Origin of the sequence: Actinoplanes couchii, assembly GCF_016862075.1 — a bacterium.
In the GTDB taxonomy this organism is placed as follows: domain Bacteria; phylum Actinomycetota; class Actinomycetes; order Mycobacteriales; family Micromonosporaceae; genus Actinoplanes; species Actinoplanes couchii.
In genome coordinates, this window is sequence record NZ_BOMG01000094.1 from 1 (window position 1) to 111463 (window position 111463).

Genomic DNA, 111463 nt, shown 5'->3' on the forward strand with positions numbered 1-111463 from the left:
CACGTCCCGGTGCACCACACCGTGCCGATGGATCGCGCACAGGACCCTGGCCAGCTGACCGGCGAATTCGATCAGCCGGCCGTGTTCCCACGGCATCGGCAGCTCGCTGAGCACGGTGCCCGGCACACCGGCGGTCACCAGCATGCCGGGCGGTTGCCGATCGTCGAGCCGCGGCACCCCGGGAATGCCGTCGAGGAGCCGCAGCATCGCCCGCTCGTTGTCCAGGCGTTCGGCGGCGTCCGGCCCGAGGGGCTGTTTGCGCACCACGTCCCCGGAGCGCTCCACCCGGGTACGCGCGCTGGCGTACAGCACCTCGCTCACACTCTTTGAGTTCGGTCGGCGTCAGGCGAGTTTGAGCAGCAGGGCGGCGAGTTCGGTGGGCATGGTGATCATGCAGTCGTGGCCGGTGGGCAGTTCCCAGACCTGCGCCGGGGTGCCGTCGGGCTGTACCGGGGGCACCGGACGGCGGTTCGGCGGGGCGCCCACGGTGCATTCGATGTGCGTACGCGCAATCCTGGTGCTGTCGGGGTTGTCCAGCCGGGCCGGTTGCTGGAAGCAGCGGACCGCCTCGTCGGAGAGCATCGTGCGCAGCCAGGCCTGGTCCGCCGGGTCGGTGACGCCGAACAGCCCGGCGGGCAGCGGCATCTCCGGCAGCGGCGGAATACGCCAGGGGTTGTTCGTGCCGGCGGCCTGGTCAATTAGGAACTGTGTCATCGGGATGACGTCGAGGGCGGACTCGCCGTGCTCCGGGATCATGGCGTCCAGATAGACCAGGTGGCCGATCCGGTCGGGGATCTCGTTGAGGACCGACGTGACGACCATCCCGGCGTAGCTGTGCCCGACCAGGATCACCTCGGTCAGGTCGGCGTCGACGATCAGGTTCACCACGTCCGCTACGTGGGTGTCGAGATCGACGTCCGGGCCGAGCAGATGCGCCGTGTCGCCGTGGCCGGTCAGCGACGGGGCGAGGACACGGTGCCCGGCGGCGGTCAGCAGCGGCACGACGCGGCTCCAGGCCTCGCCGCTGTTCCAGGCGCCGTGCACGAGTACGTAGGTGGACATGTTCTCTCCTTGTTGCCGTGGGTTCAGATCGAGGCGACGGCGAGCGTCAGGGTGATCGCCGCGAGGGCCGTGAGCAGGGCGGGCATCGGCAGGCCCGCGGTGTCGCGGACCCGGACGTGGGTGATCACCGCGCCGGCGAAGTAGAGGACCAGGCCGGTGGCGGCGGCGATGCCGAGGGGCCGCCAGGCGATGCCGATCCACAGGCCGAGCGCCCCGGCGAGATTCAGAAGACCGAGAGGCACGAACCACGATTGCGGTACGCCGGCCGCGGTCAAGCCGGCGACGACCCGGTCGACTCCACGGATCTTGGCGAGGGCGGTGCCGGTGACCGCCAGACCGAAAACGACAGCGGCGACGGCGTACGCGACGAACATGGGTGCTCCTGAACGATAGCGAGTGCGGAATCGTTGGACCACTACAACGATTATTCGAGGTCAACAATTATAGGGGTCGGTATGATGGGCCACATGGCATCGACTACCCGTACCGCGGTCACCGCGCAGCTGGGCGTGCTCCTGGCCGGGCGTGGCGCGGTCGCCGGCGCCCGGGTCCGTAACGCGCTCGCCGCACGCGGGCTGACCATGCGCTCGCTGTTCACGCTGGGGCACCTGGCCGACGGCCCGGTCAGCCAGCAGGCGCTGATCGACCTGCTCGGTGTCGACCCGAGCGCCCTGGTCGCGGTCCTCAACGAGCTGGAAGGGCTGGGCCTGCTCGCCCGGCAGCGCGACCCCGCCGACCGCAGGCGCCACGTCGTCACCATCACCGACCAGGGCGCCACCGCCCTTGCCGAAGCCGACAAGATCCTGAGCGGGGCCGACGACGACCTGTTCGCCGCACTCAACCCGGCCGAAAGGGTTCAGCTGGCGCAGCTGCTGGAGAAGGTCGCCGACAGCGAGAACTGCGGCGAGAAGTACTGACCGGTTCTGGTCAGTCCGGCGTGCCGGTCAGGTAACGCTGGATGGTCGGTGCCAGCCAGGCGACCGCCTCGTCGGGGGAGAGGCCGACCACCGGCGGCAACCGCAGGGCGTACCGGCACAGCGCGAACCCCAGCATCTGGGTGGCGACCAGCCCGGCCCGGACCGGCGCCTCCTCGGGGGCGGGCGCGTGCCGGGCGACGAGCGCGCCGAGCTGGGTGGCGAAGATGATCCGCATCCGCTCGGCGGCGCCCTCCTTGGTGACGGCCGCCCGCAGCAGGGCCACCAGGGCCTCGTCGGTGTCCCACCGGTGCAGGAAGTGCCGGGCCAACCGGGTGCCGATCTCGCCGGTGGGGACGCCGGTCAGGTCGGGCAGCCGCAGGTCGAAGTCGGCGGCCGCCGCGAACAGCGCCTCCTTGTTGCCGTAGTAGCGCATCACCATCGCCGGGTCGATGCTCGCGTCGGCGGCGATGGCGCGGATGGTGGCGCGCTCGAATCCGTCAGTGGCGAAGCGCTCACGGGCGGCGGCCAGGATGGCGGCCCGGGTGGTGTCGGATCGGCGCGCGGTCATTCCCGCACCATATGCCAACAAGCGTTGACCTGAGACGCCGGTCAGGCCTAGCGTCTTAGTCAACAAGCGTTGGCAACAAAGGAGGGAAACCGATGCACACCACCGTCGCGATCATCGGGGCCGGGCCGACCGGGCTGCTCCTGGCCGGAGACCTGGCCGAGGCCGGAGTCCCGGTGACCGTGTTCGAACGCCGCGACACCACGTCCAACCTGACCCGCGCGTTCGGGGTCCACGCCCGTACGCTGGAAATCCTCGACGCCCGGTCCCTCGCCGACCGCATCGTGGACGGCGGCGCGCCGGTGACGCACCTGCGCCTCTTCGACCGCATTCGCCTCGACCTGTCCCGGCTGCCGTCCCGCTTCCCGTTCCTGCTGATCACCCCGCAGTACCGGATCGAGCAGGCCCTCGAGGAACGCGCCCTGGCCGCCGGCGCCCACATCGAACGCGGCGCGCACCTGACCGGGCTGCGCCAGGACAGCGACCGCGTCACCCTGGAATTCGGCGCCCGGACCGTCACCGCGGACTGGACCGTCGGCGCCGACGGCGTGCGCAGCACCGTCCGCCAGGCGCTCGGCCTGCCCTTCCCCGGCAGATCTGTGCTCACCTCGCTCATGCTCGCCGACGTGCGACTGACCAGCCCGCCGGAGGACACGCTCGCCGTCAACGCGATCGGCGACGCGTTCGCGATGGTGGTGCCGTTCGGCGACGGCTGGCACCGGATCTTCGCCTGGGACCGCCGCCACCAGGTCACCGACGGCGAACCGGTCACCCTCGACGAGATCCGCGACGTCACCCGCCGGGTGCTCGGCACCGACTTCGGCCTCACCGAGGCACGCTGGCTGTCCCGGTTCCACAGCGACGAGCGGCAGACCCCGCAATACCGGATCGGCCGGGTGCTGCTCGCCGGGGACGCCGCCCACGTGCACTCACCCGCCGGCGGCCAGGGCATGAACACCGGCCTGCAGGACGCCGCCAACCTGTCCTGGAAACTCGCCGCCACCGTCCACGGCTGGGCGCCGGACGGCCTGCTCGACACCTACCAGACCGAACGTCACCCGGTCGGCCGCCTGGTCCTGCGCAGCAGCGGCACCCTGATCCGCCTGGCGATGATCCGCACCGCCCCGGCCCGGGCCCTCCGCAACACGATCGGCGCCCTGCTCCTGGCCCTGCCCCCGATAGCCGCCCGCGCCACCGGCATCATCTCCGGTGTCGGCATCACCTATCCCGGCGCGCCGCGAGCGGCCGACATCCCGCTCCAGGGTGGGGGCCGGCTCTACGAGGCACTCCGCGAGGGCCGCCACGTCCTTCTGACCACCAGGACCATTCGCGGGTACGACGGTCGCCTGCTCGCCGTCACTCCGGCAGACCGGTCGGATCAGGCGGTCCTGGTGCGCCCCGACGGTTACGTGGCCTGGCAGGGCCCGGAGTCCGGGGTGCCCACCGCACTCAGCGGTCTTCTGGGCCCGGCCGCGGTGACCAGTTAGGTCTTATGCGTCCTCGACGCCGGAGATCCGGTATTTGCGCACGTCAGCGCCCTGCAGCGGTGGGAGATCTCCGTCGCTCCGTTCACCTTCTTCACCTCGGAATCGGGCCAGGTCCTCGTCGGACTCCCAGCGTTCGTAGATGTTGATCCGCCCGGCGTCGAGTGGGTCGGCTGCCTGCACGAAGTCGTGACAGCCGGCCGCCTCGCGGGCCAGCCGTGCCACGTCCGCGGTCGCCGCCAGGTATCGCTTCCGGTCACCCGGCGCGACGTGCAGCTGCCCAGCAATGATGATCATCGTTTACGGACGGCGTAGCGGTGCATCGTGACACCTTCGTCGAAACGTTCGTGTTCCAGCAGGTCCAGTTCGATCGGGATGTCGTGGTCGTCGAACAGGGGGCGGCCCGAGCCGAGGATCACCGGATGGGTGAAGAGCAGCAGCTCGTCCAGTTGACCCGCCGTCAGCAGTTGGGTGGCCACGCCCGCGCCACCGACACCGATATCGCCGTCGAACTGGTCGCGGAGGCTCGCCACGGCCTCGATCGAGTCGAGGACCCGGGTGTCGTGCGGGGCGCTGGTACGCGTACGGGAAACCAGGAATTTGGGTTTCGAAGTCCAGATCCTGCCGTATTCACGCAGAAAGTCGGGCAGGGACTCGTCGTCGCGGGCGGCGGGCCAGAACGACTCCATCGTCTCGTGGATCACCCGCCCCTCGACCATCGCGGACAGGCGGGCGGCCCGCTTGTTGAACTCCCGGTGCAGGCCCTCACCGATCCGCATCCACTCACCACCGCCCTCTTCGCCGGCTGCGTGTTCGATCCTGAGGTCGGCGGAAACGTTCATCCAGTACACGAACCGAGCGGCCACGGCTCCTCCAGTGATTGCGATCTGCAACTACTGACGAAGGTTAGGGTGGGTGGTTGTCGATTGCAATCACTGAGAGGAGTGTCGGCCATGGAAGCCGCGCCGCGGTCCGGGTGCCCGATCAACCAGGCGGTCGAGGTGCTGGGCGACCCCTGGGCCGTGCTCGTGCTGCGCGACATCATGTTCGGCGGCCGGCGCCACTTCCGGGAACTGCTCACCGGCAGTGAAGAAGGCATCGCCAGCAACATTCTCAGCGCCCGCCTGCGACGGCTCACCGAGGCGGGTCTGCTCACCCGCGCGGAGACCCGGCGCGGTCAGCGGGCCGCCTACTCGCTGACCGAGGCGGGCATCCAGGTACTGCCGATCATGGTGGCACTCGGCACCTGGGGCCTGTCCCACCGCGACGGCGACCAGCGCCTGCGGATCCGCGCCGAACTACTCCGCGACGGCGGCCCGGAACTGCTCGGCCGCCTGATGGACGAACTGCGCGAACTGCACCTCGGTGTCGCCCGCCCCGACCCGTCGTCCCCGAGAGCCACCGACCAGCTGCGCTCGGCATACGAGGCCGCCACCTCGGACACGACGGCGCTGCGGCCGGTGTGAGTCAGCACAGCCGGGCGACGGACCAGCCCAGACCTTCCGCGATGTCCCCTTTGTGAGGAACTCCGGCTTCCGCTCGGGCGGTGCCACGTTCGAAGGAGGCTTGGGCACCGGGCGTGCGGGCGAGGTACCGATCGGCGTAGTCGCCGACGAGGTCCGGGCGGTCGCGACTCGCCAGCCACTCGACCAGCGCGGACGGATTGTTGGTGTAGTCGCCGGCCCGCGAGCCGACAATCCGCTCGGGATCGCTCGCCTCGTCGAACCACGGCAGAACCGCTTCATGGAACATGGTCGCGAAGGCCCGCAGGCGCATCTCGCGCTGTGCCGGGTCGGTGAGGTCGACGTCGCCGTCCTTGGCGTCACCGTAGACGTAGCCGTTCGAACGACCCGAGGCGTACCCGAGAAGGTGACCGCAGACGAAGTCGTCCACGGGTTCCATGACCCGGCCGAGGTTGGCCTCCCGCCATGACCGCAGCGCCACCTCACGGACATTGAGCATCGTCCCGATCCGAATGGCCTGACCAGCACGGTTCCCCCGATACGCCTGGACATGCACCTGATGAACCAGCGTCCCCACCTGACGCTGCAGCCGTTTGGACCGGGGCACCCACACGAACCCGCTCGGAGCGAGCTCCGCCCCGAGCCAGGCGCCGGCGGCAGCGATCACGTCCGCGGGCCTCACCGCCGCGTCGAGGTCCACATGTTCGTAGCGTCCGATCATGGTTCCGTCATACCCGTCCGGAGGGATGCATGCCGGTCAGAACAGGCGTGTCGGTGCGGAGGACGGACAGCATCGTCGGGAGGGTTACGGCTGCTGCTCGGGCGTAGCCGGCTGGGGACGGGTGGAAGCGGTCCGGGCCGAACATGCGTACCGGATCGGCTTCGAAGTGGGGGTTGAGGAGGTCGGCCAAGGAGATCGGGTGGCCGCCCGCGGCCTGGACCGCCGTTGCCTGGGCGGTGGCCAGGCGGCCGCTGCGCCACGAGGCCAGCCAGCGCAGCGGTGGCCGTAACGGTGGCAGGATCCGCAGGTTGGGGCAGGTGCCGACGAAGACCCGGCAGCCCGCGGCGTGCAGCCGGGCCACCGCCGCGCCGAGTTCGCGGGCCGACCGGTCCAGGGATGCGAAGCGGGTGACGTCGTTGCCGCCGATGTAGATGACGGCGATCTGCGGCGACCGTGGCAGCGCGGCGTCCACCTGGTGGGCCAGATCGGAGGACATCGCGCCGACGACGGCCGGCCGGTGCAGCAGCACCCGCCGCCGGGCGTGCCGGGACAGGGCGGTCGCCAGCAGCACGCCGACGGTCTCCCGGGGGCGGGTGGCGCCGTACCCGGCCGCGAACGAGTCGCCGAGCACCGCCAGCCGCAGCGGCGGGCCGGTGAACCGGGGCCCGAACAGCCCTTCGGCCCGTGGCGGCGGCTGGTCGGCCATCGGAATCGTCCGGTGCACGGTGCGGATCTGGGCCACAAAAACCGCGAAAACCGCGAAAACTGTCAGCGGTACGAACAGGAGAGTGGCGGACAGCAGGCCGATCATGAGGCGCAGATTAGGCCCCCGCGTCCACTGCCGACACTCAGGAGTCGAGCGTGCTGAGCCGGCTGGTCAGGTCGGTGGCGAAGCGGTCCAGCAGGCGTCCGAAGGTGCGGCGGTCCTCCGGTGACCAGCCGGCCAGGGCCTCGCCGAGGACGCCGAGCACCGTCTGCAGGTAGCGGCCGACCGCCTCCTCACCGTCCGGGGTCAGCGCGACCAGGCGGGCCCGTTTGTCGTCCGGGTCGGCGACCCGCTGCACCAGGTTGCGCCGTTCCAACTCGTTGACCTGGCGGGTGACGTGCGGGCCGACGACCTGCATGCGTTTGGCGATCTCGCCGACGCGCAGTGGTTCGCCGCCGGTCCGCAGCGCGACCAGGACTCCGAGCGCCGGGCGGTCCAGGCGCAGGCCGGCGTTCTCGGTGGCGCGTTCGATCAGCCGGCTGGCGTTGAGCGCGGTGCCGAGTTGGGAGAACCGGGGGAGGACGGCGAGCAGGTCGAGGTCGCCGTCGTTCGTGGTGTCGGTCATCAGACCCTTCTAGATAGCTAACTTAGGTATATATTCTGGCGAAGGAGGTAACTGATGAGCAGAGTACTTGTCTCCGGAGCGAGCATCGCCGGTCCCGCGCTGGCGTACTGGCTGCACAGGCACGGTTTCGACGTCACCGTGGTGGAGAAGTCCGACACGATCCGGGGCGGTGGGTACCCGATCGACATCCGCGGGACGGCCCTGGAGGTCGTCCGCCGCATGGGCCTGATGCCACGGCTGCGCGACGCCCACATCAACACCGAACGACTCACCTTCCTGGAGCCGGACGGCAGCCCGATCGCCTCGGTCAAACCGGACGCCGTGGTCCGCGGCACCGAGGGCAACGACCTGGAGATCCCGAGAGGAGACCTCACCACGATCCTGTACGACGCGGTCCGTGACGACGTCGAGTTCGTCTTCGGCGACAGCATCTCCACACTCGACGAGCACCCGGACCGCATCGACGTCACGTTCCGCAGCGGCGCACAGCGCACCTTCGACCTGGTCATCGGCGCCGACGGACTGCACTCGAACACCCGCGCCCTGCGGTTCGGCCCGGAGGAGCAGTACCACCGCTACCTGGGGCACTGCTTCGCCGGTTTCACCATGCCCAACGATCTCGGCCTGTCCCGGGAGGGCGTCACCTGGTGCGAACCCGGCCGGGGCGCCGCCCTCTACGCGGTGGGCGACGGCGACCAGGTGCACGGCTTCCTCACCTTCCGCCGGCCGGATCCGCCGTTCGACGCGTTCCGCGACCCGCGCGCGCAACGGGACCTGGTCGCCTCGGTCTTCGCCGGCGACGGGTGGGAGATCCCGCGGATGGTCGCGGTGATGCGCGAGGCCGGCGACCTGTTCTTCGACGTGGTCAGCCAGATCCGGATGCCCCGGTGGTCCAGCGGCCGGGTCGCGCTGGCCGGCGACGCCGCGCACGCCCCGTCCTTCGTCACCGGCCAGGGCACCAGTCTGGGGCTGGTCGGCGCCTACATGCTCGCCACCGCCCTGGCCGGGAACGATCATCACGAGCAGGCCTTCGGCGGGTACGAGCGGGACACCCGCCCGTTCATCGAGGCCAACCAGGACCTGGCCGGCAACGGCGGTTCGGTGCTGTTCCCGGCCACCGCGGAAGCCCTGGCCGCCCGCAACGCCATGCTGCGCGGTCTGACCACGATCCCCGCCGAGGCGGCCCGTCCCGAATATTCGGCGCTGGTCCTGCCGTCCTGACGACGTGAACCCACCCCACCGTCCGGTCGGTGATGTGGATCACTGCGGCTGGTGAATCCATTCCGGGGAAACGGTCGTCTTCCCCTGTGTGAAAGGCCTCGGCGCCTGATTCCAGCCGGTCGTGATCCCTTTATCCGAATGGTGGGGTGGCTTCTCCATGCCCGAAACCGCAAGATCAAATTCCGTTTGGCGTACGGTCGGCAAGCTCCGCCGGAACCACCCGGCCGGTTGGCGGGCGACCGGCTGGACCCTGAGCGCCGTGTTCGCGGCCGGGGTCGCCGCCCTCGCCGGCCAGCAGGTGCAGGCGTCCTGGGGCCGCTGGGCGGTCGGCGGATACGCGCTGGCCGCCCTGGTCACGTGGCGGTGGCGGCACCCCGCGGCCCGCGCCACCGCCGCGGTCGCCGCCCTGCTCGGCGCCGTGATCGCACCCCTGATCTGGCTGGTGACCGGCGGCCGGGACATGCCCACCACCGGCATGGGCGCCCTGACCGTGGTGAAACGCGCCGGCCGCCTGCTGCTCGAGACCGGCAGCCCCTACCTGCCGATCGAGCAGCTGACCGGCCCCGAATCCCTGAACCCGTACGGCCCGCCGCTGACCGTTTTCGGCCTCCCGCACGCCCTCGGCCTGGACGGCTGGGCCGGCAACCCGCGCACCTGGTTCGGGCTGAGCGCGATCCTGCTGGGTTACGCGGCACTGCGCCATCTGAGGGCCGACCGCCCGGTGCTGACCCTGGTAGCGGCGTTCGGATCACCCGTACTGGCGCTGCCGTTCGTCCTGGGTGGCACCGACCTGCCGGTGCTGGGCCTGCTGGTGATCAGTGTCGCCCTGCTGGCCCATGGGAGGCGGACGGCTCTGGCCGGGGCGGCGCTGGGGGTGGCGTGCGCGATGAAGGTGACCGCCCTGCCGGTCCTGCTGGTGATCGTGCCGATGCTGCTGGTCCGTCACGGCCGCCGCCCGGCACTCGTCTTCACCGGTTCCGGGCTGCTCGCCGCGCTGGCCGCCGGTGTCGCCACCGCTCCGGCGATGCTGACCGGCCCGTACGACCTGATCCGCAACATGATTCTGTTCCCCCTGCGGTTGACGCCGCAGCAAACCACGGCGGCCAGCCCGATGCCCGGCCAGATGGTCGCCACGGGGGAGTCCGGCAAGCTGCTGATGACCATTTTTCTGGTGATCATGATGGCGACGGTCTGCGTCTACCTGTGGCGGCGCCCGGCCCGCGACGTCGCCACCGCCCTGCTACAGGTGACCGCGATCTGGACCCTGATCTTCAGCCTCGCCCCGTCGACCCGCTACGGCTACTTCATCTACCCCCTGCTGACCCTGGGCCTGCACCGGATCGTCAAAGCCCACCATCCCGCGCCGTCCGAGCCGTCCACCGCTCGGGCCTTCATCTATGATCATGCATGAATTTGCCTATGGGATCGGTAGGTAATGTATGGAAAACGCCGGTGTGTCCCGACGCCAGGTGCTGGGGGGTGCGCTCGCCGCCGCGGTGCCGGCGACCGCGGCGACCGCGGCCGCCGAACGCCCGAACATCCTGTGGATCGTCAGCGCGGACAACAACCCGTTCCTCGGCGCCTACGGTGACACGCTCGCCCGCACCCCCACCATCGACCGGCTCGCCGAACAGGGTGTGCTCTACACCAACGCGTTCTCCAGCGCGCCGGTCTGTGCGCCGTCACGGTTCGCGATCCTGACCGGCATGCCGCCGGAGAGCTGCGGCCCGGCCGAGCACATGCGCGCCGAGGGCCGGATCCCGGAGTTCCTGCGCGGCTACCCCGAGTACCTGCGCCAGGCCGGCTACTTCACCACCAACAACGACAAGACCGACTACAACGCGCCGTACGACGCCGCGAAGATCTGGAACCTGTCCGGCCCGTTCGCGCACTGGCGCCGCCGGCCCGCGAACACCCCGTTCCTGGCGGTCTTCAACTCGATGACCACCCACGAGAGCGCCGTCTTCACGGCCGGGGACGGCCAGACCGACCCCGCGGCGGTACGGGTACCGGCCTACCTGCCCGACACCCCGCGCATCCGCGCCGACCGGGCGCACTACTACGACCTGATCGCCCGCTTCGACGGCGAGGTCGCGGCCCGCCTGGCCGAACTGGACGCCGACGGCCTGGCCGAGGACACCATCGTCTTCTACTACTCCGACAACGGCGGAGTCCTGCCCGCACCAAGCGGTACTGCTACGACAGCGGCCTGCACACCGCGCTGATCGTCCGCTACCCGGCGAAGTGGGCGCACCTGGCGCCGGCCCCGCCCGGCTCGGTCGTCACCGACCCGGTCACCTCCCTGGACCTGGCGCCGACGGTGCTGACCCTGGCCGGGGTGCAACCGCCGGCCCACATGACCGGCACCGCGCTGACCGGAACGGATCGACCACGGTACGCGTTCGGCATGCGCAACCGGATGGACGAGCGCTACGACATGGTCCGCACCGTCCGTGACCAGCGCTTCCGCTATCTGCGCAACTTCGCCCCGCACCGGCCGTGGGGCAGCACCAGGCGTACGCGTGGCAGCAGAAGGGTTACCAGGAGTGGGAGCAGGCCCACCTGGACGGCACCCTGAACACCGTGCAAGACCGGTTCTGGCGCCCCAAACCCGCCGAGGAACTCTACGACCTGCACGCCGACCCGGACGAGGTGGTCAACCTGGCGACCGACCCCGCGCACCGGGCCACCCTCGACCGGCTGCGCGCCGCCCTGGACCAGCACCTGCTCGACGTCGTCGACAACGGGTTCATCCCGGAGGGCTCACCCCTGGAGGGCTACGACGCCAGCCGTGCCCCGGGGGCGTACCCGCTGGCCCGCGTCCTGGATCTGGCCGGCGCGGCGATTCTGCGTGATCCCGCGCGGATCCCGGCGTTCACCGCGGGCCTCGCGGACCCGAACGAGGTGATCCGCTACTGGGCGGCCACCGGGCTGCTGATCCTCGCCGACCGCGCGACACCCGCCGCCGAGACCCTGGCCGCCCGGTTCGCCGTGGAGGCGTCGCCGCAGGTCAAGGTGGTGATCGCCGAATCGCTCACGCTCCTCGGCCGGACCTCACCGGCGGTTTCCTGGCTGACCGACACCCTCGGCAACCATGCCGACCGCCGGGTGCGGCTGCAGGCGCTCAACGCCCTGACCCACGTCGGCGCGGCCGCGAAACCGGCGATGTCCGCGCTGCTGTGGGCGGCCACGTTCGGGCCCGACGAATACCTGCGCAACGGCTCCCGTCACCTGTGGCACGTCCTCAACGGCAGCTACGTCCCGGCCAACTCGGTGTTCCTGCCCTGAGCGGACACGGTCCGGAAACCGGTGTTGCCGGTCGAGGACTCGGGGGTGTTGGACGACCGGGCGGCGTTGCGGTAGCGGTTGCAGTACGAGTCGTGGCAGAGGTAGGAGCCGCCACGGATCACTTTCGACGTACCGGCAGATGGGCCCTGGGGGTTGTCGAGCGGTGACGACGAGTAGTAGGTGGGGGAGAACCAGTCCGCGCACCACTCCCACACGTTGCCGACCGGCTGCCACAGGCCGTAGCCGTTGGGCCGGAACGACCGGACCGGTGCGGTGGTGACCCAGCCGTCGGCGCCGGAGTTGTCCGCCGGGAACGCGCCCTGCCAGATGTTGACCGCGTGCCCGTCCGTGGGCAGCTCGTCACCCCACGGGTAACGCCGGGCGGCCGCACCGCCCCGGGCCGCGGCCTCCCACTCGGCCTCGGACGGCAGCCGCCGCCCGGCCCACGCGCAGTAGGTCCGCGCGTCGTTCCAGCTCACGTGCACCACCGGATGGTCGGCGGCGGCGGTGTCGGAGGGCCCGCCCGGGTGCGCCCAGTCGGCGCCCTCGACCCCGAGCCACCACGGAGTGCCGCGCGTCCGCCCGGCGACCCGGGCCGGATCGGTCAGCGCCAGATGGAAGACCGCCGACCAGCCGTACGACTCGGCCTCGGTCCGGAAGCCGGTGGCGGCCACGAACGCCCGGAAATCGGCGACGGTGACCGCGGTGGCGTCGATGCTGAAGCCGTCCACCCGGACGTCGTGGACCGGCCGCTCGCCGTCCGCCGGTGTCCCGTCGCCGTGCGCGTCACCCATCGCGAAGGTCTGCCCCGGCACCGCCACCTGCTCGATCCGGTGCATCCCACCGGTGACGACCGGGGCCGCCTCGATCCCACCCGCCCGGTCCGGCGACGGTGTGCAACAGCTCATTCCCCCGGCCGTCTCAGCCGGCCCAGGGCCCGACGCCGGTGATCCGCTGCACCCGGTAGCGGATCAGGAAACCAGGGCCCTGCGGGGCGGGGAACGTCTCGTCCGGCCCCTGGTAGACCTTGGTCAGGTCGTCGAGCAGGTCCCAGGCGCGGTCGCTCGGCTCGACGGTGGCCTGCGCGTACAGCACGGCGTAGGGGTTCAGCGTGACCGCGTGGTCCCGGGCTCCGAGGAAGGAGAGGGCCACCCGCGGATCGCGCTCGATGTTGCGCAGCTTCGCGTACCTGCCCATGTGGCCGCTGACCAGGTCGTCGCCGTCCAGGCCGACCCAGATGACGCTCACCTGCGGGCCGCCGTCCGGGTTGACGGTGCTGAGATGGACCAACGGACCCGAGGCGATCAGCTCGCGCAGTGATTCCGGTAGATGCACGTGTCCACGTTAGTGGCCGCCGGGCTGTCCGGCTGCCCCGTACCCTCGTTCCATGTTGACCATCCAGGAGGTGGCGCGGCGTACCGGGTTCAGCGAGCCCACCCTGCGCTACTACGAGAAGATCGGCCTGATCGGTGGTGTCGACCGGGATCCGGCCAGCGGCCACCGGCGGTACGGGCCGGCGGCGCTGTCCCGGGCCGACACCCTCGCCTGCCTGCGGTCGTCCGGGATGACCCTGGACGGGATGCGCCGCTACGCCACCCTCGCCGCCCGGGGTGACAGCGCCGCCGGCGAGCTGCGGGAACTGTTCACCGAGCAGGCCGGACTATTGGCCGAGCAGGTCGAACAGCTGCGGCTGCGGCAGGAGTACCTGAGTGGCAAGGCGGACCTGTGGCAGGCCCGGACCGAAGGGGACCGGGCCCGCGAGGCCACCGCCGTACAGCGGGTGGAGAAGATCCTGCGCAGCTTTTAACCCAGGGCGAGCAGGCTGGCGGCGGTGTCGGTGATGGTCCGCTCGACCGGCCGGGGCTGCCAGCCCAGCACCCGGCGGGCCTTGTCGTTGCTGATCACCGGGATCCGCCCGCCCAGCCGGGCCGCCTCGCGCAGCGCCGGATCGGTGCGGGCGCCCTCGCGGACCTGCTCGTCGGTCAGCTCCACCACCTCCCGGCCGACCAGGCGGCTCATCTCGTGGAAGCTGATCGCCGGGCCGCCGACGGCCAGGAACCGCTGCCCGGCCGCGCCCGGATCGGTCATCGCGCGCAGGTGCAGGTCGACCACGTCACGGACGTCGACGACCCCGAAGTACATGCGCGGCACCACCGGCATCGTGCCGTCCAGGAACGCCTTGACCAGCCCGGTCGACGCCGACAGCCGGGCGTCCAGCAGCGGCCCGAAGATCCCGGTCGGGTTGATCACGGCGAGTTCCGGTCCGCCGTGGTCACGCACGAAGGTCCAGGCGGCGCGCTCGGCGGCGACCTTCGACCGGACGTACGCGGAAAGATCGTCGTCCGGGTCCGTCCAATCCGACTCGTCGTAGTGGCCGCCGGGCTTGAGTGTGTAGCCCACCGCCGCGTACGACGAGGTCAGCACCACCCGCTCGACCCCGGCGTCGCGGGCCGCGGCGAGCACCCGCACCGTCCCGTCCCGCGCGGGAACGATCACCTCGTCGTTGGTGCGCGGCTGCCCACCCGGGAACGGCGACGCGTGATGCCACACGTACCGGACGCCCGACATCGCCTTGTCCCACCCGTCATCGGCGACCAGTTCCGCGGCCACCACTTCGAGCCGCTGCCCGGCGTGCGGGGCCCGCCCGCGTACCGCCGCCTCCTGTCCCGGATCCCGGACCACCGCCCGAACCCGGAACCCGTCCCGCAACAGCCGGTCCACCGCATGCCCACCCACATGCCCGGTGGCCCCGGTGACCAGCACGATCGTGTCGTTCGTCGTCATGCCCGCAGACTCTGCCCGGGTTCAAGCGCTTGAAGTCAAGCGCCGATCCTCAGTCGTTCCCGGCCCGGCGCCGGTAGGCGTCCCGCACCTTCTCGATGTTGTTGCCGTCGATGAAGTACGAGATCGCGGCGGCGCCGATGGCCTTCGTCCCCGAGGCGGCCACGCTGCCGGACACCGCACCACCCGCGACCGTCCCGGCGCCCCGAATCAGCTTGATCATGCTGCGTGCCAGCTGCCGGAACGCCATCCCGGCGACCACGTTGACACCGAGCGCGCCGATCAGGTCACGTGCCGCCCGGACGGACATCTCCGCCCCACCGATGTAGCCCACCACCATGACCATGGCGATCTGGATGCCGGTGAGCACCGGCAGGTCGACGATCGGGATCGGCTGGTAACCGACGCCGCCGCAGATCGCGACCGTGCTGTTGACCACGCGCCCGGCGAGTTTCCGCCGAACCTGGGTGAGATTCTCCAGCCGGGCGAACTCCAGCTTGGCCTCGTCCGGCAGATGTTCGAACATCACAGTCGTCAGGCGGCCGATGTTCCAGCGGTAGTCATGGCCGTGCTTCGGCAGTTTCGTCACACTGTCGTAGGCCACGTTCGCGACCGTCGGAACCGGGTCGGCCAGGAACGGAGTCAGGTATGAGACGGCTTTCAGATGCCGGAACAGGGTCTCCGTCGCCGCGGTGACGTTCGCCGACTTCTCCGGGTCGCCCTCCGACATCGGCACATCGTTCGGGTCCAGCCGATCGCCCTTGGTCAGGACCGGGATGATCGTCGGCGGCCGGTCGCTGAGCCGGGAGATCTCCTGATGCACCCGCACCAGCGCATCCAGGTCACCTTCCATGGCGACGTCCACGTCGGTGGCCGTGACGACGAACAGGATGACGTCCGGCGGAGTACGCCGCACCACGGCCATCAGTGACTCCAGAGGACTGGCCGCGGAATCGCTCTCCACCGGCTTCGAACTCTCCTGGACACCCCGGGTGTCCAGGATCTCCATCCGTCTGCCGTCCCGCTCGTACGACTCCCAGGGCGCGCTCCCGGTCGTCGAATGCACCGAAACGGTCGGCCGTACCTCGGCACCTAAGAACGCGTTGACCAGCATCGACTTTCCACTGCCGCGGCGGCCGAGCAGCATCACCCGCGGCACCCGATGGTCATGGACCAGCGTGTAGAGAATGTCGACGTTGTCCTGCACCAACTTGCGCAACGGCTTGGGCACGCCGTCCAGCCGGTCGATCAACTGTTTGATCGACTCCCGGACGAGGTCAAACTCGTCATCCTTGGACATGGATCTCCTCACCCCTCGGACGCGGTGGATCCGGGAGGCTGCCCGGGCGCCGGTGTCACGGCCGGGCCATCCTGACCGGGCCGCGACCGGGGCTCCCGGACGAGATGTGCGCCGCTCGTCCTATCGCGCGACAGCATCCGGTGGGGGCTGGAACTCCGGATACCGCTCGGCGTTCGCCCTGATCGCGGCGACCGAGTGCGCGCTGCCCGCGAGACGGGCGAACGTGTCGAGCGCGTCGTCGAGATCGCGGTGCGGCTGGTCGAGCGGTTCCACCATCAGCGGTTCGCACCAGTACCAGCCGGCGACCTCGACCTTGTTCAGGGCGGCGACGTCGTTGATCAGGGTGCCGCGGAGTTCATCCCAACCCCAGAGCTCCCCATTTCCGTACGCCGGTGAAGTCGAAGGGTCCGCCCGGGCCCCGTGCCATCCGGTGATGCCGTCCCGGAAATCGTCGCCGCTCAGATCATGCCGGCCGATCTGGGGATCGGTGCGCATCCAGCGCTTGCCGTCCCAGTACTCGACCACCCAATGATCCGCCCAGATCCCCGCCTGGAAATAGCCGGCGAAACCACATCGGATCCGTGCCGGGGTGCCCGTGGCCCGCAACAGCGCACAGTGCAACAGCGCGAAGTGGTAGCAGAAGCCCACCATCCGCCGCTCGGCGGCCCGTTCCTGACCCAGCGGCGCCGCATCGATGCCCAGCACATTGTCCAGAATCGCTTCCGCGCCGACGGTCTGCAGGTGAGCCCACCGATCGTCGGAGAACGGTAGCCCTTCGACCTTCACGGTGTAGTCATGGATCAACAGCCCCCGAACGACACGCCCGAGCGCCTCCGGCTCATCCGGGAGCCCCGCCAGCAGCTCCCGATGACGTCCGAGATCAGAGGTGACACTCGGCTGAAGATAGAAGTCGATCAACTCGTCCACGAACCGGAAGCCTACGCCGAACCGGACGATCAGGAGGTCTCGTCGTCGCGGCGGGTGGGGTTGCGGCGGATCTCGGCGGTGTGGAAGTTGATGGTGTCGATCTGGGCGGCCAGGTCGGGATGGCCGGGGAGATGCTGGTGGGTGGCGGCCAGCAGGCCGGGCAGGGCTGCCGCGTCGGTGTCGCCGAGAGCCCGGTGCAGCTGGGTCAGGTCTTCGGTCGCGGCGTCGCCCAGATCGGTCAGGGCGGTGATCTGGCCGGCCAGGCGGCGCAGGTCGGCGGTGTTGTCGTTGGCCCATCGGCCGACGGCGCGGTTGCCGGCCCGGCGGTCGCGCTCGGCCTGGACCCGGTCGTCGCGGGTGGTGCCCGCCTGATCCCGGCCGGTCGCGGAGGCTCCGCGCAGGTAGCGCCGCTCGGCGGCCTGGCGACTGGCGACCCCGAGCGCCGGGGCGAGTGCCTGCCAGGAGACCCCGGCGGCGCGGGCGGCGGCGATCAGCACCGGCTCGAGGCCGGTCAACTCGGCCTGGGCCCAGCGCAGCAGCACCAGGGCATCGAGCAGCTCAGCCCCGGTGACCGGCGGTTGGTCTCCGCCGGTTTCCTGAGCCGCTCGGTCGGCGGTGGTGGTGATCATGGCGATGGCTGCGGTCAAGTCGCGGGGCTCGGGTGGGCTGTCGGGCACGGGTCTCTCCTGTATGTCATCGGAAGGATGACGAGTGAGTTGTCATCGGTGCGATGACGTGATAGAAAAACCGTATCGCGCATTGACCGTTGAGTCGAGACCACAGGAGGTGGGGAAATGTTGATGCGCAGCGAGCCCTTCACCGAGGTCAACCGGATCGCGCAGCAGCTGTTCGGGGCGCCCTCGACAGGCACCTGGTCGCGCCCGACCGCGATGCCCGTCGACGCTTATCGCAACGGCGACGAGTTCGTCATCGCGTTCGATCTGCCCGGCGTCGACGCCGACGCGATCGACATCGACGTGGAGCGCAACGTGCTGACCGTCCGTGCCGAGCGCCGCCCGATCAACCTGGGTGAGCAGGCCACGGTGCAGCTGAGTGAGCGCCCGCTCGGGGTCTTCTCCCGCCAGCTGTTCCTCGGCGACGCGCTGGACACCGATCGCATCGATGCGGCCTACAACAACGGGGTCCTGGTCATCCGGATCCCGGTCGCGGAGCGGGCCAAGCCACGCAAGATCGCCGTGACCGCCCGGGCCAGCGCCGAGCCGGTCGCCGTGGCCAGCCGGGAGACCGCCGCCCGAGAGAATCCCGCCCGGGAGTACGCCGCCCGTGAGAACACCGGCCGTGAGGGCGCCGCGCAGAAGGTGATCACCGAGCAGAGGGAGAGCGCCGACCAGAAGATGATCACCGGGCAAGGGGCGAACACCGAGCGGAAAGTGATCACCGGATGATCTAGCCGTCGTCCTCGCAGTCGCGGCCGGCGGCGATCAGGGTCCGGTAGTCGTCGATCTTGTCCTGAATCACGCGGAGATCGCCCTGCAACCCGTCGATCCGCCGGCGCAACTCCTCCTCCTGGCGGGTCAGGATGTCCAGCCGCCGGACGCTGTTGTCCGGGGTGCCGGGCCCCATCCGGACGAAGTCGCGCACCTCGGCCACCGGCATTCCGGTCCGGCGCAGCGCCTGCACGAGCCGGATGAAGCGGATGGCGGCGGGACCGTACCGGCGGCGCCCGTCCGGGGTCCGCTGCACCAGGGGGAGGAGCCCTTCCCGCTCGTACCAGCGCAGGGTGTCCGGGCTGAGACCGGTCAGCTCGGACACCTCGCGGATGCCGACTGCCGTGGAAGTTGTCACGCGATCATGGTAGGCCGGTGCGGCTCAGCCCAGGTCGGTGAGATCCAGCACGAAACGCCAGCGCACGTCGTTGCGGGCTAGCCGGGCGAACGCCTCGCCCACCTGCCGGGCCGGGATCTTCTCGACGTCGGCGGTGATGCCGTGGGCGGCGGCGAAGGACAACATCTCGCGGGTACGCCTGCGCCCGGCGCTCCCGGAGGCGGTAAGCCTCTTGTACCCGTGCAGCAGCGCCATCGCGTCGACGTCGTAACGGTCCGGAATGCCCAGCATGCACAGGGTGCCGTCCATCCGCAGCGCCCGCAGGTACGGCGACGGGTCGTGTTTCGCCGGTGCGGTGTCCAGGATCAGATCGAAGCGCCCGGCCCGCGCGTCCACGTCCGCGCTCAGATCGAAGCGCCCGGCCCGCGCGTCCACGTCCGCGCTCAGATCGAAGCGCCCGGCGCGCGCGTCTACGTCCGTGCTCAGGTCGAAGCGCCCGGCCTGCGCGTCCACGTCCGCGCTCAGGATCACTTCGTCGGCGCCGAGTTCCCGGGCTGCCGCGACCTTGCCGGGTGAGGTGGTGAACACCGCGACCCGGGCTCCGAGCGCCTTGGCGAACTTGACCGCCAGATGCCCCAGCCCACCGAGGCCGACCACCCCGACCAGCTGTCCCGGCCCGGCGTTCCACCGGCGCAGCGGCTCGAAGACGGTGGCGCCGGCGCACATCAGCGGCGCGGCCCTGGCCGGGTCCAGCCCGTCCGGCAGCAGGTAGGCGAACGATTCCCGGACCACATACTCCCCGGCGTACGCCCCCGGGCTGGCGCTGTCGTACGTCAGCGTCGGGAAGCCGGCGCAGAACTGTTCCTGATCGTCCCGGCAGGCCGCGCACTCGCCGCACGAGTCGACGATGTTGCCGACTCCGACCAGGTCGCCCGGCCGCAGCCCGGTCACCGCGTCACCCACCTCGGCGACCTCGCCGACGAACTCGTGCCCCGGCACCAGGGGCGGCGCGCCGGCCCGCACCAGGGGCGGCGCGCCGGCCGTCATCGCCTCGACCGCGTGCAGGTCCGAGTGACAGACCCCGCACCACAGCACCCGGACCGCCACGTCGTCCGGCCGCAGCTCGCGCCGTGCGACGACCAGTTCCGGCCAAACCCCACCCGGCGCCGGTACGGCCATTCCTCTCGTGCTTCGTATGCCGCGACGGTAGGCGCTGGGGTTCACTCCAGCGCAAGTCTGCCGAGGCCGGGCACGAACCGTCCGACCCGGGCCGCGTAGGCGGCATAGGAGTCGCCGTGCGCCCGGAGCAGATAGGGCTCCTCCACCCGCCGGACCTGCGCCTGAAGGGCGACCAGCAGCGCCACCGTGGCGACGACGGCGACCGGGTTCGGGGCCATTAGGGTGAGCCCGGTGCTGGTCACGGCCATCGCAGCGAAGATCGGATTGCGGGATACGGCGAACGCTCCACCGGTGACCAGGGCGGTGCGCTCGCCCGGGTCGACGCCGATCCGCCAGGACGCGCCCATGTTCAGTTGAGCGACGAGGACCGCGCCGATGCCCAGAATCGCGATTATCGGGCCGGTGACCTGGGCCCACCGGTGATCGAGGGCACCGATCGGGTCCAGTCCGGCCAGTCCGGCGGCGGGCCCGGCGACTCCGAGCACGAGCGCGGCGACGAACAGGATCTTCGCCCACCAGCGCAGCGTTCCGGGCGGCCCGGCGTCCAGCCGCAGCCCGGTGTCGCCGGTGGCCCGCCACTGCGCCAGGGTCCGCCAGCCGAACGCCAGCATCAGCGCGGTCAGATTGAGCGCCAGCGCGCCCGCCGCCGCGATCACGAGTGACCACCACGGTCGCCGCCGGAGCCGGGCGCGGTACTCGGAGTGCAGCAGGCGTCGCCGGAATTTCCGGAGTCGGGCACGGTGCTCGGGGCGCAGCAGGCGTCGCCGGAGTTGCTGGAGTTGTTGGAGTCGAGCTCGTGCGCGGTGGCCGGGGCGCAGCATGTGTCGCCGCGCCAGGCGTCGCGGCCCTCCTTGACCGCGACGGCGGCGATGACCAGCGCGGCGACCGGGTCGGCCCAGCTCCAGCCGAACAGGGTGTTGAGCCCGAGCCCGGCGAGCAGCACCGCGGACAGGTAGGTGCAGAGCATCGTCTGCCGGGAGTCGGCGACGGCAGAGCGTGAACCCAGCTCCTGACCGGCGCGGCGCTGGGCGAGGGACAGACCCGGCATGATCGCCAGGGACAGCGCGGCCAGCCCGAGCCCGATCGTGGAGTGTTCGGCCTCGGCCCCGCCGGCCAGAGCGATCAGCGAATCCGCGGTGACGTAGGCGGCCAGGGCGAAGAAGGACACCGCGATGATCCGCAGCGCGGTCCGTTCCCGCCGGGCCGGGTCACGGCCGGCGAACTGCCAGGCGACGGCGGCCGCCGAGGACACCTCGACGACCGAGTCGAGACCGAATCCGATCAGCGCGGTGGACCCGGCCGCGGTCCCGGCGCCGATCGCGACGACGGCCTCGATCACGTTGTAACCGATGGTGACGCCGACCAGCAGCCGGATCCGCCGGGTCAGCACCGCCCGCCGGTCGAGCGTGATGACGGCCATCAGCAGCAGTCCTTGGTGGCGGCGTCCGGGCAGGCGGCCGGGTCGACGGCCAGGACCAGGCCGAGCAGGTCGTCCAGGGCGTGCCGGATGCGGGAGTCGGCCAGCTCGTACCGGGTGCGGCGGCCCTCCGGGACGGCCACGACCAGGCCGCAGCCGCGCAGGCAGGCCAGGTGGTTCGACAGGTTCTGCCGGGTCGCGCCGAGCATGTCGGCCAGCTCGGCCGGATAACCGGGCGCGTCCCGCAGCGCCAGCAGCAGTCGCGCCCGGGTCGCATCCGACAGGGCGTGCCCGAACCGGGCGAGGACTTCCGCGTGCGTCACCGTCTCCATGTCGCGGACAGTACAGCAAATCCTGTATTCAGCGAAAGCTGTACGGTTTGAGGGTGGCCCGGATCGTCTCGGCGGCACCCCAGTCGTCGTCGAACTGGGCCAGCACCGCCAGATGCTGCCGGAGCTGGATGATCGGCATCCGGGCCGGCCAGCCGTCGTCGAGGCCGGTCAGTTCGGCGTACACCGCGAAGAACCGGCGTGCCGCGGGCGGCGGCGCCGTGGTCCAGAGGTGGGCCAGATCCACTTCGGCCCACGTGTACGAGACCGCCGGATCGATCACCGCCGCCCGCCCGTCCGCGGTGGCCAGCACGTTCTGGGTCCACAGGTCGCCGTGTGTCAGGCAGGCCGGCCGGTCCGGCAGCAACTCCGGGAGCCGGGCGCAGAGCCGTTCCAGTGCGGCGCGGTCGGCGGGCCCGAGCGCCGCCTCGACCCGGGGCTCGCCCAGCCAGCGCAGCAGCCGGTGCTCGGCGAAGAAGGCGAAACCGTCGCCGGTCCACGTGTTGACCTGGCGTCGGCGGCCCAGCCAGTTGTCCCGGTGCCACCCGAAGCGCGGATGGACGGTGCCGGTGTGCAGACGGGCGACCGCGTGCGCGAACCGTTCCCAGAACGCCGCGCCGTCCGGCCGGGGGTGCAGCAGCGACAGCACGAGCACCTCGTGATTCGCCACGAGCACCTCGGGTGTCGCCAGCCCGCCGAGATCCCGCAGCGCCGCCAGGCCGTCGGCCTCCGCCACGAACACGTCGCCGTCCGGAGCGTCGGTGAAACCCTTGACGAAGACCGGTGGTCCATTGCTCCGGTGGGCCGTCCCGGCGATCGCGGCGAGCCCACCGCTGAGCGGCGAGACGGTGACGACGTCGTGGATGCCGGCTCGGGACAGTCGCTCGGCCAGAACGGACATGGCTCCTCCGGGTGTACCGAATTTTTTGCGGGGGCGTGCAACAGTCTGCGGGCTTCGAGCGTGTTGGACCGAACCATGGGAGGTGAGCAATGGCCGACGACTTCGAGTCGTTCGTCCGTGACCGCATGAACGCCCTGGTCCGATACGGCTACGTGCTCTCCGGGAACCCGCACGACGCGGCGGATCTGGCGCAGGAGGCTCTGGCCCGTCTCGGCGAGCGGTGGCGGCGGGTGCATGCCAGGGGCGACCCCGAGGCGTACGTCCGGACCACCATGGCGCGACTGCACATCAGCTGGTGGCGGCGCCGTCGCCGGGAGCATCCGGTGCGGAACCTGCCGGAGGAGAGCTACGACGACTCGGGGCTGCGTGCCGCCGACGGTGACATGGGGTTGTGGCAGGCGGTCGGTGAACTGCCGCCCCGGCAGCGGGTGGTGCTGGTGCTGCGCTACTTCGAACAGCTCACCGACGAGGAGATCGCCGACGAGCTGGGGGTCACCCGGGTCACCGTCCGCACCCAGGCGTCGCGGGCGCTGGAGAAGTTGCGCCGGGTCGAGAACTTTCGGGTCGCCGAGTTGAGCGGAAGACTGTGTTGAGCGGAAGACTGTGATGCGTACCGACGTCGAGAACGATCTCACCCGTACCCTCCGAGCGGCCTTCGCCTCCGCACCACCGGTGGCGCCGGGCTTCCCGGAGACCGTGACCAGACGCCGTGGGCAGCGGCGACGCCGCCGGGCCGCCGCGATCACCGGGCTGGCCGCCGTGCTGCTGGCGATCACCGGCGTGGTCACCGTGCGACCGGCCGCCGAGAGCCTGCCGGCCGATGCCGGTCCGGTGCGCGACGTCCGTGCGGTGTGGCCGGAGGCGGTCGTCACGCTGCCGCCCCTGACCGGCGGGGACGTGCGCTACCAGGTCGAGGCCGCGCTCGGTGACGGCGTCTATCTGGTCCGCCCCGAGCGCGGTGCGCCGGTGCTGCTGGACGGCGCGAAGGTCCGGCGTCTGGACGGCATCTTCCCGGCGGACTGGCCGGGTGATCTCGGCATCACCGCGAACCACATCGTCTGGTCGATGGCCACCGGCGACGGCGTGGACGTCTACGTCCAGCCGTGGCGTGACGACGGCCCGGCGGTGCATCTCGGGCGCCTACCGGCGATGGACGTCGCGGTCACCGAGTCGGGTGACGCCTTCTACGCCGTCGGATCGACGAAGAGCGGCAACCTCTGGACGCATCGTCTGTACCGGCTCGCCGCCGGCCAGGAGCCGGTCCCGGTCGCCGCCGGTGACGGATATGTGCTGGTCGACGGCCCGTGGGCGGTGAGCGGCGTGCCGCAGCCGGGTGCCGCGAACCGGTTGCCGCGGGTGTGGGAACCCTATCCGAGCCTGGCGAGCGTGCTGACCGCGCCGCGGTCCGTGCCCACCTACCGCAACGTGGTCACCGGGCAGACGGCGACGCCGGTCAGCCGGGCGTCGATCATCAGCTGCGCCGTCGCCGCCTGTGCCGGGCACGACGGGGGAGCGGTGGTGTTCTGGGACGCCACCGGCGCGAACGAGGTCCGCACCGGGTTCACCCTGGATCTGCGGGACCGGGCGGATGCCTTCTTCGACACGTCGGGACGGTTCGTGCAGGTGACGACCCGGACGCCCCGGGAGTCGACCTCGACCACGACCGGCAGCCACCTGTGGGACCGGACCACCGGCGCGGTGGCCACGGTGCGCGGCGAGATGGCGTACGACGTGATCGATCTCGGTTTTGACGGTGGCAAGACGGTGCTGGACCTGACCCGCATCCGGTAACCGACCCTGGAGTGCTCCTTGAGTGTCGCCGTAGCGCGCGCTAAATCGATTTTGCAACCGAAGCTGCTGGTCCCGCTCCTGCTCGTGCAGATGGCCATCGTCATGATCGTCACGGCGGTGCAGCAGACCCCGACGATCGACGAGCCGGTGTACGTGGGAACCGCGGTCACCTACCTCGAGCAGCACAGTCTCCGCTACAACCCGGAACATCCGCCGCTCGGAAAACTGATCATCGCCTCCGGACTGGCCCTGGCACAGCCGCACCTGGATCCGGAATTCGCCGGGAACCAGAGCGAACTGGGCCGGCACGTTCTCTACGAGGCGGGAAACGAGCCGGGGCTGCTGATGCTGCTGGCACGGCTGCCGATGATCGTACTGACGCTGCTGTTCGGTCTGGTGGTCTTCGCCTTTGCCCGCGATCTGACCGATACGACCGGCGGACTGTTGGCGCTGTCGATGTTCGCGTTCTCACCCGATGTCCTCACCCACGGATCGCTGGCCACTCTGGATCTGCCCACGGCCGGATTCCTGCTCACCGCCGTCTGGTTGACGTGGCGCGCCCGGACGGCGCGACCGTGGTGTCATCTGGCACTGGCCGGTGCCGCTCTGGGAATGGCGCTGGCCACCCGGGCGAGTGCGCTTCCGGCGCTGCCACTGGTCCTTTTCCTCGCGTACCTGAGCGTCCGCCGTTGGGTCGTTCTGCCCCTGGTGGCGGGGGTCGCGACCGTGGTGGTCTGGCTGAGCTATCTCGCCGTCGATCCCGGGCTGCACTGGGTCGCGCCGGACAACATGCCGGACATTCACGGCTGGCGGGCGGTGCTGACCGATCTGCTGCCGTTTCCGGAGCCCTATCGGGACGGGATGCGGATGCAGTTCGCCATGGAGGACTCCACCTTTCGCGGATTCCTTTTCGGGGAGCGTTACGAAGGTGCGCTCTGGTACTACCTGCCGGCGGCGCTCCTGGTGAAGACCCCGCTCGGCATGCTGGCGGCCTGGATCGGCGGACTGTACCGGACGCGTGGGGTGGCCGCCCTCTACGTGCTGGTGCCGCCCGCTCTGCTGCTGGCGGTGGCGATGACCGGGGCCCGCAATTACGGCACCCGGTATGCGATCGTGGTGCCGCTCTTTCTGGCGGTGGCGGCGGCGGGGCTGGTGGTCGTACGCCGCATGGCAATGGTGCTAGTGATCGTGGTAGCGGCCAGTTCGATGACTACGTTTCCCTATTATCTGCCGTATTCCAACGAGGCTTTCGGCGGTCCGTCCCGGACACATCTGCACCTGCACGACGCCAACGTCGACTGGGGCCAGGATCTGGGCCGGCTGGGCCGGCATCTGCGCGAGCGATATCCCGGCGAACCGGTCTGGCTGGTGTACAAGGGCGCCGGGGTGCCGGAGGCGTACGCGATCACCGCCCGGAATCCGCTGCTCGTGCGGCCGTCGGAGGTGCACGGCCTGCTGGTCGTCTCGAACAGCGCGGTGGCTCTGGCGACCGGCCGCCTCGCCACCCTGCTGGCCACCAGCGGCCCCCCGATCGACGAGGTGGGCCACTCGATGAGCATCTATCGTCGCCCGTCGCCATCACCTTGACAGTCATCCATGTGAGCGATAACACTGCCCGGAAACACTCTGGAAACAGAAAGGCAGCCCCGTGCCTCTGTCCCGAAGAGATTTCACCCGCATCGCCGCCATGACCGCGCTGACCAGCGGTGTCACCGTCATCGGCGCACAATCCCCGGCGCTGGCGGCGAACACCGCCTATGTCTTCGGCTACTTCAAGGAGACCCCGAACCAGAGCGGCGACAGTTACGCCCTGCACCTGGCCGTCAGCACCGACGGCCTGAACTGGCGGCCGCTCAACCAGAACAACCCGGTGGCCACCCCCACCGCCGGCACCCTCGGCCTGCGCGACCCGTTCATCCTGCGCAAACAGGACGGCACCTTCGTCGTGCTCGCCACCGACCTGCGCGGGCGCATCTTCACCGAGAACAACCAGTACCTGCACGTCTGGGACTCGGCGAACCTGACCAGCCTGACCAACTACCGCCGGATCCGGATGCACGGCCTGAACACCCACACCTGGGCGCCGACCGCGTTCTGGGTGCCGGCCCGCAACCAGTACGCGATCGTCTACTCGGCCAACAACGGCCAGGACGTCTTCATGGTCAACTACACGTCGGACTTCCGGACGGTCAGCGCCAACCAGGCCTACTTCAGCCCCGGATACCCGGTCCTGGACGCCGACATCGTCGCGGACGGCTCGACGTTCTACATGTACTACAAGAACCTCAACGACGGATTGCTGTACGGCGCCCGCTCCAGCTCCGGCGAACCGAACACCTACAGCAACTACACCAGCGGTCTACGCCAGGGCAACGCGATCGAGGCGCCCCTGCTGATCAGGAACAACACCGGCAGCGGCTGGCGGCTGTGGGGCGACTCGTTCAGCCCGGTCAACAACGACTACTACGCGTGGTCGACGACGAACGTCGGCGCGAACTCGTGGACGGTGCTCGGCCAGCGCGACTTCACCCCGCCGCTGAACGCCAAACACGGCTCGATCGTCGGCATCACCGCCGCCGAGTACGACGCCCTGGTCGCCCGCTGGGGCCTGCCGAACTGGGTGCGGCTCAAGTCGTACAACTACCCGGACCGGTACGTGCGGCACGCCGACAACCTCGGCCGCATCGACGCCTACCCGTTCGACCCGCACGAGGACCAGCTGTGGCGGATGGTCGCCGGGCTGGCCGACTCCGCCGGCGTCTCGTTCGAGTCGGTCAACTATCCCGGCCGCTACCTGCGGCACAGCAACTACGCGATCCGCCTGGACACCAACGACGGCACCGCGACGTTCCGCGGCGACGCCACGTTCACCCGGGTCGCCGGGCTGGCCGACGCGAGCTGGTCGTCGTTCCGCTCGTACAACGTCCCGGACCGCTACCTGCGGCACTCCGGCTACGTGCTGCGCATCGACCCGATCGGCACGGCCGCCACCGAGCGCCAGGACGCCACCTTCCGGGTGTCCTGATGCTGTTGAGTGTCCTGATGCGAAGGATCGCGCTCGCCGTGGTCCTGGCCGCCACGGCCGTGGCCGTTCCGGCGCCGGCCACGGCCGCGCCGGGCAGCCCCGCGGTCCGGCCGCCACTGGGCTGGAACAGCTGGAACACGTTCGGCTGCGACATCAACGAGACCAAGATCCGGGCCGCCGCCGACGCCATGGTGTCCTCCGGGATGAAGGCCGCCGGCTACGAGTACGTGGTGGTCGACGACTGCTGGCAGGCCACCACCCGCGACGCGGCCGGGAACCTGCGCTCCGACCCGGTACGGTTCCCGTCCGGGATGAAGGCGCTCGGCGACTACATCCACGGCCGGGGCCTGAAGTTCGGGATCTACCAGGCGCCGCGGGAGAAGACCTGCGCCCAGTACTTCAACGCCCTCGGCGGTTCCACCGGAGCCCTCGGCCACGAGCGGCAGGACGCGACCATCTTCGCCTCGTGGGGTGTCGACTTCCTCAAATACGACTGGTGCTCACCCTGGGGCACCCTGAACGAGCAGGTCGCCGGTTTCACCCTGATGCGCGACGCGCTGCGGGCCACCGGACGCCCGATCGTCTACTCGATCAACTCCAACAGCGCACACACCAACACCGGTCCGGCGTACGACTGGGGCCCGGTCGCCGACATGTGGCGTACCACCGAGGACATCACCGACCGGTGGAGCACCGGCTGCACCGCCGACTGTTTCATGGGCGTCACCGAGATCCTCGACGTCCAAGCGCCCCTGTACTCCCGGGCCGGTCCGCAGCACTTCAACGACCCGGACATGCTCGAGGTCGGCGTCCGCGGCACCTTCACGCCGACGGAGAACCGGGCCCACTTCAGCATGTGGGCGATCATGGCCGCCCCGCTGATCGCCGGAAACGACATCACCACCATGCCCGCCGACGTACGCACGGTGCTGACCGACCCGGACGTCCTCGCCATCAACCAGGACAGCCTCGGACGCCAGGCCCAGCGCGTCCGCGACTACGGCGACACCGAAGTCTGGGCCAAGACCCTCAGCGACGGCTCCGGCGCGGTGGCCCTGCTCAACCGGTCGAACAACACGGCGACCGTGTCGACCACCGCCACCGAGATCGGCATGCCGGCCGCCTCCGGATACCAGCTGTACGACGTCTGGACCAACACGTCACGCAACACCGCGAGCACGATCAGCGCCACCGTCCCGCCGCACGGCGTGGTCATGTACCGGGTCAGAACCGGCTCGACCACCCCGACCACCACGTACAGCCTGCGCGGCACCGCCTCGAACCGCTGCCTGGACGTGCTCGGCGGCGCCCCCGTCGACGGCGCCCAGGCGGTGATCTGGGACTGCAACGGCGGCGTGACCCAGGTCGTCACCGAGACGTCCGGCCAGCTGCGCATCGGCGGCAAGTGCCTGGACGCCGACAACAATGGAACCGCCGACGGCACCCGGGTGATCCTCTGGACGTGCGGATCAGGCACCAACCAGCAGTGGACGTCACAGAGCGACGGCACGATCCGCGGCACCCAGTCCGGCAAGTGCCTGGACGTCAACGGCGGTGCCACCGCCGACAACACCACCGTCATCCTGTGGACCTGCTCGGCCGCCGCCCACCAGCGCTGGACCCGCTTCTGAGGGAACGCCACCTCCCGATCCGGATTCCCCGCCTCTCGTCACAACCCCGACAGCCACCCGGAGGTTCCCCGTGTCCCCGCTCCCCGTCTCCCGGCGCGCCGTCCTCGCCTCGGCCGCCGGATCGACGCTGCTGCGCGGCACCCCCGCCGCGGCTGCCGTGATCCCGCCGGTCCGGGCCGACCTCGGCGTCGCCGCCTACCCCTTCACCCCCGGCCAGGTACGCCTGACCGCCGGCCGTCTTCTGGACAACCAGAACCGCACCCTGAGCTACCTGCGGTTCGTCGACGTCGACCGGCTGCTCTACGTCTTCCGCGTCAACCACGGCCGGTCCACCGGCGGCGCCACCGCCAACGGCGGCTGGGACGCGCCCACCTTCCCGTTCCGCAGCCACGTGCAGGGGCACTTCCTGACCGCCTGGGCCCAGGCCTGGGCCGTGCTCGGTGACACCGTGTGCCGGGACAAGGCCAACTACATGGTTGCTGAGCTGGCCACATGCCAGGCGGCCAGCGGCTACCTGTCCGGGTTCCCGGAAGCCGACATCACCGCTGTGGAGAACCGGACCCTCAGCAACGGCAACGTGCCCTACTACTGCATCCACAAGACCATGGCCGGGCTGCTCGACGTGTGGCGGCTGATCGGCAACACCCAGGCCCAGACCGTACTGCGGAACCTGGCCGCCTGGGTCGACACCCGGACCGCCGCGCTGACCACCGCACAGATGCAGGCGATGCTCGGCACCGAGTTCGGTGGGATGAACGCCGTGCTCACCGACCTCTACCAGCAGACCGGCGAAGCCCGCTGGCTGACCGTGGCGCAGCGCTTCGACCACGCCACGGTCTTCGACCCGCTCGCCTCCGGACAGGACCGGCTCAACGGGCTGCACGCCAACACGCAGGTGCCGAAGTGGATCGGGGCGGCGCGGGAGTTCAAGGCCACCGGCACGACGCGGTACCGGGACATCGCCACCAACGCCTGGAACATCACCACCGGCGCGCACACCTACGCCATCGGCGGCAACAGCCAGGCCGAGCACTTCCGGCCGGCGGGTGCGATCGCGTCCTACCTGACCAACGACACCTGCGAGCACTGCAACACGGTCAACATGCTGCGGCTCACCCAGGAACTGTGGCTGATCGACCCGAACCGGTCGGCATACTTCGACTTCTACGAGCAGGCGCTGCTCAACCATGTGGTCGGCGCCCAGAACCCGGCCTCGTCCTTCGGGCACGTCACCTACTTCACGCCGCTGCGTGCCGGTGGACGCCGGGGTGTCGGGCCGGCCTGGGGCGGAGGCACCTGGTCGACTGACTACACCACCTTCTGGTGCTGTCAGGGGACCGGGGTCGAGGTCAACACCAGGCTGATGGAGTCGATCTACCACTACAGCGGGTCGACGCTGACGGTCAACCTGTTCGTGCCGTCGACGTTGACGTGGACCGCGCGCGGCATCACGGTCACCCAGTCGACGACCTTCCCGACCAGCGACACCAGCACGCTCACCCTGGCCGGGTCGATGAGCGGATCGTGGAGCATCCGGGTACGGATTCCGGCGTGGACGTCCGGGGCCTCGATCAGCGTCAACGGGGCGGTCGTCGCCACACCGGCCGCCGGTGGGTACGCCACGGTCACCCGCACCTGGGCGGCCGGGGACGTCATCGTCGTCAAGCTGCCGATGCGGATCGTGCTGCGGCCGACACCGGACCAGCCGGACGTGCAGGCCATCACCTACGGGCCGATGGTGCTCGCCGGGAACTACGGGGACACCGCCCTGTCGGCGCCGCCGTCACTCGACGTCGGGTCGATCACCCGGACCTCGGCCAGCGCGAACGGGGCGACCGTCGGCCTGGTGCCGTTCCACGAGGCGCACGGTTTCAATTACACGGTCTACTGGACGACTGCTCAGACGTACAAAATCGTCAATGTTCTGAGTGGTCTGGTCCTGGGTGTGAAGGACATGTCGGTGGCGAACGGCGGTCTCGCCCTGATCTGGGGCGACACCGGAACCGCGGACCACCGCTGGGCCCGGATCCCCGACGGCGACGCGGTCCGGTTCCGCAACCTGAACAGCGGCAAGGTGCTCGGCGTCCAGAACATGTCCACCGCCGACAACGCCGTCGTCCTGCAGTGGGACGACAACGGCACCGCCGACCACCGCTGGCAACTGCTCGACCAGGGCAACGGCACCTACAAGATCCGCAACGCCAACAGCGGCAAACTCCTGGCAGTCCTGAACAACGCGACCGCCCAGGGCTCCCAGGCAGTCCAGGACCCCGACAACGGCACCGCCGACAACCTGTGGCGGCTGACACCCGCCTGACCCCATTGCCTTCTCGGTTACGACGGGGAAACCGGACCGCCGAACATGCGCGCCCACCAGCCGCGGGGCCGGTCGGTGGCCAGGGCCAGTGCGTGGTCGGCCCAGGCCAGTGGGTCGGGCGGGCGCTGCTCCGGGTCCGGTTCCAGCATGGCCGCCAGGTGGGCGGCCAGCTCACCGGGGCTGTCGATGCCCGGCCCGGTCAGCGCCTCGGCCAGTTCGTGGCGGATGGCGGCCATGTCCTGGGCCGGCGCGTAGCCGGTGACACAGAAGAACGCGAGCGCGCCGAGACTGTACAGATCCGACTCGGGGGAGCGCGGGCCGAACGGGGCGGCATGCAACTCCGGCGCCACGAACAGGCTGCGCTGCCAGCGGCTCGGGAGGAAACCGTCCGGGCCGGGATGCAGCCGGCCCACGTCGACCAGGACCGCCCCACGGCCGGGATGCACCACCGCGCTGGTGGGCTTGATGTCATGACGGATCAGCGGGTCGGGGTGCCCGGCACCGGCCACGTGCAGGGCCTGGTAGGCGGCGGCCAGGTCCCGGACGTGACCCAGCCGGTCGAGCGTGGAGTCGTTCCCGGACCGGATCCGGTCGTCCAGCGAGGGGCCGTCGATCCAGTCCGTCACCAGGTGGAACCGGGGCCCGGCCGGCTTACGGGTGTCCGCGGCGACGAAGACGTCCCGCAGACCGGGCAGATGCGGGCTGGACACCGCGTCGAACCGTCCCAGCTGGTCCTGCCAGCGCCGCAGGTCCCCGGGCGGCAGCGGATCCGTCTCGGCCCCCGGCACCGGCGCGAACACCTTGATCGCGAAGGCGGCCCGGCCGTCGGCGTGTCCGCGGCGCCGGGCCTGCCACACGACCCCCTCGGTGCCGAACCGCTGGCGGCTGAACAACTCGTACCGCTGCGGATCGTCGTCCGGCCCGATGAACTGCCCGCTCGGCTCCGCCACCAGCGGCGGACCGTCGTACGGCACATGCAGGTGCAGGCAACCGGGCTCGGAAGACGGTGGAACGGTCATGCGTCGTGGTCTCCTTCGAGGCGGTGCTCGTGGGCGGCGGCCAGGATCAGATAGCTGCTCGCGGTCCACGTGTAGGCCCGGTCGCGCAGTCCCGCGCCGGTCTCGGCGTCGAAGTTCTCCGCGAACCCGGACTTCTCGCACAGGGCCCGGAACCGGCGGCTGATCTCGTCGGCCAGCTCGATGTGACCGGCCCGGCGCAGCCCGTCCTCGATCAGGACCGTGGACGGCGCCCAGATCGGGCCCCGCCAGTAGCCGTCGGCCGTGTAGTGCGGCGAGTCCACCGGCTCGGTGGCCGGGCCGTGCTCGGTCAGGTGGGCGCCGAGCCGGTCGACCAGGGCCGCGGCGATCGGCTCCGGCAGTTCCGCCCCGAGCGCGATCGGCATCAGATCGAGCAGGCTGGTGCCGGTCCGCAGGGCGCCGGTGTGCGGGTCACGGGCCGCGAACCGGTCACCGGTCCACAGTTCGTTCACCATCGCCGCCCGGATCCGGTCGGCGGTCTGCTGCCACGGCCCGGCCGGCTCGCCGAGTTCACCGGCCAGCTCCGCCAGACAGCGCAGCTGCATGACCAGGAACGCGGCCAGGTCCGCGGTCTGCACCAGCCGGCCGCCGTCGAAGGTGGTGGCGTTGTCCCAGCCGCTGTCGTTGCCGTGGGTGTAGTACGGCAGCTCCGATCCCGGCGCCCGGCGCGCGTCCAGCCAGAACCGGGTCCACCGGGCCAGCCGTTCGTAGGTGCGGGACAGCTCGGCCCGGTCGACCGGAGCACCCAGCCACTGCCGCAGGTGCTGCAACGCCCAGCCGTGGACCGGCGGCTTGACGAAGTTGTGCAGCACCTCCGAATGGGTGATCGAATCCGGTAGCGCCCCGCTCGCGTCCTGGTGGTCGAACGGCAGCTGGAACTGGTCCCACGCCAACTGCGGATCGCCCGCGGCGAGGGCGATCGCGTTGAAGCAGTGGTCCCAGCTCCAGACCTTGTCCATCCAGTGTTTGCTCATCAGCACGGCGGGGCGGGTGACCAGCGCGGCGGGATCGACGGTGGCCGACCACATCACGTAGGCGGCGAGTTCGGCGGCCGGGGTCCGGGAGCTGCGCCACGGTGCCACCGAGTCGGCGAACCCGGTGAACGCGGCCGCGGTCGCCCGGTGCAGCTGATCGAATCCGGTCTCCGTGCGGTAGGGCGCGCGGGCGGTCTCGTACTCCTCGATCGCGAGTTCCCACGGCCGGCCGGGTGGCAGCACGACGCCCCGCTCGGCCGCCCCGAGGGATCCGGCGCCGAGAACCTGATCGGGTTCGCCGGACAGCAGGGTGATCCGGTACCGCCGGCCGGTCTCGTAGGAGGTGAACACGTACCCGCCGTCGACCGGATCCCGGTACAGGTAGGTGCCGCTGAACGGTGTCAGCGTGCCGGCCGCCGCGGTGATCCGCATCCCCGGCCCGGCGCTCCGGACCCGGACGGTGTCCGGCCCCTCGTAGGTCAGCTCGATGCGCCCGTCGTCGAGATCCCAGGTCAGGAGGGCGGGCGTGGCGGTCACCGTGGCCGCCCCGGCCGGCGCGAACCGCAGCACCGGATGCATGCCGTGCTGATGTGACACCAGGTGCAGGTCGTCGGCGACGGTGTTCTCCGCGATGACCGGGGAGATGCCGAACCAGGAGCCCCGACAGGAGAACGGGATGTCCCGGACGTGGAACTTCATCTGCTGGATCCCGTCCCACGATCGAATCGACGAATCGGCCGGGAGAATGATATCCCGCCTGATCAGGCCTGATCGATCGTGTTCGGTTCGTTGACAGGGGGGTGTGATCGTTAACATCGTGGCGGCATGACAGCCCGCGCCCTGCTCGCCACCTCGACCCTGTTCACCGGATGTGTCGTCGTTCTGTCCGGGTCCGCGGCCCAGGCCGCCACCCTGCCGACCGGCACGCGGTCGCTGGAGTCGGTCAACTACCCCGGGCGGTACGTCCGCCACCTCGACAGCCTGGCCCGCATCGACCCGATCAGCACCGCCCAGGAGAAACTCGACGCCAGCTTCACCGTGGTCAACGGGCTGGCGTCACCGTCCTGCTACTCGTTCCAGGCCAGGAACGGGCAGTTCCTGCGGCACCGCGACTACCGGCTGCGCCTGGACACCAACACCGGCGACGCGACGTTCCGCGGTGACGCCACCTTCTGCGCCGCCGACGGCTCGGTCGCCGGGTCGATCGCGCTGGCCTCCTACAACTATCCGGACCGCCGGGTCCGCCACCGCGACTACGCCCTCTGGCTGGACCCGGTCGCGGACACCGCGGCGTTCCGGGCGGATAGCTCGTTCCGCCTGACCACCGCGTGGGCGCCGAAGACGAACAAGAACCCGGTGCTGCCCGGCCTGTTCGCCGACCCGCACCTGACCACCTTCAACGGCCGCTACTACCTCTACCCGACCACCGACGGGTACGCCGGCTGGGGCGGCACCTACTACAAGGCGTTCTCCTCCACCGACCTGGTCAACTGGACCGACCACGGCGTGATCCTGGACCACGGCCCGGACGTGTCGTGGGCCGACAACTCGGCCTGGGCGCCCGCCGTCGCCACCGCCAACGGCAGGTACTACCTGTATTTCTCCGGTGGCCTGGCCAGCGGGAACACCGCCAAGCAGCTCGGTGTCGCGGTCGCCGACTCGCCGGCCGGCCCGTTCCGGGACGCCCTCGGCCGCCCGCTGGTGACGAGCAGCCAGTTCTCCGGCGGCCAGGCCATCGACCCGGCGGTCTTCACCGACACCGACGGCCGGTCCTATCTCTACTGGGGTCAGGGCGTGTGCCGTGTCGTGCCGCTCAACACCGACATGACCTCCTACGACCCGGCTCAGGTACGCACCATCACGCCCAGTGGCTACAACGAGGCGCCGTTCGTGCTCAAGCGCAACGGCACCTACTACCTGATGTGGTCGGAGAACGACACCCGCAGCGAGGACTACCGGGTCGCGTACGCCACCAGCACCTCGCCGCTGGGCCCGTGGACGAACCGGGGAGTCGTACTGCAGAAGCGTCTGGATCTGGGCATCAAGGGCACCGGTCACCATTCGGTGGTGCAGGTCCCCGGCACCGACACCTGGTACATCGCCTACCACCGGTTCGCCGTTCCGGCCGGTGACGGCACCAACCGGGAGACCGCCATCGACCGTCTGGAGTTCAACACCGACGGCACGATCCGCCCGGTAATTCCCACCCTGTGATCCGCAACCTTCGATAGGATCCGGGGCGCCAACGGAAATGGAGTGGGAATGCTTCTCACCATGGTCACGGTCGCTCTCTCGCCTGAGGAGCGGGCCGACTGACACGCTGATCGGCCGGCTCCTCGCCAAACTCTTCCTTCTTGGCTCGAGGAGCTCGTTTTGCGTGCCCTTTTCTCCGCGCGTCTCGGCGCGGACTTCAACCGTCTCTGGACCGCGTCCGCCGTCTCCAACATCGGCGACGGCGTCACCATGGCCGCCGGTCCGCTACTGGTCGCCTCGGTCAGCGACGACCCGTCGCTGATCGCCGGCGCCGTCTTCGCCCAGCAACTGCCCTGCCTGCTGATCGGCCTGATCAGCGGCGCGTGGGTGGACCGTCTGGACCGGCGTACGACAGTGGTGGTGGTCAATCTTCTGCGTGCCGCCGCGCTGGCCGCGCTGACCGTGACCATCGCCGCCGGTGTGGTCTCCATCCCGGTGATCTACCTGGTGGTGTTCCTGCTCGGGGTCGGTGAGACCCTCGCCGACAACGCCATGGGCGCCATGATCCCCGCCGTCGTCGCGCCCGAGCACCTGCAGAGCGCCAACACCCGGCTGGGCGTCACGTTCGGCATCGGCAACCAGTTCGTCGCGAAACCGCTGGGCACCTGGCTGTTCGTGGTGTCCGCGGCGGTGCCGTTCGGGGTGGACGCGCTGACCTTCGCCGCCTCCGCCGCGCTGATCGCCGGCCTGCGCCCGGTCCCGCCGTCACCGGCGCACGAACGCACCTCGCTGCGCCGGGAGATCGGCGCCGGGATCCGCTGGTTGGGCCGCCACCGGCTGCTGCGGACCACGGCGATCACCATGGGCATCGGGAACATCGCCTTCTGCGCGGCGTTCGCGGTGTTCGTCCTCTACTGCCGCGACCGCCTCGGCCTGAACGAGGTCGGTTACGGCGTCCTGCTCACCGCGTTCGCCGCCGGAGGCCTGCTCGGCGCGGGCGTCGCGGCCCGCCTGAGCCGCCGGTTCGGCAACCCCGCCCTGCTGCGGGCCGGGCTGATCGTCGAGGTGGGTGTCCATCTGACCCTGGCCGTGACGACGTCACCGTGGGTGGCGGCCGCCGTTCTGGTCGTCTTCAGCGTGCACACCATGGTGTGGGGTGTGCTCGTCGCGACGATCGGCCAGAAGGCGGTCCCCGACCACCTACGCGGCCGGGTGTCAAGCGTCTACTTCCTGCTGCAGACCGGCGGGGCGGCGCTCGGCTCCCTGCTCGGCGGTGTCCTCGCCGGGGTGTGGGCGGTCACCACCCCGTTCTGGGCCGCCGCCGTCGTCATGGTCGCCATCACCGTGGGGGCGTGGCGTCCGCTCGGTGAATCACGCGACCCTGCAACCGGGTCAGACCCCGCATCGCCCACAGCAGTATCGGAACCGTCAGCACCATGACCAGGCCGGCGTGCACGGCCCAGACTCCGGCGAGGGTCGGGCCGCCCCACGCGTTGACGTATTCCCCGACCCATTCACTGTCGGTACGCGAGACGAGGCGCAGCCCCCACGGGCCGTCGCCCACGTACCTGCGCACCGGATAGCCGACGTTCATCACGATGTGCAGGGCCAGGTACTGAAGGACCAGCCAGCCCAGCACACCCGTCCCGACACCCCCGAGCGCACCGGCGAGGACCCGCATCGGCGAGACCTCGCCGGGCGCGTTCGGGGGTTGCGGGTCGCCGGTCAGGCCACGTGCCAGGCGCCGCTGACGGTCCGCTGCCGCGGCGGTCCGGCCGGTCAGCACCTGCACGGCACTGATCAGATGAAGGGGCGGGGCGATGATCGCGTATCCGATGCGCCGCCAGGTCCCCGCCTCGTACGCACGTCTCCAGAAGGTCCACATTGGCATCAACCTAGAAATCCCGGAGATCACTCGAAAGGGGGATGACCCCTAATGCCGGGCCGCTGGGCCGGGAAACCCACGTTGTTAGAATCCGGCTCGCCTATTGATCAACCGGGGGTGAGCGGCCGATGGCGACCACACATGGCGGCGGTGCCGCCCCCACCAGCCGATCCGGTGGCGGAGGCGGCGGGCCGCGGGTGCGTGGCGGCGGCGCGGGCAGTGTCGTCCAGCTCACCGCGTCGTTGAAGGCCCAGTTCCAGGCCGGGCGCGCGGGCAAGGGCACCTCGGTCATCCTGGCCAACCAGGCCGACTGGGAGGCGTACCAGGCGGGTACCGGCCCGAAACCGGCGTCTGCCGATCTGCTCGTGCACCAACGCGGCGACTTCCACGCCGACGACTTCCGCCGCAAGGCCCTCGACCTGAACGCCCTCGGCGACGAGGGTGTGCTGCTCAAGGCCGGTGAGAAGACCCAGCGGCCGGGCGTCCCGCACAAGCAGCCCGACAAGTTCCCGCGCAAGGCCGTCCCGCGGACCGTCACCCGGATCTTCCGGGAACGGATCATCACCCGGCTCAGCAAGGCCGGAACGAAGAACCCGGACGGCACGCGCAAGGACCGGAAGGTGCGGGATCCGGCCAACCAGCAGCTGCTGAACAAGTTGTACCGGGGCCGGGGGACACCCCGCCGGGCCGGTGAGGCGCTCGACCCGGATCACATCCACGAGTTGCAGCTCAAAGGCATGGACGTCCACAGTAATCTGCGGTTGATGGACGCCTACACCAACCGGCATCTGGGTTCGGACATCCACCTGGCGTTGAAGAAGGTAGACCCGGAGACCCCGGTGAAGGTGAGGCTGGTCGAGTGACGCTCCAGGACAAGCTCGAGACTCTGCGTGCCGTCGAGGCCGAGCACCGGTTCGGCGCCGTCCTCACCCCGGGCGCCGACCTCACCCCGATCCCGGAGCTGCCAGCCGGCACGATCGAGGTGTTCCGCCTGTTCGGGCGGCTGCAGGGCCGGAACTTCCTGTTCAAGGCGCCGCGTTCGATCCGGTCGCCGGAGGCCTGGGCGGCCCGCCTGACCGACGGCTTTCCGCACGGCGAGCACCTGCAGATCGGCGCCGAGATCTGGACCCAGCCCGAGCACCTGCCCGGGATGACCGAAGAGGACGAGGACGGCTCCGGTTACGGCGGCGCCCAGATCCTGATGAGCGTCGAGGACGGCCGGGTCCGCTACATCGATCCGGACGACTACATCGAGCTGTTCAGCGACCACGACGACGTCGACGGCCTGATCCGGGAACTCGCGCCGGACCTGGTCACGTTCTTCGACCGGTTCGTCCTCGGCGAGCGCTACCCCGAGCTGGTGGACCTGGTCCTGGGCGAGGGCACCGCCGACGACCTGCACCGCAAGACCGGCGAGTACGCCGACCCGTGGCGCCGCCTGCTGATCGCCGCCGACCTGGCCGGCTGACCCGGACCTCTCAAGCGAGGACGGTGGCCGCCAGCGCCAGGGCGGCACCTGCGAAGACGACCGTGTTGCGGACGTGCTGCTGCAGCGGCACCCAGGACGGGAATCCGCGCTCGGCGGCCTCGAGCAGCGCGGGCACGTCGACCCGGAGCAGCTCCGGGTCGCCCTTGCGGCGGAAGGCCGCCCGCACCGAGGCGACAGCGGTCCGGTTGCTCCACACGATCAGGGTGTTGCCGATCAGGACCAGCGGCATCAGGACCCAGCTCAGGGTCTGACCCCACGGGTTGCCGGCCAGGTTCAGCGCGGCCAGGGCGATCATCAGGGCGGCCACCGTGGCGGGAGCCGCGGTCTCGTGACCGCTCGCGTCGAATCGCAGGTTGTTGTCGGCCAGCACGGTGGTGGGGACACCCTGGCGGGTCAGTGGCGCCCACCGCGGTCTACTGGCACGTCAAGAACAAGGACGACCTGGTCGTGCTGGCCGCCGACCGGATCTGGCTCGAGATCACCCCGCCCGACCCGGCCCGTGTCGACTGGCGCACCGCCGCCACCACGATGGCCGTCGACCTGCACTCGATGTTCAGCAGGCACCCGTGGCTGGTCCAGGCATTCGGTTCCCACCTGCTGTACGGCGAGGGCAAGGCCCGCTACGACGACGGCATCCTCGGCGTCTTCGAGAGCGGCGGCTTCACCGGCCCGGCCGCCGACCGGGCCGCCGGCATCCTGTTCACCTTCGTCCTCGGCAACGTCCTCGGCGCGGCCGCGACCACCACCCTGTCCCGGCGCCTGGCCCGCACCGGCAGGAACCCGGACGCGGCGATCGCCGACACCGTCACCAGGGCCGCCGAGATAGCCCGGCGCTACCCCCGGCTCCGCTCCCGCCTGGACACCCCGGCCGCTGACTACAATGCGGCTCCGGATCAGACCTTCGAAGCCGGTCTCCGTGTCCTGCTGACCGGCCTGGCCGCCGAGCTTCCCCCGGATCGGAGCGACCGCGTATGAAGCTGGACCAGGTGACCATGCCGGGCCAGGTCTGGGGGCTGGCCACCACCGGCCCGGCCGGCCCGATCTTCGTGACCAGCTACGGCACCGGCCGGCTCGACGTCACGGTGCTCACCGCCGTCGACCCGGCCGGCCGGATCATCTGGCAGCGCGAGTTCGACGGGCACCCGCAGCCACCGCGCGCCATCGCGGCGGGCACCGTCTGGCTGACCCACCTCGGCCCCGGCGGCCACACCTTCACCGAGGTCAGCCCGGACGGTGAGATCCTCCGCTCGGTCGTCCCGGACCATCGGGCCCATGAACATCTCGGCGCCTTCGTCGTGCTCCCGGACGGCTTCTGCGTGATCTGGTTACCGGCCCGGCGACAGCACCATGTCCCCGCCGGTGAGACTCCCCGCGTCGTCCGGCACACCGCAACCGGCGCCACGGCATGGTCGGCACCGCTCACCCTCACCGAACTGTCCTTCTCCGGCATCGTCGGAATCGGCGTGGACACCGGCGGAGAGATCCGGCCGGTCAAGCCGTGGGAGCCGCGGACCATCTGGACCGGCAGCCGGGAGCCGCTGCTGGTCGCCGGTGACCGAGTGCTCGCCGAGATCAAGGCCGATTCCGCGTCCTCGAACCCGGCGGTTCCCTGAGTGACGGCCCCCTGCTGAGCGGCTCCCACACCACCTACCCGGCGCTGGACGCCGACGGCACGGCCGTCTTCTGGCGCGACGGCGAACTGCTGGCCGTGGATGCCGATCTGCGGTCCCGGACCCTGTTCGCCCGGGACGACGACCGGGCCGTGATGAGCCGGATCCTGCTGCCGGCCCCCGGCCTCGTCGTGTTCAGCCTCGCCGACGAGTTGCTGTTGTTCCGGGACACCGGCCTGGCCGGTCTCGCCGACGGCCCGTGGCCCTGCGGCGACGGCAACCCGCACGGCAACCCGGTGCTCATGTAGGCGGTCTCCATCGGAGGTTGTAAGTGCCGGTGCCTACCTCCGCCGGATGTGCCGGGCCCGCCGACGCGGCAGGCTCTGAGGTGTCAGACAGACACCTACCAGGGGGAACGACATGAGAATGAAGAAGGTCGCGGTACTGGCCGCCGCCACCCTCGGCATCGCACTGGTGCCGGCGGCCGTGGCGAGCGCGGGGGACAAACCGGTCCGGGAGTCGGTGACGATCCCGATGGAGGGCGGGTGGTCGGCCAAGGGCGAGATCACCTACCCGAAGGGCGCCAAGGGCCGCCTGCCGGTGGTGGTGCTCCTGCACGGCAGCGGCCGCAACGACATGAACCAGACCCTGGCCCCCGGCGTCGCCACCTTCACCGCGGTCACCGAGGCGGTGACCAGGAAGGGCTTCGCGGTGCTGCGCTTCAACAAGCGCGGCGTCGTCGGCGTCGGCCCGAAGCTGAGCGACGACCCCCGGTTCATCAACTTTCCCAAACCCTACGAGCAGACCGTCCGCGACGCCGCCGCCGTCATCCGGTTCGCCGCGAAGACCCAGCGGGTCGACCCGTCCCGGATCTACCTGCTCGGCCACTCCGAGGGTACCCAGGTGGCGGCCAATCTGGTCGCCGACCCGGCCGCCCACGGCATCCGGAAACCGGCCGGTGTGATCGGCATGGGCGTGGTCGGTGGCGAGCGCCCCGCGATCATCTACTACCAGCTGATCGGCCGGGTGCTGGGCCAGCTGCACGAGGAGTTCGACTTCGACGGCGACGGCCGGCTGACCCCCGACGAGATCACCGGTGGGCTGGTCGGACTGCCGGACGCGGCGGTCACCCAGTTCCGGGCGATCCTGACCGACACCGACAAGAACGGTGTCGTCGACATCGACGACGAGGTCGAGCCGATCCTGCGCCAGGCCTCGGGTTACGACAACTACCCGAACCTCACCGGGTTCCCGCAGGGTTTCGCCGACTACCTGACCGATTTCGGGCGCTTCCCGGCCCCGGTCCAGGACCTGCCGAAGTACGACGGCCCGGTGCTGCTGCTCAACGGGCAGACCGACGCCCAGACCGTGGTCCGCGGCGCCGTCCTGGTCGACGCCGCGCTCACGAAGGCGGGTAACCCGGACCACCGGCTGATCACCTACCCGGGTGTCAGCCACCTGATGAACGTGACCGCCAAGTACCAGCCGGAACTCGGCAACCCGGACGCCGCGGTGCTGCGGGACATCACCACCTGGCTGACCGCGCACCGCTGAGACGAAGGACGACCATGCTGATCCGGGACGGGGCGCTGGCCGTGGCGGCCGCGACGGTCACCACGCTGATGTTTCTGCTCTTCGACGCGGAGCGCAGCCTCGGCACGGTCGCCATGGCCCTGATCGTGGCGCAGACATTGCTGATCTGTCTGCGCCGGGTCAGCCCGCTGTGGTGCCTGGCGGCGATGCTGGTGCTGCAGGTCGCGATGGCCGCCACCGTCCCGGACGGCACCGGCCTGCGCGGGTTCGGCCCGGTCGTGGTGGTCTACACGTGCGGCACGGTGCTGGCCACCCGGACTGCCATCGGTCTCGCCGTCCTCACCACGGGCGTCGAGATCGGGGCGTTCGCCCTGCTCAGCATGCCTCCGCTGGAGAACCCGCCGCTGGAGCTGGCGCAGCTGGCCCTGCAGTTCGCGCTGACCGTGACGGTCTACGCCGGTGCCGCCCTGCTCGGCTCGCACCTGAGCATGCGCCGCCGCTACGCCGAGGTGGTCGAGGACGCGCACCGGGCCCGGACCGAGGCGGTGCTGACCGCCGAGCGGGCCCGCACCGCCCGTGAGCTGCACGACGTCGCCGCCCACCACCTGACGTCGCTGATCGTGCAGGCCACCCTGGTCGAACGCCTCCTCGACCGGGATCCGGAGGCGGCCCGCCGACACGCCGCGGCGGTCCGGGAGGAGGGCCGCAACACCCTGAACCAGCTGCGGCAGATCGTCGGGGCGCTGCGCGAGGACGACGGCATCGACCCGGACCTGCCGGACGGCAGCGGCCTTGCGATGATCGACCGGCTGGCGTCCGGTGACGGCGCCGCGCTCACCGTCCACGGCACACCCGGCACTCCGGATCCGGCGGTGGAGCTGGCGCTGTACCGGGTGGCGCGGGAGGCCCTGACCAACGCCCGCGACCACGCCCCCGCGGCGCCGGTGACGGTCACGCTCACCTACCAGGACTCGGAGACCACCATGGAGATCCACAACGGTCCGCCGGCGACCGCGCCGTCCCGGCGGGACCGGCGGCACCGCGGTTTCGGCCTGATCGGCATGCGGGAACGGGCCGCGCTGATCGGCGGCACGCTGGAGGCCGGCCCGGCCCCCGACGGCGGCTGGCAGGTCGAGTTCCGGATCCCGCACCAGCGGCCGGCCTCATGATCACCGTGCTGCTCGCCGACGACCAGGCGATGCTCCGGGCCGGTTTCCGGTCGCTGATCGAACTGGCCGACGACATCACCGTCGTCGGCGAGGCGTCCGACGGCCCGGAGGCGGTCCGGATGGCCCGGCTGCTGAAACCGGACGTGGTCTGCATGGACGTCCGGATGCCCGGCGGCGACGGCCTGACCGCCACCCGCGAGATCGTCGCCACCCTGGACCCGGCCCCGGCGATCCTGGTGCTGACCACCTACGAGGTCGACGAGTACGTGTTCGGCGCCCTGGAGGCCGGCGCCAGCGGTTTCCTGCTCAAGGACGCCGACGTGGACACCCTGCTGGACGCGATCCGCCGCCTGGCCGCCGGCCAGGGCATGGTCGACCAGACGGTCACCCGCCGGGTGATCGTCGAGTTCGCCCGCCGCCGCGCCGTCCGAGCCCCCGGCCCGGCCCCCGAGGTCCTCACCACCCGCGAGACCGAGATCGTCCGCCTGCTGGCCCGGGGCCTGTCCAACGCCGAGATCGCCGCGACCCTGGTGGTCGAGGTGAGCACGGTGAAGAGCCACCTGAACAGAGCAATGACCAAGATCGGCGCCAGGGATCGCGTACAAACGGTGATCTGGGCCTATCGCTGTGGCCTTCTCCCCTTGGAAACCTAGATTTGGTACGCCAGGGCAAGGCCCTGTCCCGTCCACGCGAGGCCCGCGGCCCGTCCCGGCCGCCCTCGCGACCGCCGGGAGTGGAGCGGCCCCTCACCGCCGGAAGGTGATGGTGGCGCCGAAAGCCTGGTCGGCGGGGACCGTGAGGGTGTCGGGAGTTCTGGCGAACGGGATCCCGGCTGACCGTAGATGATCCTCGGTCACGGTGATGTCCCGGACCGCCAGGGTGAAGCCGGTGAAAGCGAGCCGCTCCCCGGTGACCAGGGAGACGGCGGGACGGTGCTCGCCGTCGGGGCTCGGCAGGGTGCAGTCGATCAGCTCGACCGCGCCGTTGGCGTGCACCGGCTGCACCGGCTGTTCGGCGGCGGAGTTCTGGGCGATGCCGATCCGGGCCGGGCCCGCGCCGAGGATCTCCAGGTAGTGGGCCGGAACCATCCGGGTGCCGTCCGCCGTCTCGATCGGGCGCTGCACCGCCTGCACTCCGCTGTGGACGATCCCGGCGGCGTCCAGCTCGGCGGCGGAACGGTCGATGTCCGCCGAGTCGAAGATGACGATGTGCACGCCCTCACCACGGTCCAGGAGGCCGGTGAGTCGCGCGGCGGCGCCCCGGATCCCGGCCAGCATGCCCGGCAACCGGTCGTCCGGGACCACGATCGGCAGCAGCTCCGCACCGGCGGGCAACGGCTGGTCCTCGTCCACGACGGTCACCAGCTCGACGAAGTTGCGCCCCAGGTAGATGTGCGCGTTGGCCGCCCCGATCGGCCGCGCCGGAGCACCGGGCTCCCGCGGTAGCGCCGGATAGGTGGCCGCCGCGACGGTGAACCCGAGCCGCCGATAGGTCTCTGTCGCCGCGGCAAGATCATGCACGACGATCCCCACGTGGTGCAGCCGGTCACCGACCACATCGACCACCTCCGTTGTGGACCCCGGTCATCATCGTGACATGGGGAGACCAGAAGTCCTGTCCCGTGCACAAGCCGACCTGGAACGCGGCCACACCCGCCTGGCCCGGCAGCGCCTGGTGGGACTGCTCGCCGACGATCCGCAGGACCTCGACGTCCGTGCCCGTCTCGCCGACGTGTACCGCCGCGAGGGCAACCTGGCCGAAGCGGGCCGCTGGGCGTTCCTCACCGAGGACGCCGAACCGCGGGAACTCGCGGCGTTCGCCAAGCAGTACCGCTCCGCCACCGAGCGGCTGCGGGTGCTCCGGCTGAGGGGCGAGAACCCGCGTGAGCTGGGCCCGCTCGCCGAGCCCCGCTACACCGAGCTGGTAGCCCGGGCCGCGGCCCAGGCGACGGTGAAGGACCTGCTGCCGGAGCCGGTGCCCGACGACCCGCGGCCCGTCGAGAGGATCACCCCGAAACCCGTCGCGAAAGCGCCCGCCGGCGACTGGTCGCTGTCCGACATCCTCTGCCTGCTGGTCGTCTTCGGCCCGCCCACGGTGGCCCTCGGTGTGATCCTCTACGAACTGGTCGTCGCCGCCGTCGAGGCATTGATCCACTGATGGGCGGCCCGGGCAGCGATCTCCGGGTCGGTGCCGGTCCACAGCTCCGCCAGCCACGGCCCGGCGAACAGGCCCACCAGCGTGGGCGTCCCGTCGGCGCCGGTGGCGTCCAGCCATTCGCAGATGTCGTCGGCGCCGGGGCCGTGGAGCCGGTAGTAGCCCGCCGGATGCACCGGCCAGAACCGCTCGTCGAAGCGGAGGATCACCTTCTCCACCCGGCCCATGCCCAGCCGGGACAGCGCGGCCCGATGCGAGGCGGGCAGCTCCGGCGTGAACGTGAGCGACGGCAGCACACCGAGCGGAACCGTCACGATCACCGCGTCGAAAGGCTCCCCGTCGACGATCACCCCGTCGTCGGTGACCTCGATGCCGCGCACCGGGTGGCCGAGGCGGATGTCGACACCGGTGGCCAGGTGCTCCACCAGCAGCCGGTATCCGCCGACGATCCAGCGATCACCCTCCCCGACACCGGGCTCGAAACCGTGCCGGGCGCTCAACCAGGACAACGGGACGCCCGCGTCCATGGTGATCTCCGCGGCGACGTACCGGCAGATGTCCTGGGAAGTGAACGAACCGGGGGCCGCCAGCCAATCCGAGACCACCTCGGCGATCGCGGCCCCGGCCGGAGCAGCGGCGAGCCGGGCCCGCAACTCGGCCTCCAGACCGTCCGGAACCGGGCGGCCGTCCAGGACCAGGGGATCGTGGAAGTCCGTCGGCACCAGCCGTAACCCGAGATCCTCGGCGAGGCGGGCGAGCACGTTCTGATCGAACTGCTGCAGCCAGTTGGCGCCCAGATCGAACCCGGTCCCGCCGATCTCGACCCCCGCGGTGCGCCCGCCGGGCCGGTCCCGCGCCTCCAGGACGACCACCTCACGACCGCGATCGATCAGCGTCCGGGCGGCGGCCAGCCCGGCCGTCCCGGCACCCACCACCGCGATCCGATCATGCCCCAGGTCCGCGGCCCACGAGGCGGCTTCGACCCCTTGCTCGTACGCCCCATGGGTCATCCCGGCCCGGGTCGGATGGGTGGCCTCGCCGGCCAGCCGCAGCCGAGTCCCGACCGGCGTGCCCAGGTCGATCCGGTCCTGCGGGCTGCCGTCCCGCCCGATCAGGCTCCACGACCCGCGTGACCAGGGGTCCGTCCCCCAGTGGGAGACCGCGAAGGCAACCGGTGTGATCGACATGGCCGGAGGCTAACAGCGCGCCCGGTCCACGAGCGACGGTTTTACCCGGGCACCGATGGGCTGGCTCAGCCGCGGGCCGGTGGCATGGTGGATCCGTACAGGTAGGCGCGGGTCCGCACGGCGGTGTCCGCGCCCGAGGTGATCGCCCCGTCCATCCAGCCCATCCAGCGCCGGGACACGTCACCGCCGGCGAAGAAGAGCGGACCGGACCGGTTCGCGAGATCGTGCAGGGCGTCCAGCTGTCCGGGCCGGGCGGCACACCAGGAGCCTTTGGCGTACGGGTCGGCGACCCAGTCGTTCCAGCAGTCCTCGGACAGCACCGCCGCCGGGTAGTGCTCGGTCAGCACGTCCGCCGGGTCGAGTCCGTCCAGGTGGACGACCGCCACCCCCTCGGCGGTCGCGTACGTCTCCACCAGCACCGGCCAGCCGGTCGTGCCCTCGCCGTCGACCACCCCGTCGGCCCGGTGCCACACCTTCACCGCCCGGCCCGCGTGCCGCCCCGGACCGCTCAGTCCGTCGATGCGGTCGAAGCAGTTCAGCGGCACCGCGACGATCACCGCGCGGGCCCGGTGCGGGGTGCCGTCCGCGGTCATCACGGTGCAGCCGCCCCGGGGCGCGGTGATCGACACCACCGGCTGGCCGAGCCGCAGCACCGGGTCCAGATCGGCGGCGATCGCCTTGGCCAGGGTGTCGGCGCCGCCGTCGATCCGGTGCTCACTCGCCCCGAACGCGGCCTTGGTCGACCCGAAGCCGGCTATCTCGTGCAGCAGGTGCAGGGCGCTGTACTCGTTCTCGTCGCCGCCCATCAGCACGAACGACCAGGCCAGGATCAGGCTGCGGACCCGCTCCGACGGGCAGAAGTCCCGCAGGTAGGTCCCGAACGGCACGTCCAGATCGGGCGCGCAGTGGTGCCAGTCGGGCCGGTCGAAGTCGATGCGCGCGGCGTCGGTCTCCAGGCGTTCCAGGGTGGCGGCGAGCACCGCTTTCTCGGTCGGATCGTCGGGTGCGCTGGGCAGGTACCACCGGTGCGGGCCGCGGGGCGGTGCGGTGGTGGTGAGGTCGTACCTGTCGAGTTCGCCGGCGAGCGCGGTGTGCCGTTGCGGGTCGAGCCATTCGGCGCCCAGGTCGACGGCGCTGCCGGTGCCGGGTAAGGGCACCGTCCAGGCGCGCCCGCCGACCCGGCTGCGGGCTTCCAGGACACGGACGCTGAGCCCGGCGGCACGAAGATCTCGCGCGGCCACTAGACCGGCGAGACCCGCACCGACAACAATCACGTCCACGGGGACCTCCGCTGGTAGTGCCTTGTGGTATGGAGATACCAGTGGACCGTACCGGAGGGTGTGGATCTTGGGAATGCGACGTGCCTCGCGGAACAGGGCGGACCTGCTCATGCAGGCGGCCGAAGTGGTGGCCGAACGTGGCTTCGAGAACACCCGGTTCACCGATGTGGCCGGGCGGACCGGGGCGTCCATCAGCACGTTGCAGTACCTGTTCGGCAACCGTGAGGACCTGGTCGTCCAGGCGTTGCGCACCCGCACCGCCCACCTGCTGGCCGAGGCCCGCACCGCCGCCGGAGCCATCGCCGACCCGATCGAACGGCTGCGCTGGGTGGCCGGTCACCTCGCCGCCACCGACGGATCACCCGACGCGGCCCGCGCCGAATGGATGCTCTGGGTGGAGTACTGGCGGACCGCGCTGCGCGACGACGAGCTGGCCACCGAGTCGATCGGCACCTACGACGGCTGGGCGTCCCTGGTCCGCGACGCGATCCGGGCCGCCGTCGACGCCGGCCTGATCGCCGAACCCGCCGACATCGACGCGGTCGCGCAGGGGGCGTGCGCCCTCGCCGACGGCCTGGGTGTGCAGATCGCCCTGCGCCGGCCCGGCATCACCTGGGAGCGGGCCACCGCGATGACCCGGGCCTGGCTCGCGGTCACTCTGAACTGCCCGGCCCTGATAGAGAGCTGACCATCGCCTCCCGGTAACCGCGGGGCGCCCGGGGGAGCAGCCGCCGGATCTCGGTGGTGTCGCCGATCATGTCGGCGTCCGCGCCCGGCCCGACAAAACCGGCGACCGCGCCACGGGGCATCCCGGCGACCCGTTCGATCAGCGGGGCGACTCCGGCGATCACCCGCCGGGGCAGGTGGATCCGGATCGGGTGCCGCCGGCCGAGGTGATCCGCCGCGCTGTCCATCATCTCGCCGATGGTCAGCACGTCGTCCGAGCCCACGTCGAAGTGCCGCCCGTACGACCGCGGCTCGTCCAGCACCTCGACCAGCGCGGACGCCAGGTCGTCCACCCACACCGTCCGGAACCGCTGGGTACGGCTGGCCAGCAGCACCGTGACGGCGCTGCGCGCACCCCGGGCGACCATGCCGAACCCGTCCCCGCCGAGCCCGACGATCATCCCCGGGCGCAGCACGGTGACGTCGAGGCCGCTGTCGAAGAGCATCCGCTCGGTGCGGGCCCGGCCCCGGCCCCAGCTGCTCCCGGCGTCGGGGGCGGTGCCGATGGCGGTCACGTACAGCATCCGGCGGACCCCGTGCCGGTGCGCGGCGTCGAGCACGTTGCGCAGCCCGGCCTGCTCGATGTCCATGAAGTCGCCGTCGCTGACCTGCTTGGACAGCGTGTGCACGCAGAAATACACCGCCCGCGTCCCCTCCGTGGCGGCGGCCACCGCGACCGGGTCGAGCATGTCGCCGGCGACGATCGCCACCCCCTCCGGTGCCCGGGACGGATCGCGGACCAGACACCGGACCCGGTGACCGGCGGTTTTCAGGGCGGCCACCAGGCGGCGGCCGAGGAATCCGGTGCCGCCCAGCACCAGTACGGGCCGATCGTCTTGCTGCATCACTGTCTCCTCAGATCTGATGACACGTCGTGTCGTCACTATCGATGATGACACGTCGTGTCGTCAACTAGAGTGATCGCATGAGTCGATGGGAACCGGGCGCGGCCGACCGGCTGCACACCGCCGCGTTGGAACTGGCCGCCGAGCACGGCTTCGCCGCCATCACGGTTCCGCAGATCACCGCCCGGGCCGGGCTGACCACCCGCACCTTCTTCCGGCACTTCACCGACAAGCGTGAGGTCCTGTTCACCGGCGAGACCGTGCTGCCCGCGGTGATGGCCGAGGTCTTCGCCGGCGCCCCGCCGGAGCTGACCCCGATGGAGGTGATCACCACCGGGCTGCGCGACGTGGTCGCCCCGCGCTTCGAGGGCCGCCGGGAGAACCTGCGGCTGCGCCGCGGCATCGTGCAGTCCGACGAGGGCCTACGCGAGCGGGAGCTGCGCAAACGCTCGCTGATCGCCGAGGCCGGGGCCGCCGGGTTCCGCGACCGGGGCCTGAGCGACCTGGAGGCGACCCTGGCCGCACAGCTCGCCGCCACCATCATCGACACCGCGGTCAGCCGCTGGCTCGACGAGGACACCGAGCGCCCACTGGCCGACATCGTCCTCGAGACGACCGTTGCGCTGCGCAGCGTGACCGGCCGGCCTTGAACCGGGCTGCGATCTTGTAAGCATGGACGTCGCGCGGCAAGCACTCGACCTGCTGGAACAACGGGCCCTCAACCGGCGGCGGGTCGACTGGCCGGCCCTGCGACGGGACCTGCCGGCCGACCCGCACACCGCGATCCGCACGGCCATCACGGCGCTCGGCGACCCGCACACGTTCCTGCTCACCGCCGCCGACCTGGCCGAGGCGTTCGGGGACGAGGCGGTCCAGAACTCGCTGATGCCGTCCGGGGAGATCGTGGGGGAGCGGTTCGCCCTGATCCGGATCCCGGAGACCCCGAGCGTCGACGAGGCCGACCTCCGCTATACCCGGACCGGCGCGGCGCTCGTCCGCGACCTGGACGGGCAGCGGCCGGACGGCTGGATCGTGGACCTGCGGGGCAACACCGGCGGCAACATGTACCCGATGCTCACCGTCCTGGCGCCCCTGCTCGGCGACGGCGTCCTGGGTTCGTTCGTGGACGCCGACGGAGAGTCGGCCGGCCAGTGGATCCTGCGCGACGGCGTGGTGCACCAGGACGACGAGCCGCTGTCCCCGGAACCGCATCCGCACCGGCTGGCGACCGCCGGCCCACCGATCGCGGTCCTGACCGACGGTGACACGATGAGCGCCGGGGAGGCCACCTTGATCGCCTTCCGCGGCCTGCCCGACGTGCGCACGTTCGGCGCTCCCACCGCGGGCCTGGCCACCGGGAACGCCGCCCACGAGCTGGCCGACGGCTCCATGCTGGTCCTCACCGAGGTCCGGGAGTCCGACCGTGCCGGACGCCTCTTCGGCACCGACCCGATCGTCCCCGACGAACCGGCGCACGACGCCCTGCAGGCGGCCGTCACCTGGCTGGAGTCCCGGTCAGAGGGCGCCTGACAGCCGGGCGCACCGCTGCGGGTCCTCGGTCAATCCGGCCGACAACCCCCACAACCAGTAGTCGGCGGTACGGAACACCACCCAGTCCCGGCTCCGGTCCCGTTCGGTGCCCGCGGCGGTGACGGCGACGTCGAAGTGCCGCACGATGTCCGCCGGTGTCGCCATGTCGTCCAGCCGGGTCCACAGAACCCGCCCCAGGTCGTAGTCGATCTCCCCACGCAGCAGCACCGGGTCGACCACCAGCCAGTCCTCCCGCCCGGCCCGCAATACCTGCCCCGAGTGCAGATCCCCGTCGACGGCGTACCCGGACCGGTCCTCCGACAGCCGTACACCGATGTCGAGCGCCTCGCGCAGAAGCCTGTCCGGGAACGGCCGTCCGAGCTGAACCCACTCCCGTTCCATCGTGCCCATCCGCCGCGCGACGGCCTCCGAGGTGCCGGTGACGTCCGGCGGCCCCGGAACCGCCAGCCGGCGCATCATCGTGCACAGCACGTGCACGGCCTCCTCGGCCGGGACGTCCTCGAGGGAGGTGCCGGGCCGCAGCCGCTCCAGGAGCATCGCGCCGTCCTCGTCGTGGACGTCGATCAGGCGTGCCGTCCCGCGCCCGTCCCAGAACCGTAGCGCCGCGGCCTGCCGCCCGACGTCGGGCCCCGGCGGCGACAGCCGCAGAACGAATTCGTCACCGTCCCGGGTGACCGGGACGACCAAGGCGTTCGACCCGTGCATCGCCTCGCCCGCGACGGTCAGCCGCCAGCGGTCGCAGCCGGCCCGGACCAGGCCGGGCAGCGCGTCGAGCCACCGCGTCCCGTCGCGCCACCAGCGGGGCATGTCGCGGAACGACGGCGGGATCATGCGCGGCCCGACGCCAGCAGCGCCGACGTGGGCAGCCCGAGCCGGCCGTCGGCGTCGAGCAGGGGCGCGACGTGCTCGTCGTAGTGGGCGCGGACCCGGGCGACGGTGGCGGCGTCCTGTCGTTGCAGGATCAGGCCGGGGGAGCCGATGCCGTTGGCGGGGCCGCTCCACCAGGCTTCCGGGTCGGTGCGGTGTGTCCAGAACAGGGTTTCGCAGGCCACGTCGCCCAGTCCGGCCCGGCGCAGCAGATCGGCGAACCCGGCGGCGGTCCGGGGGAAGTCCCGGTCGGCCGGCAGCCGGGGCAGGTCGTCCGGGATCGCCACTCCCGCCGCGGTGAACACTGTGGTCCAGAGCCGTTGCGCGGCCGGCGCCGGCACCGGCCAGATCGTCGCGGCCACCCGTGCGCCGGGCCGGGCCAGCCGGCGCATCTCGCCGACGGCGGCGAGCGGGTCCCCGACGTGGTTGACCACGAAGTTGGCGACCACCGCGTCGAAACCGTCGTCGCCGAACGGCAGATCGGGCAGCGTCGCCCGGCGCACCTCGGCGTCCGGGATCCGGCGGCCGGTCGCCGCCACCATGCTGGGCTCGGCGTCGACCGCGACGACCTTCACCCCGCGGGCGTACGCCAGGGCGGCGACCGTCCCGGTGCCGGTCCCCACGTCGAGGAGCCGCTGACCGGCCCGCACCCGCACGGCGTCCAGCAGGGCCCCCGCCGGATGGGCGCAGAGCGCCGCGAAACTGCCCCGGAACGCGGCCGCCTGCCCGGCCCACCGCGCCCGCTCATGATCGTCGAAGCTCGTCACCCGCCCACCTTGATCGACACCGCCCTCGGCTGGCAACCCGCCCGGCGTCACCCGACCGGGCCGGTGACGGGCCGGATCTCGGACCGGGGCTCGGCCAGCCAGGCGGCCACCAGCACACTCAGCACGATCACCGCCACCACCCACACCAGGGTGGTCACCAACCGGCGGCGCCGACGGTCCCGCCGGCGCCCCTCGGCCATGACCCGGTGCAGGTCGATGTGGCAGCCGTCGCCGGGCGCTTCCCGAAACAGTGCGAACAGCCGCCGCATCTGGTCGTCATGGGTGTTCACGAATGCTCCCTCTCTGTCACTTCGCCTATAGAGACGGCGGCGCCGCGACTTCTGTGGCGGTGACGGGAGCGGCGGATCTACGTGAGCCGCCGCCGGGAGTCGGCGGCGGTGGCGATCAGCACGTCGAGCAGCTCCGGGAAGGACAGGCCGGCGTGTTTCCACATCTGCGGGAACTGGGAGGCCGCGGTCATGCCCGGGAAGGTGTTGACCTCGTTGACCACCGGCTCCGGATCGGTGGCGCCGGGGTCCGGCACGAAGAAGTCGACCCGGAGCAGACCCCAGCAGTCCAGGGCCCGGAAGACCTGGATCGCCCGGTCCTGCAGCAGCCGGGTGGTGGCGTCGTCGAGCATGGCGGGGATCTGGAACACGGCGCCGCCGTCGTACTTGGCCGCGTAGTCGAAGAACCCGCCCGCCACGGTGATCTCCAGCGGCGGTCCGGCCACCAGGCGCCCGTCCGGGTACTGCAGGACGGCCACGTCCACCTCGCGGCCCGGCACCGCCTGTTCGACCAGCACCTTCCGGTCCTGGATACGGGCCAGGCGTACCGCCGCGGGAAGATCCGCCCGGTCGGTGACCCGGGAGACACCCAGGCTCGACCCCGACCGGGCCGGTTTGACGAACACCGGCAGCGGAGTCCCCGGCGGCACGGTCTCCTCACCGTCGTCCAGGGTGATCCCGCCGGCGACCCGCAGACCGTCGGCCACCAGCAGTTTCTTGGTCACCGCCTTGTCCATGCCGGCCGCACTGGCGAAGACCCCGTTTCCCACGTACGCCACCCCGAGCCATTCCAGCAGCGCCTGCAACCGGCCGTCCTCGCCGTACGGTCCGTGCATCGCGGGAAACACCACGTCACAACTCCGGATCACGTGCAGGGCTCCGGTCAGCGGCACCGGGGCGCCGTCGACGTGCCACTGCCCGTCCCGCCCGATCAACAACTCGGTGACCTGGTAGACCTCCCGATCGAGGTGGTCGAGGATGCTGCCCGCCGAGGCGCGGGACACGTCGTGTTCGCCGCTGCGCCCGCCGTGGATCAGTGCAAGTCTCACTGGTGTCGTACCTCTCCGTACTGGTGCAGGCGTGGTATCCGGGTACCGACGCCGGTCAGGATCTCGTGCGGGTTGGTGCCGGCCCACCGCGCCCATTCGTCCACCGTGGGTTCGCCCGGCCCCGCTCCGAACAGCACGACCGGGTCGCCCAGCCGTACCGGAAGGTCACCGGCGTCGACGACGCACTGGTCCATCGCGATCCGCCCGACGATCGGGCAGCGGCGGCCGCCGAGCCACACCTCGGCCCGGCCCCGGACAGCCCGCGGGACACCGTCGGCGTAGCCCAGTGGCAGCAGCGCCAGCGTCACCGGCCGGTCGGTGACGTGGTCGGGGCCGTACGACACCCCGGTGCCGGCCGGAACCCGTTTGACGTTCACCACCCGCGACCGCAGGGTCATCACCGGCCGCAGCCCCGGCCCCACCCCGTAGAGGGCGATCCCGATCCGGCACAGGCCGAACCGGGCCCGGGGCACCGCCAGCGCGGTGACGGAGTTGGCCAGGTGCAGCAGCGGCGGGTCGAGTCCGGCGGCCCGCGCGACACGTACGGCGTCCTCGTACGTCGCGATCTCCCGGTCCGTCGCCGGTTCGCCGGCCGGATGCGACCAGACACCCCGGACCCGTACCGTCTCCTCGGTCTCGTACTTGTGCGCCCAGGCGACCAGCTCCGGCCAGTCGTCCGGCCCGGCGCCGTTACGCGACAACCCGATGTCCACCTTGAGCTGCACATGGGCCGGCCTGCCGAGGGTGCGGGCCGCCGCGGCGACGGCGTGCAGATGCGCCACCGTGGAGACGCCGAGATCGACATGGGCCGCGATCAGCCGGGCGAAGTCCTCGTCCGGCGGGTGCAGCCAGCTCAGGACCGGCGCGGTCAGGCCGGCCGCCCGCAACTCCAGGGCCTCCCGCGCCGAGGTGGCGCCGAGCCAGGTCGCCCCGGCGGCGACGGCGGCCCGGGCGACCGCGACCGCGCCGTGTCCGAAACCGTCCGCCTTGACCACGGCCATCACCGCCGTGCCGGTGGCCGCGGCGACCGTCCGCACGTTGGCGGCGACGGCGGCCAGATCGACCACCGCCTCGCCCGCGCTCTTCAGAGGGGAGATCATGGTCAAGACGGGTGTCCGATCGCCGGCCGAAAGGGGATCTTGATCATTTCGGCCGGCCCGTCGGACCAGCGTCAGCGCGGTCTTTATCGGCCGTTTATGTTCAGCCCTTGACCGCGCCGGTCAGGCCGCCGACGATGCGGCGTTCGAAGAGGCTGAAGAAGATCAGGGCCGGAATCATCGACAGCGAGGTGAACGCCAGGACCTTCGCGGTGTCGACCGAGTACTGGGAGGAGAACGCCTGCACCCCCAGCGGCAGGGTGAACCCGTCCTGCTCGTTGAGGATGAACAGCGGCAGCAGGTAACTGTTCCAGCTGTTGACGAACGCGAGGATGCCCACCGTGATCAGGCCGGGTACCGACAGCGGCAGCACCATCCGCCAGAAGAACCCGAGCCGGCTGCACCTGTCGATGGCGGCCGCCTCCTCGATCTCCTTCGGGATCGCCCGCAGGAACGGCACCAGGATGATGATCGTGGTGGGCAGCCCGAACGCGATCTGCGGCAGGATCACCCCGGGCAGCGTGTTCACCAGCCCCAGCTCCTTGACCAGCAGGTACAGCGGCGTGATGGCCACCGTCACCGGGAACATCAGGCCGGAGGCGAACAGCGCGTACATCGCCGCCCGCCCCCGGAACCGGTAGCGGGCCAGGGCATAGCTGGCCATCACGCCGAGCGCGACCACGCCCATCGTGGTCGCGAGCGCCGCGACTGTCGAGTTACCGGCCTGACGCCAGAAGACGTCGCTGGTCATCACGTCGGTGTAGTTGCCGGTCACCCACGGGCCCGGCAGCCCGGCCGGGTCGGTGGTGATCTGCGAGTTGGTCCGGAACCCGCCGAGGATGATGTAGACGACCGGCCCCAGCATCACCCCGATCAGCAGCAGCGCGGCGAGGTAGACGACCGGATTGCCCCAGCCGTTGCTCTTCCCGGTCATGACCTTCCCTCCGGCAGGGCGTCGCGGCGCAGGACAAAACGCTGGTAGACGAGCGCGATGATCATCGAGATGAAGAAGAGCACCACCGCCACGGCGTTGCCGTAGCCGTAGTTGCCCGCGTTGCGGCCCTCGGAGACCATGTACGTCGCCATCGTCGAGGTCCCGGCGGTCGAGGCGACGTACTGGCCCCAGATGATGTAGACCAGATCGAACAGCTGCAGCGCCCCGATGATCGACAGGAAGGCCCAGATCCGGATCGTCGGCCCGAGCAGCGGCAGGGTGATCCGCCGCTGGGTCTGCCAGTAGGACGCGCCGTCCACGGCGGCGGCCTCACGCAGTTCGTCCGGGATGTTCTGCATGCCGGCCAGGAACAGGATCACCGCGAACCCGACGTACTTCCAGGTCAGGATCAGCATCAGGGTCCAGATGGCCAGTCCCGGGTCGGCCAGCCAGTCGTGGGCCAGCCGGTCCAGGCCGACCGACCGCAGCACGTCGTTGACCGCGCCGTTGGTCTGGAGCATGAGGCTCCAGGCGGTGGCGACGATGACCTCGGCGATGACGTACGGGACGAAGATCAGAACCCGGATGATCGACTGTCCGCGCATCCGCTGGTTCAGCAGCAGGGCGAGCACCAGGGCGATCGGGCCCTGCAGCACCAGCGACAGCACGACGATCTGGCCGTTGTGCCACAGCGCCTCGTGGAACAGGGCGTCCTGCACGATGGTGACGTAGTTGTCGAACCCGACGAAGTCGGTCGGAACCCCGAATCCCTTCCACCGGTAGAAGCCGTAGTAACCGGCCAGCAGGACCGGGAAGATCACGAATCCGACGAACATGAGCAGGGCCGGACCGGTCAGGACCGTGATCTCCAGCCGCTGGGCCCAGCCGATCCCGCGCCGGCGGGGGCGGAGCGGAGCCGGCGTGGCGACGCCGGCTCCGTCCCGGGTGACTGTGGTGCTGGTCAACTGTCAGCCCTTCTTGGCCGCGTCGTTGACGGACTGGATGATGCCGGCGACGTCGCCCTTGCCGGCGAGCAGGTTCACCACACCGACGTTGAGGGCGTTGCCGACGTTCTGGCCGTAGATCGTGTCCAGCCATTGCGAGACGAAAGGAGCCTTGTTGTACGCGTCCAGAACGGCCTTGAGGTAGTCCTCGGTGACCGCGCCCTGCGCCTCTTTGCTGACCGGCAGCGCGTTGAACGCCTGGTAGTAACCCTCCTGCACGTCCTTGGTCAGGATGTAGTTCAGGAAGTCGGAGCACTGCTTCGGCGCCTGCGCCGAGCACGAGAAGCCGTCCGCCCCGCCCATGATCGCGGCCGGATCCCCCTGCCCGCCCGCGACCGCCGGGAACGGGAAGAACCCCAGGTCCGGCAGCGGCTTGGTGTCCTTGGTGAGCGAGGCGATCACACCCGGATCCCAGGCCCCCATCAGTTCCATGCTGGCCTTGTAGTTGGCGACCAGTCCGGCGGAACTTCCCGCCCCCTGCTGGGCGGAGGTGGTCAGGAACCCCTCGTGGAACGGTTTCGTGTCGGCGAAGGACTTGAGGTCGTTGCCGGCCTTCGTCCAGCAGGGGTCGCTGAAGTTCTTGTCCTCGGCGGCGGCGTCCAGTGCGGCCGGGGCGCACGCGCGCAGGGCGAAGAAGTAGTACCAGTGGGCGGCCGGCCAGGCGTCCTTGGCGCCGAGGGCGATCGGCGTGTTCTTCGCCTTCAGCTTGGTGACCGCGGCGCTGAGCTCCTCGATCGTGGTGGGCGGCGTGGTCACGCCGGCGTCGGCGAGCAGGTTCTTGCTGTACCAGAAACCGCCGGGCAGGATCGAGACCGGTATGGCGTACGACTTGCCGTCGACCTGCCCGGTGCCCAGAGCCGCCTCACCGACCGACTGCTTGGTGGCGTCGCTGATCTCGCCGGTGATGTCCTTGAGCTGTCCGGCCTCGACCATCGCGGCCATCTTGCCGCCACCGCGCTGCAGGAAGATGTCCGGCGCCGAACCGGAGTTCAGCGAGGTCTGCAGCTTGCCGTCGAGATCCTCGTTCTGCACCGACTGGATCTTGATGGTGACGTTCGGGTTGGCGGTCTGGAAGTCGGCGACCGTCTTGTCCCAGAACGCCTTGCCGGGGCCGGTCGTGGCGTTGTGCCAGAACTGCATGGTGACCTTGCCATCGGATCCGGCGTCGCCGTCGTCGTCGCTGGAGCAGGCGGCCGCGCCGGTGGCGGACAACGCCAGCGCGGCTGCCACGGCAAGGGTTCTGGATGGTCGCATCAAAGATCTACCTTTCGATTCTCGGTCAGGCGGTACGGCAGGTCAGCGCGGGCCACGTCCAGTTGCCACCGTGCTGAACGGTGAAGCCGAAGGAGTTGCCGTTGCCGTTCGGGCGGCCGGTCATCACGGTGCCGCTGGAGTCCCAGGAGGCGGTGACGTTCCAGGTGGCGGTGATGCGCTGGGGCCGAGGACACCGTCACCGTGACGATCCAGTCGTCGGAGCCGGTGACGGTCACCTGGCCGTTGAAGCGGTCGTTCCACTTCTGGCCCTCGCTGTAGGTGGCGGTGCAGGTCCCACCGGGCTGGCTCGGCGACGGGCCGGGGCTGGAGCCGCCGTTGTTCAGGGCGGCGAGCACGGCGTCGTACGCCGCCTTCTTCTGCCCGTTGCCGTTGAACAGCAGCGGGGTGCCGGAGGCGCGCCACGAGTCGCTGTCGCGCACGCCCCAGACGGTGATCCCGTTGCACCGGGTGACCGCCAGGCAGGCCTGGACGATGCCGCGGTACTGCTCGGCCTGACCGCTGCCGGAGCCCTCGATGTCCAGTTCGGTGATCTGCACGTCGACACCGAGGTCGGCGAAGTTCTGCAGGGTGGTGTGGTAGTTGTTCGGCACCGGGTTGCCGCTGTTGAAGTGCGCCTGGAACCCGACACAGTCGATCGGCACCCCACGCTGCTTGAAGTCCTGGACCATCCGGTAGACGGCCTGGGTCTTCGCGTGTGACCAGTTGTCGGTGTTGTAGTCGTTGTAGCAGAGCTTCGCGCCGGGGTCGGCGGCCCGCGCGGCCCGGAACGCCGCCTCGATCCAGTCGTTGCCGGTGCGCTGCAGGTTCGAGTCACGGCGGGCGCCGGAGGATCCGTCGGCGAACGCCTCGTTCACCACGTCCCAGGAGTGGATCTTGCCGCGGTAGTAGGTCGCGACCCGGGTGACGTGATTGAGCATGGCGTTGCGCAGATTGCTGCCGCTCATGTTCTGCATCCAGCCCGGCTGCTGGGAGTGCCAGGCCAGGGTGTGCCCGCGGACCCGCTTGCCGTTGCTGATCGCCCAGTTCACGATCCGGTCACCGGAGGAGAAGCTGAACTGGTTCTGGTTGGGCTCGGTCGCGTCGAGCTTCATCTCGTTCTCGGCGGTGACCATGTCGAACTCACGGTTCGCGATGGTCGTGTACTGCGAGTCGCCCAGCCGTCCGCCGGCGATCGCGACACCGAAGTACCTGCCGCGCTCGGCGGCGGACGCGCCCAATGTAGTGCCCGCGTTGGACGTGCCCGGCGACAGGATCGCTGTCGCGGCGGTCAGGACGACGACCAAGCCGGTGACGGCGGTTGTACGCCATCGGGTTGATGTTTTCATCGGAGCGGGGTCTCCTAAGGGATCGGGGAATGGTCAGCGCGTGCGGTAGGTGGCCCGGTCGAAGTCGGCGTAGCCGCCCTCGGCGCCCAGGTCCTGCACCCAGAGGCCGACGAACGCGCCGGTGAAACCCCAGGCCTCGGGCTCGCCGGGCGTCATCGTGGCGGCGTACTCGTCGGACAGGGTGGTGGCGTCGAACGTGTGGCTGAGCTCGCGCCAGCCGGTTCCCGACTCGGGTTCGGTCGTGAAGGCGAAGGTCAGGTCCGGGCCGTCCAGACTGACCCGCAGGCCGGTCCGGCGGACGCCGCCCAGCGGGACCGGCGGCACCGACGCGGTGGTGACCCGCCCGCTGTCGCAGCACAGCACGCCCAGGATCGGCGCGCCGTCGTCGTCGGCCGTGACGTGCAGGAAGTACCAGTTGCGGGAGTTGTAGTACGCCGTGACACCGGCCAGCTGCCGGAAATTACGCGGCTCGAACTCGCAGACCGCCTCGAACGTGCTGCGCGGCGCGGTCACCCTGCGGGCCACCAGACTCGGTTGGTGCCTGGTCATCGGCGATCGGCCGCCCAGGATCCGCAGGTGCGACGGGCGGCTGGTCAGGTCCACCCAGTCCGGTGTGGCCGGCCGGCGCAGCGTCGACCAGTCGACACCGAGCCGTGGCGTGTCGAAGTGGTCGTCCTCGTCCTGCCCGGGCGGCACCGGCCGGACCGTGGCGGTGCTCGCGGCGGGCGCCGGGTAGCTCTCGGCCGGAATCCCGCCCGGAACCCGCGGCCAGCCGCCGGCCGGCCAGTCCACCCGCTGCAGGGCGGTCTCCCGGCCCAGGACACACCGGCCGGACGGCTGGTACGGGCGGGCGGCCAGGTACGCCAGGTACCACTCGCCGTCCGGGGTTCGCACCAGGCTGCCGTGGCCGGCTTTCTGCAGCGCGAGGTCCGGGCGACCGGCCGAGGTGAGCATCGGCCCGGCCGGGTCCACCCGGTACGGGCCGAGCAGCCGCCGGGACCGGGCGACGGTGATCTGGTGGGTCAGTCCGGTGCCACCCTCCGCGGTGATCAGGTAGTACCAGCCGTCCCGGTGGTGCACGACCGGCGCCTCGGTGAGCCCGGCCGCCGTGCCCTCGAAGATCAGGTACTCGGGGCCGACCAGGCGGCGGTCCCGGTGGTCGTACTGCTGGATGGAGATGCCGGCGAACCGGTTGCGGCCGGGCCGCCAGTCCGCCCGCATCGACAGCATCCAGCTGATCCCGTCGTCGTCGTGGAACAGCGAGGCGTCGAAACCCCGCCCGTGCAGCGCCACCGGATCCGACCAGGGCCCGGTGATGTCCGGTGCGGTGGTCAGGTAGTTCTGCGGATCCCAGTACCCGGCCGCGAACGTGGCGACGTCGGTGTAGAGCAGGTGGAACAGCCCGTGCGCGTGGGTGAGGTTCGGCGCCCACACCCCGCACGAGTCGGCGGTCCCGGTCAGGTCGAGCAGCCGCCGTTCGGTCAGCACCCCACCGAGCGGCTGCCAGGTGACCAGGTCGGCCGAGTGGTGGATCCGGACGCCCGGGTACCACTCGAACGTCGAGGTCGCGATGAAGTAGCCGGCGCCGGTGCGCAGGATCGACGGGTCCGGGTGGAAGCCGGGCAGCACCGGGTTCCGTACCAGCAGCGGAGCGACGGCTGCCTTGGCGATGGTCATCGAGGTCCCTCCACTGGGGGTGGTGCGGCAGCGGGCGGACCGGCCGCCGCACCAAGGGTGGTCAGCTCGTCTGGCAGGAGATGGTCGGCCAGGTCCAGTTGCCGTTGGCCATCACGGTGATGCCGAAGTTGTTGCCGTTGCCGTTCGGCCGCGCGGTGACCGTGCCACTGGTGCCGGTGACCGCGGCGTTCCAGCTGTTCTGGATGCTCTGGCCGCCGTTGAGGTTCAGCGTGACGGTCCAGTTGCTGGTGTTGGCGACCGCGACGTTGAGGTTGAACCGGTCACCGAACTGCTCACCGGCCGACAGCGTGGCGGTGCAGTTCCCGGACGGCGGCGGTGTGGTGGTGCCGCCACCGCTGCCCTCCCGGACGGTGATGTCCGAGCTGCCGGCGCTCTGGTACCCCTCGGTCGCCATCACCTGGTAGGCGTGGTTGGTGCCCAGGTTCAGCCCGGCCCGCGCCCACGCGTCGAAGTGGTTCGCCGTGGTGATCGTGCCGGAGCTGCGCTTCTGCTGCCGGACGCTCCAGTACTGGTAGAACGTCTGGATCCCGTCGATCGACGGCGCGTTGGTGCGCAGGCTGCGCAGGATGTCGTAGGTGCCGCCGTCGGTGGTGACGGTGCCCAGCCGGGTGGCGCCGCTGCTCGGGTTGTAGCTGCCGAAGTTCTCCACCACGTAGTACTCGATCAACGGGTTCCGGGTCCACCCGTACAGCGCCAGATAGGTGTTGTTGTTGCCCGGGTTGTAGGTGCCCGAGTAGGTGACCGTGCGGCGGGTGCCGGTGGCCCAGCCCTTGCCGCCGACCCAGTTGTTGGTGCTGCGGTCCCAGCTGCTGGAGTACCGGCCGTCGGCGCGCAGCGTCATGCTCGCGTTGCCGCTGTCCTTCCAGAACGAGAAGTAGTAGCCGTTGTGGGTGCCGGTCAGGTTCGAGGTGAGGGTCCGGTCGGCCTCGGCGCGGGCCGGCCCGCCCACCGCCACGGCGGCCAGCGTCAGCGCGAACACGCCGGCGACACCTGCCAGTAAGCGGAAGCGTCGGGTGAGAGCTGCGGTCATGTCAGTGTTCCTCCTCCGGAACGGCTGTCGGGGAACAGCCCGATGGCGCGGATGGGGAAATGCCGCCGCCACGGGAGATGACGGCCATCGACCTCCGTCATGGCGAGATCGTGGCGTGCCCGCCGCCCGACTGTCAACAACTTCCGGAAACCTTTCGGAAATACCGAAGATGATCTCCGTGTCCCGACCGAGGGAAATCACCAGCTCAAGCCGCCGGAAAGTGCATTCCCAAGCCTCTGCGGACCGCTCGTTCCGAACAGGTGGCAGTCGCCACCTCCGAAACTTACGGGAGTAGCGCCGACACTACCGGCCAGGTCTCCGGATTCGGATTTTTTCAGGGCGGACGTCGGAACTTCCGGGAAGTCGTGGACTTCGGCGCGAGGCATTCCGTAACAGTTTTCCGGCCCCATCTTGTCGCACCATCTGCGGAGAATTGTTCGCTGGAAAGTGTTACGCCCGGCATTCACCTGCCCATACCTGCCCGAATCGGATTCGGAGAAAATGGAGACGCCATTCTTCATTGAGAAAACCGGGAGCGCTCCCGTAACATCGCAGAAATCCCCGGCAATTTATGAATGCCGATACTTTCGGGAGGCTTCCGGTGGCCCAGCCAAGATCAGGGAACCGCGCCGTGCTCGGTGCCGTCGTCGCCCTCACGGCGATGCTCGTGGTGGCCGCGACAGCCGTCCTCACCGGCCCGGGCAGCGCGGCCGCGGCGCCCACCGCCGGCTGCGGGAAGACGGCCACTCTGCGGGACGGCACCCACACGATCCAGAGCGGCGGCCGGGCCCGCACCTACTCCCTGCGCCTGCCGTCCGGATACACCAGCAGCCGGCCGTACCGGCTGGTCGTCGGCCTGCACTGGCTCAACGGGAGCGCCGCCGACGTGGTCGCCAACGGCTTCTACGGATTGCAGCAGCGCTCCGGCGACAGCGCCGTCTTCATCGCCCCGCAGGGCCTGGACGCCGGCTGGGCCAACACCGGCGGCCGGGACGTCACCCTGGTCGACGACATCCTGCGCGCCGTCGAGAACGACCTGTGCGTGGACACGTCCCAGCGATTCGCGCTCGGCTTCAGCTACGGCGGCGCGATGAGCTACGCCCTGGCCTGTGCCCGCCCCACCGTCTTCCGGGCGGTCGCACCCATCGCCGGCGCCAACCTCAGCGGTTGCTCCGGGGCGTCCGGCCCGGTCGCCTACTTCGGCATCCACGGCATCCGCGACAGCGTCCTGAACATCTCCCAGGGCCGCTCGATCCGGGACACCTTCGTCCGCGCCAACGGATGCGCCGCGCAGAACCCGCCAGAACCGGGGCAGGGCAGCGGAACCCACGTGACCACGGCCTACACCGGATGCCGGGCCGGCTATCCGGTGCGCTGGGCCGCCTTCGACGGCGACCACGTGCCACTGCCGACCGACCGCAACGCCTCGACGTCGTGGGTCTCCGGTGAGGTGTGGCAGTTCTTCGCCCAGTTCGGCAGCACCACACCGTCGTCGCCGCCCTCGTCGCCGTCCTCGCCGCCCCCCTCGTCGTCCGCGGCGTGTCGGGTGACCAGCACCGTCAACGCCTGGAACACCGGGCTGACCGCCGACCTGACCGTCACCAACACCGGGACCACCCCGATCAGCGGATGGACGCTCGCCTTCGCGCTGCCGGCCGGGCAGACGATCACCGGGGGCTGGAACGCCACCCTGACGACCACCGCCGGGCGGACCACCGCCACCGACGCGGGCTACAACGCGACGATCGCGCCCGGCGCCTCGGCCGGCTTCGGATACCAGGCCACGCACACCGGCGACAGCGCGGCGCCGGCGGCGTTCGCCCTGAACGGAGCCACCTGCACCCGCGGGTGACCCCGTGCACCGCAGTTTCCTCCATCCCCAACCCCGTTCGGTGAGGAGCACACCGCATGACCACAGGCATCAACCCACCCGTACCGCCGCGTCGTGGCCGATGGCGCGCCGCCGTCGCCGCGGTGATTCTGCTGGCCGGCGGGGGAGTGGCGGCCGTTACCGCGTCCCCCGCGCAGGCGGCGACGATCGACACCAGCGCGTCGTACGTGCTGGTCAACCGCACCAGCGGCAAGGCCCTGGACGTCTACAACCTGTCCACGGCCGACGGGGCGCGGATCACCCAGTGGACCCGCAACGACCAGGCCCAGCAGCAGTGGCAGTTCGTCGACTCGGGCGGCGGGTTCTACCGGCTCAAGTCGCGGCACTCCGGCAAGGTCCTGGAGGTCTACAACTTCTCGACCGCCGATGGTGGCTCGATCGTCCAGTGGACCGACAACAACACCACCAACCAGCAGTTCAGCGTCCAGGACGTCGACGGCTACATCCAGCTGATCAACCGCAACAGCGGCAAGGCCGTCGAGGTGCAGGGCGCGTCCACCGCGGACAACGCCAACATCGTCCAGTACTCCGACTGGAACGGCGCCAACCAGCAGTGGCAGCTGGTCCGCGTCGGCGGAAGCGGCCCCACCACACCGCCGCCGTCCGGCTCGTGCACGCTGCCGTCGTCGTACCGCTGGTCGTCGACCGGTCAGCTGGCCACGCCCCGGTCCGGCTGGGTGTCGCTCAAGGACTTCACCGTCGCGCCGTACAACGGCAAGCAGTTGGTCTATGCCACCAACCACGGCGTCGGCGCCGGCAGCGACTGGGGTTCGATGAACTTCGGCCTGTTCACCAACTGGTCGGAGATGGCCTCGGCATCCCAGAACGCGATGTCCCAGCGAGCCGTGGCGCCGTCGCTGTTCTACTTCGCGCCGAAGAACATCTGGGTGCTGACCTACCAGTGGGGTGCGGCGCCGTTCATGTACCGCACGTCCAGCGACCCGACCAACCCGAACGGCTGGTCCGCGGCCCAACCACTGTTCACCGGGTCGATCACCGGGTCCGGCACCGGCCCGATCGACCAGACCGTCATCGGTGACGGCACGAACATGTACCTGTTCTTCGCCGGTGACAACGGCAAGATCTACCGCGCGTCGATGCCGATCGGGAACTTCCCCGGCAACTTCGGCTCCTCCTACACCACGATCATGAGCGACACCGCGGAGAACCTGTTCGAGGCGCCGCAGGTCTACAAGGTGCAGGGCCAGAACCAGTACCTGATGATCGTCGAGGCGCAGGGCTCCAACGGCCGCTTCTTCCGCTCGTTCACCGCCACCAGCCTGAACGGCTCGTGGACACCGAACGCGGCCACCCAGAGCAACCCGTTCGCCGGCAAGGCCAACAGCGGCGCCACCTGGACCAACGACATCAGCCACGGTGAGCTGCTGCGCACCAGCGCCGACCAGACGATGACCGTCGACCCGTGCAACCTGCAACTGCTCTACCAGGGCCGCGCGCCCGGCTCCGGCGGCGACTACGGCCAGTGGCCCTACCGCCCGGGCCTGCTGACCCAGCAGCGCTGACGGTGAAACCGGGCCGTGACTGTCACGGCCCGGTTCATCTTTCGGTACGCCGGAGCAGGACGACGCCGAACGCCGCGATCCAGCCCACCCACAGCAGCCATCCGGCCAGCCCGAGCAGGGCGAGCGGATTGGTGCCGTCCACCCCGTACGGGCTGGTCGTCGCGGTGACGAACAGCAGCGATCCGGCGGCGATCCCGGTGCGCGCGTGCCACCGCCCGATGACGCCGTTCCGGATGCCGGCCGCCGACAGCCCGAACAACGCCGTCGCCAGGAACACCTGGTTGAACCCGAACAGCGCGGTGTGCAGCGCCCACAGCCCACCGACCGAGCCCGGATCGTGCGCCGCCGCGGACATCACCGCCAGCCGGGTCGCCTCCACCGCGGTGAACACCACCGACTGCATCAGCACCCCACCGAGCCCGACCACCGCCCACGGATCCAGCCGCCCCCGCGCGTCCCGGCCGAGCACCAGGCACACCCCGACGGCGAAGACCGTGGCCAGCAGCCAGGCAGCCGGCAACAGCGCCGACGCCAGCCGCAGGGTTCCGCCCCCGGAGGCGTAGACGGCGGTGATCTCCGCGACCGACACCGCCTCGGACGGGGTGGGGAACCCGGCCACGGTGAGCAGCAGATTGGCCACGATCAGAACGGCGACGAACCCGAGGCCCGCGACCCCGGCGACACGCGAGAAAGCCATGACCGTCGATTGTGCCGGAGACCAGGACCCTTCGCCGGTACGCCACCGGAGCACTTCGCCGCACTACCACTCCCGTGGCCACCCCGCGAGGCAGGCGGCCCGCCCGGACCGCCCGGCGACCGCCGGGCGGATGCGTCCGTCACCGGAGCCGGAGCCGGAGCCGGAGCCAGGGCCGGCCCCGAAGCCGGGCCGGTCACCCGGACTGGGTCCGCACCACCCGGTTCTCGTCGTCCAGCCAGGCGTGGACCACGCCGTCGAGCAGCCGGGGCTGGTAGTCACCGCGGACGAACCGGAGCCGGTTGCGCCCGATGCCGTCCGCCTCCAGCTCGGCGACGGTCCGCCCCACCGCGGTCCGGGCCAGCGTGCCCGCCGACCGCCGAACCCGACGGCGCTGCAGAGCGAGATGACGAACGCCGAGGTCACCGATCCGCCCCGGATCCCGCTGATGCGTCTCGGTGAGCCAGCCACACCGCCACAGCCCGTGGTCGGTGCCCCAGAAGTCGACGCTTCCCGCAGCATGCTCGGTGACCGCCGGGTAGGGGTTGACGTCGCTGCCGCCGCGGGCGGCATCGCGCCCGTCGCAGAACACGCAGGTCTCGTCGGCGTGATGCATCAGCCCCGGATCGTCGGTGAGGCCGAGATGGTTGACCCGGGTCCGAACCCATTTCGCCGAGTCGACACTGCGCTGAGCCTCGTCCCGCGATTCGTACAGCCGGGGTGTCCGGCCGTCGTCCCGGGGTTGACCCATGGCGGCGTGGACAGCCGGGCTGTGCACCGGCTTGAGCCGATGGTTCACGAAGAAGTCGGTGTTCATCACCAGCCGGATGAGGCCACGCCCGCCGGTCCCACGCCGCATGCCGACCACGAAGCGCTGCTGCCCACCGTCCCCCCAGCTGACCGGCAGCACCCAGACCTTCGCCCCGGGCACGAAGTGCCGAGTCCCCGGCCGTTTGACCCCGGTCTCCTGATGAGTGAACACATCCAGGCTGACGTTGGCGACGACACCCCACGTCAGCGGCTCATCCGTCATCCAGGAATTAGATCAGGGCCGGGAAAAGTGCCGGTGCGGCCGGAGGGCTGAACCCTCCGGCCGCACGATGGCTGTCAGCTGGCGTAGGTCTCGAACTCGGCCACCTTCGGCGTACCGGAGGAGCTGGTGATCTTGAAGGTGATCTTCGTGGTGGAGGTGGCGCTGAAGGTGATCACGCCGCCGCCGGTGCCGGACTTGAGGACGGCTCCGGTCGCGCCGTTCAGGACCTGGTAGGCGCCGATCGACGAGCCCGAGGCCTCGCGGATGTTGATTTTCGAGACCGTGGTGGCCGTGCCCCACTTGATGGAGATGTCGCCGGTGGCGCCGCTCGGGGACCAGAACGTGGTCAGGTTCCCGTCCCGGACGTCGCCGTAACTGGTGCCGGAGGCCTTGCTGGAACCGTCCGAACCCGCGCCGATGCTCAGGTTCACGCCGGTCGGGTTGCCGGTGGGCGAGGTGGACGGTGACGGCGACGGGGATGACGGGTTGGACGTGGTCGGCGACGGTGACGTGACACCGCACGAGCCGGTGGACACCTTCAGGCCGGTGTTCGCGCCAGCGGTCGAGGCGACCACCGACGGGACGCAGGACGCGGTGTCGGCGGTGAACGAGTAGGGGATGCTGACCGTGGTGTTCGAGGTGACGTTCGGGCCGGCCGGGTTGTTCTCCGAACCGGGTGACGACCAGGTCACGTTGTCGAAGATGTTCCCGGAGACCTGCCAGTACCCGGCCTGGTCGGTGTAGAAGGTGCCGAGCACGTCCTTCGAGTTCTGGAAGTAGTTGTTGTCCACCTTCGCCTTGGCTCCGGCCCGGGAGTTGATCCCCGACTCGACCAGCCCGACGTAGTGGTTGTTGTAGATGTGCGCGATCCCGCCGCGCAGCAACGGCGTACGCGAATCGATGTTGGAGTATTTGTTGTGGTGGAACGTGATGAACGAGTTGGCGGTGTCGGTCTCGCTGGAGCCGATCAGGCCACCACGTCCGGAGTTGCTGAGCGTGCTGTAGGACAGGGTGACGTACTTGACGTCGTCCTTGATGTCGAACAGCCCGTCGTAACCGGCCGACTCACCACCCGAGGCGGCGAGTGTCGTGTGGTCCACCCAGACGTTGCGGACCGTGCTCTCCATGCCGATCGCGTCGCCCCCGTTGGAGGTCGGCGACCCGGACTTCTTCACGTTCTTCACTGTCACGTTCTGGATGATGATGTTGCTGGAGTCCCGGATGTGGATGCCCAGCTGGTCGAAGGTGGCGCCGGCCCCGACCCCGATGATCGTGACGTTGCTGATCTCCTTCAGCTCGATCTTGTCGGCCGCGGTGTTGCAGCTGCTGCCGGAGACCTTCGTGGTGTTGCCGTGGTTGATCGTGCCCTCGACCTGGATGATGATCGGCGTCGAGCTGCTGGCCCGGGTGCACAGCGCGCTGTGGATCTGGGTGCCGGTGGTGGCCCGGACGGTGGCGCCGCCCGCGCCGCCGGTGGTGCCACCGTTCTGACTGGCGAACCCGTCGGCGACGGCGGCCGCGGCCTCGGCGCTCGGAGCGGGCGCCCCGAGAGCTATCGCGCCGGCCGCGCCGACGGTGCCGAGGAGGGCGGAGAGCCGTAGTGCGACTGTTGTTCTCATCGTTGCCTCACCTGTTCCCGCGCATGCGGATGCGCGTTCGGGGGATGGTCGGCGGTACGTGTGGGGATGACCGCCGTGGTGTGCACTAGATGCGGGAAAGCGCTTTCCTGCGGTGCAGGGTAGAGCGACTTCGATGCCTGTCGCAAGTACCGCCTAACATGCGACCTCACCGACACAGTGGAGGATCCCGGTGAAAAGGTTGCTCGCCGCTCTGACGATTGCGGCGCTGGGTGCGGCCGCCGGTGGCTGGCTGGGCTGGCGCGGCGCCGGTGACCTGCCCACCGACGCCGAGGCGCGGGCGCTGGTCGCGGCCGCGGTCCCGGACGAGTCGGCGGACTTCGTCGAGCGGTACGACGTGCTGTTCGGTCACCAGTGGGGCCCCGCGGGGACGGCGGTCGTCGGCAGCGAGGACTACCGGGCGGGATACGCCGTGGTGTCGGTGAACGTCCCGGCCGACGGCTACGACGCCCTGGTCGCGCGGGCCCGGCAGGGTTTCCTGGACCAGGGCTGGGAGATCGAGGACGAGGACGACGGCCTGTTCGACGCGATCCGGGACGATCTGACGGTCAGCGCCTACCCGGCCAACCGGTGCGGCCCGGAGAACACCGAGGAGTGCGGCTCCCAGGTGATGGACCGGGCCGGGGCGCTCGGCCTGCAGTTCGAGCGCACGCCCCCGTGGCCGGTGCTGCCGCTCACCGCCGTCGGCTGGCTCCTCGGGTTGATGGCCGGCCGCCTCCTCGCGGTACGGGCGAAACCTCAGGACAGTGCGCTGCTGTGGGCCGGTCTGGCCCTGCTGCTGCCGGCCACCGTGGTCGTGACGATCGGGCTGCTGGCCGGGCCGGGGGTGCCCTGGGATCCGTACATGTATCTGCTGTTCCGGCCCTTCGCCCTGCTCGGTGCGGCGTTCCTCGTTGCGGTGATCGCGCTCGCCGTGATGCGGCGGCCGGTGCCGGCGACCCATGATTGAGGGGCGCAAGACTCTGGCCTATGTACCTACTGGCGGGTAACAATCACTCGATGTCTTGAACCGGCGACGCGTGCCCGCCGTTCTCAAGGTCACCATCTACCGAGGAGTCGACGATGATCATCGGTGTACCGAGGGATCCGGACCCGGGCGAGCGCCGGGTGGCGGCCACGCCCACGACCGTCACACAGCTCGTCAAGCTGGGATATCAGGTAGTCGTCGAGCCCGGTGCGGGTGCCGCGGCCTCGTTCTCCGACGAGGCCTACGCGAACGCCGGCGCCACCGTCGGTGACCCCCTGGCCGCCGACATCGTATTCGTGATCAACCCACCACCGGTCGCACAGCGTGACAGACTCGCCAAGGGCACCACGCTCGTCGGCATGCTCGGCCCACGCCTGGATCCCGAGCTGGTCGAGGATTTATCGCGCCGCCCGATCACCGCTCTGTCGATGGACGCGGTGCCGCGGATCTCCCGGGCCCAGTCGCTCGACGTGCTCTCCTCGATGGCCAACATCGCCGGATACCGGGCCGTGATCGAGGCGGCCCACGCGTTCGGGCGGTTCTTCACCGGGCAGATCACCGCCGCGGGCAAGGTCCCGCCGGCCAAGGTGCTGGTCGCCGGGGCGGGCGTGGCCGGACTGGCCGCCATCGGCACGGCCGGGAGCCTGGGAGCGGTGGTCCGCGCCACCGACCCCCGCCCCGAGGTCGCCGACCAGGTCCGGTCGCTGGGCGGGGAGTACCTGTCGATCGCATCGGCCGACGTCGAGGTCTCGTCCACCGGCTACGCCAAGGAGATGTCGGAGGACTACAACGAACGAGCCGCCCGGCTGTACGCGGGACAGGCCACCGAGGTCGACATCATCATCACCACCGCGCTCATCCCGGGGAAGCCGGCCCCACGGCTGATCACCGCCGAGATGGTCGCCACCATGCGGCCGGGCAGCGTGATCGTCGACATGGCAGCCGCCAACGGGGGCAACGTCGAGGGCGCCGTGCCGGGCGAGGTCGTGGTGACCGCCGGCGGGGTGACGATCATCGGGTACACCGACATGGCCGGGCGTCTTCCGGCACAGGCGTCCCAGCTGTACGGCACCAACCTCGTGAACCTGATGAAGCTGATGACCCCGGCCAAGGACGGCCAGCTCGTCCTGGATTTCGAGGACGTGGTCCAGCGCGGGATCACGGTGGTGCGGGAGGGGGAGCTGACATGGCCCCCACCGCCGGTGGCGGTGTCCGCCGCGCCGTCCGCGCCCGCCGCGCCCGGTTCCGCGTCCGGCGTGCTCTCCGCGGCTGGCCCCGATCATCATGTCACGAAAAATGGAGAAAAATCGGGCAAGGGGAAGACGGCTGGGGCTGGGGCGGGTGTGAGGAACGGGAATGCGGCCGGGCGGCGCCGGATCACCCCGTTGACCGCCGTCGGTGCGGGAGCGGCCACCCTGTTCCTGCTCACCGCCTTCTCGCCGGCCGCGCTGCGCGGGCACCTCACCGTGTTCGCGCTGGCGATCGTCATCGGGTACTACGTGATCGGCAAGGTTCACCACGCTCTGCACACGCCACTGATGTCGGTCACCAACGCCATCAGCGGCATCATCGTGGTCGGCGCCGTGCTACAGCTCGGTGGCGAGCAGAACCTGATCACCGTGCTGTCCTGTGTCGCGATCCTGCTGGCCAGCATCAACGTCTTCGGTGGATTCGCGGTCACCCGCCGCATGCTCGCCATGTTCTCGAGGAGCTGACCGGACATGACCATCGGAACAGCGGCGCAGGCCGCGTACATCGTCGCCGCGCTGCTCTTCATCCTGGCTCTGGCGGGACTGTCCCGGCACGAGACGGCACGCTCCGGCAACACGTTCGGCATCGCGGGCATGGCCCTCGCCCTGCTCGCCACGGTCGGCCTGGCGATCGACGGCTCGATCAGCGGGATCAACCTGGCGCTGCTGCTGGCGGCGACCGTGGTGGGTGCGGCGATCGGGCTGCACCGGGCGGCGAAGGTCGAGATGACCGGCATGCCGGAGCTGATCGCGCTGCTGCACAGCTTCGTCGGACTGGCCGCGGTGCTGGTCGGCTGGAACGGGTACCTGCACGTCGAGGCGCACCCGGACGGCGGCGAGGCTCGTGACCTGCACTTCGAAGGCATGCTCGGCATCCACAGCGCCGAGGTGTTCATCGGGGTCTTCATCGGCGCGGTCACCTTCACCGGCTCGATCGTGGCGTACCTCAAGCTCTCCGCGAAGATCAAGTCGCGCCCGCTGACCCTGCCCGGCAAGAACCTGCTCAACGTCGGCGCGCTGGCCGCGTTCGTACTGCTGACCGTGGGTTTTGTGATGCGCCCCGAGCTGTGGATGCTGATCCTGGTCACCGCGATCGCCCTGGCCCTGGGCTGGCACCTGGTCGCCTCGATCGGCGGCGGTGACATGCCGGTGGTGGTGTCGATGCTGAACAGCTACTCCGGCTGGGCCGCCGCGGCCGCCGGGTTCCTGCTGGAGAACGACCTGCTCATCGTCACCGGCGCGCTGGTCGGATCGTCCGGCGCCTACCTGTCGTACATCATGTGCAAGGCGATGAACCGGTCCTTCCTGTCGGTGATCGCCGGCGGTTTCGGCATCGAGGCGGGACCGGCCGACGACCGGGAGTACGGCGAGCACCGGGAGATCGACGCCGAGGGGGTGGCGGAGCTGCTCGGTGACGCCGGCACGGTGATCATCACGCCGGGGTACGGGATGGCGGTGGCCCAGGCGCAGTACGGGGTCGCCGAACTGACCCGCACGCTGCGCGATCGTGGCGTGAACGTCCGGTTCGGCATCCACCCGGTCGCCGGCCGCCTCCCCGGTCACATGAACGTGCTGCTCGCCGAGGCCCGCGTCCCGTACGACGTGGTCCTGGAGATGGACGAGATCAACGACGACTTCGCCGGTACGTCGGTGGTGCTGGTGATCGGCGCCAACGACACCGTCAACCCGGCCGCCCTCGACGACCCGTCCAGCCCGATCGCGGGCATGCCGGTCCTGACGGTGTGGGAGGCCGACCACGTGATCGTCTTCAAGCGCTCGATGGCGTCCGGTTACGCCGGCGTACAGAATCCGCTGTTCTTCAAGGAGAACACCACGATGTTGTTCGGCGACGCCAAGGACCGCGTCGAGGACATCCTGCGCGCGGTCGCGGCCCTGCAACCCACCCGGTGACGCAGTGATGGCCCCAGCCGCAGGGGGATCGGCTGGGGCCATCACATTCCGGGGGGAAACTCAGAAACCTCAGAAACCGAAGTCCTGGGTGTAGTAGGGGGCGCCGCTGTCGGCGAAGACCACGCCCACGCCGACGCTCTTCGACGCGCAGTTCATGATGTTGGTGCGGTGACCCGGGCTGTTCATCCAGCCGTCGACCACGTCCGCGGCGGTGCGGTAACCCCAGGCGATGTTCTCCGCCGACGGCTGGGCGTAACCGGTGGCCTTGACCCGGGCGGCGAACTTCGACCCGCCACGACCGGTGTGCGAGAACGTCCCGGTCTGCGCCATGTACCCGCTGTGCTCGCGGGCAGCCTCGGTGAGCTGCGCGTTCGCCTTCAGGGGCGAGCAGCCGCCCTTGGCCCGCTCGTCGTTGATCAGGTCGTTGATCTCGTTCTGCAGCGCCTGCTCGGAAACCGAGGCGGTAGCCGTCGCAGCCTGCGCGGGAGAGCTCATCATCGTGGCGGCGCCGAGAGCGACGACCGGGGCGAGGAGGGCGGTCACGGCGAGGCGGCGAAGGAACTGGCGCAAGAAGTCATCCTCTGTTCGGTGTTCCCGCGGCGTTGCGGGCTCACCTTTGACTTCGGCGACGCCCGGGCCGACTGGATGGCAGATGCGGAGTGCCCCGGTCGCGAAACGGTTGCGAGCTCTCGGGGTGTACCGTGCCTCCGGCAGACATAGATAAACATTAAAGACAATTTGGAGTACGGGTGGGGGACGGCACCGGAAAAGCGGACCAGCGAGCCGAATCGTTGCGACGGATGTTTCCCCAGCGACCACCGGCCACTGCGCCGGCGCTTCCAAAGCCGGTGGAGCAGTCACCCCAGCGCCGGCGGAGGTGGCCGATCGTGACCGGAGTGGTCGCGCTGCTGGCCGTGGCCGGTGTGGCGGGAGCGTTCAGCCTGCGCAAGCCGGGGGAGGCGGGCGTACCACAGGTGCAGATCGGGCAGAGTTTCCCAGCGGTCCTGCCACCGTCGTTCGACGTGGTAGCCCCGGATCCGGCCCCGTCCGCCCCGCGGGAATCGAAGGCCCCGTCGCTCACCGCGCGGCCGACACAGAGCCGGGTCGCCTCGGAGCGCACCCCGCAGCGGTCGACGAAGACGGCCGCCCCGACGGCGACCGGCCGTGCGGACGGCCCGATCACCGCCTTCTCGGCCTGCTCCGACGGTAGGTCGGTGATCTTCGCGGCGACCTTCGCCGAGGGCTTCGAGTACCACCACGTCTTCATCGACGCGGACGGCGACGCCTCGACCGGCTACAAGATCGACGAGGTGACCGGCGGTTTCGGCGCCGACTACCTGCTGGAGAACGAGTACTTCTACAAGTCCACCGGCCGGGACTGGGCCTGGCGCGAGATGGACGGGGCGAGCCCGCTGCAGTCCAGCTCGGGCGGCACCTACCGGTGGAAGCTCCGGGCCGACTACGCCGGTGTCCGCGCCGTCTTCAACGGCTCCGACGGCGCCGACACCGAGATCTTCTCCGCGACGACGCCGGTCGCCACCTGCTGATCCCGGTCCCGGCGCGGTGAGTTCCGGATCGAGGGGAACTCACCGCGCGCGGGCGTGGCTCAGGAGGCGGACGGCGCCGGGTTCGTGACCCGGACCACCGGAGTGGCGGGGTCGCCGTCGGCGGCGGCGGCCAGCTGGGGCACCAGGTTGTCGATCAGGTAGGGCAGGCTCAGCGCGGAGATGAACGACGTCGCGCCGCTGAGCTCCTCACCGGTCTCCAGGAAGATGTCCCGGCCCTCGGTCTTGACCTTCAGTTTGGCGTACAGCGGGTCGGCCTGGATCTTGGTCTTCTCGGTGTCGTACTTGTCGACCAGCCAGACGATCGCGCCGACGTCGAGCAGGTCGGTGCGCTCCTTGCTGAGGCTGACCCCGAACTCCTTGCCGGTCAGCTCGTCCAGCCCCGGCGGCAGGCTGAACCCGAGATCGGTCAGCAGGCGGCCGCGCGGGTCCTGGCTGCCGTAGACGTAGTAGCCCTCGTACTGGGCGGCGACCACCGCGGTCTGCCCGGCGAACTGCGGGTTGGCGGCCTTGGCGGCCGCGACCTTGCCCTCGACGTCGGTGACGACCTTCTCGGCGGCGGCGGTCCGGCCGACCGCCTTGCCGACGGTCCGGATGTTGTCCTGCCAGCTGATGCCCCAGTCGATGCCGCCCTTGGGCTGCGCGATCGTCGGTGCGATCTTCGACAGGGTGTCGTAGTCGGCCTGGGTGATGCCGGAGTAGAGCCCGATGATCAGGTCGGGGCGCTGGGCGGCGATCTTCTCGAACTGGTAGCCGTCGGTGTTGGTGAGCACGACCGGCTTCTCCGCCGCGCCGAGTTCGTCCTGGGCCCAGGGCCAGATCGCGCCCGGGTACTCGCCGAACCACTCGGTGGTCGCGACCGGCACGATGCCCAGCGCGAGCAGCGAGTCCTGTTCGGTCAGCCCGGCCACCAGGATCCGCTTCGGCTCGGCCTTCACCTCGGTGGTGCCGTACTTGTGCTCGATGGACACCGGGAAGCTGTCGGTGGCGCCCCCGGTCGCGGCCGGAGCGGCCGTTTCCGCACTGCCGCCGCTGTTGCCGCAGGCTCCGATCAGGAGCACGGCCGCGGCCGCTGCTATCGCGCTGGTCAGGCGCATATCGTGATCCCCTCGTCGATATTGATCAAGCGAGATAGTAGGTTAGCCTCACCTTATCCGCTGTGAAGGGGTCTCATGAGTACGGAAACCGTGCGCCGGCAGAGGCTCAGTGCCCTCGGCGTCACCATCGCCGTGCTCCTGCTCGCTGTCACCCTCAGCCTCGCCGTCGGCAGCCGCACCGTGCCGCCGGCCGACGTGTGGCGGGTCCTCTGGTCCCCGGACGACACCGTCGCCACCGACATCGTTCTCGGGCTGCGCCTGCCCCGGACCCTGCTCGGCATCGAGGTCGGCGCCGCCCTCGGCCTGGCCGGCGCCCTGATGCAGGCCCTCACCCGCAACCCGCTGGCCGAACCGGGCCTGCTCGGCGTCAACCTCGGCGCCTCCACCGCGGTCGTCGTCGCCATCGGTTTCCTCGGCGTCTCCACCACCGGCGGTTACGTCTGGTTCGCCTTCGCCGGCGCCGCGGTCACCGCCGCCGCGGTGTTCGCCGTCGGTGGCTCCGGCCGCAACGCGACTCCGGAACGACAGGTCCTCGCCGGGGTGTCGCTGACCGCCGTGATGGGCGCCTTCGTCTGGGCGGTCCTGGTCACCCAGCCCGAGACGTTCGACAGGTACCGGTTCTGGGACGTCGGCTCGCTCGCCGACCGGGACTCCGGCACGGTCACTCAGATCACCCCGTTCCTGCTGGCCGGCGTGGTGCTCGCGCTGTCGCTGGGCCGCCGCCTCAACATGCTCGGGCTCGGCGACGAGGCGGCCGTCGCGCTCGGCGCCCACCCGGGCCGCACCCGGCTGCTCGGCATCGTCGCGATCACCCTGCTCTGCGGGGCCGCCACCGCCGCGGTCGGCCCGATCTGGTTCCTCGGACTGGCCGTTCCGTATGTCGCCCGCCTGCTCACCGGCCCCGACAACCGCTGGGTGCTGACGTATTCGCTGCTGGTCGGCCCGTCGGTGCTGCTGCTCGCCGACGTCGTCGGCCGGGTCGCCGTCGCCCCGTCGGAACTTCAGGTCGGCGTGGTCACCGCGTTCGCCGGAGCCCCGGTCTTCCTGATCCTGTGCCGCCGCCGACGGTTGGGGACGCTATGACAAGGGCGCGGACCACCACGAGGCTCGTAGTCCGCAAGGGGCCGATCGCGGTTCGGGTAGCCGTACGACCGCTGGCAGTGGGTTTGATCCTGATCCTGCTCGCGATGAGCGTCGGCATGGTCAACCTGGCCTCCGGCGACATCCCGCTGCCCTTCGCCGACGTGCTGCGCACCCTGATCGGGCAGGGCGACCCGGGCGCCGAGTTCATCGTGCTCGATCTGCGGCTGCCACGGGTCGCGGTCGGCCTGCTCGCCGGAGCGGCCCTCGGTGTCAGCGGCGCGGTCTTCCAGAGCCTGACCCGCAACCCGCTCGGCAGCCCCGACTTCGTCGGCCTGACCGTCGGCGCGGCCACCGGCGCCCTGCTCGCCATCCTGGTCTTCAACGCGAGCGGCCTGAGCGTGGCGGCCAGCGCCATCGTCGGCTGCATGATCACGTCGGTGCTGATCTACCTGCTCGCGTTCCGTGACGGGGTCCAGCCGTTCCGCCTGATCCTGATGGGCATCGGCGTGTCCGCGCTGCTCGAGGCGTTCAATTCGTTCCTGATCCTGCGGGCCCGCATCGAGGACGCCGTCGAGGCGCAGGTGTGGCAGATCGGCAGCGTCGGCGGCCGGGACCTGCTGCACGTCGCCATCGTCGGCGTACCGCTGCTGGTGGTGCTGCCGTTGATCCTGCGCCTGGGCCGCAGCCTGACCATGATGCGTCTCGGTGACGAGACCGCCGCGCTGCAGGGTGTGCCGGTCGAACGCGACCGGGCCCTGCTCGCCCTCGGCGCGGTGGTGCTGGCCGCCGCGTCGACGGCCGCCGCCGGCCCGGTCTCCTTCGTCGCGCTCGCCGCCCCGCACCTGGCCGCCCGGCTCAGCCGCGGCAGTGGCCCGGGGGTGCTGCCGGCCGCGGCGATGGGCGCGCTGCTGATGACCGGCAGCGACTGGGTGGCGCAGCGGATCCTGCCGGACCAGGACGTGCCGGTCGGGGTGGTGACGGCCGCCGTGGGTGGCGCCTATCTGACGTGGTTGCTGGTGGCCGAGTGGCGGCGGGGACGGAGAGGCTGATGGACGGGCGACTTCAAGGGCAGAGGCTGACGCTGGCGTACGAGGAACGCACGGTCGCGGCGGACCTCGACGTGACCATCGCCGACGGATCGTTCACGGTCATCGTCGGGCCCAACGCGTGCGGCAAGTCGACGCTGCTCAAAGCGCTCGCCCGGGTCCTCAGACCGGTGACCGGCACGGTGTTGCTGGACGGGGCCGGGATCACCACGTACCACTCGAAGGAAGTGGCCCGTCGCCTCGGCATGCTGCCACAGCAGCCGGTGGTGCCGAACAGCATCGTGGTGGAGGACCTGGTCGCCCGCGGCCGGTACGCCCACCAGCGGATGCTGCGCCAGTGGTCGGCCGCCGACGAGGAGGCCGTCACCGAGGCGATGAGACTGACCGAGGTCAGCGAGCTGGCCGACCGGTTCGCCGAGGAACTGTCCGGCGGTCAGCGGCAGCGGGTCTGGCTGGCCATGGTGCTCGCCCAGCAGACCGGCATCCTGCTGCTCGACGAGCCGACCACGTTCCTCGACCTGGCCCACCAGTTCGACGTCCTGGACATCTGCGCCGACCTGCACGACCAGGGCCGCACCATCGTCGCGGTGCTGCACGACCTCAACCACGCCTGCCGGTACGCCACCGACCTGATCGTGATGAAGGCCGGCGCCGTGGTCGCCCAGGGGCCGCCCGGCGACGTGATGACCCCGGCGCTGGTCGAGGACGTCTTCGGGGTGCCCTGCCGGGTCATCCCCGACCCGGAGACCGGCACCCCGATGATCGTGCCCGGCGACCGGGCCCGCCGTCGTGGGCTCAGTTCTCCACTATCGGGGTCGGCGTCAGCGTGACCCGTTTGCGGCCCGCGCCGTCCCGGTCGATGTTGTAGTCCAGGGCGCCGTCCACGCCCCACGCGCCCCGGTCCAGCGAGCGGTGGTAGGCCGCCGGGCACATGAACAGCCCGCTCTCGGCCAGATTGACCCTCTCGGCCAGATCACAGGATCCCTCGGTCACCGGCACGTTCATCGCCAGCAGGCGGTACGAGATCAGCAGCTCGTCGAACTTGCGGCGCCCGTCGGCCGCGCTGTCGCCGCCGTTCTCCCACGACACCTGGGCGTACGCGCCCCGCGTCGGCGAACCGTGGGTCAGGCACAACCGCACCCGCATGTCGGTGTTGTAGCCCGGGGTCTCGAACTCGATCGACTGATACTCGCTGCACGAGTTCACCGCCTGCGCCGGCGAACCCACCAGAATCGTCGCGGCGGTGGTCACTGCCACCACACCTGCCATCACCTTCACCACCCGATTGTCTGCTCTCACGTTGGTCCTCCGGGGCATATTCGCCGTCTTGGTGGGGTACGCCTTTCAGTAGGAGGAGGTGGCGAACATGTCAGAACCTGTCGGCACACTGACGCCGCTGAGTGACACCGGGCAGATCATCGCCGACCCGGCTCAGGACGTCCGGGGGCGGTCCGTCGTCGACAGCGAGGGGGAGAAGATCGGCACGGTCGCGGACCTGCTGATCGACACCGGCGACAATCACGCGCGGTTCCTTCGTGTCGAGCACGGCGGTGTCCTGGGCTTCGGGGCGACCTCGTCGTTCGTCCCGGTCGAGGCGATCCGGGAGATCACCGACGATCTGGTGCGGGTCGGGACGTCCAAGGAACACATCGCGGGCGGCCCGCGATACGACCCGGAGTTCGCGGACCAGCGGGCGTACTACGAGGACGTGTACGGGCACTACCAGGGCATCCCGGGAGCCGCTCCCGGCGGTTACCTGCGGGCGTTCCCGCCCAACCAGGGATTCCCGCCGCTGCGGTGATCAAGTGTTCCTCCGGATCCCGGGGCCGTTGTGACGGCCCCGGGATCTCGCCGTCAGTGCCGATGTCCGCGTCGGAGATACCGGTGGCTCTCCACGAGCGCCAGAACCAAGGCCACCAGGATCCCGATCCCACTGATCGTCCAGATCGTGATATCCATACCCCTGGGATACCCCCTCCCACCAGCCGTAACCGCCCGTCCTGGCCCTCCACCGCCGGCACTCGCGCCCGCCACGACGATCCGGTCCGGGCCGAGGTTTTCGGCGACCCACCGCAGGCCCCGGTGGCAGGGTTGCGAGCAGGTCGCGCAGTTCGGGGTCCATCAGAACGCCGCCTTTCCGCCCACCGGGACCTCGTCGGTGTAGGTGGACTCGCCGGACGGCAGCGGCTGGATCGCGGCCACCAGGGCCTGCGCCGGCCCGGAGGCGAAGAACTCGCGGTGCGCCCGCTCGCTGGTCCAGCCCTCGGTCACGTGCACGACGTCCGGGCCGGCGGCCGGGCGGCCCACCAGGAAGACGACGCAGTCGGGGTGCGGCAGGGACGGGGCGGTCAGCAGCAGCTCGATCAGCTCGCCGCCATCGAGGACGTGCTGATCTCCAAGGTCACCGACTCGGCCCCGGAAGGGCCCGCGCTGGGTGTCGGCCTGCTGCTGCGCCCGGAACTCGTCGCGGAGCTGCTGTCGCAAGCGGGCGGTGGCGGTCCAGTGGATCCGGGAGCACTACCGCCGGGCGTTCCGGGTCGAGGAGCTGGCGTCGCTGGCCGGGATGAGCGAGTCGGCGTTCTACCGTAACTTCCAGGCGGTGACGGCGATGAGCCCGATCCGCTTCCAGAAACAGATCCGGCTCCAGCAGGCCCGGCTGCTGCTCGCTGCCGGTCCTGGTGACGTGACCGGGGTGAGCCGCCACGTCGGTTACGAGAGCCCGTCCCGGTTCAGTCGCGAGTACCGCCGCCGGTTCGGTGTCCCGCCGAGCCACGACGCTGCCACGCCGGCCTCCCGCTCGTCCGTCCATCCCGGACGGTGAGTGTTTCACAGCCCCGGTTCCGTCGATTCGGTGGATCATTGTTGGTGCATTGTCAAATGTTGACCGTGCAGATTTTCCGGGATGTCACGGAGCGTATTTGAAGGCGTACCGAAAATAGGATCTCGAATGACGTTGCGGCATTCATCTCGCAGGGTGATTGCTCGACTCCTGAGGGTAGGTCGGCGCTTTGGGTGCGGTGGTGTGGGGCATCCGATGAACGAGCCGGTGATGTGAACCGTATTTCCCGGTGACATGCAACCCTCGACCGGCGGTGACACGTCTGGACAGGGAGGTGATGGGGAGACCAATGGAGACCAGGGTTGCTACCGTCGTTTACGCTCCACACCCGTTGAAGACGATGTGGAAGTTCCTCGCTTTACCGGCCGCGCTCGCTGTGGGAGTGCTCGCCGGTACACCCGCTCATGCGATCGCCAACGGGGATCTCGTGCCGGACGGGAAATACCCGTTCGCCGTGAAGATCACCGCGTTGGGGATTCCGACACCGGAGGGCGGTGAACGGGACAGTTCCTGTTCCGGCGGGCTGATCTCGCCGCGCTGGGTGCTGACCGCGGCGCACTGTTTCCGGGACGTCGACGGAAATCGGGTGTCGCGGACCGTCGCCGAGACCACGACCGCCACCGTCGGGCGTGCCGATCTGACCGGCGAGGACGGGATCGTCGCCGATGTCGTGCAGGTCAAACAGCACGGAAAAGTCGATGTGGCGCTGGTGAAACTGGACCGGCCGATCACCGGGATCACCCCGTTGAAGATCAGCCGGGAGAAACCGTCTGAGGGCGAGAAGGCCCGGCTGGTCGGCTATGGGTTCATCAGGGCGAACGCCACCGAGACCCCGAACCGGGCACGCACCGGCCGGTTCCAGGTCGACACCGTCTCGACGACCGAGATGGGCATCTCCGGGATCGCGCCGAAGAGGAACACCAGCCCGTGCGAGCGGGATTCCGGCGGCAACTACTTCACCGAGGCCGGCGACGGCACGGTGACCGTGATCGGTGTCGTCAGCCGGGGCCCGGACTGCCCGCACACCGGCCCGGACACCGCCACCCGCGTCGACGCGATCGCGAGCTGGATCCAGTCGGTGATCAAGAACGACAAGCTGCCGTCCCCCTCGCCGTCCGTGACGAAGACGACCCCGCCCACGGAGACCGCGTCCGGCCCCGGCCCCGGCGCCGGCCCGCAGGCGGATCCGGTCGCGTCGTACTCGCCGGTCCTGCTGGCCGCCATCCCGGCCGCCGCCGTCGGTTTTGTGGCCCTGCTGCTGGCCGGCGCCCGCAAGAACCGCCGCCGCTCCGGCCACCGAGTCCAGCGCCGCCGCCGATGACCGGCCACGGCCGACGAGGTCGCCGATGAGCGGCCACGGCCGGCGGGGTCGCCGATGACCGGGGCGTGCCTGATCTGCGCGAAGCACCGGGGCCGGGGCCCGCTGGCCGGTGGCATCAGGGTGTGGGAGGACGAGCACTGCCTGGTCTTCCACCGGCCACCCGACGCCACCGGCAACGTGGTGCCGGGCTATCTGTTCGTGGAGAGCCGCCGGCACGTGCCGTACCTCGCCCGCCGCCGTCACGTGACGGGTCGGCGGACGGGTGGTATCGACCTGGTTCCATGTCGCGTAACTCTGTTGTAACGTCGCTAGCGCTCGAACATGTTCGCTTTTGGTGGTACGTGTTCTGCGTTCGATCGCCGTGCCCTCAGAGCGGAGCCCTCGTGTTCGCACGTGTCGCCGAAGTACCGACAGCGGATCGGGCCGTCGGCTCGTCCGCCACCATCGACGTCACGGCGGTCCGGACCGCCTGGTCCGGCACCACGAGCTCGCCGGACCAGGCGCCGACCGGGGGCGGGGTGCCGGTCGCCGCCGATGCGAGCCCGGTGATCATGATGGGTTCCGAGGGCACGATCGAGGCCTACGCGAAGGCGGTCCGATGACGAAACGTCGGTTGTTCACCACGTTCCTCCTGGTCGCCGGGCTGTTGGCGGTCCCGGCGACGGCCGCGCAGGCGGTGGACGACGTCTACCGGTACCTCGAGGACCCGCAGATGACGGGGGAGGGCCAGGTCACCCCGCACACCGACCTGCGCCCGTACGGCGACGTCACCACCGCCGTCAAGGACATCACCGACCACTCGGCGAAGTCCCCCTACGTCGCGAGCCTCAACGGCGGCTGGCGGATGAAACTCTTCGACCGGCCGGAGGACGTCCCCGCCGGTTTCGAGGCCACCGGCTACGACACGTCGAAGTGGCCGCAGGTGAAGGTTCCGCACACCTGGCAGTCGGACTTCATCGACCACCCGATGTTCCGCAACATCCCGGAGGAGATCTGGCCGGACACCCCGCCGTCGGTGCCGAAGGACGTCAACCCGACCGGTGCCTACGTGCGCTCGTTCGACGTCCCGAAAACCTGGGACGGCGGCCGCACGGTGCTCCGTTTCGAGGGTGTGACCAGCGGATACTTCGTCTGGGTCAACGGCACTTACGTCGGGTACGACCAGGGCGGCTACACCCCGGCCGAGTTCGACGTGACGGCGAAGCTGAAGCCGGGACGCAACACGATCGCCGTTCAGGTACACCGCTGGGGCGCCGGCTCCTACCTGGAGGACTTCGACCAGTGGCGGTACAGCGGCATCTTCCGCGACGTGTGGATGTACCGCACCGAACGGGTCTACCTGCACGACGCGTACCTGACCACCGACCTGGACGCCAGCTACCGGGACGCGACCCTGACCGCCCGGGTCGACGTCGGCGGCGCGCCGGACGGCTACACGGTCCGGGGCACGCTGCGTGACGCCAAGGGCGCAACGGTCACCACGGTCAGTCAACCGGCGACCGGCCGGGTGACGCTGCAGACCCCGGTGACGAACCCGGCGAAGTGGACGGCCGACGACCCGAACCTCTACAGCCTCGCCCTGGAACTGATCGCCCCCGACGGGCACACCGCCCACGTCACCGCACAGCCGGTCGGCTTCCGCGAGATCGAGATCCGCGACAAGCAGCTGCTGGTCAACGGGGAACGGATCCTGATCAAGGGGGTGAACCGGGCCGAGACCGACCCGGACACCGGCCGGCACGTCACCCGCGAAGCACAGCAAAAAGACGTGTTCCTGATGAAGAAACTGCACGTCAACGCGGTACGCACCAGTCACTACCCGTCCGACCCGTACTTCTACGATCTCGCGAACAAGCACGGCCTGTGGGTGGACGACGAGGTCGACATCGAGACCCACTCGCGGGAGGACTGCCCGAGCGTCTGCCTGGCGTCCAAGCCGGAGTGGCAGGCCGCGTTCGCTGATCGTTTCCGGGCGATGGTCGCCCGGGACAAGAACCACCCGAGCATCTTCCTGTGGGACACCGGCAACGAGGCGGGTCTCGGCGACGCCCACTACGCGATGGCCGAGTGGGCACGCGCCAACGATCCGACCCGGCCGCTGTACCACCAGTCCAACTGGCCGAACGGGGACGCGCCGTTCGCCGACGTGGCCGGCCCGCGTTATCCCACCCCGGCGGCGCTGGAGAACCAGGCGGCCACCAGCCCCAAGCCGATCATCATGGGCGAGTACGCGCACGCCATGGGCAACGGCATGGGCAACTTCGACGAGTTCTGGGCGATCGCCCGCCGGCAGCCGTCGATGCAGGGCGGTTTCGTCTGGGACTGGGCCGAACAGGACCTGCGCCAGCCGCTGATCGTCACCCCGGACACCTCCGGCAACCGGATCCAGGCGTTCCTGGTCGGCAAACCGTCAGCAGTCGACGGCCACCGCGGCAAGGCGGCCGGCCTGTCCAGCCTCGACGACTTCGTGAACGTGTACCGCGACAAACGCCTCGACCTGACCGAGGCGGTCACCGTGGACGCGTGGGTGAAACCCGGCCAGTGGGCGGGCAGCCTGCCGATCGTCACCAAGGGCCAGGCCTACGCGCTGCAGATGCGGGACCAGAACACCCTGGAGTTCCGGGTGAACGCCGGTGGTGGCGCGGCGACGGCCGCCGCCCCGGTGCCGGACGGCTTCTACGGCCAGTGGCACCGGGTGACCGGCACCTACGACGGCGCGACGATCCGGCTCCATGTCGACGGCGTCCAGGTGGCGGCGACGGCCCGCACCGGGGCGATCGATCCCGGACTCTACGAGGTCAACATCGGCCGCAACGCCGAGACCCAGCAGGACGACCTGAAGGTACGCACCGGGCGCGCGCTCGTGGACGACGTGCGGATCTACGGCCGGGCGCTGACCGTCGCACAGCTCGCTGCCGACCCGTACCGGCAAGCGGTCCTCGCCCTTGACCTTGACCGTTTCGACAGGCGCGGCGACTTCCTCAGCCTCGGCCTGAGCCTGTCCGGCACCGACGGCATGGTCAGCTCCGACCGGGTGCTGCAGCCGGAGACCGAGGAGGTGGCCTGGGCACACTCACCGATCCGGTTCACCGCCGTCGATGCCGCCAGCGGCAGGGTCAAGGTCACCAACGAGCAGACCGCGGGCACCCTGCGCCTGCGGCTGGAATGGTCGCTGACCGAGATCGATCGCAAACTGCGCGGCGGCACGAAGAGCCTGACCCTGGCACCGGGCCAGACCTTCGACCTGGACCTGGGCGCCGCGCAGGCCAACCCGGAAGACCGGGAGCGCTGGCTGAACCTGGCGGTGACCACCACCGAGGACCTGCCGTGGGCGAAACGCGGCTGGGTCTTCGCGAGACAGCAGTTCGCGGCGGGTGGCCGGGTGGTACCGGGCATCCTGCCGGCCCCGGCCGGCGGCAAGACCCCGGAGATCAAAAAAGACGGGGACACGATCACGGTACGTGGGGACGGCTGGCGTTACCGGTTCGCCGGCGGCTCGCTCACCTCACTCGCGGCCGACGGCCGGGAACTGCTGAAGGCCGGCCCGGAACTCGACGTCCACCGCCCGCCGACCAGCAACGAGACCTACGGCTGGGGCACCGCCGACCGCAACGTCTGGCACGAGGTCGGCCTGGACCGCCTGAAGACCACCGTCGAATCGGTCGCCGGCAGCACCGAGGACGGCCAGGCCGTCATCACGGTCCGTAGCACCGCGGCGGCCCCGGGACTGAACAGTCTGTTCGCGATCGGTCAGACGCTGCGCTACCGCATCGACGCCCGGGGCACCCTCACCCTGGACCACCAGGTCCGGCCGTCCGGCACCCGGGCCGGCGACCTGCCCTACCTGCCGCGGGTGGGCGTGTCGGTCCGGGTGCCGGACTCGCTCGACGAGTTCACCTGGTACGGCACCGGCCCGCACGAGACCTACAACGACAGGCGCAGCGGCTCGACCGTCGGTGTGTGGAGCAGCGACGCCGACGATCAGTACGTCGCCTACGCCCGCCCGCAGGCCAACGGCAACCACACCGGCACCCGCTGGGCCGCCCTCACCGACGGTGACCGCACCGGCCTGCTGGTGGGCGCCCCGACCGGCGCGTCCCTGGACGTGAGTATCAGCCGGCACGACGACCTGGACCGGGCCGAGTACGCCCACCAGCTGCCGTTCGCCCGCAACGACGGCTGGCTCACCCTGCACGCGGCCACCGGCGAGACCGGCATGGGGGAGACCCCGAACTCGGTCCTCGCCCCCTACCGGCTGTCACCGACCCGGACGTACGACTACTCCCTGGTCCTGCGCCCGCTGCCGAAGGGAAGACTGCCGGACGCGAAGACCGCCGCACCGTGCCCGCCCGACGTCACCCTGACCGCCACCGGCACGGTCCAGGTCACCGCCCGGTGCGCGGCCGGGCTCCGGGACGTCATGGCGACCCTGGCCGTGCCGGACGGCTGGCAGGTCAGCCCGGCCACCGTCGACCTGGGCACGGTGGCGGCGGGCAGCCCGGAGACGGCCGCGTTCACCGTCACCGCCCCGCCCGGCACCGACTGGGGAAAACACACCCTGACCGCGACGGTGTCGTCCACCACGCCGGCCGGATTCCGGTCCACCACCACGGCCACGACGGAGATCCGTACGCCGCTGCCGGAAGGATCTTTCTGGGTCAGCGACCTGCCGTTGCTGGAGACGCAGAACGGCTGGGGCCCGGTCGAACGCGACCGCAGCAACGCCGAGCAGCCCGCCGGTGACGGCCGCCCGCTCACCGTCGGCGGCGCCGTCTACGACAAGGGCCTCGGTGTGCACGCGGTCTCGTCGGTGGCCGTCGACCTGACCGGCCGCGGCTGCACCTCGTTCCGGGCCGACGTGGGGGTCGACGACGAGACCGGCTCGGCGGGTTCGGTCACGTTCGAGGTGTGGGTGGACGGCGTCCGGCGGATGTCGACCGGCCGTCTGACCGGCTCGTCGGACGCCCTGCCGATCAGTGCCGACGTCACGGGCGGTGACCGTCTGGAGTTGCGGGTGACCGACGCCGGGGACGGCAACGGCAACGACCACGGCGACTGGGCGGCCGCCCGCCTGCTCTGCACCACGCCCTGACCGGCTTTGTTTAGGCTGATCACGCCCCGGCACCCGCCGGGGCGTGATCGTTTGTTTAGCGACAACGGTCTCCGGGATACTTACCGGTCGGCGATGGGCGCCGGGGCGACGCGAGGAGTGACGGACGGTGGGGGACTCCGATTCAGGGTGGGCGGCGACCCTGCACCGGATGTGGACGTCGGTGGGCCGGATCAGTGCCCGCGACGACCTGGCCGGGCTGATACTGCCGCCGCTGCAGGCACTGCCCGGCGTGATCGCGGTGTGGGGTCTGCGGCACGATCCGCACGACGACACGGTCATGGAGTACCGGGCGACGGGTGTGCCACTGGACGGTGACCTCTACGACCTGGCCCGGCGGCTGGGTACCGGCGAGATCCCGGTGGCCGGTGGTGAACTCGCTGATCTCGGCGTCACCGAGGTGGTGCGGGCCCGGTTCGACCTGCCGGGCGAGGCCGCCGGGACGATCATGGTGCTGACCGGCGCGGGCGCCGACATCGACACCGTCACCGTGCGCCTCGGGCAGGTCATCGAGGTCACCCGCGAGGCGATCCGGCTGCTCGGGGTGCGCCGCTCCGAGCGCGCCCAGCAGACCCGCGACGCGCTGCTCGCCGAGGCGTCCCTGCAGATGGACGCGGTGCTGGACACCAAGCAGACGATGCAGCGGGTGCCCCGGATGGCGGTCCCGGCGATCGCCGAGGGCTGCCTGGTCTACGTCTTCGAGGACGGCAAACCGGTGCTGCGCAGCTCGGTGCACGTCGACATGCGACGGCTGAACGCGCTGCTGCGCGATCCTGCGGTGCAGGACCACCTGACGCACCTGGTCGGCCAGGCGGTGGCCGGTGCCGAGATCCCGCCGGCGGACACCGCGCTGCTGGCCACCCGTACCGTCGATGTGCAGGTGTTGCGCCCGCGCGGTGAGGTGGTCGGCGCTCTGGTCTTCCTCTTCGACCGCGACGTCACCGCCGTCCCGCCGCAGTCGTTCCTGCGGGATCTGTCCTCCCGGGCCGCCCTGGCCATCGACAACGGCACCCGGTACGAACGGCGCCGCCGCGACGTGGTCACCATGCAGCAGCATCTGCTGCCGACCCGGCTGCCCGAGGTCGAGGGTCTGACCGTGGCCGCCGCCTACCTGGTCGGCGACCGGATCCTCGAGGTCGGCGGCGACTTCTACGACCTGGTCGTCGGTGAGGACGGCTCGGTCGCCGCCCTGATCGGCGACGTCTGCGGCCGTGGTGTCGACGCGGCCGCGCTGACCGGGATGGCCCGGCACACCCTGGCCGCGCTGCTGCAGGAGGGCGCATCGCCGCTGCGGGCGATGAGCCGGCTCAACTCCCGGCTGCGCCTGGACGGCTCGTGGCGGTTCGTCACCGCCGGGGTCGCCCACCTGGAACACCACGCCGACGGGGTGACCGTGCAGTGGGCGTCGGCCGGGCACCCGGCCCCGGCGCTGATCCGGCGCGACGGCGCGGTGGAACGCGCCACCGGCGGCGGCACCGCCCTCGGCATCCTCGCCGAACCCCGGATCGGGCGCTCCGAGATCGCTCTCGCGCCCGGCGACACCATGATCATCTTCACCGACGGCCTGACCGAGAGCCGTGACTCCGACGGGGTCATGTTCGAGGAGACCGCGCTCGGTGAGACCCTGGACCGGCTGCGGGACCTGCCGGTCGGTGCTCTCGTCGACGAATTGAGCAGGGCCGCCGCCGCCTTCGAGGGCGCCGGCACCGATGACGTCGCGATCCTGGCGATCCATGTCGAGAGGGAAAACTGATGAGGTCCGATGACCTGGTGTACGTGGTCGAGGACAGCGACGTGGACGTGGAAGCCATCGAACGGGCGATCAGCCGATCACATCCGGACACCCGGCTGGAGTTCTTCCGGTCCGGTTCCGCGGTGCTGACGAAACTGGCCGACGACGGCGAACGACCATGGCTGACCCTGCTCGACCTGAACATGCCCGGCGAGAGCGGACTCGACGTGCTCAACGGCATCCGCGCCGACCGGGCCCTGGACGGCGTGACGGTGGTGGTCTTCACGTCGTCGGAGAACCAGGACGAAGCCGACGCCTGTTACGCCGCCGGCGCCGATTCGTACATCTACAAGCCGATGAACTTCGCCCTGTTCCAGAGTGTGCTCAGCCAGACCCTCGACTACTGGAGGTCACGGCCGGCCGGGAACGAGGCCCGGATCGTCGTGCCGCCGCCGGGGGACTCCTCCGCCCACACCTGACCGCCGTGCCGCTCCACCACGCGGCGCACGATCGCCAGCCCGGCGCCGGAACCCTCGTAGGTTCCGGCCGGATGCAGCCGCCGGAACAGCTGGAACGCCTGCTCCCGCAGGTGCGGTGGCATGCCGATGCCGTTGTCCCGGACCATCAGGTCCGGGCCGCCGGAGACGGTGACCCGCCGGGGCCCCTCCGGATGGGCGTACTTCGCGGCGTTCACCAGCAGGTTCGTCAGCACCTGGTCGAACAGCACCGGGTCGGCGGCCACGACGGACCCGCGCTCGGGCAGCATCACCGACACCCCCGCCTCCCGCAGGCGCGGCCCGGCCACCACCATCGCCCGCAGCACCGCCTCGCGCAGGTCCAGGTCGGCCCGGTGCAGTTCGGTACGCCCCAGCCGCGAGTAGTACAGCAGCGAGTTGAGCAGCTCGTCCATCCGCTCGGCCAGCCGCTGGATCGACGCCAGCCGCCGGATCGTCACCTCGTCCATGCCGGCGGCGTCCTCGGCGATGAACGTGGCCGTGTTCGCGATTCCGCGCAACGGCTCCTTCAGGTCGTGGGCGGCCGCGTGCGCGAACGAATCCAGATCGACATTGCTGCGGGACAGTTCGACGTTCAACGCCGACAACCGGCGCGTGTGGGTCACCACGATCCGGACCACCGCCCGGCCCAGTTCCAGCGCCATCGCCAGATCGGTCGCCGTCCACGGGTTGGCCCGGCCCCGCACCGAGGCCAGGAACACCGCCGTCGAACCCCGTGGCGTCAACCGGCTACCGTGCGGGCCCAGCGTCACCGGCTCATCCGGGTCGGTAGCCCAGCGGCGTGACACCGTCCGCTCGCCGCGCAGCCACACGATGCAGTCGTCACGCGCGCCGACCGGCAGCACCAGCACCCCGGCCACCGGCGGATCGAGGTCGGCCAGCACCGGCAGATCCTCGGACAGACGGTCGGTGTGCCACACCTCGCCGAACGGTGGCACCGGCAGCTCGGCGAGCAGCCTGGCGACCTGCTCCCGGCCCGGATCGTCGCCGTGCGACGCGATGTCGTCGCCGCTGCGGACCAGCACCGCGTCACAGGGGATCAGGCCGAGCAGCCCGTCCCGGTCCATCGGCCAGGTTCCCGTCGGGCCGTTCGAATAGCCTTCCAGGAGGCGGGAGATCACTCCCCGGGACCGGTCCCGGGCACCCGTCTCGTCGCGTTCCTGCAGCGCGGCCAGGTGCAGCGACAGCGCCACCCCGAAGAACTCGCACGCCGCCCGGACCTGCGGGCCCAGCGCGTTGACGTCCCGCCCGTGACAGGCGATCAGCCCCCACAGCCGCCCGCCGGACAGCAGCGACACCGACATCGACGACCGGACGTGGATGTTGCGCAGGTACTCGATGTGAAACGGCGATACCGTGCGCAGCACCGACATCGACAGGTCCAGGGGGTCACCGGTCTCCGGCAGCACCCCGGGGGACAGCCGGGCCGTCTCGTCGTCGACGTCGGCGATCACCCGGATCCAGTTGCGCTCGTAGAGGCGGCGGGCCTGCGGCGGGATGTCGGTGGCCGGGAACCACAGCCCCAGCCACGGCTCCCAGTCCGCCGTCACGTCTTCGGCGATCACCTCGCCGGGCCCGTCCCGGCTCTCGAACCGGTAGGCGACCACCCGGTCGTACCCGGTGATCGCCCGGATCTCCCGGACCGCGGCCTTGCACGCCTCCAGGACCGTGCCGGCCATCTGCAGCCGCATCAGCGCCTGCCGGATCGGTGAGTAGATCATCGGGAAGTCCTGGGCCGAGCCGCCCGGCTCGAACTCCAGCACCAGCATGCCGCAGGACCGGTGCAGGGTCACGTCGAACTGGCCCGACCCGGCTTCCTCGGTGGTCCGCACCGGCATCATCGCGGTCTGCCCGGTGTCCGCGTCGGCGAGGCCCTCCAGGGTCGCGAACTGCCCGGCGTCGATCAGCCGGGTCACCGGGCTGCCGGACAGCCCGGTCAGCCCCAGCATCGCCTCGGCGTTCGCACTGACCACGGCGATCACACCGTCCCGGACGGCGATCAGCGCGCCGTACGACTGGATCCCGCCCAGCAGATGGATGGGTTCCTGCACGCAGGCGGTCAGGTCGAAGGTGCCGCCGACCTCACGTTCGGCGGCGGCGACCCGTTCCGGCAGCCAGGAGATCTGATCGGTCACGCCGGAGATGTTACCGGCGTGATCAGGACGGTGCCTGGACCATGAACGAGCTTTCCGCGTCGAAGCTGTCCCCTTCGGGTTTGTCGATGTAGAGCGCTCCGTCCTGGCGCTGGTGGATCCGGTACTCCGGATAGTTCTTGGAGGTCAGCCGGATCGTGCCGGCCGCGGTGCCGGACTCCCGGCAGAACGTGGCGTCGGCCTGGAACAGGTCCGAGTCGTCGCCGGCGTCGAACCGCAGCCGGTAGTCGAAGTGCCGCAGGTACCGGCCGTCGGCCAACTGGAACGAGAAACACGCCTCGTCGTCGAGCCCGGCCACCACGGTCAGCGTCGCCGGGTCGGCCGGCGACATCTTCGCGAAGTCCTCGCTGACGGTCAGATAGTTGTTCTCGTCGCCCGCCGGGGACAGCAGCCACTCGCCGGTGCCGAGCTCCGGTTTCGCCGGCTCGCTCGGCGACGACTCCACCGAGGGCGGGGTGGTGACGGTGGCGGTCGCGGCGACGGCCGGCTCCTTGTCGCCCATGATGCTGCTCCACGCCGCCCAGCCCAGCAGGAGCACGGCGACACCACCCACCCCGACGATGATCGGCACGGCCTTCGGCAGGCCACCACCCGGCTCGTCGCCGCCGGTGTCCACCCCGCCACGGCCGTAGACGGTGCCGCTGGGGCGTCCCTGCTCGGTCATCGGTGTTGCTCCTCTCGAACCTTCCGGCCCGAAAGATTACGCGAGGACGGCGGACCGGAAGGCGTCCGGTCGATCAGCCGCAGCGCGGCCGCCGCCACGGTCTGCTGCAGGATCTCGGTGCCGGGCAGGGCGTCCAGGTCACGGCGCATTCCGATCACGCTCTCCACCAGCCCGAACACCAGGTCGGCGAGGATCTCCGGGTGGTCGCACTTCACGACCAGCTTGCGGTACGCGTACCGAAGGCGCTGTCTCTCCTCCCGGAATCGGGCGAACGGTGCGGTGGCGATCTCGGGCAGCGCGTAGAGGATGCCGACGTTCCACCGGGTGTCCAGCAGCACTCCCACGTCGAAGACGACGAGCGCGTGCAGGGCCTCGACGGGTTCCGCGTCCGCCAGGGTCGCGGCGTACTCCAGCGACGGCCGGACCGTGGCCTCCAGCAGCTCGGCGAGGATCTGCTCCTTGTTGGCGAAGTGGTAGTAGAGCGACGCCTGCCGGATCCCGACCCGTTCGGCGATCAGCCGGGTGGAGGTGGCCGCGTACCCCCGCTGGGCGAACAGTTCGGCCGCCGCGTCGAGGATCTCGTCGCGGGCGCTGGCGGACGGCAGCCGGCGGGCACCCGAGCGGGGCCGGCCGACGGAAGGGGCGCTCACGTTCTGCATCGTCGCACGCGGAAATCCCGGTAACTTCGCCGACACAGTCGGCAACCCAACCTTTACCGCCGGGAAACCGCTCCCGGTGCTGGTCACCGGAATCTGTCAACTGACAGATATCTCCAGCAGGAGGCGGTATGACCACCACCACGGATGCCGCGGACCTCCGCGGATTCGGCTACGAGCCGGAGCTGCGCCGCAGCATCGGCACCTACGCGTCGTTCGCTGCCGGGTTCTCCTTCGTCTCCATCCTCACCACGGTCTTCCAGCTCTTCGCCTTCGGATTCTCGTTCGGTGGCCCGGCGTTCTTCTGGACCTGGCCACTGGTCTTCCTCGGCCAGTTCATGGTCGCGCTGAACTTCGCCGAACTCGCCGCCCGCTACCCGATCTCCGGATGCATCTACCAGTGGTCCCGGCGCCTCTCCACCGCCACCGTCGGCTGGTTCGCCGGCTGGGTCATGATCATCGCCCAGATCGCCACGGTAGCCGCCGCCGCGATCGCCCTCCAGGTCGTCCTGCCGTCGATCTGGTCCGGTTTCCAGCTGGTCGGCGGCGACCCGTCGTTGACCTCACCGACCGGCGCCACCAACGCCGTCATCCTCGGCTCGATCCTGATCGCGCTGACCACCGTCGTGAACGTCGTCGGTGTGCGCCTGATGGCCATCGTCAACAGCACCGGCGTCACCCTGGAGATCATCGGCGTGGTCGCGGTGGTCGTCCTGCTGTTGTTCAACATCGAACGCGGCCCCGGCGTCGTCTTCGACACCGGCGGCACCGGCAGCGGCCCGGGCTACATCGGACCGTTCCTGGTGTCCGCGCTGATGGCGGCCTATGTGGTGGTCGGTTTCGACAGCGCCGGCGAACTCTCCGAGGAGACCCGCGACCCACGGCACACCGCGCCCCGCACCATCCTGCGGGCCCTCGCCGCAGCGGGTGTCGGCGGCGGCCTGATGTTGCTCGCCGCACTGATGGCCGCCCCCAGCCTCACCGACGGGCGTCTCGCCACCGAGGGCCTGCCGTACGTCCTGACCAGCCGCCTCGGCGAGACCGGCGGCCGGATCCTGCTGATCGACGTGGCCATCGCCATCGCGGTCTGCACCCTGGCCATCCAGACCGCCGGCAGCCGCATGATCTTCTCGATGGCCCGCGACGGCGTCCTGCCGTTCTCCGCCGCCCTGAGCAGGGTGTCCCCGCGCACCGGAACCCCGGCCCTGCCCGCCATCGTGGTGGGTGTGGGAGCGGCCGGCCTGCTCCTGATCAACATCGGCCAGGCAGCGTTGTTCACCGCCATCACCAGCGTGTGCATCGTGATGCTGTACATCGCCTACGCCCTGGTGACGATCCCGCTGCTGGTCCGCCGCCTGCGGGGCTGGCCCTCCGACGACGGCCGGCTGACCGAGCGGGGCGGCCGTCTGTTCTCCCTGGGCCGCTTCGGCATCGCGGTGAACGCGCTGGCAGTCGTCTACGGCCTGGGCATGATTCTCAACCTGGGCTGGCCCCGCCAGGAGGTCTACGACCCCGCCGGCACCCACTGGTACCTGCACTACTTCTCCCTCCTGTTCGTGGGTGGAGCCCTACTGCTGGGCGCCGTGGTCCACCGCCGCTACGTCCGCGCCCCGAAGCCGGCACCGGTCCCCGTCCCCGCCGCATGACCGCCCCACCGTCCTTCACCGCCGCCATCACCGAGGAGGCCGTATGAGTACCGCCACCACCGCCGGAGCCCGGGATCACGCCCGGGCTCAGGGCGGGACCGTCGTCGACTGCATGCCGATCGTCCCGGCCTCCTCGCTCGGGACCGGCCTGACCTGGGCCGAGACCGTTCCGGGCGGCGGTTATGCGAGCAGACGCCTGGCCCGCGGCACCACCCTGCGACTCACCGATCTCGACGGCGACGCCTGTGTGTCCCTGTTGATCTTCAACGGTGACGAACCGTGGGAACGCCTCAACATCGCCGACACCGTCAAGGTGTTGTGGCAGGCCTACGTCGGTGCGGGTCACCTGCTGCTCTCCGACCAGGGCCGCGTCCTGGCCTCGGTCACCGCCGGAGCCGGCGACCGCTCGGACACCTTCTGCGGCACGAGCACCCTCCAGAGCAACACCCTGCGGTACGGCGACGGCAGCCCCCATTCCGATACGCCGGCCGGCCGGGAACTGTTCACCCTGGCCGCCGCCAAACACGGCCTGACCAGACGTGACCTGCCGCCCAGCATCTCGTTCTTCCAGGGCGTGCGGGTCGGCGACGACGGCACCTTCGCGTGGCTGGGCTCCGCCGGCCCCGGCGCCACCGTGGAGATCCGCGCCGAGATGCCGGTGACGGTCCTGCTGGTCAACGTGCCGCACCCGCTCGACCCGCGCGAGTCGTACACCAGCAGTCCGGTGGAGATCCGGGCCTGGACCGGCAGTCCCACCACGCCCGAGGACCCCCTCTGGTCCCGCTCCCCGGAGGGCGAACGCGCCTTCCTCAACACCGCCGACTACCTCACCGCCAGGGGAATCCGATGACCACAGCGCCCGCCCTGTCCCTCGCCGAGCGGGCCCTGGCCGGAAAAGTGGTACTGGACCAGACCGTCCCGGCGCGGGCGCCCTGGTCCGCGGTGGTCCGGCGCGGGGACGTGCTGACCATCGTCGACCTGCGCGGCAATCAGGCGGTGGACTGTCTGCTCTACGACGCCCACGACACGTCGGAGCGGTACTCCGCGCAGGACACCATCGCCGCGCAAGGGGGCATCTTCCTCACCACCGGCAGTGTGCTGCGGTCATCCGAGAGCAACCCGCTGATGACGGTGATCGCCGACGAGGTGGGGCGGCACGACACCGTCGGCGGGGCGTGCAGCCGGGAGTCCAACACGCTGCGCTACGGCCATCACACCAAGCACCAGCACGCCTGCGTCGAGAACTTCCTGATCGAGGGATCGCGCTGGGGCCTGGGCAAACGGGACCTGGTCAGCAACATCAACTGGTACATGAACGTGCCCGTCGACCCGGACGGCAGCCTCGGCATCGTCGACGGCATCTCCGCCCCGGGCCTGGCGCTGTCCCTGCGCGCCGACACCGACGTGCTCGTCCTGGTCTCCAACTGCCCCCAGATCAACAACCCGTGCAACGGCTTCGATCCCACGCCGGTACGCATGATCGTCACCACGCCCGGGGAGGCAGCCGGTGTTTGACACCCTCCTCGTCGCGAACCGTGGTGAGATCGCGTGCCGGGTCATCCGTACCGCCAAGGAAATGGGTCTGAAGACCGTTGCCGTCTTCTCCGATCCGGACCGGGGCGCGCCGCACGTGCGGATGGCGGACGTGGCGGTCCGCCTGGGCCCGGCGCCCGCCCGGGAGAGCTACCTGGTCGTCGACCGGGTCCTCGAGGCGGCCCTGTCCAGCGGCGCCGGAGCGGTGCACCCCGGGTACGGATTCCTGTCCGAGGACGCCACCTTCGCCGCCGCCGTCCAGACCGCCGGTCTGGTGTTCGTGGGGCCGACACCCGCGCAGCTGACCGCGTTCGGGGCCAAACACACCGCCCGTGACCTGGCCCGGCAGGCCGGAGTCCCGATGATCGAGGGCACCGGCCTGCTCGCCGGGCTCGACGAGGCGCTCACGGCCGCCGACCGGATCGGCTACCCGGTGATGCTCAAGGCGACCGGCGGTGGCGGCGGCATCGGCATGCAGGCCTGCCACGACGCCGCCGAGCTGACCGAGGCGTACGGCCGGGTGGAACGTCTGGCCGTCGCCAGTTTCGGCAGCGGCGGGGTGTTCCTGGAACGGTTCGTGCAGCGGGCCCGGCACGTCGAGGTCCAGGTCTTCGGCGACGGGCACGGCCGGGTCGTCGCGCTCGGTGACCGGGACTGTTCCCTGCAGCGGCGCAACCAGAAGGTGATCGAGGAGGCCCCCGCGCCGGGCCTGCCGGCCGAGGTGCGCGAGCGGCTGCACGAGTCGGCGGCGGCGCTGTGTGCGTCGGTGGACTACCGGTCCGCGGGAACCGTCGAGTTCGTCTACGACGCGGCCCGCCGGCAGGCGTCGTTCCTCGAGGTCAACGCACGTCTGCAGGTCGAGCACCCGGTCACCGAACAGGTGCTCGGGATCGACCTGGTCGAGTGGATGCTGCGGCTGGCCCAGGGCGACACCACGGTCCTGGACACCCCGCGCACGCCGGCCGGCGCGGCGGTGGAGGCCCGGATCTACGCCGAGGACCCGACCCGGGACCACCGCCCGAGCGCCGGACTGGTGACCCGGGTGGTGTTCCCGCCGGATGTCCGGGTGGACGGCTGGGTGGAGACCGGAACCGAGGTGTCCACCGCGTACGACCCGATGCTCGCGAAGGTCATCGCGACGGGTGCCGACCGCACGGAAGCCTTCACCAGGTTGGCGGCGGCCCTGGCCGGGACCAGGGTGGACGGCATCGAGACCAACCTGGGCCTGCTGCGGGCCGCCGTGGTCGAACCCGCCGTGCTCGATGTCGGCCACTCCACCGCGACATTGATCGATGTGCACGACCGGGAACCGCGCATCACCGTGGAACGCTCCGGCACACTGACGACGGTCCAGGACTGGCCGGGACGGGTGGGCCTGTGGGAGGTGGGCGTCCCACCGTCGGGCCCGATGGACGACCGTTCGTTCCGCTGGGGGAACCGCGCCCTCGGCAACCCGGAGGGCGCACCCGGCCTGGAGTGCACGGTGGACGGCCCGGCGCTGCGATTCACCGCCGCCACCCGCGTGTGCGTGACCGGCGCGGACGTACCGGTCACCGTGGACGGCGAGCCGGTTCCCCGCTGGGAGGCGGTGCTGGTCCCGGCCGGCTCGGTGCTGGACGTGGGCCGGGCCTCGACCGGCCTGCGCGCCTACATTCTGTTCGACGGCGGCCTGGACATCCCGTTGTACCTTGGCAGCGCGTCGACGTTCACGCTCGGTCAGTTCGGCGGACACGGGGGACGGGCTCTGCGCCTCGGTGACGTGTTGCGAACGATTACCGAGAGCAAACCCTCAACCTCGACCTTACCTTTAGGGTTTGCCGCACCCGTGACAGGTGAAGCCGGTGGTACCCGCATTCCGGCACCCGAAACCCCGGAATCGGAGCGGCCGGTCATCGGGCACCAGTGGAGGATCCTGGTCACCGAAGGACCGCATACCGCGCCGGAGTTCTTCACCCGGGCGGACATCGACGAGTTCTACGCCGCCTCCTGGGAGGTGCACTTCAACTCGGCCCGGACCGGGGTGCGGCTGGTCGGGCCGAAACCCCGGTGGGCGCGTACCGACGGCGGCGAGGCGGGACTGCACCCGTCGAACATCCACGACACCGCCTACTCGGTGGGGGCGATCGACTTCACCGGGGACGTGCCGATCCTGCTCGGACCGGACGGTCCCAGCCTCGGCGGCTTCGTCTGCCCGGCCACGGTCGTCACCGCCGAACGGTGGAAGCTCGGGCAACTGGCCCCGGGCGACACGGTCCGGTTCGTGCCGGTCGGCGACGTCGGCGGCACGCCGCTGATCGGCCCCGCCGACGACGGGATCCTGGCCCGCGGCGAGGAGGTCACCTACCGGCGGTCCGGGGACGACAACCTGCTCATCGAGTACGGGCCGATGACGCTCGACCTCGGGCTGAGAATGCGGGCGCACGCGCTGATGGACCGGCTGCGCGCGGAGAACCTGGCCGGCGTCGTCGACCTGACCCCGGGCATCCGGTCCTTGCAGGTGCACGTCGATCCGGCTCGGTTACCCGTACGAAAATTGCTGGGTCTGGTCCTGGAGATCGAGGACGAGTTGCCGGCCACCAGCGATCTGGAAGTGCCCAGCCGCACCGTGCACCTGCCGCTGTCCTGGGACGATCCGTCCACCCGGGAGGCGATCGCCCGCTACATGGCCGGTGTGCGCGACGACGCGCCCTGGTGCCCGTGGAACATCGAGTTCATCCGGCGCGTCAACGGCCTGGACAGCGTGGACGACGTCTACCGCACCGTCTTCGACGCCAGTTACCTGGTGCTCGGGCTCGGCGACGTCTACCTCGGAGCACCGGTCGCCACCCCGCTCGACCCCCGGCACCGCCTGGTCACCACCAAGTACAACCCGGCCCGCACGTGGACGCCGGAGAACGCGGTCGGCATCGGTGGCGCGTACCTGTGCGTCTACGGCATGGAAGGGCCCGGCGGTTATCAGTTCGTCGGCCGAACCGTGCAGGTCTGGTCGCGCTGGAAGCAGAAGCCGTGGCTGCTCCGGCACTTCGACCGCATCCAGTGGCACCCGGTCGGCGCCGAGGAACTGCTCGACCTGCGCGCCGACATGGCCGCCGGCCGGCACCGGCTGCGGATCGAGGACGGCACGTTCCGTCTCGCCGACCACCAGCGGTTCCTGGCCGACAACGCCGAATCGATCGCCACGTTCCGTGACAAGCAGGCCGCTGCGTTCGGTGCCGAACGGCAGGCCTGGGCGGCGGCCGGCGAGTTCGACCCGCGACCGGAACCGATCGCGCCGCCGACCGCCGGGCAGGTGACCGTCCCGGACGGCGGCGCCCTGGTCGAAGCCCCGTTCGTCGCCAGCGTGTGGCGTGTCGACGTGCGCCCCGGCGACCGGGTCGTCGCCGGTCAGCCACTGCTCGCCCTGGAGGCGATGAAGATGGAGACCGTCGTGGTCGCCCCGTCCGACGGCGAGGTCACCGACATCCTCGTCACCCCCGGCAGCCAGGTCGCGCCGGGCAGCCCTCTGCTCGTACTCGCCGGAAGGACCGCAGCATGACCCCACAGGACCGGGTCCGGGCCGCCTACGCCCGGATCGCCCTCGGTGAACGCCCCGAAGCCTGGATCACCCTGCGTGACGAGGCGGCCGTGCTGGCGGACGCCGTCGCGGTCGAGGCCCGGCTGGCGGCGGGCGAGGATCTGCCGCTGGCCGGTGCGCTGCTGGCGGTCAAGGACAACATCGACGTCGCCGGACTGCCGACCACGGCGGGATGCCCGGAGTACGCCTACCAGCCGGCCGTCAGCGCACCGGCGGTCCAGCGACTCGTCGACGCCGGAGTGATCGTTCTCGGTAAGACCAACCTGGACCAGTTCGCCACCGGACTGGTCGGCACCCGCAGCCCGCACGGCGCGGTCCGGGACGTCCGTGACCCGTCGCTGGTGTCCGGCGGCTCCAGTTCCGGGTCGGCGGTGGCGGTCGCGCTCGGCATCGCCGACCTGGCGCTGGGCACCGACACCGCCGGTTCCGGCCGGGTGCCCGCCGCGTTCCAGGGCATCGTCGGCATCAAACCCACCATCGGCGTGATCCCGAACGACGGGGTGGTGCCGGCCTGCCGGACCCTCGACTGCGTGACCGTTTTCGCCCGCACCCTGGGCGAGGCCCAGCAGGCCGCGAACCTGATGGCATCACCGGTGTGGCCGAATGACGCACCGCTGGCGGCCCCGCCCCGGCCGATCGTGGCCGTGCCCGCCCGCGACGAGCTGACCGCGATGTCCCCCGAGTGGGTGACCGCTTTCGAACAGGTCGCCAAGGGCCTCGAAGCGGCCGGGGCGATCCTGCGGCCACTACGGCTCGCGCCGTTCCTCGCGGCGGCGAAACTGCTGTACGAAGGCGGTTTCGTGGCCGAGCGTTACGAGGCGGTCGGCGCGTTCGTGTCGGAACACCCCGAAGCGGTGGACCCGACCGTCCGCAGGATCATCGAAGGGGCCCGGGACATCCCGGCACACGTGCTGGTCGCCGACACGGCCCGGCTCGCCGCACTGCGGGACGAGGCCATGGCGGAATGGGGCGACGCCGACGCGCTGCTGCTGCCGACCGCGCCGATCCACCCGTCCATCGCCGCGGTGCAGGCCGACCCGATCCGGGTGAACTCGCTGGTCGGCACGTACACCAACTTCTGCAACCTGTTCGGCCTGGCAGCCGTTGCGGTACCGGCCCCCGGCCAGGGCGTCCAGGTGATCACTCGCGGTCACGCCGACGCGGTGGCGGCCGGCATCGCCGCACTGATCGTCGGGGAACCGGCACCACCGGCCGCCGCCACCGGCATCCCACTGCTGGTGGTCGGCGCCCACCTCAGCGGCCAGCCCCTCAACGGGCAGCTCACCTCGGTCGGCGCGCGTCTCACCGGCACGGTCGTGACCGCCCCGTCGTATCGGTTGCACGCCCTACCGGCCACCCCACCGAAACCCGGCCTGACCAGGGTGGACAGCGGCGGAGCGGCGATCGGGGGCGAACTGTGGGAGATGCCGCCCGCCGCCCTCGGCCCGTTCCTGGCCGCCCTGCCCGAGCCGATGGCCCTGGGCAGGGTCCGCCTCGCCGACGGCACCACGGTCACCGGATTCCTCTGCGAGCCCGCAGCCCTGGCCACCGCCCCGGACATCACCCACCACGGCGGCTGGCGCGCCTACCTGGCCGAGACGTCATGAAAAAGCGCAGGACCCCGAAAAACCTGACACTGCACGCGCCGCGGTACGTCCTCGGAGACCTGCTCCTGACCCGCCTGATCCCCCACCTCCGCAGTCTCCGCAAGCTCCTCAGGCGGTGAGGACGGGGCGTACCTCTACCCAGCCGTCGACCACCGGGATCATGCGGCCGATCCAGATCGCGTGGTCCAGGTCCGACGCCTCCACGACGTAGCAGCCGGCCAACGACGGGGTGTCCTGGCCGGGGCTCACCTCGTTGTTGCGGATCGTGACGCCGGCCGCCATCGCGTGGCCGCCGACGATCCGGCCGCCGATCTCGGCCACGTGTTTGCGCAGGGCGAAGTGTGCTTCCAGGACTGTCGGGGAGACGGATCGCGCGCTGGTGGGCAGGTCCCGCTCGTACAGCAGGATCATGAAGTGCTGCAGTGGCGTCGGCATCCCGTCCGAGCCTACTCCCGCCGGAGTACGCCGGGGCGCATCGCCGCACGTACGGTGAGGTGATGACGAACGTCGCTGTCGCCGGGCTGGTGCTCGTCCTGATGGGGGCGGACACCGCCTGGAACGGCGCCGGCACCCCCGAGCCGGACGTCGCCGCCGTCGTCCTGGTGGTGCTGTCCGCGGTGGCCCTGCTGTTCCGGCGGCGGCAGCCGATCGTGGTCGCGGTGCTGTGCGGCGCCCTGCTCACTGTCCTGTTCGTTCTCGGTCACCGCGGTGAGCTGCTGAACCTCGCCGCCCTGGTCGGTCTCTACACCCTTGTCCGGTACGGGGACCGGCGGCACACCGTGGTCGCCGGCACCGTCGGGATCCTCTGGTCGGCGCTGCTCGGCTGGTTCGCCGAGGGCCGGGGGAGCGCACCGGTCCCGGAGATCCTGCTGCCCCTGGTCGCGGTGCTGATCGCCGAGGTGGTGCGCGGCCGGGAGGCGCTGGCCCGGGAGTACGCCGACCGCGAACGCCGCGCCGTCGCCGACCGGCTGGCCACCGAGCGCCGCACTGTGGCCGACCGGCTCGCCACCGAGCGCCGGGCCGCCGCCGGGCGACTGACCGCTGAGCGGCTCCGGATCGCCCGTGAGGTCCACGATGTCGTGGCGCACACGCTGACCGGGGTCAACGTGCAGATCGGGGTGGCCGTGGCCGCCTTCGACAGGCGTCCGGAGACCGCTCGCGACGCCCTCGACCAGGCGCGGGCGGCGGGCCGGGACGCGCTGCGCGAGTTGCGGGCCACGGTGACGCTGCTACGGGATCCCGGGCTCGACGGTCTGCCGGAACTCGCCCGGTCGGCCGGATCGGCAGGTGTCGAGGTCACCCTGCACTGCGACGTCCCGGCGGTCTGTCCCGCCCCGGCGCAGCTGGCCGCCTATCGGATCGTCCAGGAGGCGCTGACCAACGTTATCCGGCACTCCGGAGCCACCGCCGCGACCGTCTCGGTCACCACCGGCGACGACGGGACCGTGTTCGTCGAGGTGATCGACAACGGACGCGGCCCGGGCAGGGCGGGCGAGGGCTTCGGGCTGCGGGGTATGGCCGAACGGGCCGCCGCGGTCGGCGGCACGACGACGTCCGGCCCCGCGGCCGGGGGCGGATTCCGGGTCACCGCGACCCTGCCGCCGGTGCTCCGTTTTGATGACGGCCCGAGGCCCGTCCCGGCGGGTGGGGCGTGAGCGTGCGGGTGGTGCTCGCCGACGATCAGACGATCGTGCGGGCCGGATTTCGGGCCCTGCTGGAGCTGACCGACGACCTGCTGGTGGTGGCCGAGGCCGCCGACGGTGCCCAGGCCGTCGCCGCGGTCCGACGGCACCGGCCGGACGTGGTGCTGATGGACATCCGGATGCCCGGCACCGACGGCCTCGAAGCGATCCGGCGGATCGTCGCCGACCCGGACCTGACCGCCGTCCGGATCGTGGTGCTGACCACCTTCGACGCCGACGAGTACGTGTTCGAGGCACTGCGGCTGGGCGCCTGCGGCTTCCTGCTCAAGGATGTCGAGCCGGACGGCCTGGTCGAAGCGGTCCGGCAGGCCGCCGCCGGGAACGGCCTGATCGCGCCCGCCGTCACCACCCGGGTGATCGCCGAGTTCGCCCGGATGCGCGGCCGGTTCACCGGCGCCGACCGTCTGGACGTCCTCACCGGCCGGGAACGGGAGGTCGTCGCTCTGGTCGGCGAGGGACTGTCCAACGAACGCATCGGCGAACGCCTGCGGATGAGCCCGCTGACCGCGAAGACCCACGTCAGCCGGGCCATGACCAAACTCGGCGTCCGGGACCGGGCGCAGCTGGTGGCACTGGCCTACCAGACCGGCCTGACCAGGGTCGGCGGTCTGCTCCCACCGGAGTAGGGCCGGTCTCCGCACGGCGGATTCCCCGGCCGCCACCGGTGCCTAGCGTCCGTTTCCATGATTGAGGTTCGACAACTGACCAAGGTGTACGGCGGCCGCCGCGCCGTCGACGACCTGACCTTCACCGTGCAGCCGGGCCGGGTCACCGGTTTCCTCGGCCGCAACGGGGCCGGCAAATCCACCACGATGCGGATGATCCTGGGCCTGGACCGTCCGACCGGAGGCCAGTCCCGGGTCGCCGGCCGGCCCTACACCCGACTGAACAACCCGTTGGGTACGGTCGGGTCGCTGCTGGAGGCCCGGGCCGTGCACGGCGGGCGGTCCGCGTACCACCATCTGCTCTTTCTGGCCCGCAGCAACGGGCTGAGCCGGCGTCGCCCCGCCGAGGTCCTGGAGATGGCCGGCCTGAGCGATGTCGCCCACCGCCGGGTCCGGACCTTCTCACTCGGCATGCACCAGCGGCTGGGCCTGGCCGCCGCCCTGCTCGGTGATCCGCCGATCCTGATCCTGGACGAGCCGGTCAACGGCCTGGACACCGACGGCATCCGCTGGATCCGGGCGCTGGTGACCGGCCTGGCCGCCCAGGGCCGCACGATCCTGCTGTCCAGCCACCTGATGACCGAGATGGAACAGACCGCCGACCACCTGATCGTGATCGCCGGCGGCCGCCTGGTCGCCGACACCGGAATGCGAGCCCTGATCGCCGAGCACTCCCGGGGCCACGTGCGGGCCCGTTCGCCCCACCCGGACCGGCTGGCCGCCACGGTCGAGTCGGCCGGCGCCGCGGTCGTCCCGGCGGCTGACGGCACCCTACGGATCACCGGCCTGTCCCCGGCCACCATCGGCGACCTGGCCGCCGAGCACACCATCCCACTGTACGAACTCACCCCGTGCGACGAGACCCTGGAAGCCGTCTACACCCGCCTGACCAGCGACGCCGCCGCGGGGGATCCGGCGACCGCCGATCCGCGGCAGGCCGTCTCCGCCGAGGTGGTCCGGTGAGCGCCGATCTGGCAGGCGGTGGCCGTCGAGGGACTCCGGTGACCGCTGGGTTGCGGCGGGCCGTCGCTGCCGAGTGGGTCAAGGTCTACAGCGTCCGGTCGGCGGTCGCGACCCTGGCCATGGTTCCGCTGCTCACGGTCGGGATCGCGGTGCTGGTGATCGTCACCGGCAGCCTTCCGCCGGGGGAGACGATCCTCGCGGCCGGGCTCGGCAATGCCGTTCCGGCGCAGCTGGTGGCGGGCGCTTTCGGGGCGATGCTGGTGGCCGGCGAATATGGCAGCGGGACCATCCGCCCGACGCTGGCCGCCGTCCCCCGCAGGTATCTGGTGCTCACCGCGAAGGCGCTGGTCGCCTTTCTCACCGTCGCGGTCGTGGCGCTCGTCGCGGCCGGTGGCGCCTATTTGTCCGGGGTGCTGATGGCGGACACCGCCCGGAACCCGGTCGGTGGAGTACTGCCCGCTCTGCCCGGGTTCGCCGTCGCCCTGGGCACGGTCGCGATGCTGGGTGTCGCCGTCGGCGGGCTGGTCCGGCATCCCGGCGCGGCGGTGACCGCAGTGACCGCGATCCTGCTGGGACCGCTTCTGATCGGCCCGCTGCTGGGTGATGCCGGTTCCGGGCTGATCGACGCATCCCCGACGGCCGGCCTGCAGAAGCTCGCAGACTCCGGAGCCTGGCCGACGCTGGCCCTGATCACCGGCTACAGCCTGGCTCTACTCGCGGTCGCAACCGTGGCGCTGCACCGGCGCGACGCCTGATCCGCGGCCAGGCGCGCGAGAAGGGAGAGAGGAAGGGCGGCCCGGCACGTGAGGAGGGAAAGGGGAGGTGCGTGCTCGCCGTCCGAAGGGGAGAAGGGGCGCGCGGTGGGCGAGGAAGGAGAAGACGGCCTCGCGTCCGAGGAGGGAAAAAGGCCGCGCGGTGGGCGAGCAGGGAGAAGGGCCGCGCGGTGGGTGGGGAGGGAAAGGACGGCCCGGTGTCCGACGAGGGAAAGGCCGAGGACCAGACGGGATGGCCGGGAGGCTGGAGAAGGGGGATGTTGGGCGGATCTTCAGGGATGGAACGGGCTTACCGGTGCCCGGCTGGAGTGCCGGGCACCGGGGGGATCACACGGTTTGCTTGATCTTTGCGACGCCGGCGGTTACGGCTGCGGTCAAGGCGGCGCTGTCGGCTGCCTCGGCGGTGAAGGTGGCCAGGACGTCGCCGTGCGAGACCGCTACGGTGATCATCTTCTCGACCGGTTCCTTCTCCTGCGCGATCGTCACCACGAAACCGACCGCGGGTGCGCCCACCTGCGGGACCTCCCACTTGGAGTAGGTGACGTTCTTGGTGACGGCCGGGCATTTCTCCAGGACGGTCTGGTGGCGCTTGATGTGGTCGGCGGCGGCCTTCGCGCCGACCGCGTTGATCGCCTCGGTGATGACCGTGCCCTCCTTGCCGCCCTTCTGGAAGGAGACTGTCACCGATCCGCCGAGGCTGTCGACGAATTTCGGTGCGGCGTCCTTGCACGGGTCGGCGACGGCCTCCGGGACGACCGACGTGGCCACGACCATCCGGCTGTGGAACGTGAAACCGGTCGGCGCCTGGGCCGGGGTGAGCAGCGCTTGCTCCAGCTTCTCGACGGTGGGAGCGACGGCATTCCCGGCGGCGGGAGCGGCGGCATTCCCGGCGGTGGGAGTGCCGGCCATGGCGGGTGTGGCGGTCAGTGCGAGGGTCGGCATGGTCAACGCGATCGACAGAACAGCTGCGATTCGTTTACTCATGCCGTCACCATATGACGCCAGAAGTCCGATTTTTCCGACAAAACGCGCCACCTGCGAGTGAACGGCGGCGGTTACGGCAACCCGGCGAGACTGTCCTTGCGCAGGAACCCGGCCATGTAGTTGACGACCCCGAGGACCAGCGCGCCGATCCCCGCGTACAGCGCCAACGTCAGCAACGGCATCCCGAGCGGCGCGTCCGGAAAGTAGAGCACCCGTCTCAGCAGGGTGGCCCCGGCGCCGGGCGGCAGCGCCTGCCCGAAGTCGTGCCAGAACACCGGCATCAGCGGCCCGGCGGTGGCGGCCCCGCTGATCGGCGCCCCGATCAGGAAGTAGAGCAGCCCACCGACGGCAGCGCCGGCCGACCCGACCAGGGACACCAGCGCGCTGGTGGACGCGGTAGCGGCCAGGTTGATCAGGGCGAGACTGAGGGTCAGGTGGACGAAGTCGACGTGGGTGCCGACACCGAAGCCGCGGGCCAGCCCGGAGATTCCGGCGCCCACGCACAACGCGTACAGGACGAGGAAGAGCAGTGGAAGTTCGCCGCGGGCCCACTTGGCTCGGTAGCGCGGCACCAGCCGGCCGAGGCCGATCGATCCGATGGTGCCGCCGAGGATCACCACCTGGAGCATCACCCCGAGTCCGCCGCCGGCCGAGTCGCCGGACGGCAGGGGAGTGGCCTCGGTGATCACCGGGGTGGTGGTGCCGGCGAAGGCCTTGGTGACCAGCGCGGTCAGGGTGGCCGCCACCTGCGGGGACGCCGCGGTGGACTTGAGCAGTTCCACGCCGGTGTCGGTGACGATCAGCGCGCCGTAGACGTCGAGCCGGGCGATCCCGGTCAGGGCGGCGTCCCGGCTGTCGTAGTCGGTGATCCGCAGAGCCGCACCGGCCTGGGTGGCCAGGGCGGTCCGGGTGGTCTCGGCGCCGACGTAACCGACCGGGATGTGATGCGCGGACGGGGCGTGCGAGATGCTCAGCAGGGTCGCCCCGAGCAGCCCCACGACGGAGACGCCGAGGACGGCGAGCACGAGGGCCCGTACCCAGAAATGGTGTTCGCGTTTCCGCTCCTCGGCGGCCGGCAGTTCCGCCTCGGTCTCCATGAACCCGATGTTTCCAGACGAACCGAGAGTTTTTCGGCTAATCGGGTGATCGGGGAGGAGAACCGAGGCGGCTGCTCGGGCGTCCGGTCAGGACTTGAAGACGTCCTTGATCTTCTCGCCGGCCTGCTTGAGGTTCGCGGAGCTCTGGTCGGCCTTGCCTTCGGCTTCCAGGCGCTCGTCGTCGGTCGCCTTGCCGACGCCCTCCTTCACCTTGCCGCCGACCTCTTCAGCCTTGTTGTCGACCTTGTCATCGAAAGCCATCGGATTCACCTCCACGTCGGGTACGACCGTGTCAGTACCCGTCCGGCGCTTTCCCAACCAGGCGCGCCCGGACACCGTCGAATTCCGGCCCGGTGAGGCCCGGACCACCGCGCCGAACCCGGTGGACCGCCCGTCCGTGGTCGGCAGCCCACCCGGATACCGCACGTTCACACAACCGTCCCAGGACAGGTCCCGGGTCATTCTTTGGAGACCTTCAGCGAGCCCAGCCCCGCCTCGGCGTCGATGTCCAGGCCGGGGCGTTTCTCCCAGTCGCCGGTCTTGATGGTCAGGCCCTCACCGACGCCGCCCTTGTCCTGGCCGTAGAGGTTGACCTCGCCGCCGCCGCTGGTGAACTCGATCTGCACCGGTACCTCGTCGGCGGTGGTGATCCGCCACTTGTTGACACCGCCGGCCATCAGGATCGGCAGCGTGCCGTCCAGATTGCCGAGCTTGATGTCGATGTTCGTCGCGCCGCCGATCAGGTCGATGTCGCCGACCGTGCCGCTGCCCATGTCGAAGACGCCGGTCTCCACGCCTGCCGTCATCCGCAGCCGCCAGACGATGTCCCGGCTGAGCACCACGTCGACCCGTCCGGAGCCCTTCTTGGCGCCGGCCGGTTTCGCGCTGACCTTGAGGGTGTCCTCGTCGAACGACGCGTTCACCGTCAGGCCGGAGTCCTTCGGGGTGGTGACCCGGAAGTTCTCCCCGTCCAGGTCGGCGGTCCGCAGGTTCAGCAGCTTGACCCCGCTGACCAGGTCGAACTTGGCGGCGGTGACCACCGCGGCCGGTGGACTGGGCGGCGGTGCCGTGGTGGCGCCGGCACCCGGTTCGCCGGTCGGCTCACCGGTTGGCTCACCGGTCGGCTCGGCGCTCTCGACGACCTCCGGGGATCCGGGGGCCGCCGTGTTCTGCCGTTCCCCGTCGTCGCCCGGGCGCATCAGCAGCAGGGTGCCGACCGCGATCGCGCCGGCCAGCAGTCCGACCAGGACGGCCGCCGGTTTCCCACGACGCGACCGCGGCTTGTCGAAGGCCGGTGGGTCGTCGGCGAACTCCGGCCGGGCCGGTGTCGCGTCCGGCCAGTAGTCGGCGATGTTGGGCATGTTGACCGGCGCGGACGCGTCGCCCGCGGCGGGGTCGAACTCCGATCCGGCCACGGGTTCCGCGTGCCCCGGCACGTACCCGCCTATCCGTAGTCCAGGGCGCTCGCCCTCGGCGCCGTTACGCTCCATCACACCCGTCTCCCACTGGCCCCTCGATGTGATTCCCCGTGCAAGATACGGACACGCTGCGTGGGGAGTTCAATCGGCAATGAATCAAGTACCCAGAGTTGCCGCGGGTTTCGGCCGCCGCAGCCGGTCGATGCCGATCAGAGCCGCCCCCAGCAGCAGAAAACCCACGACCAGAAGCAATACCCACAGACCCACACCGGGCCATCCCTGGTACGTGGGATCAAGGAACCCGTACGGATAGCGATAACCCGGGAACAGTGCGCCCCGGCCCAGCACGATCGCCGCGTACCCGAGCGGGAAGGCCGCCCACCCGGCCAGATCACGCCACTGGCTCGCCCCGAACGGCCGGAACACCGCCCAGTCGAACACCACCATCGCCGGCAGCACGTAGTGCACCAGGAACGAGGAGAGGTCCCCGGCCGTCTCCAGCGGGAACGGGCTGCTCCCGCCGGCCAGCAGGAAGTGCAGCACCAAGCCGGCCAGCAGGATCCACGACATCACCGCGCCCCGCAGTCGCGGCGCCGCCACCTCGGTGGTGACCCTCCGGTGCATCCAGTAGAGGACACCCGAGTAGTAGACGACCACCGCGATCGAGCTCTGCGTGGTGAAGGCGAGAATCGAGTACTCGGCGCTGTAGAGTCCGACGACTCCGGACAGCACGATGAGGACCCGCCACCACCACTGTGGACTGGCGTGAATGCGCATGGCTGATCGTACTGTCCCCCGATTTGCGGCCGCCGATACCCCGAGCGACTTACACGTTTCGTACGGTCACGAGTTGTACGTCACAGGCTGATGCATTTGTGTGATTTGGCGTACCGTAATCGGATAGGGTCTTGTCCTCGTGCCCCTTTCCCGTTCCCGGCTGACCCTGGTCTTCGGCGCCGTCCTGGTGATCCTGATCGCGGTCAACGTCGCCAACAAGTTCGGCCCCTCCGGCACCGGCCTGGTCGCCGGTCCGCTGGTCGCGCTGCTCCTGATCCTGGTCGGCCGCCGAGCCGGTCTCACCTGGCACGACCTGGGCCTGTCCCGCCGCACCCTGCTGCCCGGCCTGAAGTACGCGGTCGGCGCGGTCGTGGTGGTGGCCGCCGTCTACGCGATCGGGGCGGCGATCCCGTTCACCCGGCCCGCGTTCCAGGACGTCCGCTACCACCTGCACCTGAGCGCCGCCCTGCTGGCCGCGTTCGTGGTGGTCCCGCTCGGCACCGTGCTGCTGGAGGAGGTGGCGTTCCGGGGTGTGCTGATGGGCCTGGTCAACCGGCACCGCGGCGCGGTCTGGGCCAGCATCGTCTCGTCGGTCCTGTTCGGCCTCTGGCACATCCTGCCGTCGCTGCGCCTCAACCAGGCCAACGGCGCGGTCGGCGCGACCTTCGGCACCGGGCTGACCGGCCAGGTGCTGGCGGTCGCGGGGGCGGTCGCATTCACCGCCCTGGCCGGGCTGCTGCTGTGCGAGCTGCGCCGGCGCAGCGGAAGCCTGCTCGCGGCGGCGGCCCTGCACTGGGCCACCAACGGTCTCGGCTTGCTGATCACCGCCGGTCTCGCCGCCCAGATGACCTGACGTCCTGTCGGCCCAGGTGCGGGTAGGCGGCCCACTGGCTGGGCAGTTCCGGTCGCCGCCGCCGGGCAACCGCATCGCGGCCAGTTCGGCGACGGTCAGCCGATCCGCCGACCGGGTCAGGGAGCGGGCGCGAGCACCCAAACGACCTCGCACGGGCCGTCGGTGGCGGCGTTGGACCAGGTGTGCGGCTCGCGGCCGGGGAACGTGAAGGCGTCACCGGCGCCCAGCAGCACCGTGTCGGCGGACAGCCGCAACTCCAGGCTGCCACGGATCACGTAGACGAACTCGACCTCGCAGTCGAGCGTGTACAGCTCGTCGCCGCCGCTGCCACCCGGTTCGACGATCGAGTGGATGACCTGCAGGTGGCTCTGGGTGCCGGGGGTGAGCAGCAGTTCGCCGACCTTGCTGCCGCCGAAGTTGATCGGGCGGCCCTCGCCGGCCCGGACCAGCGACGTGGCGGGTGGTTCGAACAGCTCGCCGACCCGGATGCCGAGCACCTCGCAGATCGACACCAGGGACGCCACCGAGGGGGAGACCTCGTCGCGCTCGAGGCGGCTGATGAACCCCTTGTTGAGGCTCGACGCGTCGGCGACCTGCTGCAACGTGAGCGATCGGGCCTGCCGGGCGGCCCGCAGCCGCCCACCGATCGCGGCACCGGCGGCCGGCGGCTGGGCCACCCGTCGTACCTGCCCTGCCATGAACTCCTCCAGCCGCTTCGTGTTCCGCCGACATTCTCTCGTGTCTGCCCGTCGTGTGGAGCGCCGGGGTGTTAATTCCAAGCA

General features: G+C 70.6%; 112 protein-coding genes and 3 pseudogenes. 58 read left to right on the top strand and 57 right to left on the bottom strand.

The genetic code is table 11. From position 1 onward, the window contains the following. The 3 genes from Aco03nite_RS36875 to Aco03nite_RS36885 all read right to left on the bottom strand — a co-directional run. On the bottom strand, positions 1 to 321 hold a 321-nt coding region (locus Aco03nite_RS36875), incomplete at its 3' end, for a phosphotransferase (RefSeq protein WP_203804615.1). Positions 322 to 342: 21 nt separating this feature from the next. Then, positions 343 to 1062: an alpha/beta fold hydrolase gene (locus tag Aco03nite_RS36880; protein ID WP_203804618.1), complete on the bottom strand. Its 720-nt coding sequence runs from the start codon at positions 1060 to 1062 to the stop codon at positions 343 to 345. Between the two features lie 23 nt (positions 1063 to 1085). Beyond that, on the bottom strand, positions 1086 to 1436 hold the full coding sequence (locus tag Aco03nite_RS36885; RefSeq protein ID WP_203804621.1) for a DoxX family protein: 351 nt from the start codon (positions 1434 to 1436) through the stop codon (positions 1086 to 1088). A 93-nt stretch (positions 1437 to 1529) separates the two neighbouring features. On the opposite strand from Aco03nite_RS36885, the gene Aco03nite_RS36890 reads away from it, so the two are divergent. After that, entirely contained in the window at positions 1530 to 1979 is a 450-nt protein-coding gene (locus Aco03nite_RS36890; RefSeq protein WP_203804625.1) for a MarR family winged helix-turn-helix transcriptional regulator, read from the top strand. Between the two features lie 10 nt (positions 1980 to 1989). Here the strand turns inward: Aco03nite_RS36890 and Aco03nite_RS36895 are convergent, their stop codons facing one another. Beyond that, positions 1990 to 2547 (bottom strand): TetR/AcrR family transcriptional regulator, encoded by a 558-nt coding sequence (locus Aco03nite_RS36895; RefSeq protein ID WP_203804627.1) that lies wholly within the window; start codon positions 2545 to 2547, stop codon positions 1990 to 1992. 92 nt (positions 2548 to 2639) lie between these two features. Here Aco03nite_RS36895 and Aco03nite_RS36900 point away from each other — a divergent pair, with 92 nt between their 5' ends. Further along, the gene (locus tag Aco03nite_RS36900; RefSeq protein ID WP_203804630.1) at positions 2640 to 4031 is read left to right on the top strand and encodes an FAD-dependent monooxygenase; all 1392 of its coding nucleotides are present in this window, start codon (positions 2640 to 2642) and stop codon (positions 4029 to 4031) included. A gap of 3 nt (positions 4032 to 4034) precedes the next feature. On the opposite strand, the gene Aco03nite_RS36905 is transcribed toward Aco03nite_RS36900, so the two are convergent. Continuing rightward, positions 4035 to 4325, bottom strand: coding sequence for a putative quinol monooxygenase (locus Aco03nite_RS36905; RefSeq protein ID WP_203804633.1), 291 nt, complete (start codon positions 4323 to 4325; stop codon positions 4035 to 4037). After that, positions 4322 to 4870, bottom strand: a complete 549-nt coding sequence (locus Aco03nite_RS36910; protein ID WP_275415941.1) for a dihydrofolate reductase family protein — start codon at positions 4868 to 4870, stop codon at positions 4322 to 4324. Before Aco03nite_RS36910 ends, Aco03nite_RS36905 begins: the two co-directional genes overlap by 4 nt. A gap of 111 nt (positions 4871 to 4981) precedes the next feature. Here Aco03nite_RS36910 and Aco03nite_RS36915 point away from each other — a divergent pair, with 111 nt between their 5' ends. Next, positions 4982 to 5494, top strand: a complete 513-nt coding sequence (locus Aco03nite_RS36915) for a winged helix-turn-helix transcriptional regulator (protein ID WP_203804637.1) — start codon at positions 4982 to 4984, stop codon at positions 5492 to 5494. A gap of 1 nt (position 5495) precedes the next feature. On the opposite strand, the gene Aco03nite_RS36920 is transcribed toward Aco03nite_RS36915, so the two are convergent. From Aco03nite_RS36920 to Aco03nite_RS36930, 3 genes are read right to left on the bottom strand one after another with little or no spacing between them, the layout of a single operon-like run. After that, the gene (locus Aco03nite_RS36920; protein WP_203804639.1) at positions 5496 to 6191 is read right to left on the bottom strand and encodes a hypothetical protein; all 696 of its coding nucleotides are present in this window, start codon (positions 6189 to 6191) and stop codon (positions 5496 to 5498) included. Positions 6192 to 6219: 28 nt separating this feature from the next. Then, positions 6220 to 7023 carry an SGNH/GDSL hydrolase family protein gene (locus Aco03nite_RS36925; RefSeq protein ID WP_203804641.1) on the bottom strand — a complete coding sequence of 268 codons (804 nt, stop codon included), beginning with the start codon at positions 7021 to 7023 and terminating at the stop codon, positions 6220 to 6222. A 37-nt stretch (positions 7024 to 7060) separates the two neighbouring features. After that, the gene (locus tag Aco03nite_RS36930; protein ID WP_203804643.1) at positions 7061 to 7543 is read right to left on the bottom strand and encodes a MarR family winged helix-turn-helix transcriptional regulator; all 483 of its coding nucleotides are present in this window, start codon (positions 7541 to 7543) and stop codon (positions 7061 to 7063) included. A 54-nt stretch (positions 7544 to 7597) separates the two neighbouring features. On the opposite strand from Aco03nite_RS36930, the gene Aco03nite_RS36935 reads away from it, so the two are divergent. From Aco03nite_RS36935 to Aco03nite_RS36955, 6 genes and pseudogenes are all read left to right on the top strand, one after another. Further along, the gene (locus Aco03nite_RS36935; protein WP_203804645.1) at positions 7598 to 8764 is read left to right on the top strand and encodes an FAD-dependent monooxygenase; all 1167 of its coding nucleotides are present in this window, start codon (positions 7598 to 7600) and stop codon (positions 8762 to 8764) included. Between the two features lie 157 nt (positions 8765 to 8921). Then, on the top strand, positions 8922 to 10175 hold the full coding sequence (locus Aco03nite_RS36940) for a glycosyltransferase 87 family protein (RefSeq protein ID WP_203804648.1): 1254 nt from the start codon (positions 8922 to 8924) through the stop codon (positions 10173 to 10175). A gap of 43 nt (positions 10176 to 10218) precedes the next feature. Continuing rightward, positions 10219 to 10989: a sulfatase-like hydrolase/transferase gene (locus tag Aco03nite_RS36945; RefSeq protein WP_203804651.1), complete on the top strand. Its 771-nt coding sequence runs from the start codon at positions 10219 to 10221 to the stop codon at positions 10987 to 10989. Continuing rightward, positions 10989 to 11081, top strand: a pseudogene (locus Aco03nite_RS54835) (hypothetical protein); the annotation flags it as partial. The gene Aco03nite_RS36945 and the pseudogene Aco03nite_RS54835, both read left to right, overlap by 1 nt. Positions 11082 to 11102: 21 nt before the next feature. Further along, positions 11103 to 11342 (top strand): hypothetical protein, encoded by a 240-nt coding sequence (locus Aco03nite_RS36950; protein WP_203804653.1) that lies wholly within the window; start codon positions 11103 to 11105, stop codon positions 11340 to 11342. Beyond that, complete coding sequence (locus Aco03nite_RS36955) at positions 11264 to 12052, top strand: HEAT repeat domain-containing protein (protein WP_203804655.1); 789 nt, start codon at positions 11264 to 11266, stop codon at positions 12050 to 12052. The genes Aco03nite_RS36950 and Aco03nite_RS36955 overlap by 79 nt, the downstream gene beginning before the upstream one ends. Here the strand turns inward: Aco03nite_RS36955 and Aco03nite_RS36960 are convergent. Continuing rightward, positions 12019 to 12960, bottom strand: coding sequence for a formylglycine-generating enzyme family protein (locus Aco03nite_RS36960; RefSeq protein ID WP_203804657.1), 942 nt, complete (start codon positions 12958 to 12960; stop codon positions 12019 to 12021). The genes Aco03nite_RS36955 and Aco03nite_RS36960 overlap by 34 nt on opposite strands. Before the next feature lie 13 nt (positions 12961 to 12973). Further along, on the bottom strand, positions 12974 to 13387 hold the full coding sequence (locus Aco03nite_RS36965) for a PPOX class F420-dependent oxidoreductase (RefSeq protein ID WP_203804659.1): 414 nt from the start codon (positions 13385 to 13387) through the stop codon (positions 12974 to 12976). A gap of 52 nt (positions 13388 to 13439) precedes the next feature. On the opposite strand from Aco03nite_RS36965, the gene Aco03nite_RS36970 reads away from it, so the two are divergent. After that, entirely contained in the window at positions 13440 to 13859 is a 420-nt protein-coding gene (locus tag Aco03nite_RS36970) for a MerR family transcriptional regulator (RefSeq protein WP_203804661.1), read from the top strand. On the opposite strand, the gene Aco03nite_RS36975 is transcribed toward Aco03nite_RS36970, so the two are convergent. The 4 genes from Aco03nite_RS36975 to Aco03nite_RS36990 all read right to left on the bottom strand — a co-directional run bounded on the left by Aco03nite_RS36975 (position 13856) and on the right by Aco03nite_RS36990 (position 17737). After that, the gene (locus Aco03nite_RS36975; protein WP_203804664.1) at positions 13856 to 14836 is read right to left on the bottom strand and encodes an NAD-dependent epimerase/dehydratase family protein; all 981 of its coding nucleotides are present in this window, start codon (positions 14834 to 14836) and stop codon (positions 13856 to 13858) included. The two genes, Aco03nite_RS36970 and Aco03nite_RS36975, sit on opposite strands and share 4 nt — an antisense overlap. 49 nt (positions 14837 to 14885) lie before the next feature. Next, on the bottom strand, positions 14886 to 16133 hold the full coding sequence (locus tag Aco03nite_RS36980; protein ID WP_203804666.1) for a GTPase: 1248 nt from the start codon (positions 16131 to 16133) through the stop codon (positions 14886 to 14888). Between the two features lie 120 nt (positions 16134 to 16253). After that, positions 16254 to 17060 carry a transglutaminase-like domain-containing protein gene (locus Aco03nite_RS36985; protein WP_203804669.1) on the bottom strand — a complete coding sequence of 269 codons (807 nt, stop codon included), beginning with the start codon at positions 17058 to 17060 and terminating at the stop codon, positions 16254 to 16256. A gap of 29 nt (positions 17061 to 17089) precedes the next feature. Continuing rightward, positions 17090 to 17737, bottom strand: coding sequence for a hypothetical protein (locus tag Aco03nite_RS36990; protein WP_239145745.1), 648 nt, complete (start codon positions 17735 to 17737; stop codon positions 17090 to 17092). Positions 17738 to 17854: 117 nt separating this feature from the next. Here Aco03nite_RS36990 and Aco03nite_RS36995 point away from each other — a divergent pair. Next, a pseudogene (locus Aco03nite_RS36995) lies at positions 17855 to 18265 on the top strand (Hsp20/alpha crystallin family protein); the annotation flags it as partial. Positions 18266 to 18467: 202 nt separating this feature from the next. Here Aco03nite_RS36995 and Aco03nite_RS37000 read toward each other — a convergent pair. From Aco03nite_RS37000 to Aco03nite_RS37025, 6 genes are read right to left on the bottom strand one after another with little or no spacing between them, the layout of a single operon-like run. Further along, positions 18468 to 18866 (bottom strand): MerR family transcriptional regulator, encoded by a 399-nt coding sequence (locus tag Aco03nite_RS37000; protein ID WP_203804672.1) that lies wholly within the window; start codon positions 18864 to 18866, stop codon positions 18468 to 18470. A gap of 24 nt (positions 18867 to 18890) precedes the next feature. Beyond that, complete coding sequence (locus tag Aco03nite_RS37005) at positions 18891 to 20024, bottom strand: NAD(P)-dependent alcohol dehydrogenase (RefSeq protein ID WP_203804675.1); 1134 nt, start codon at positions 20022 to 20024, stop codon at positions 18891 to 18893. Positions 20025 to 20065: 41 nt separating this feature from the next. Next, entirely contained in the window at positions 20066 to 20635 is a 570-nt protein-coding gene (locus Aco03nite_RS37010) for a methyltransferase family protein (protein ID WP_203805034.1), read from the bottom strand. Between the two features lie 41 nt (positions 20636 to 20676). After that, entirely contained in the window at positions 20677 to 21444 is a 768-nt protein-coding gene (locus tag Aco03nite_RS37015) for a cation efflux transmembrane domain-containing protein (RefSeq protein WP_203804678.1), read from the bottom strand. Further along, positions 21444 to 21773: an ArsR/SmtB family transcription factor gene (locus tag Aco03nite_RS37020; protein WP_203804681.1), complete on the bottom strand. Its 330-nt coding sequence runs from the start codon at positions 21771 to 21773 to the stop codon at positions 21444 to 21446. The genes Aco03nite_RS37015 and Aco03nite_RS37020 overlap by 1 nt, the downstream gene beginning before the upstream one ends. Before the next feature lie 28 nt (positions 21774 to 21801). Then, entirely contained in the window at positions 21802 to 22671 is an 870-nt protein-coding gene (locus Aco03nite_RS37025) for a fructosamine kinase family protein (RefSeq protein WP_203804684.1), read from the bottom strand. A gap of 89 nt (positions 22672 to 22760) precedes the next feature. Between Aco03nite_RS37025 and Aco03nite_RS37030 the strand changes: the two genes are divergently transcribed. The 6 genes from Aco03nite_RS37030 to Aco03nite_RS37055 all read left to right on the top strand — a co-directional run bounded on the left by Aco03nite_RS37030 (position 22761) and on the right by Aco03nite_RS37055 (position 31435). After that, complete coding sequence (locus Aco03nite_RS37030) at positions 22761 to 23264, top strand: SigE family RNA polymerase sigma factor (RefSeq protein ID WP_203804687.1); 504 nt, start codon at positions 22761 to 22763, stop codon at positions 23262 to 23264. Positions 23265 to 23277: 13 nt separating this feature from the next. Continuing rightward, a complete protein-coding gene (locus tag Aco03nite_RS37035) occupies positions 23278 to 24462 on the top strand; it encodes a hypothetical protein (RefSeq protein WP_203804690.1) in 1185 nt (394 codons plus the stop codon). Positions 24463 to 24513: 51 nt separating this feature from the next. Beyond that, positions 24514 to 26049, top strand: coding sequence for an ArnT family glycosyltransferase (locus Aco03nite_RS37040; protein ID WP_239145746.1), 1536 nt, complete (start codon positions 24514 to 24516; stop codon positions 26047 to 26049). 61 nt (positions 26050 to 26110) lie between these two features. Next, positions 26111 to 27487: a glycoside hydrolase family 43 protein gene (locus Aco03nite_RS37045; protein WP_239145747.1), complete on the top strand. Its 1377-nt coding sequence runs from the start codon at positions 26111 to 26113 to the stop codon at positions 27485 to 27487. A gap of 17 nt (positions 27488 to 27504) precedes the next feature. Then, entirely contained in the window at positions 27505 to 29118 is a 1614-nt protein-coding gene (locus Aco03nite_RS37050; protein ID WP_203804693.1) for a glycoside hydrolase family 27 protein, read from the top strand. A 70-nt stretch (positions 29119 to 29188) separates the two neighbouring features. Further along, positions 29189 to 31435 (top strand): beta-L-arabinofuranosidase domain-containing protein, encoded by a 2247-nt coding sequence (locus Aco03nite_RS37055; protein WP_203804695.1) that lies wholly within the window; start codon positions 29189 to 29191, stop codon positions 31433 to 31435. A 17-nt stretch (positions 31436 to 31452) separates the two neighbouring features. Here Aco03nite_RS37055 and Aco03nite_RS37060 read toward each other — a convergent pair whose 3' ends face one another. Further along, positions 31453 to 32454, bottom strand: a complete 1002-nt coding sequence (locus tag Aco03nite_RS37060; RefSeq protein ID WP_203804697.1) for a protein kinase family protein — start codon at positions 32452 to 32454, stop codon at positions 31453 to 31455. Continuing rightward, positions 32451 to 34145 (bottom strand): amylo-alpha-1,6-glucosidase, encoded by a 1695-nt coding sequence (locus Aco03nite_RS37065; RefSeq protein ID WP_203804699.1) that lies wholly within the window; start codon positions 34143 to 34145, stop codon positions 32451 to 32453. Before Aco03nite_RS37065 ends, Aco03nite_RS37060 begins: the two co-directional genes overlap by 4 nt. Before the next feature lie 126 nt (positions 34146 to 34271). Here Aco03nite_RS37065 and Aco03nite_RS37070 point away from each other — a divergent pair, with 126 nt between their 5' ends. After that, positions 34272 to 35660, top strand: coding sequence for a family 43 glycosylhydrolase (locus tag Aco03nite_RS37070; protein ID WP_203804701.1), 1389 nt, complete (start codon positions 34272 to 34274; stop codon positions 35658 to 35660). Positions 35661 to 35819: 159 nt separating this feature from the next. Then, the gene (locus Aco03nite_RS37075; protein WP_203804703.1) at positions 35820 to 37079 is read left to right on the top strand and encodes an MFS transporter; all 1260 of its coding nucleotides are present in this window, start codon (positions 35820 to 35822) and stop codon (positions 37077 to 37079) included. On the opposite strand, the gene Aco03nite_RS37080 is transcribed toward Aco03nite_RS37075, so the two are convergent. Then, the gene (locus Aco03nite_RS37080) at positions 36979 to 37524 is read right to left on the bottom strand and encodes a hypothetical protein (RefSeq protein ID WP_203804706.1); all 546 of its coding nucleotides are present in this window, start codon (positions 37522 to 37524) and stop codon (positions 36979 to 36981) included. The genes Aco03nite_RS37075 and Aco03nite_RS37080 overlap by 101 nt on opposite strands. Positions 37525 to 37652: 128 nt before the next feature. On the opposite strand from Aco03nite_RS37080, the gene Aco03nite_RS37085 reads away from it, so the two are divergent. Next, the gene (locus Aco03nite_RS37085) at positions 37653 to 38387 is read left to right on the top strand and encodes a hypothetical protein (RefSeq protein WP_203804724.1); all 735 of its coding nucleotides are present in this window, start codon (positions 37653 to 37655) and stop codon (positions 38385 to 38387) included. Then, a complete protein-coding gene (locus Aco03nite_RS37090) occupies positions 38384 to 38992 on the top strand; it encodes a hypothetical protein (protein WP_203804727.1) in 609 nt (202 codons plus the stop codon). The genes Aco03nite_RS37085 and Aco03nite_RS37090 overlap by 4 nt, the downstream gene beginning before the upstream one ends. A gap of 10 nt (positions 38993 to 39002) precedes the next feature. Here Aco03nite_RS37090 and Aco03nite_RS37095 read toward each other — a convergent pair whose 3' ends face one another. Beyond that, a complete protein-coding gene (locus Aco03nite_RS37095) occupies positions 39003 to 39383 on the bottom strand; it encodes a hypothetical protein (protein ID WP_203804730.1) in 381 nt (126 codons plus the stop codon). A gap of 26 nt (positions 39384 to 39409) precedes the next feature. On the opposite strand from Aco03nite_RS37095, the gene Aco03nite_RS37100 reads away from it, so the two are divergent. The 6 genes from Aco03nite_RS37100 (at position 39410) to Aco03nite_RS37120 (ending at position 43978) form a co-directional block, all read left to right on the top strand. Continuing rightward, positions 39410 to 39988, top strand: coding sequence for a TetR/AcrR family transcriptional regulator C-terminal domain-containing protein (locus Aco03nite_RS37100; RefSeq protein WP_203804733.1), 579 nt, complete (start codon positions 39410 to 39412; stop codon positions 39986 to 39988). After that, positions 39985 to 40626 carry a hypothetical protein gene (locus tag Aco03nite_RS37105; protein ID WP_239145748.1) on the top strand — a complete coding sequence of 214 codons (642 nt, stop codon included), beginning with the start codon at positions 39985 to 39987 and terminating at the stop codon, positions 40624 to 40626. Before Aco03nite_RS37100 ends, Aco03nite_RS37105 begins: the two co-directional genes overlap by 4 nt. 95 nt (positions 40627 to 40721) lie before the next feature. After that, a complete protein-coding gene (locus Aco03nite_RS53465; RefSeq protein WP_239145749.1) occupies positions 40722 to 40931 on the top strand; it encodes a hypothetical protein in 210 nt (69 codons plus the stop codon). Between the two features lie 112 nt (positions 40932 to 41043). Beyond that, positions 41044 to 42177: an alpha/beta hydrolase family protein gene (locus Aco03nite_RS37110; RefSeq protein WP_203804736.1), complete on the top strand. Its 1134-nt coding sequence runs from the start codon at positions 41044 to 41046 to the stop codon at positions 42175 to 42177. Between the two features lie 14 nt (positions 42178 to 42191). Further along, the gene (locus Aco03nite_RS37115) at positions 42192 to 43325 is read left to right on the top strand and encodes a sensor histidine kinase (protein WP_203804739.1); all 1134 of its coding nucleotides are present in this window, start codon (positions 42192 to 42194) and stop codon (positions 43323 to 43325) included. Continuing rightward, complete coding sequence (locus Aco03nite_RS37120; RefSeq protein ID WP_203804742.1) at positions 43322 to 43978, top strand: response regulator; 657 nt, start codon at positions 43322 to 43324, stop codon at positions 43976 to 43978. The genes Aco03nite_RS37115 and Aco03nite_RS37120 overlap by 4 nt, the downstream gene beginning before the upstream one ends. 93 nt (positions 43979 to 44071) lie before the next feature. On the opposite strand, the gene Aco03nite_RS37125 is transcribed toward Aco03nite_RS37120, so the two are convergent. Continuing rightward, a complete protein-coding gene (locus Aco03nite_RS37125; RefSeq protein WP_203804745.1) occupies positions 44072 to 44890 on the bottom strand; it encodes a VOC family protein in 819 nt (272 codons plus the stop codon). Between the two features lie 31 nt (positions 44891 to 44921). Between Aco03nite_RS37125 and Aco03nite_RS37130 the strand changes: the two genes are divergently transcribed. Next, a complete protein-coding gene (locus Aco03nite_RS37130; RefSeq protein ID WP_203804748.1) occupies positions 44922 to 45482 on the top strand; it encodes a DUF6584 family protein in 561 nt (186 codons plus the stop codon). Here the strand turns inward: Aco03nite_RS37130 and Aco03nite_RS37135 are convergent. Together Aco03nite_RS37135 and Aco03nite_RS37140 are read right to left on the bottom strand one after the other, a co-directional pair. Then, positions 45440 to 46666, bottom strand: a complete 1227-nt coding sequence (locus Aco03nite_RS37135; RefSeq protein WP_203804751.1) for a flavin monoamine oxidase family protein — start codon at positions 46664 to 46666, stop codon at positions 45440 to 45442. The two genes, Aco03nite_RS37130 and Aco03nite_RS37135, sit on opposite strands and share 43 nt — an antisense overlap. A 65-nt stretch (positions 46667 to 46731) precedes the next feature. Then, a complete protein-coding gene (locus Aco03nite_RS37140) occupies positions 46732 to 48138 on the bottom strand; it encodes a flavin monoamine oxidase family protein (RefSeq protein WP_307837668.1) in 1407 nt (468 codons plus the stop codon). Between Aco03nite_RS37140 and Aco03nite_RS37145 the strand changes: the two genes are divergently transcribed. After that, positions 48056 to 48634 carry a TetR/AcrR family transcriptional regulator gene (locus tag Aco03nite_RS37145; protein WP_203804757.1) on the top strand — a complete coding sequence of 193 codons (579 nt, stop codon included), beginning with the start codon at positions 48056 to 48058 and terminating at the stop codon, positions 48632 to 48634. The two genes, Aco03nite_RS37140 and Aco03nite_RS37145, sit on opposite strands and share 83 nt — an antisense overlap. On the opposite strand, the gene Aco03nite_RS37150 is transcribed toward Aco03nite_RS37145, so the two are convergent. Further along, positions 48600 to 49517 carry an SDR family oxidoreductase gene (locus tag Aco03nite_RS37150; RefSeq protein WP_203804760.1) on the bottom strand — a complete coding sequence of 306 codons (918 nt, stop codon included), beginning with the start codon at positions 49515 to 49517 and terminating at the stop codon, positions 48600 to 48602. The genes Aco03nite_RS37145 and Aco03nite_RS37150 overlap by 35 nt on opposite strands. An 80-nt stretch (positions 49518 to 49597) precedes the next feature. On the opposite strand from Aco03nite_RS37150, the gene Aco03nite_RS37155 reads away from it, so the two are divergent. Together Aco03nite_RS37155 and Aco03nite_RS37160 are read left to right on the top strand one after the other, a co-directional pair. Next, entirely contained in the window at positions 49598 to 50167 is a 570-nt protein-coding gene (locus tag Aco03nite_RS37155; RefSeq protein WP_203804763.1) for a TetR/AcrR family transcriptional regulator, read from the top strand. A 22-nt stretch (positions 50168 to 50189) separates the two neighbouring features. Then, positions 50190 to 51047, top strand: a complete 858-nt coding sequence (locus Aco03nite_RS37160; RefSeq protein ID WP_203804766.1) for a S41 family peptidase — start codon at positions 50190 to 50192, stop codon at positions 51045 to 51047. Here Aco03nite_RS37160 and Aco03nite_RS37165 read toward each other — a convergent pair. The 11 genes and pseudogenes from Aco03nite_RS37165 to Aco03nite_RS37215 form a co-directional block, all read right to left on the bottom strand. Then, the gene (locus Aco03nite_RS37165) at positions 51033 to 51899 is read right to left on the bottom strand and encodes an aminoglycoside phosphotransferase family protein (RefSeq protein WP_203804769.1); all 867 of its coding nucleotides are present in this window, start codon (positions 51897 to 51899) and stop codon (positions 51033 to 51035) included. The genes Aco03nite_RS37160 and Aco03nite_RS37165 overlap by 15 nt on opposite strands. Continuing rightward, the gene (locus tag Aco03nite_RS37170; RefSeq protein WP_203804772.1) at positions 51896 to 52702 is read right to left on the bottom strand and encodes a class I SAM-dependent methyltransferase; all 807 of its coding nucleotides are present in this window, start codon (positions 52700 to 52702) and stop codon (positions 51896 to 51898) included. Before Aco03nite_RS37170 ends, Aco03nite_RS37165 begins: the two co-directional genes overlap by 4 nt. Before the next feature lie 47 nt (positions 52703 to 52749). Continuing rightward, on the bottom strand, positions 52750 to 52992 hold the full coding sequence (locus tag Aco03nite_RS37175; RefSeq protein ID WP_203804775.1) for a hypothetical protein: 243 nt from the start codon (positions 52990 to 52992) through the stop codon (positions 52750 to 52752). Positions 52993 to 53069: 77 nt separating this feature from the next. Then, positions 53070 to 54038 (bottom strand): D-alanine--D-alanine ligase family protein, encoded by a 969-nt coding sequence (locus Aco03nite_RS37180; RefSeq protein ID WP_239145750.1) that lies wholly within the window; start codon positions 54036 to 54038, stop codon positions 53070 to 53072. After that, positions 54035 to 55138: an alanine racemase gene (gene alr, locus Aco03nite_RS37185; RefSeq protein WP_203804781.1), complete on the bottom strand. Its 1104-nt coding sequence runs from the start codon at positions 55136 to 55138 to the stop codon at positions 54035 to 54037. The genes Aco03nite_RS37180 and alr overlap by 4 nt, the downstream gene beginning before the upstream one ends. Before the next feature lie 100 nt (positions 55139 to 55238). Then, the gene (locus tag Aco03nite_RS37190) at positions 55239 to 56069 is read right to left on the bottom strand and encodes a carbohydrate ABC transporter permease (RefSeq protein ID WP_203804784.1); all 831 of its coding nucleotides are present in this window, start codon (positions 56067 to 56069) and stop codon (positions 55239 to 55241) included. After that, positions 56066 to 57034, bottom strand: a complete 969-nt coding sequence (locus Aco03nite_RS37195) for a carbohydrate ABC transporter permease (RefSeq protein WP_203804787.1) — start codon at positions 57032 to 57034, stop codon at positions 56066 to 56068. The genes Aco03nite_RS37190 and Aco03nite_RS37195 overlap by 4 nt, the downstream gene beginning before the upstream one ends. A gap of 3 nt (positions 57035 to 57037) precedes the next feature. Then, positions 57038 to 58327 (bottom strand): ABC transporter substrate-binding protein, encoded by a 1290-nt coding sequence (locus tag Aco03nite_RS37200; protein ID WP_203804789.1) that lies wholly within the window; start codon positions 58325 to 58327, stop codon positions 57038 to 57040. Positions 58328 to 58352: 25 nt separating this feature from the next. Beyond that, a pseudogene (locus Aco03nite_RS37205) lies at positions 58353 to 59673 on the bottom strand (glycoside hydrolase family 10 protein). Positions 59674 to 59706: 33 nt separating this feature from the next. Next, positions 59707 to 61350, bottom strand: coding sequence for a glycoside hydrolase family 43 protein (locus tag Aco03nite_RS37210; protein WP_203804791.1), 1644 nt, complete (start codon positions 61348 to 61350; stop codon positions 59707 to 59709). Positions 61351 to 61411: 61 nt separating this feature from the next. Then, positions 61412 to 62401 (bottom strand): glycoside hydrolase family 11 protein, encoded by a 990-nt coding sequence (locus Aco03nite_RS37215; RefSeq protein ID WP_203804793.1) that lies wholly within the window; start codon positions 62399 to 62401, stop codon positions 61412 to 61414. Positions 62402 to 63032: 631 nt separating this feature from the next. Here Aco03nite_RS37215 and Aco03nite_RS37220 point away from each other — a divergent pair. Continuing rightward, positions 63033 to 64253, top strand: coding sequence for a CE1 family esterase (locus tag Aco03nite_RS37220; RefSeq protein WP_307837669.1), 1221 nt, complete (start codon positions 63033 to 63035; stop codon positions 64251 to 64253). 56 nt (positions 64254 to 64309) lie between these two features. Continuing rightward, positions 64310 to 65815: a non-reducing end alpha-L-arabinofuranosidase family hydrolase gene (locus Aco03nite_RS37225; RefSeq protein ID WP_203804795.1), complete on the top strand. Its 1506-nt coding sequence runs from the start codon at positions 64310 to 64312 to the stop codon at positions 65813 to 65815. Between the two features lie 34 nt (positions 65816 to 65849). Here the strand turns inward: Aco03nite_RS37225 and Aco03nite_RS37230 are convergent, their stop codons facing one another. From Aco03nite_RS37230 to Aco03nite_RS37240, 3 genes are all read right to left on the bottom strand, one after another. Continuing rightward, entirely contained in the window at positions 65850 to 66512 is a 663-nt protein-coding gene (locus tag Aco03nite_RS37230; protein WP_203804797.1) for a hypothetical protein, read from the bottom strand. Positions 66513 to 66705: 193 nt separating this feature from the next. After that, on the bottom strand, positions 66706 to 67542 hold the full coding sequence (locus Aco03nite_RS37235; protein ID WP_203804799.1) for a hypothetical protein: 837 nt from the start codon (positions 67540 to 67542) through the stop codon (positions 66706 to 66708). 74 nt (positions 67543 to 67616) lie between these two features. Next, complete coding sequence (locus Aco03nite_RS37240; protein WP_203804800.1) at positions 67617 to 69161, bottom strand: pectate lyase family protein; 1545 nt, start codon at positions 69159 to 69161, stop codon at positions 67617 to 67619. A gap of 190 nt (positions 69162 to 69351) precedes the next feature. Between Aco03nite_RS37240 and Aco03nite_RS37245 the strand changes: the two genes are divergently transcribed. The 3 genes from Aco03nite_RS37245 (at position 69352) to pntB (ending at position 73307) form a co-directional block, all read left to right on the top strand. Beyond that, a complete protein-coding gene (locus Aco03nite_RS37245; protein ID WP_203804802.1) occupies positions 69352 to 70128 on the top strand; it encodes a hypothetical protein in 777 nt (258 codons plus the stop codon). A 113-nt stretch (positions 70129 to 70241) separates the two neighbouring features. Continuing rightward, positions 70242 to 71861, top strand: coding sequence for a Re/Si-specific NAD(P)(+) transhydrogenase subunit alpha (locus Aco03nite_RS37250; protein WP_203804804.1), 1620 nt, complete (start codon positions 70242 to 70244; stop codon positions 71859 to 71861). Positions 71862 to 71867: 6 nt separating this feature from the next. Continuing rightward, positions 71868 to 73307, top strand: coding sequence for a Re/Si-specific NAD(P)(+) transhydrogenase subunit beta (pntB, locus tag Aco03nite_RS37255; protein ID WP_203804806.1), 1440 nt, complete (start codon positions 71868 to 71870; stop codon positions 73305 to 73307). A gap of 69 nt (positions 73308 to 73376) precedes the next feature. Here pntB and Aco03nite_RS37260 read toward each other — a convergent pair whose 3' ends face one another. Next, the gene (locus tag Aco03nite_RS37260; protein ID WP_239145751.1) at positions 73377 to 73877 is read right to left on the bottom strand and encodes a CAP domain-containing protein; all 501 of its coding nucleotides are present in this window, start codon (positions 73875 to 73877) and stop codon (positions 73377 to 73379) included. Positions 73878 to 74194: 317 nt separating this feature from the next. On the opposite strand from Aco03nite_RS37260, the gene Aco03nite_RS37265 reads away from it, so the two are divergent. Continuing rightward, entirely contained in the window at positions 74195 to 74854 is a 660-nt protein-coding gene (locus Aco03nite_RS37265; protein WP_203804809.1) for a hypothetical protein, read from the top strand. 59 nt (positions 74855 to 74913) lie between these two features. On the opposite strand, the gene Aco03nite_RS37270 is transcribed toward Aco03nite_RS37265, so the two are convergent. Beyond that, entirely contained in the window at positions 74914 to 75969 is a 1056-nt protein-coding gene (locus Aco03nite_RS37270; RefSeq protein ID WP_203804811.1) for an iron-siderophore ABC transporter substrate-binding protein, read from the bottom strand. Between the two features lie 75 nt (positions 75970 to 76044). On the opposite strand from Aco03nite_RS37270, the gene Aco03nite_RS37275 reads away from it, so the two are divergent. The 3 genes from Aco03nite_RS37275 (at position 76045) to Aco03nite_RS37285 (ending at position 78928) form a co-directional block, all read left to right on the top strand. Next, positions 76045 to 77052, top strand: coding sequence for a FecCD family ABC transporter permease (locus Aco03nite_RS37275; protein ID WP_203804813.1), 1008 nt, complete (start codon positions 76045 to 76047; stop codon positions 77050 to 77052). Positions 77053 to 77129: 77 nt separating this feature from the next. Beyond that, positions 77130 to 78101: a FecCD family ABC transporter permease gene (locus Aco03nite_RS37280; protein ID WP_239145752.1), complete on the top strand. Its 972-nt coding sequence runs from the start codon at positions 77130 to 77132 to the stop codon at positions 78099 to 78101. Next, on the top strand, positions 78101 to 78928 hold the full coding sequence (locus Aco03nite_RS37285; RefSeq protein ID WP_203804818.1) for an ABC transporter ATP-binding protein: 828 nt from the start codon (positions 78101 to 78103) through the stop codon (positions 78926 to 78928). The genes Aco03nite_RS37280 and Aco03nite_RS37285 overlap by 1 nt, the downstream gene beginning before the upstream one ends. Here the strand turns inward: Aco03nite_RS37285 and Aco03nite_RS37290 are convergent. Next, entirely contained in the window at positions 78894 to 79397 is a 504-nt protein-coding gene (locus tag Aco03nite_RS37290) for a hypothetical protein (RefSeq protein WP_203804822.1), read from the bottom strand. The genes Aco03nite_RS37285 and Aco03nite_RS37290 overlap by 35 nt on opposite strands. Positions 79398 to 79464: 67 nt before the next feature. Between Aco03nite_RS37290 and Aco03nite_RS37295 the strand changes: the two genes are divergently transcribed. Next, positions 79465 to 79899 carry a PRC-barrel domain-containing protein gene (locus tag Aco03nite_RS37295; RefSeq protein WP_203804830.1) on the top strand — a complete coding sequence of 145 codons (435 nt, stop codon included), beginning with the start codon at positions 79465 to 79467 and terminating at the stop codon, positions 79897 to 79899. A 320-nt stretch (positions 79900 to 80219) separates the two neighbouring features. On the opposite strand, the gene Aco03nite_RS37300 is transcribed toward Aco03nite_RS37295, so the two are convergent. Continuing rightward, a complete protein-coding gene (locus Aco03nite_RS37300) occupies positions 80220 to 80582 on the bottom strand; it encodes a putative quinol monooxygenase (RefSeq protein ID WP_239145753.1) in 363 nt (120 codons plus the stop codon). Positions 80583 to 80589: 7 nt separating this feature from the next. Between Aco03nite_RS37300 and Aco03nite_RS37305 the strand changes: the two genes are divergently transcribed. The 7 genes from Aco03nite_RS37305 to Aco03nite_RS37335 all read left to right on the top strand — a co-directional run bounded on the left by Aco03nite_RS37305 (position 80590) and on the right by Aco03nite_RS37335 (position 89579). Further along, the gene (locus Aco03nite_RS37305) at positions 80590 to 80919 is read left to right on the top strand and encodes a helix-turn-helix domain-containing protein (RefSeq protein WP_239145754.1); all 330 of its coding nucleotides are present in this window, start codon (positions 80590 to 80592) and stop codon (positions 80917 to 80919) included. Positions 80920 to 81277: 358 nt separating this feature from the next. Further along, entirely contained in the window at positions 81278 to 82258 is a 981-nt protein-coding gene (locus Aco03nite_RS37310; RefSeq protein ID WP_239145766.1) for a S1 family peptidase, read from the top strand. A 54-nt stretch (positions 82259 to 82312) separates the two neighbouring features. Further along, positions 82313 to 82561: an HIT family protein gene (locus tag Aco03nite_RS37315; RefSeq protein ID WP_203804838.1), complete on the top strand. Its 249-nt coding sequence runs from the start codon at positions 82313 to 82315 to the stop codon at positions 82559 to 82561. Positions 82562 to 82641: 80 nt separating this feature from the next. Further along, positions 82642 to 82860, top strand: coding sequence for a hypothetical protein (locus Aco03nite_RS37320; RefSeq protein ID WP_203804841.1), 219 nt, complete (start codon positions 82642 to 82644; stop codon positions 82858 to 82860). Beyond that, positions 82857 to 87350, top strand: a complete 4494-nt coding sequence (locus tag Aco03nite_RS37325) for a glycoside hydrolase family 2 TIM barrel-domain containing protein (RefSeq protein WP_203804845.1) — start codon at positions 82857 to 82859, stop codon at positions 87348 to 87350. The genes Aco03nite_RS37320 and Aco03nite_RS37325 overlap by 4 nt, the downstream gene beginning before the upstream one ends. A gap of 127 nt (positions 87351 to 87477) precedes the next feature. Beyond that, positions 87478 to 89121 carry a PP2C family protein-serine/threonine phosphatase gene (locus Aco03nite_RS37330; protein WP_203804848.1) on the top strand — a complete coding sequence of 548 codons (1644 nt, stop codon included), beginning with the start codon at positions 87478 to 87480 and terminating at the stop codon, positions 89119 to 89121. Beyond that, positions 89121 to 89579 (top strand): response regulator, encoded by a 459-nt coding sequence (locus Aco03nite_RS37335; RefSeq protein ID WP_203804851.1) that lies wholly within the window; start codon positions 89121 to 89123, stop codon positions 89577 to 89579. The genes Aco03nite_RS37330 and Aco03nite_RS37335 overlap by 1 nt, the downstream gene beginning before the upstream one ends. Here the strand turns inward: Aco03nite_RS37335 and Aco03nite_RS37340 are convergent. From Aco03nite_RS37340 to Aco03nite_RS37350, 3 genes are read right to left on the bottom strand one after another with little or no spacing between them, the layout of a single operon-like run. Beyond that, on the bottom strand, positions 89501 to 91750 hold the full coding sequence (locus tag Aco03nite_RS37340) for an ATP-binding protein (protein ID WP_203804854.1): 2250 nt from the start codon (positions 91748 to 91750) through the stop codon (positions 89501 to 89503). The two genes, Aco03nite_RS37335 and Aco03nite_RS37340, sit on opposite strands and share 79 nt — an antisense overlap. A gap of 22 nt (positions 91751 to 91772) precedes the next feature. Beyond that, on the bottom strand, positions 91773 to 92432 hold the full coding sequence (locus tag Aco03nite_RS37345) for an AbfB domain-containing protein (protein WP_203804856.1): 660 nt from the start codon (positions 92430 to 92432) through the stop codon (positions 91773 to 91775). Continuing rightward, positions 92429 to 93082, bottom strand: coding sequence for a TetR/AcrR family transcriptional regulator (locus Aco03nite_RS37350; protein ID WP_203804858.1), 654 nt, complete (start codon positions 93080 to 93082; stop codon positions 92429 to 92431). Before Aco03nite_RS37350 ends, Aco03nite_RS37345 begins: the two co-directional genes overlap by 4 nt. 137 nt (positions 93083 to 93219) lie before the next feature. Between Aco03nite_RS37350 and Aco03nite_RS37355 the strand changes: the two genes are divergently transcribed. From Aco03nite_RS37355 to atzF, 5 genes are read left to right on the top strand one after another with little or no spacing between them, the layout of a single operon-like run. Then, complete coding sequence (locus Aco03nite_RS37355) at positions 93220 to 94734, top strand: amino acid permease (protein WP_203804860.1); 1515 nt, start codon at positions 93220 to 93222, stop codon at positions 94732 to 94734. 43 nt (positions 94735 to 94777) lie between these two features. Further along, positions 94778 to 95584, top strand: coding sequence for an urea amidolyase associated protein UAAP1 (locus Aco03nite_RS37360; RefSeq protein ID WP_203804862.1), 807 nt, complete (start codon positions 94778 to 94780; stop codon positions 95582 to 95584). Then, positions 95581 to 96249 (top strand): urea amidolyase associated protein UAAP2, encoded by a 669-nt coding sequence (locus Aco03nite_RS37365; RefSeq protein ID WP_203804864.1) that lies wholly within the window; start codon positions 95581 to 95583, stop codon positions 96247 to 96249. Before Aco03nite_RS37360 ends, Aco03nite_RS37365 begins: the two co-directional genes overlap by 4 nt. Beyond that, complete coding sequence (locus tag Aco03nite_RS37370; protein WP_203804866.1) at positions 96242 to 99802, top strand: 5-oxoprolinase/urea amidolyase family protein; 3561 nt, start codon at positions 96242 to 96244, stop codon at positions 99800 to 99802. The genes Aco03nite_RS37365 and Aco03nite_RS37370 overlap by 8 nt, the downstream gene beginning before the upstream one ends. Beyond that, entirely contained in the window at positions 99799 to 101448 is a 1650-nt protein-coding gene (gene atzF / locus Aco03nite_RS37375; RefSeq protein ID WP_203804869.1) for an allophanate hydrolase, read from the top strand. The genes Aco03nite_RS37370 and atzF overlap by 4 nt, the downstream gene beginning before the upstream one ends. 108 nt (positions 101449 to 101556) lie before the next feature. Here the strand turns inward: atzF and Aco03nite_RS37380 are convergent, their stop codons facing one another. After that, the gene (locus tag Aco03nite_RS37380; RefSeq protein WP_203804872.1) at positions 101557 to 101883 is read right to left on the bottom strand and encodes a YciI family protein; all 327 of its coding nucleotides are present in this window, start codon (positions 101881 to 101883) and stop codon (positions 101557 to 101559) included. 62 nt (positions 101884 to 101945) lie between these two features. Between Aco03nite_RS37380 and Aco03nite_RS37385 the strand changes: the two genes are divergently transcribed. The 4 genes from Aco03nite_RS37385 to Aco03nite_RS37400 are packed head-to-tail and all read left to right on the top strand — an operon-like array spanning position 101946 to position 105534. Continuing rightward, on the top strand, positions 101946 to 103103 hold the full coding sequence (locus tag Aco03nite_RS37385) for a sensor histidine kinase (RefSeq protein ID WP_203804875.1): 1158 nt from the start codon (positions 101946 to 101948) through the stop codon (positions 103101 to 103103). After that, complete coding sequence (locus Aco03nite_RS37390; protein ID WP_203804878.1) at positions 103100 to 103777, top strand: response regulator; 678 nt, start codon at positions 103100 to 103102, stop codon at positions 103775 to 103777. The genes Aco03nite_RS37385 and Aco03nite_RS37390 overlap by 4 nt, the downstream gene beginning before the upstream one ends. A 57-nt stretch (positions 103778 to 103834) precedes the next feature. After that, positions 103835 to 104779, top strand: coding sequence for an ABC transporter ATP-binding protein (locus tag Aco03nite_RS37395; protein WP_203804880.1), 945 nt, complete (start codon positions 103835 to 103837; stop codon positions 104777 to 104779). Continuing rightward, entirely contained in the window at positions 104776 to 105534 is a 759-nt protein-coding gene (locus Aco03nite_RS37400) for a hypothetical protein (RefSeq protein WP_203804882.1), read from the top strand. The genes Aco03nite_RS37395 and Aco03nite_RS37400 overlap by 4 nt, the downstream gene beginning before the upstream one ends. Before the next feature lie 345 nt (positions 105535 to 105879). Here the strand turns inward: Aco03nite_RS37400 and Aco03nite_RS37405 are convergent, their stop codons facing one another. The 5 genes from Aco03nite_RS37405 to Aco03nite_RS37425 form a co-directional block, all read right to left on the bottom strand. Continuing rightward, positions 105880 to 106536: a hypothetical protein gene (locus tag Aco03nite_RS37405; RefSeq protein ID WP_203804884.1), complete on the bottom strand. Its 657-nt coding sequence runs from the start codon at positions 106534 to 106536 to the stop codon at positions 105880 to 105882. 71 nt (positions 106537 to 106607) lie between these two features. Continuing rightward, positions 106608 to 107633, bottom strand: coding sequence for a hypothetical protein (locus Aco03nite_RS37410; RefSeq protein ID WP_203804886.1), 1026 nt, complete (start codon positions 107631 to 107633; stop codon positions 106608 to 106610). A gap of 87 nt (positions 107634 to 107720) precedes the next feature. Further along, positions 107721 to 107894: a CsbD family protein gene (locus Aco03nite_RS37415; protein WP_203805053.1), complete on the bottom strand. Its 174-nt coding sequence runs from the start codon at positions 107892 to 107894 to the stop codon at positions 107721 to 107723. Positions 107895 to 108091: 197 nt separating this feature from the next. After that, complete coding sequence (locus Aco03nite_RS37420) at positions 108092 to 109126, bottom strand: hypothetical protein (protein WP_203804888.1); 1035 nt, start codon at positions 109124 to 109126, stop codon at positions 108092 to 108094. Between the two features lie 81 nt (positions 109127 to 109207). Further along, positions 109208 to 109828: a Pr6Pr family membrane protein gene (locus Aco03nite_RS37425; RefSeq protein WP_203804890.1), complete on the bottom strand. Its 621-nt coding sequence runs from the start codon at positions 109826 to 109828 to the stop codon at positions 109208 to 109210. A 139-nt stretch (positions 109829 to 109967) separates the two neighbouring features. Between Aco03nite_RS37425 and Aco03nite_RS37430 the strand changes: the two genes are divergently transcribed. Further along, the gene (locus Aco03nite_RS37430; RefSeq protein ID WP_203804893.1) at positions 109968 to 110681 is read left to right on the top strand and encodes a CPBP family intramembrane glutamic endopeptidase; all 714 of its coding nucleotides are present in this window, start codon (positions 109968 to 109970) and stop codon (positions 110679 to 110681) included. A 116-nt stretch (positions 110682 to 110797) separates the two neighbouring features. Here Aco03nite_RS37430 and Aco03nite_RS37435 read toward each other — a convergent pair whose 3' ends face one another. Next, positions 110798 to 111379 (bottom strand): helix-turn-helix domain-containing protein, encoded by a 582-nt coding sequence (locus tag Aco03nite_RS37435; protein WP_203804895.1) that lies wholly within the window; start codon positions 111377 to 111379, stop codon positions 110798 to 110800. Positions 111380 to 111463: the final 84 nt, after the last annotated feature.

Coding starts and splice junctions, on each gene's coding strand:
- Aco03nite_RS36880 (WP_203804618.1), bottom strand. CDS start 1,062: ATGTCCACCTACGTACTCGTGCACGGCGCCTGGAACAGCGGCGAGGCC.
- Aco03nite_RS36885 (WP_203804621.1), bottom strand. CDS start 1,436: ATGTTCGTCGCGTACGCCGTCGCCGCTGTCGTTTTCGGTCTGGCGGTC.
- Aco03nite_RS36890 (WP_203804625.1), top strand. CDS start 1,530: ATGGCATCGACTACCCGTACCGCGGTCACCGCGCAGCTGGGCGTGCTC.
- Aco03nite_RS36895 (WP_203804627.1), bottom strand. CDS start 2,547: ATGACCGCGCGCCGATCCGACACCACCCGGGCCGCCATCCTGGCCGCC.
- Aco03nite_RS36900 (WP_203804630.1), top strand. CDS start 2,640: ATGCACACCACCGTCGCGATCATCGGGGCCGGGCCGACCGGGCTGCTC.
- Aco03nite_RS36905 (WP_203804633.1), bottom strand. CDS start 4,325: ATGATCATCATTGCTGGGCAGCTGCACGTCGCGCCGGGTGACCGGAAG.
- Aco03nite_RS36910 (WP_275415941.1), bottom strand. CDS start 4,870: ATGAACGTTTCCGCCGACCTCAGGATCGAACACGCAGCCGGCGAAGAG.
- Aco03nite_RS36915 (WP_203804637.1), top strand. CDS start 4,982: ATGGAAGCCGCGCCGCGGTCCGGGTGCCCGATCAACCAGGCGGTCGAG.
- Aco03nite_RS36925 (WP_203804641.1), bottom strand. CDS start 7,023: ATGATCGGCCTGCTGTCCGCCACTCTCCTGTTCGTACCGCTGACAGTT.
- Aco03nite_RS36930 (WP_203804643.1), bottom strand. CDS start 7,543: ATGACCGACACCACGAACGACGGCGACCTCGACCTGCTCGCCGTCCTC.
- Aco03nite_RS36935 (WP_203804645.1), top strand. CDS start 7,598: ATGAGCAGAGTACTTGTCTCCGGAGCGAGCATCGCCGGTCCCGCGCTG.
- Aco03nite_RS36940 (WP_203804648.1), top strand. CDS start 8,922: ATGCCCGAAACCGCAAGATCAAATTCCGTTTGGCGTACGGTCGGCAAG.
- Aco03nite_RS36960 (WP_203804657.1), bottom strand. CDS start 12,960: ATGAGCTGTTGCACACCGTCGCCGGACCGGGCGGGTGGGATCGAGGCG.
- Aco03nite_RS36970 (WP_203804661.1), top strand. CDS start 13,440: ATGTTGACCATCCAGGAGGTGGCGCGGCGTACCGGGTTCAGCGAGCCC.
- Aco03nite_RS36975 (WP_203804664.1), bottom strand. CDS start 14,836: ATGACGACGAACGACACGATCGTGCTGGTCACCGGGGCCACCGGGCAT.
- Aco03nite_RS36980 (WP_203804666.1), bottom strand. CDS start 16,133: ATGTCCAAGGATGACGAGTTTGACCTCGTCCGGGAGTCGATCAAACAG.
- Aco03nite_RS37005 (WP_203804675.1), bottom strand. CDS start 20,024: ATGGCCGTACCGGCGCCGGGTGGGGTTTGGCCGGAACTGGTCGTCGCA.
- Aco03nite_RS37010 (WP_203805034.1), bottom strand. CDS start 20,635: ATGCTGGCGTTCGGCTGGCGGACCCTGGCGCAGTGGCGGGCCACCGGC.
- Aco03nite_RS37015 (WP_203804678.1), bottom strand. CDS start 21,444: ATGGCCGTCATCACGCTCGACCGGCGGGCGGTGCTGACCCGGCGGATC.
- Aco03nite_RS37020 (WP_203804681.1), bottom strand. CDS start 21,773: ATGGAGACGGTGACGCACGCGGAAGTCCTCGCCCGGTTCGGGCACGCC.
- Aco03nite_RS37025 (WP_203804684.1), bottom strand. CDS start 22,671: ATGTCCGTTCTGGCCGAGCGACTGTCCCGAGCCGGCATCCACGACGTC.
- Aco03nite_RS37030 (WP_203804687.1), top strand. CDS start 22,761: ATGGCCGACGACTTCGAGTCGTTCGTCCGTGACCGCATGAACGCCCTG.
- Aco03nite_RS37035 (WP_203804690.1), top strand. CDS start 23,278: ATGCGTACCGACGTCGAGAACGATCTCACCCGTACCCTCCGAGCGGCC.
- Aco03nite_RS37050 (WP_203804693.1), top strand. CDS start 27,505: ATGCGAAGGATCGCGCTCGCCGTGGTCCTGGCCGCCACGGCCGTGGCC.
- Aco03nite_RS37060 (WP_203804697.1), bottom strand. CDS start 32,454: ATGACCGTTCCACCGTCTTCCGAGCCCGGTTGCCTGCACCTGCATGTG.
- Aco03nite_RS37065 (WP_203804699.1), bottom strand. CDS start 34,145: ATGAAGTTCCACGTCCGGGACATCCCGTTCTCCTGTCGGGGCTCCTGG.
- Aco03nite_RS37070 (WP_203804701.1), top strand. CDS start 34,272: ATGACAGCCCGCGCCCTGCTCGCCACCTCGACCCTGTTCACCGGATGT.
- Aco03nite_RS37080 (WP_203804706.1), bottom strand. CDS start 37,524: ATGTGGACCTTCTGGAGACGTGCGTACGAGGCGGGGACCTGGCGGCGC.
- Aco03nite_RS37085 (WP_203804724.1), top strand. CDS start 37,653: ATGGCGACCACACATGGCGGCGGTGCCGCCCCCACCAGCCGATCCGGT.
- Aco03nite_RS37105 (WP_239145748.1), top strand. CDS start 39,985: ATGAAGCTGGACCAGGTGACCATGCCGGGCCAGGTCTGGGGGCTGGCC.
- Aco03nite_RS37110 (WP_203804736.1), top strand. CDS start 41,044: ATGAGAATGAAGAAGGTCGCGGTACTGGCCGCCGCCACCCTCGGCATC.
- Aco03nite_RS37115 (WP_203804739.1), top strand. CDS start 42,192: ATGCTGATCCGGGACGGGGCGCTGGCCGTGGCGGCCGCGACGGTCACC.
- Aco03nite_RS37120 (WP_203804742.1), top strand. CDS start 43,322: ATGATCACCGTGCTGCTCGCCGACGACCAGGCGATGCTCCGGGCCGGT.
- Aco03nite_RS37130 (WP_203804748.1), top strand. CDS start 44,922: ATGGGGAGACCAGAAGTCCTGTCCCGTGCACAAGCCGACCTGGAACGC.
- Aco03nite_RS37135 (WP_203804751.1), bottom strand. CDS start 46,666: ATGTCGATCACACCGGTTGCCTTCGCGGTCTCCCACTGGGGGACGGAC.
- Aco03nite_RS37145 (WP_203804757.1), top strand. CDS start 48,056: ATGCAGGCGGCCGAAGTGGTGGCCGAACGTGGCTTCGAGAACACCCGG.
- Aco03nite_RS37140 (WP_307837668.1), bottom strand. CDS start 48,138: ATGGACGCCCCGGTCCGCCCGGCCACATCGGTGAACCGGGTGTTCTCG.
- Aco03nite_RS37150 (WP_203804760.1), bottom strand. CDS start 49,517: ATGCAGCAAGACGATCGGCCCGTACTGGTGCTGGGCGGCACCGGATTC.
- Aco03nite_RS37155 (WP_203804763.1), top strand. CDS start 49,598: ATGAGTCGATGGGAACCGGGCGCGGCCGACCGGCTGCACACCGCCGCG.
- Aco03nite_RS37160 (WP_203804766.1), top strand. CDS start 50,190: ATGGACGTCGCGCGGCAAGCACTCGACCTGCTGGAACAACGGGCCCTC.
- Aco03nite_RS37165 (WP_203804769.1), bottom strand. CDS start 51,899: ATGATCCCGCCGTCGTTCCGCGACATGCCCCGCTGGTGGCGCGACGGG.
- alr (WP_203804781.1), bottom strand. CDS start 55,138: ATGATCTCCCCTCTGAAGAGCGCGGGCGAGGCGGTGGTCGATCTGGCC.
- Aco03nite_RS37190 (WP_203804784.1), bottom strand. CDS start 56,069: ATGACCGGGAAGAGCAACGGCTGGGGCAATCCGGTCGTCTACCTCGCC.
- Aco03nite_RS37200 (WP_203804789.1), bottom strand. CDS start 58,327: ATGCGACCATCCAGAACCCTTGCCGTGGCAGCCGCGCTGGCGTTGTCC.
- Aco03nite_RS37210 (WP_203804791.1), bottom strand. CDS start 61,350: ATGACCATCGCCAAGGCAGCCGTCGCTCCGCTGCTGGTACGGAACCCG.
- Aco03nite_RS37215 (WP_203804793.1), bottom strand. CDS start 62,401: ATGACCGCAGCTCTCACCCGACGCTTCCGCTTACTGGCAGGTGTCGCC.
- Aco03nite_RS37225 (WP_203804795.1), top strand. CDS start 64,310: ATGACCACAGGCATCAACCCACCCGTACCGCCGCGTCGTGGCCGATGG.
- Aco03nite_RS37230 (WP_203804797.1), bottom strand. CDS start 66,512: ATGGCTTTCTCGCGTGTCGCCGGGGTCGCGGGCCTCGGGTTCGTCGCC.
- Aco03nite_RS37235 (WP_203804799.1), bottom strand. CDS start 67,542: ATGACGGATGAGCCGCTGACGTGGGGTGTCGTCGCCAACGTCAGCCTG.
- Aco03nite_RS37240 (WP_203804800.1), bottom strand. CDS start 69,161: ATGAGAACAACAGTCGCACTACGGCTCTCCGCCCTCCTCGGCACCGTC.
- Aco03nite_RS37250 (WP_203804804.1), top strand. CDS start 70,242: ATGATCATCGGTGTACCGAGGGATCCGGACCCGGGCGAGCGCCGGGTG.
- pntB (WP_203804806.1), top strand. CDS start 71,868: ATGACCATCGGAACAGCGGCGCAGGCCGCGTACATCGTCGCCGCGCTG.
- Aco03nite_RS37270 (WP_203804811.1), bottom strand. CDS start 75,969: ATGCGCCTGACCAGCGCGATAGCAGCGGCCGCGGCCGTGCTCCTGATC.
- Aco03nite_RS37275 (WP_203804813.1), top strand. CDS start 76,045: ATGAGTACGGAAACCGTGCGCCGGCAGAGGCTCAGTGCCCTCGGCGTC.
- Aco03nite_RS37285 (WP_203804818.1), top strand. CDS start 78,101: ATGGACGGGCGACTTCAAGGGCAGAGGCTGACGCTGGCGTACGAGGAA.
- Aco03nite_RS37295 (WP_203804830.1), top strand. CDS start 79,465: ATGTCAGAACCTGTCGGCACACTGACGCCGCTGAGTGACACCGGGCAG.
- Aco03nite_RS37310 (WP_239145766.1), top strand. CDS start 81,278: ATGTGGAAGTTCCTCGCTTTACCGGCCGCGCTCGCTGTGGGAGTGCTC.
- Aco03nite_RS37315 (WP_203804838.1), top strand. CDS start 82,313: ATGACCGGGGCGTGCCTGATCTGCGCGAAGCACCGGGGCCGGGGCCCG.
- Aco03nite_RS37325 (WP_203804845.1), top strand. CDS start 82,857: ATGACGAAACGTCGGTTGTTCACCACGTTCCTCCTGGTCGCCGGGCTG.
- Aco03nite_RS37335 (WP_203804851.1), top strand. CDS start 89,121: ATGAGGTCCGATGACCTGGTGTACGTGGTCGAGGACAGCGACGTGGAC.
- Aco03nite_RS37345 (WP_203804856.1), bottom strand. CDS start 92,432: ATGACCGAGCAGGGACGCCCCAGCGGCACCGTCTACGGCCGTGGCGGG.
- Aco03nite_RS37355 (WP_203804860.1), top strand. CDS start 93,220: ATGACCACCACCACGGATGCCGCGGACCTCCGCGGATTCGGCTACGAG.
- Aco03nite_RS37360 (WP_203804862.1), top strand. CDS start 94,778: ATGAGTACCGCCACCACCGCCGGAGCCCGGGATCACGCCCGGGCTCAG.
- Aco03nite_RS37365 (WP_203804864.1), top strand. CDS start 95,581: ATGACCACAGCGCCCGCCCTGTCCCTCGCCGAGCGGGCCCTGGCCGGA.
- atzF (WP_203804869.1), top strand. CDS start 99,799: ATGACCCCACAGGACCGGGTCCGGGCCGCCTACGCCCGGATCGCCCTC.
- Aco03nite_RS37380 (WP_203804872.1), bottom strand. CDS start 101,883: ATGCCGACGCCACTGCAGCACTTCATGATCCTGCTGTACGAGCGGGAC.
- Aco03nite_RS37385 (WP_203804875.1), top strand. CDS start 101,946: ATGACGAACGTCGCTGTCGCCGGGCTGGTGCTCGTCCTGATGGGGGCG.
- Aco03nite_RS37395 (WP_203804880.1), top strand. CDS start 103,835: ATGATTGAGGTTCGACAACTGACCAAGGTGTACGGCGGCCGCCGCGCC.
- Aco03nite_RS37405 (WP_203804884.1), bottom strand. CDS start 106,536: ATGAGTAAACGAATCGCAGCTGTTCTGTCGATCGCGTTGACCATGCCG.
- Aco03nite_RS37410 (WP_203804886.1), bottom strand. CDS start 107,633: ATGGAGACCGAGGCGGAACTGCCGGCCGCCGAGGAGCGGAAACGCGAA.
- Aco03nite_RS37415 (WP_203805053.1), bottom strand. CDS start 107,894: ATGGCTTTCGATGACAAGGTCGACAACAAGGCTGAAGAGGTCGGCGGC.
- Aco03nite_RS37425 (WP_203804890.1), bottom strand. CDS start 109,828: ATGCGCATTCACGCCAGTCCACAGTGGTGGTGGCGGGTCCTCATCGTG.
- Aco03nite_RS37435 (WP_203804895.1), bottom strand. CDS start 111,379: ATGGCAGGGCAGGTACGACGGGTGGCCCAGCCGCCGGCCGCCGGTGCC.